The organism is Streptomyces sp. NBC_00461, from assembly GCF_036013935.1.
Lineage (GTDB): Bacteria > Actinomycetota > Actinomycetes > Streptomycetales > Streptomycetaceae > Streptomyces.
The window spans coordinates 3,015,159-3,128,551 of sequence record NZ_CP107902.1; the positions used below are offsets into that span (position 1 = coordinate 3,015,159).

General features: G+C 70.5%; 105 protein-coding genes, 1 tRNA gene and 3 pseudogenes (2 of these 109 cut by a window edge). 59 read left to right on the top strand and 50 right to left on the bottom strand.

The annotated features are described in order from the left end of the window. On the bottom strand, positions 1-412 hold the 5' portion of the coding sequence (locus OG870_RS14215; RefSeq protein WP_266513591.1) for a peroxiredoxin. 47 nt of this gene lie to the left of the window's left edge; 412 of the gene's 459 nt are visible here — the first part of the coding sequence; its start codon is at positions 410-412; its stop codon lies off the left edge, out of view. Between the two features lie 111 nt (positions 413-523). Next, complete coding sequence (locus OG870_RS14220) at positions 524-955, bottom strand: DUF3052 domain-containing protein (protein ID WP_266513594.1); 432 nt, start codon at positions 953-955, stop codon at positions 524-526. Positions 956-1,308: 353 nt separating this feature from the next. Between OG870_RS14220 and aceE the strand changes: the two genes are divergently transcribed. Together aceE and OG870_RS14230 are read left to right on the top strand one after the other, a co-directional pair. Beyond that, positions 1,309-4,056, top strand: coding sequence for a pyruvate dehydrogenase (acetyl-transferring), homodimeric type (gene aceE / locus OG870_RS14225; RefSeq protein ID WP_266513597.1), 2,748 nt, complete (start codon positions 1,309-1,311; stop codon positions 4,054-4,056). Between the two features lie 160 nt (positions 4,057-4,216). After that, positions 4,217-4,954, top strand: coding sequence for a potassium channel family protein (locus OG870_RS14230; protein WP_266513599.1), 738 nt, complete (start codon positions 4,217-4,219; stop codon positions 4,952-4,954). 49 nt (positions 4,955-5,003) lie between these two features. On the opposite strand, the gene OG870_RS14235 is transcribed toward OG870_RS14230, so the two are convergent. Both OG870_RS14235 and OG870_RS14240 read right to left on the bottom strand, forming a co-directional pair. Beyond that, positions 5,004-5,312, bottom strand: coding sequence for a small hydrophobic protein (locus OG870_RS14235; RefSeq protein WP_266588450.1), 309 nt, complete (start codon positions 5,310-5,312; stop codon positions 5,004-5,006). Between the two features lie 268 nt (positions 5,313-5,580). Then, on the bottom strand, positions 5,581-7,200 hold the full coding sequence (locus tag OG870_RS14240; RefSeq protein ID WP_266584968.1) for an MFS transporter: 1,620 nt from the start codon (positions 7,198-7,200) through the stop codon (positions 5,581-5,583). A 66-nt stretch (positions 7,201-7,266) separates the two neighbouring features. On the opposite strand from OG870_RS14240, the gene OG870_RS14245 reads away from it, so the two are divergent. The 3 genes from OG870_RS14245 to OG870_RS14255 all read left to right on the top strand — a co-directional run bounded on the left by OG870_RS14245 (position 7,267) and on the right by OG870_RS14255 (position 10,131). Then, a complete protein-coding gene (locus tag OG870_RS14245; protein ID WP_266513604.1) occupies positions 7,267-7,893 on the top strand; it encodes a TetR family transcriptional regulator in 627 nt (208 codons plus the stop codon). A 102-nt stretch (positions 7,894-7,995) separates the two neighbouring features. Next, complete coding sequence (locus tag OG870_RS14250; RefSeq protein ID WP_266513607.1) at positions 7,996-9,213, top strand: alpha/beta hydrolase; 1,218 nt, start codon at positions 7,996-7,998, stop codon at positions 9,211-9,213. 57 nt (positions 9,214-9,270) lie between these two features. After that, a complete protein-coding gene (locus tag OG870_RS14255) occupies positions 9,271-10,131 on the top strand; it encodes a DUF4429 domain-containing protein (RefSeq protein ID WP_266584966.1) in 861 nt (286 codons plus the stop codon). A 23-nt stretch (positions 10,132-10,154) separates the two neighbouring features. Here OG870_RS14255 and OG870_RS14260 read toward each other — a convergent pair whose 3' ends face one another. Both OG870_RS14260 and OG870_RS14265 read right to left on the bottom strand, forming a co-directional pair. Next, positions 10,155-11,171, bottom strand: a complete 1,017-nt coding sequence (locus OG870_RS14260) for an aldo/keto reductase (protein WP_266513613.1) — start codon at positions 11,169-11,171, stop codon at positions 10,155-10,157. Further along, positions 11,168-11,638 (bottom strand): MerR family transcriptional regulator, encoded by a 471-nt coding sequence (locus OG870_RS14265; protein WP_266513614.1) that lies wholly within the window; start codon positions 11,636-11,638, stop codon positions 11,168-11,170. The genes OG870_RS14260 and OG870_RS14265 overlap by 4 nt, the downstream gene beginning before the upstream one ends. A gap of 116 nt (positions 11,639-11,754) precedes the next feature. Between OG870_RS14265 and OG870_RS14270 the strand changes: the two genes are divergently transcribed. Further along, positions 11,755-12,573, top strand: coding sequence for a serine hydrolase domain-containing protein (locus OG870_RS14270; protein WP_266513616.1), 819 nt, complete (start codon positions 11,755-11,757; stop codon positions 12,571-12,573). 125 nt (positions 12,574-12,698) lie between these two features. Here the strand turns inward: OG870_RS14270 and OG870_RS14275 are convergent, their stop codons facing one another. Further along, entirely contained in the window at positions 12,699-13,361 is a 663-nt protein-coding gene (locus tag OG870_RS14275) for a pirin family protein (RefSeq protein ID WP_266842191.1), read from the bottom strand. A gap of 74 nt (positions 13,362-13,435) precedes the next feature. Between OG870_RS14275 and OG870_RS14280 the strand changes: the two genes are divergently transcribed. The 5 genes from OG870_RS14280 (at position 13,436) to fabF (ending at position 18,342) form a co-directional block, all read left to right on the top strand. Then, the gene (locus OG870_RS14280; protein WP_266513618.1) at positions 13,436-14,641 is read left to right on the top strand and encodes a PucR family transcriptional regulator; all 1,206 of its coding nucleotides are present in this window, start codon (positions 13,436-13,438) and stop codon (positions 14,639-14,641) included. 89 nt (positions 14,642-14,730) lie between these two features. Beyond that, positions 14,731-15,648, top strand: coding sequence for an ACP S-malonyltransferase (locus tag OG870_RS14285; protein ID WP_266513620.1), 918 nt, complete (start codon positions 14,731-14,733; stop codon positions 15,646-15,648). Positions 15,649-15,669: 21 nt separating this feature from the next. Further along, complete coding sequence (locus tag OG870_RS14290) at positions 15,670-16,665, top strand: ketoacyl-ACP synthase III (protein WP_266513621.1); 996 nt, start codon at positions 15,670-15,672, stop codon at positions 16,663-16,665. Positions 16,666-16,741: 76 nt separating this feature from the next. Beyond that, on the top strand, positions 16,742-16,990 hold the full coding sequence (locus tag OG870_RS14295) for an acyl carrier protein (RefSeq protein ID WP_030678203.1): 249 nt from the start codon (positions 16,742-16,744) through the stop codon (positions 16,988-16,990). Positions 16,991-17,070: 80 nt separating this feature from the next. Further along, complete coding sequence (gene fabF / locus OG870_RS14300; RefSeq protein WP_266513625.1) at positions 17,071-18,342, top strand: beta-ketoacyl-ACP synthase II; 1,272 nt, start codon at positions 17,071-17,073, stop codon at positions 18,340-18,342. A gap of 168 nt (positions 18,343-18,510) precedes the next feature. Here fabF and OG870_RS14305 read toward each other — a convergent pair whose 3' ends face one another. Beyond that, positions 18,511-19,005 (bottom strand): DUF3145 domain-containing protein, encoded by a 495-nt coding sequence (locus tag OG870_RS14305; RefSeq protein WP_266513626.1) that lies wholly within the window; start codon positions 19,003-19,005, stop codon positions 18,511-18,513. Positions 19,006-19,272: 267 nt separating this feature from the next. Here OG870_RS14305 and OG870_RS14310 point away from each other — a divergent pair, with 267 nt between their 5' ends. Together OG870_RS14310 and OG870_RS14315 are read left to right on the top strand one after the other, a co-directional pair. Continuing rightward, the gene (locus OG870_RS14310; RefSeq protein WP_266513627.1) at positions 19,273-20,160 is read left to right on the top strand and encodes an SGNH/GDSL hydrolase family protein; all 888 of its coding nucleotides are present in this window, start codon (positions 19,273-19,275) and stop codon (positions 20,158-20,160) included. Between the two features lie 28 nt (positions 20,161-20,188). After that, positions 20,189-21,160: an aldose epimerase family protein gene (locus OG870_RS14315; protein WP_266584961.1), complete on the top strand. Its 972-nt coding sequence runs from the start codon at positions 20,189-20,191 to the stop codon at positions 21,158-21,160. A 77-nt stretch (positions 21,161-21,237) separates the two neighbouring features. On the opposite strand, the gene OG870_RS14320 is transcribed toward OG870_RS14315, so the two are convergent. After that, positions 21,238-23,676, bottom strand: coding sequence for a beta-glucosidase family protein (locus OG870_RS14320; protein ID WP_266840589.1), 2,439 nt, complete (start codon positions 23,674-23,676; stop codon positions 21,238-21,240). A 139-nt stretch (positions 23,677-23,815) separates the two neighbouring features. Here OG870_RS14320 and OG870_RS14325 point away from each other — a divergent pair, with 139 nt between their 5' ends. Then, positions 23,816-24,394 carry a TetR/AcrR family transcriptional regulator gene (locus OG870_RS14325; protein ID WP_266840587.1) on the top strand — a complete coding sequence of 193 codons (579 nt, stop codon included), beginning with the start codon at positions 23,816-23,818 and terminating at the stop codon, positions 24,392-24,394. Between the two features lie 17 nt (positions 24,395-24,411). Here the strand turns inward: OG870_RS14325 and OG870_RS14330 are convergent, their stop codons facing one another. Continuing rightward, entirely contained in the window at positions 24,412-24,750 is a 339-nt protein-coding gene (locus tag OG870_RS14330) for a YrdB family protein (RefSeq protein ID WP_266513638.1), read from the bottom strand. 25 nt (positions 24,751-24,775) lie between these two features. After that, complete coding sequence (locus OG870_RS14335) at positions 24,776-25,165, bottom strand: RidA family protein (RefSeq protein WP_266513641.1); 390 nt, start codon at positions 25,163-25,165, stop codon at positions 24,776-24,778. A 49-nt stretch (positions 25,166-25,214) separates the two neighbouring features. Between OG870_RS14335 and OG870_RS14340 the strand changes: the two genes are divergently transcribed. Beyond that, positions 25,215-26,186: a LysR family transcriptional regulator gene (locus OG870_RS14340; protein ID WP_405624176.1), complete on the top strand. Its 972-nt coding sequence runs from the start codon at positions 25,215-25,217 to the stop codon at positions 26,184-26,186. Positions 26,187-26,323: 137 nt separating this feature from the next. Then, positions 26,324-27,622: a pyroglutamyl-peptidase I family protein gene (locus OG870_RS14345; RefSeq protein ID WP_327690942.1), complete on the top strand. Its 1,299-nt coding sequence runs from the start codon at positions 26,324-26,326 to the stop codon at positions 27,620-27,622. Here OG870_RS14345 and OG870_RS14350 read toward each other — a convergent pair. Continuing rightward, positions 27,612-28,418 (bottom strand): EI24 domain-containing protein, encoded by an 807-nt coding sequence (locus OG870_RS14350; protein WP_327690943.1) that lies wholly within the window; start codon positions 28,416-28,418, stop codon positions 27,612-27,614. The genes OG870_RS14345 and OG870_RS14350 overlap by 11 nt on opposite strands. A 49-nt stretch (positions 28,419-28,467) precedes the next feature. Further along, complete coding sequence (locus OG870_RS14355) at positions 28,468-29,331, bottom strand: hypothetical protein (protein ID WP_266840580.1); 864 nt, start codon at positions 29,329-29,331, stop codon at positions 28,468-28,470. 271 nt (positions 29,332-29,602) lie between these two features. On the opposite strand from OG870_RS14355, the gene OG870_RS14360 reads away from it, so the two are divergent. After that, positions 29,603-30,754: a serine hydrolase domain-containing protein gene (locus OG870_RS14360; protein WP_266513654.1), complete on the top strand. Its 1,152-nt coding sequence runs from the start codon at positions 29,603-29,605 to the stop codon at positions 30,752-30,754. A 91-nt stretch (positions 30,755-30,845) separates the two neighbouring features. Here the strand turns inward: OG870_RS14360 and OG870_RS14365 are convergent, their stop codons facing one another. Continuing rightward, the gene (locus OG870_RS14365) at positions 30,846-31,280 is read right to left on the bottom strand and encodes an organic hydroperoxide resistance protein (protein ID WP_266513657.1); all 435 of its coding nucleotides are present in this window, start codon (positions 31,278-31,280) and stop codon (positions 30,846-30,848) included. 105 nt (positions 31,281-31,385) lie between these two features. Further along, a complete protein-coding gene (locus OG870_RS14370) occupies positions 31,386-32,384 on the bottom strand; it encodes an NADP-dependent oxidoreductase (RefSeq protein WP_266584947.1) in 999 nt (332 codons plus the stop codon). A 115-nt stretch (positions 32,385-32,499) separates the two neighbouring features. Between OG870_RS14370 and OG870_RS14375 the strand changes: the two genes are divergently transcribed. Beyond that, positions 32,500-32,946 carry a MarR family winged helix-turn-helix transcriptional regulator gene (locus tag OG870_RS14375; protein ID WP_266513660.1) on the top strand — a complete coding sequence of 149 codons (447 nt, stop codon included), beginning with the start codon at positions 32,500-32,502 and terminating at the stop codon, positions 32,944-32,946. A gap of 104 nt (positions 32,947-33,050) precedes the next feature. On the opposite strand, the gene yjfF is transcribed toward OG870_RS14375, so the two are convergent. The 6 genes from yjfF to OG870_RS14405 all read right to left on the bottom strand — a co-directional run bounded on the left by yjfF (position 33,051) and on the right by OG870_RS14405 (position 40,107). Beyond that, entirely contained in the window at positions 33,051-34,073 is a 1,023-nt protein-coding gene (gene yjfF, locus OG870_RS14380; protein WP_266584946.1) for a galactofuranose ABC transporter, permease protein YjfF, read from the bottom strand. Next, positions 34,073-35,182, bottom strand: coding sequence for an ABC transporter permease (locus OG870_RS14385; protein ID WP_266513665.1), 1,110 nt, complete (start codon positions 35,180-35,182; stop codon positions 34,073-34,075). The genes yjfF and OG870_RS14385 overlap by 1 nt, the downstream gene beginning before the upstream one ends. Further along, on the bottom strand, positions 35,179-36,717 hold the full coding sequence (locus tag OG870_RS14390; RefSeq protein ID WP_266584944.1) for a sugar ABC transporter ATP-binding protein: 1,539 nt from the start codon (positions 36,715-36,717) through the stop codon (positions 35,179-35,181). The genes OG870_RS14385 and OG870_RS14390 overlap by 4 nt, the downstream gene beginning before the upstream one ends. A gap of 94 nt (positions 36,718-36,811) precedes the next feature. Continuing rightward, positions 36,812-37,816: an ABC transporter substrate-binding protein gene (locus tag OG870_RS14395; RefSeq protein ID WP_266513670.1), complete on the bottom strand. Its 1,005-nt coding sequence runs from the start codon at positions 37,814-37,816 to the stop codon at positions 36,812-36,814. A gap of 133 nt (positions 37,817-37,949) precedes the next feature. After that, positions 37,950-38,996, bottom strand: a complete 1,047-nt coding sequence (locus OG870_RS14400) for a LacI family DNA-binding transcriptional regulator (protein ID WP_266584942.1) — start codon at positions 38,994-38,996, stop codon at positions 37,950-37,952. A gap of 343 nt (positions 38,997-39,339) precedes the next feature. Continuing rightward, a complete protein-coding gene (locus tag OG870_RS14405; protein WP_266513674.1) occupies positions 39,340-40,107 on the bottom strand; it encodes an SCO2400 family protein in 768 nt (255 codons plus the stop codon). Positions 40,108-40,363: 256 nt separating this feature from the next. On the opposite strand from OG870_RS14405, the gene OG870_RS14410 reads away from it, so the two are divergent. The 7 genes and pseudogenes from OG870_RS14410 to OG870_RS14440 form a co-directional block, all read left to right on the top strand. Further along, positions 40,364-41,527 carry a mandelate racemase/muconate lactonizing enzyme family protein gene (locus OG870_RS14410; RefSeq protein ID WP_266513677.1) on the top strand — a complete coding sequence of 388 codons (1,164 nt, stop codon included), beginning with the start codon at positions 40,364-40,366 and terminating at the stop codon, positions 41,525-41,527. Beyond that, on the top strand, positions 41,524-42,531 hold the full coding sequence (locus OG870_RS14415) for a zinc-dependent alcohol dehydrogenase (protein ID WP_405624185.1): 1,008 nt from the start codon (positions 41,524-41,526) through the stop codon (positions 42,529-42,531). The genes OG870_RS14410 and OG870_RS14415 overlap by 4 nt, the downstream gene beginning before the upstream one ends. A 111-nt stretch (positions 42,532-42,642) precedes the next feature. Then, complete coding sequence (locus OG870_RS14420; RefSeq protein WP_266513680.1) at positions 42,643-43,611, top strand: hypothetical protein; 969 nt, start codon at positions 42,643-42,645, stop codon at positions 43,609-43,611. 138 nt (positions 43,612-43,749) lie between these two features. Beyond that, entirely contained in the window at positions 43,750-44,856 is a 1,107-nt protein-coding gene (chvE, locus tag OG870_RS14425; RefSeq protein ID WP_266513683.1) for a multiple monosaccharide ABC transporter substrate-binding protein, read from the top strand. Between the two features lie 52 nt (positions 44,857-44,908). Then, positions 44,909-46,459: a multiple monosaccharide ABC transporter ATP-binding protein gene (mmsA, locus tag OG870_RS14430; RefSeq protein ID WP_266513686.1), complete on the top strand. Its 1,551-nt coding sequence runs from the start codon at positions 44,909-44,911 to the stop codon at positions 46,457-46,459. Further along, entirely contained in the window at positions 46,456-47,703 is a 1,248-nt protein-coding gene (gene mmsB, locus OG870_RS14435) for a multiple monosaccharide ABC transporter permease (protein ID WP_266513688.1), read from the top strand. Before mmsA ends, mmsB begins: the two co-directional genes overlap by 4 nt. A 53-nt stretch (positions 47,704-47,756) precedes the next feature. Beyond that, positions 47,757-48,818 (top strand): annotated as a pseudogene (locus OG870_RS14440) (aldose epimerase family protein); the annotation flags it as partial. Here OG870_RS14440 and OG870_RS14445 read toward each other — a convergent pair. Continuing rightward, positions 48,776-48,904 carry a hypothetical protein gene (locus tag OG870_RS14445; RefSeq protein WP_266513691.1) on the bottom strand — a complete coding sequence of 43 codons (129 nt, stop codon included), beginning with the start codon at positions 48,902-48,904 and terminating at the stop codon, positions 48,776-48,778. The pseudogene OG870_RS14440 and the gene OG870_RS14445 sit on opposite strands and share 43 nt — an antisense overlap. Positions 48,905-49,036: 132 nt before the next feature. Here OG870_RS14445 and OG870_RS14450 point away from each other — a divergent pair, with 132 nt between their 5' ends. Continuing rightward, the gene (locus OG870_RS14450) at positions 49,037-50,875 is read left to right on the top strand and encodes an aminotransferase class I/II-fold pyridoxal phosphate-dependent enzyme (protein ID WP_327690944.1); all 1,839 of its coding nucleotides are present in this window, start codon (positions 49,037-49,039) and stop codon (positions 50,873-50,875) included. Positions 50,876-50,881: 6 nt separating this feature from the next. On the opposite strand, the gene OG870_RS14455 is transcribed toward OG870_RS14450, so the two are convergent. The 4 genes from OG870_RS14455 to OG870_RS14470 form a co-directional block, all read right to left on the bottom strand. Next, complete coding sequence (locus OG870_RS14455; RefSeq protein ID WP_266513696.1) at positions 50,882-51,859, bottom strand: winged helix-turn-helix domain-containing protein; 978 nt, start codon at positions 51,857-51,859, stop codon at positions 50,882-50,884. A 100-nt stretch (positions 51,860-51,959) separates the two neighbouring features. Beyond that, the gene (locus OG870_RS14460; RefSeq protein WP_266513699.1) at positions 51,960-52,346 is read right to left on the bottom strand and encodes a peptidase inhibitor family I36 protein; all 387 of its coding nucleotides are present in this window, start codon (positions 52,344-52,346) and stop codon (positions 51,960-51,962) included. Between the two features lie 138 nt (positions 52,347-52,484). Beyond that, positions 52,485-53,135: a DUF4360 domain-containing protein gene (locus OG870_RS14465; RefSeq protein ID WP_327690946.1), complete on the bottom strand. Its 651-nt coding sequence runs from the start codon at positions 53,133-53,135 to the stop codon at positions 52,485-52,487. Between the two features lie 191 nt (positions 53,136-53,326). Then, a complete protein-coding gene (locus tag OG870_RS14470; protein WP_266513704.1) occupies positions 53,327-53,785 on the bottom strand; it encodes an RrF2 family transcriptional regulator in 459 nt (152 codons plus the stop codon). A 92-nt stretch (positions 53,786-53,877) separates the two neighbouring features. On the opposite strand from OG870_RS14470, the gene OG870_RS14475 reads away from it, so the two are divergent. Beyond that, entirely contained in the window at positions 53,878-56,820 is a 2,943-nt protein-coding gene (locus OG870_RS14475) for a beta-galactosidase (RefSeq protein WP_327690947.1), read from the top strand. 29 nt (positions 56,821-56,849) lie between these two features. On the opposite strand, the gene arfA is transcribed toward OG870_RS14475, so the two are convergent. Continuing rightward, the gene (gene arfA / locus OG870_RS14480) at positions 56,850-58,364 is read right to left on the bottom strand and encodes an arabinosylfuranosidase ArfA (protein WP_266513716.1); all 1,515 of its coding nucleotides are present in this window, start codon (positions 58,362-58,364) and stop codon (positions 56,850-56,852) included. A gap of 307 nt (positions 58,365-58,671) precedes the next feature. Here arfA and OG870_RS14485 point away from each other — a divergent pair, with 307 nt between their 5' ends. Both OG870_RS14485 and OG870_RS14490 read left to right on the top strand, forming a co-directional pair. Beyond that, positions 58,672-59,295, top strand: coding sequence for a toxin-antitoxin system, toxin component family protein (locus OG870_RS14485; protein WP_266584934.1), 624 nt, complete (start codon positions 58,672-58,674; stop codon positions 59,293-59,295). Further along, a complete protein-coding gene (locus OG870_RS14490; RefSeq protein WP_266584932.1) occupies positions 59,292-60,560 on the top strand; it encodes a DUF6545 domain-containing protein in 1,269 nt (422 codons plus the stop codon). Before OG870_RS14485 ends, OG870_RS14490 begins: the two co-directional genes overlap by 4 nt. A 100-nt stretch (positions 60,561-60,660) precedes the next feature. Here OG870_RS14490 and OG870_RS14495 read toward each other — a convergent pair whose 3' ends face one another. Next, complete coding sequence (locus tag OG870_RS14495; RefSeq protein WP_266584931.1) at positions 60,661-61,506, bottom strand: SMP-30/gluconolactonase/LRE family protein; 846 nt, start codon at positions 61,504-61,506, stop codon at positions 60,661-60,663. Beyond that, on the bottom strand, positions 61,503-62,276 hold the full coding sequence (locus OG870_RS14500; protein ID WP_266584929.1) for an IclR family transcriptional regulator: 774 nt from the start codon (positions 62,274-62,276) through the stop codon (positions 61,503-61,505). The genes OG870_RS14495 and OG870_RS14500 overlap by 4 nt, the downstream gene beginning before the upstream one ends. A 206-nt stretch (positions 62,277-62,482) precedes the next feature. On the opposite strand from OG870_RS14500, the gene OG870_RS14505 reads away from it, so the two are divergent. Next, on the top strand, positions 62,483-63,568 hold the full coding sequence (locus OG870_RS14505) for an NAD-dependent epimerase/dehydratase family protein (RefSeq protein ID WP_266584927.1): 1,086 nt from the start codon (positions 62,483-62,485) through the stop codon (positions 63,566-63,568). Positions 63,569-63,574: 6 nt separating this feature from the next. On the opposite strand, the gene OG870_RS14510 is transcribed toward OG870_RS14505, so the two are convergent. Further along, positions 63,575-64,822 carry a helix-turn-helix domain-containing protein gene (locus OG870_RS14510; RefSeq protein ID WP_266513734.1) on the bottom strand — a complete coding sequence of 416 codons (1,248 nt, stop codon included), beginning with the start codon at positions 64,820-64,822 and terminating at the stop codon, positions 63,575-63,577. A gap of 3 nt (positions 64,823-64,825) precedes the next feature. Then, positions 64,826-64,978: a hypothetical protein gene (locus tag OG870_RS14515; RefSeq protein WP_266513737.1), complete on the bottom strand. Its 153-nt coding sequence runs from the start codon at positions 64,976-64,978 to the stop codon at positions 64,826-64,828. A gap of 248 nt (positions 64,979-65,226) precedes the next feature. On the opposite strand from OG870_RS14515, the gene OG870_RS14520 reads away from it, so the two are divergent. The 10 genes from OG870_RS14520 (at position 65,227) to OG870_RS14565 (ending at position 77,668) form a co-directional block, all read left to right on the top strand. Continuing rightward, positions 65,227-66,213 (top strand): DUF3068 domain-containing protein, encoded by a 987-nt coding sequence (locus OG870_RS14520; protein WP_266840565.1) that lies wholly within the window; start codon positions 65,227-65,229, stop codon positions 66,211-66,213. A gap of 194 nt (positions 66,214-66,407) precedes the next feature. Then, positions 66,408-67,559, top strand: a complete 1,152-nt coding sequence (locus tag OG870_RS14525; protein ID WP_266513743.1) for a glycosyltransferase family 4 protein — start codon at positions 66,408-66,410, stop codon at positions 67,557-67,559. A gap of 53 nt (positions 67,560-67,612) precedes the next feature. Continuing rightward, positions 67,613-68,386, top strand: a complete 774-nt coding sequence (locus OG870_RS14530) for a class I SAM-dependent methyltransferase (RefSeq protein ID WP_266584925.1) — start codon at positions 67,613-67,615, stop codon at positions 68,384-68,386. Beyond that, entirely contained in the window at positions 68,383-72,834 is a 4,452-nt protein-coding gene (locus OG870_RS14535; RefSeq protein ID WP_266840563.1) for an alpha-(1->3)-arabinofuranosyltransferase, read from the top strand. The genes OG870_RS14530 and OG870_RS14535 overlap by 4 nt, the downstream gene beginning before the upstream one ends. A gap of 142 nt (positions 72,835-72,976) precedes the next feature. Next, positions 72,977-74,368 (top strand): condensation protein, encoded by a 1,392-nt coding sequence (locus tag OG870_RS14540; protein WP_266840561.1) that lies wholly within the window; start codon positions 72,977-72,979, stop codon positions 74,366-74,368. Then, positions 74,365-75,099, top strand: coding sequence for a class I SAM-dependent methyltransferase (locus OG870_RS14545; RefSeq protein WP_266840559.1), 735 nt, complete (start codon positions 74,365-74,367; stop codon positions 75,097-75,099). The genes OG870_RS14540 and OG870_RS14545 overlap by 4 nt, the downstream gene beginning before the upstream one ends. A 23-nt stretch (positions 75,100-75,122) precedes the next feature. Further along, on the top strand, positions 75,123-76,055 hold the full coding sequence (locus OG870_RS14550) for a hypothetical protein (RefSeq protein WP_266588446.1): 933 nt from the start codon (positions 75,123-75,125) through the stop codon (positions 76,053-76,055). Continuing rightward, positions 76,052-76,276, top strand: coding sequence for a Trm112 family protein (locus OG870_RS14555; RefSeq protein ID WP_266513757.1), 225 nt, complete (start codon positions 76,052-76,054; stop codon positions 76,274-76,276). The genes OG870_RS14550 and OG870_RS14555 overlap by 4 nt, the downstream gene beginning before the upstream one ends. Beyond that, positions 76,273-77,103, top strand: coding sequence for an FkbM family methyltransferase (locus OG870_RS14560; RefSeq protein ID WP_266513760.1), 831 nt, complete (start codon positions 76,273-76,275; stop codon positions 77,101-77,103). The genes OG870_RS14555 and OG870_RS14560 overlap by 4 nt, the downstream gene beginning before the upstream one ends. Beyond that, positions 77,069-77,668 (top strand): hypothetical protein, encoded by a 600-nt coding sequence (locus OG870_RS14565; protein WP_266584917.1) that lies wholly within the window; start codon positions 77,069-77,071, stop codon positions 77,666-77,668. Before OG870_RS14560 ends, OG870_RS14565 begins: the two co-directional genes overlap by 35 nt. 39 nt (positions 77,669-77,707) lie before the next feature. Here OG870_RS14565 and OG870_RS14570 read toward each other — a convergent pair whose 3' ends face one another. Together OG870_RS14570 and OG870_RS14575 are read right to left on the bottom strand one after the other, a co-directional pair. Next, positions 77,708-78,223, bottom strand: a complete 516-nt coding sequence (locus OG870_RS14570) for a DUF402 domain-containing protein (protein ID WP_266584915.1) — start codon at positions 78,221-78,223, stop codon at positions 77,708-77,710. A gap of 10 nt (positions 78,224-78,233) precedes the next feature. Continuing rightward, positions 78,234-79,148 carry an ATP-grasp domain-containing protein gene (locus OG870_RS14575; protein ID WP_266584913.1) on the bottom strand — a complete coding sequence of 305 codons (915 nt, stop codon included), beginning with the start codon at positions 79,146-79,148 and terminating at the stop codon, positions 78,234-78,236. A gap of 191 nt (positions 79,149-79,339) precedes the next feature. Here OG870_RS14575 and OG870_RS14580 point away from each other — a divergent pair, with 191 nt between their 5' ends. The 3 genes from OG870_RS14580 (at position 79,340) to OG870_RS14590 (ending at position 83,500) form a co-directional block, all read left to right on the top strand. Beyond that, positions 79,340-80,785 (top strand): acyl-CoA synthetase, encoded by a 1,446-nt coding sequence (locus OG870_RS14580; RefSeq protein WP_266840555.1) that lies wholly within the window; start codon positions 79,340-79,342, stop codon positions 80,783-80,785. Next, on the top strand, positions 80,778-82,208 hold the full coding sequence (locus OG870_RS14585) for a carboxyl transferase domain-containing protein (RefSeq protein ID WP_327690948.1): 1,431 nt from the start codon (positions 80,778-80,780) through the stop codon (positions 82,206-82,208). Before OG870_RS14580 ends, OG870_RS14585 begins: the two co-directional genes overlap by 8 nt. 254 nt (positions 82,209-82,462) lie before the next feature. Continuing rightward, positions 82,463-83,500, top strand: a complete 1,038-nt coding sequence (locus OG870_RS14590; RefSeq protein ID WP_266513820.1) for a rod shape-determining protein — start codon at positions 82,463-82,465, stop codon at positions 83,498-83,500. A gap of 147 nt (positions 83,501-83,647) precedes the next feature. On the opposite strand, the gene OG870_RS14595 is transcribed toward OG870_RS14590, so the two are convergent. Beyond that, positions 83,648-84,595, bottom strand: a complete 948-nt coding sequence (locus tag OG870_RS14595) for a sensor histidine kinase (RefSeq protein WP_327690949.1) — start codon at positions 84,593-84,595, stop codon at positions 83,648-83,650. 303 nt (positions 84,596-84,898) lie between these two features. Here OG870_RS14595 and OG870_RS14600 point away from each other — a divergent pair. After that, positions 84,899-85,219 (top strand): annotated as a pseudogene (locus OG870_RS14600) (ANTAR domain-containing protein); the annotation flags it as partial. A gap of 175 nt (positions 85,220-85,394) precedes the next feature. On the opposite strand, the gene OG870_RS14605 reads toward OG870_RS14600, so the two are convergent. Next, complete coding sequence (locus OG870_RS14605) at positions 85,395-86,540, bottom strand: DUF2235 domain-containing protein (RefSeq protein ID WP_266924015.1); 1,146 nt, start codon at positions 86,538-86,540, stop codon at positions 85,395-85,397. Positions 86,541-86,553: 13 nt separating this feature from the next. Beyond that, entirely contained in the window at positions 86,554-87,426 is an 873-nt protein-coding gene (locus OG870_RS14610; RefSeq protein ID WP_266513827.1) for a DUF6424 family protein, read from the bottom strand. Positions 87,427-87,664: 238 nt separating this feature from the next. Between OG870_RS14610 and OG870_RS14615 the strand changes: the two genes are divergently transcribed. The 5 genes from OG870_RS14615 to OG870_RS14635 all read left to right on the top strand — a co-directional run bounded on the left by OG870_RS14615 (position 87,665) and on the right by OG870_RS14635 (position 93,450). Then, the gene (locus tag OG870_RS14615; protein ID WP_266584908.1) at positions 87,665-88,291 is read left to right on the top strand and encodes a hypothetical protein; all 627 of its coding nucleotides are present in this window, start codon (positions 87,665-87,667) and stop codon (positions 88,289-88,291) included. Next, entirely contained in the window at positions 88,288-88,893 is a 606-nt protein-coding gene (locus tag OG870_RS14620) for a toxin (protein ID WP_327690952.1), read from the top strand. The genes OG870_RS14615 and OG870_RS14620 overlap by 4 nt, the downstream gene beginning before the upstream one ends. After that, positions 88,893-90,083, top strand: coding sequence for an MAB_1171c family putative transporter (locus OG870_RS14625; protein ID WP_266584904.1), 1,191 nt, complete (start codon positions 88,893-88,895; stop codon positions 90,081-90,083). Before OG870_RS14620 ends, OG870_RS14625 begins: the two co-directional genes overlap by 1 nt. Next, positions 90,076-91,479: an NAD(P)/FAD-dependent oxidoreductase gene (locus OG870_RS14630; RefSeq protein ID WP_327690953.1), complete on the top strand. Its 1,404-nt coding sequence runs from the start codon at positions 90,076-90,078 to the stop codon at positions 91,477-91,479. The genes OG870_RS14625 and OG870_RS14630 overlap by 8 nt, the downstream gene beginning before the upstream one ends. A 537-nt stretch (positions 91,480-92,016) precedes the next feature. After that, positions 92,017-93,450 (top strand): glycoside hydrolase family 43 protein, encoded by a 1,434-nt coding sequence (locus tag OG870_RS14635; protein WP_327690954.1) that lies wholly within the window; start codon positions 92,017-92,019, stop codon positions 93,448-93,450. An 82-nt stretch (positions 93,451-93,532) separates the two neighbouring features. On the opposite strand, the gene OG870_RS14640 is transcribed toward OG870_RS14635, so the two are convergent. From OG870_RS14640 to OG870_RS14650, 3 genes are all read right to left on the bottom strand, one after another. Beyond that, positions 93,533-95,860 carry a YncE family protein gene (locus OG870_RS14640; protein WP_327690955.1) on the bottom strand — a complete coding sequence of 776 codons (2,328 nt, stop codon included), beginning with the start codon at positions 95,858-95,860 and terminating at the stop codon, positions 93,533-93,535. Between the two features lie 192 nt (positions 95,861-96,052). Continuing rightward, positions 96,053-96,400, bottom strand: a complete 348-nt coding sequence (locus tag OG870_RS14645) for a hypothetical protein (protein WP_327690956.1) — start codon at positions 96,398-96,400, stop codon at positions 96,053-96,055. 251 nt (positions 96,401-96,651) lie between these two features. Further along, on the bottom strand, positions 96,652-97,254 hold the full coding sequence (locus tag OG870_RS14650; RefSeq protein ID WP_443063429.1) for a DUF5994 family protein: 603 nt from the start codon (positions 97,252-97,254) through the stop codon (positions 96,652-96,654). 334 nt (positions 97,255-97,588) lie between these two features. Between OG870_RS14650 and OG870_RS14655 the strand changes: the two genes are divergently transcribed. The 4 genes from OG870_RS14655 (at position 97,589) to OG870_RS14670 (ending at position 99,901) form a co-directional block, all read left to right on the top strand. Further along, complete coding sequence (locus tag OG870_RS14655; RefSeq protein ID WP_266513846.1) at positions 97,589-98,074, top strand: DUF5994 family protein; 486 nt, start codon at positions 97,589-97,591, stop codon at positions 98,072-98,074. A gap of 295 nt (positions 98,075-98,369) precedes the next feature. After that, on the top strand, positions 98,370-98,768 hold the full coding sequence (locus OG870_RS14660; RefSeq protein ID WP_266513848.1) for a DUF5994 family protein: 399 nt from the start codon (positions 98,370-98,372) through the stop codon (positions 98,766-98,768). 300 nt (positions 98,769-99,068) lie between these two features. Continuing rightward, the gene (locus OG870_RS14665) at positions 99,069-99,665 is read left to right on the top strand and encodes a DUF5994 family protein (protein WP_266513849.1); all 597 of its coding nucleotides are present in this window, start codon (positions 99,069-99,071) and stop codon (positions 99,663-99,665) included. 5 nt (positions 99,666-99,670) lie between these two features. Continuing rightward, complete coding sequence (locus OG870_RS14670) at positions 99,671-99,901, top strand: hypothetical protein (protein WP_266513852.1); 231 nt, start codon at positions 99,671-99,673, stop codon at positions 99,899-99,901. A 32-nt stretch (positions 99,902-99,933) separates the two neighbouring features. Here the strand turns inward: OG870_RS14670 and OG870_RS14675 are convergent, their stop codons facing one another. Beyond that, the gene (locus tag OG870_RS14675) at positions 99,934-101,133 is read right to left on the bottom strand and encodes a N(5)-(carboxyethyl)ornithine synthase (protein ID WP_266584894.1); all 1,200 of its coding nucleotides are present in this window, start codon (positions 101,131-101,133) and stop codon (positions 99,934-99,936) included. Between the two features lie 261 nt (positions 101,134-101,394). On the opposite strand from OG870_RS14675, the gene OG870_RS14680 reads away from it, so the two are divergent. Together OG870_RS14680 and OG870_RS14685 are read left to right on the top strand one after the other, a co-directional pair. Beyond that, positions 101,395-101,721, top strand: a complete 327-nt coding sequence (locus tag OG870_RS14680; RefSeq protein WP_266840547.1) for a carboxymuconolactone decarboxylase family protein — start codon at positions 101,395-101,397, stop codon at positions 101,719-101,721. 70 nt (positions 101,722-101,791) lie between these two features. Continuing rightward, positions 101,792-102,063 (top strand): annotated as a pseudogene (locus tag OG870_RS14685) (DUF2252 family protein); the annotation flags it as partial. A gap of 1,293 nt (positions 102,064-103,356) precedes the next feature. On the opposite strand, the gene OG870_RS14690 reads toward OG870_RS14685, so the two are convergent. Together OG870_RS14690 and OG870_RS14695 are read right to left on the bottom strand one after the other, a co-directional pair. Continuing rightward, the gene (locus OG870_RS14690) at positions 103,357-103,986 is read right to left on the bottom strand and encodes an NADPH-dependent F420 reductase (RefSeq protein WP_266584890.1); all 630 of its coding nucleotides are present in this window, start codon (positions 103,984-103,986) and stop codon (positions 103,357-103,359) included. A gap of 33 nt (positions 103,987-104,019) precedes the next feature. Continuing rightward, positions 104,020-104,754 (bottom strand): SDR family NAD(P)-dependent oxidoreductase, encoded by a 735-nt coding sequence (locus OG870_RS14695; RefSeq protein WP_266584888.1) that lies wholly within the window; start codon positions 104,752-104,754, stop codon positions 104,020-104,022. 144 nt (positions 104,755-104,898) lie between these two features. On the opposite strand from OG870_RS14695, the gene OG870_RS14700 reads away from it, so the two are divergent. Beyond that, the gene (locus tag OG870_RS14700) at positions 104,899-105,510 is read left to right on the top strand and encodes a TetR/AcrR family transcriptional regulator (RefSeq protein WP_266513860.1); all 612 of its coding nucleotides are present in this window, start codon (positions 104,899-104,901) and stop codon (positions 105,508-105,510) included. Between the two features lie 660 nt (positions 105,511-106,170). Here OG870_RS14700 and OG870_RS14705 read toward each other — a convergent pair. Next, on the bottom strand, positions 106,171-107,082 hold the full coding sequence (locus tag OG870_RS14705; protein WP_266520238.1) for a LysR family transcriptional regulator: 912 nt from the start codon (positions 107,080-107,082) through the stop codon (positions 106,171-106,173). Between the two features lie 185 nt (positions 107,083-107,267). Here OG870_RS14705 and OG870_RS14710 point away from each other — a divergent pair, with 185 nt between their 5' ends. The 3 genes from OG870_RS14710 to OG870_RS14720 all read left to right on the top strand — a co-directional run bounded on the left by OG870_RS14710 (position 107,268) and on the right by OG870_RS14720 (position 109,668). Next, positions 107,268-107,900 (top strand): NADPH-dependent F420 reductase, encoded by a 633-nt coding sequence (locus tag OG870_RS14710; RefSeq protein WP_266584886.1) that lies wholly within the window; start codon positions 107,268-107,270, stop codon positions 107,898-107,900. A gap of 91 nt (positions 107,901-107,991) precedes the next feature. Continuing rightward, positions 107,992-108,930 carry an SDR family oxidoreductase gene (locus OG870_RS14715; RefSeq protein WP_266584884.1) on the top strand — a complete coding sequence of 313 codons (939 nt, stop codon included), beginning with the start codon at positions 107,992-107,994 and terminating at the stop codon, positions 108,928-108,930. A gap of 78 nt (positions 108,931-109,008) precedes the next feature. Further along, positions 109,009-109,668, top strand: a complete 660-nt coding sequence (locus OG870_RS14720) for an NADPH-dependent F420 reductase (protein ID WP_266588442.1) — start codon at positions 109,009-109,011, stop codon at positions 109,666-109,668. A gap of 556 nt (positions 109,669-110,224) precedes the next feature. On the opposite strand, the gene OG870_RS14725 is transcribed toward OG870_RS14720, so the two are convergent. From OG870_RS14725 to OG870_RS14755, 7 genes are all read right to left on the bottom strand, one after another. Next, positions 110,225-110,303, bottom strand: a tRNA-Ile gene (locus OG870_RS14725). 314 nt (positions 110,304-110,617) lie between these two features. After that, positions 110,618-110,956 carry an XRE family transcriptional regulator gene (locus OG870_RS14730; RefSeq protein ID WP_266584882.1) on the bottom strand — a complete coding sequence of 113 codons (339 nt, stop codon included), beginning with the start codon at positions 110,954-110,956 and terminating at the stop codon, positions 110,618-110,620. Next, positions 110,953-111,336, bottom strand: coding sequence for a type II toxin-antitoxin system RelE/ParE family toxin (locus OG870_RS14735; protein WP_266584880.1), 384 nt, complete (start codon positions 111,334-111,336; stop codon positions 110,953-110,955). The genes OG870_RS14730 and OG870_RS14735 overlap by 4 nt, the downstream gene beginning before the upstream one ends. 138 nt (positions 111,337-111,474) lie before the next feature. Next, positions 111,475-112,314, bottom strand: a complete 840-nt coding sequence (locus OG870_RS14740) for a hypothetical protein (RefSeq protein WP_266924031.1) — start codon at positions 112,312-112,314, stop codon at positions 111,475-111,477. Then, on the bottom strand, positions 112,311-113,045 hold the full coding sequence (locus OG870_RS14745; RefSeq protein WP_266924033.1) for a MerR family transcriptional regulator: 735 nt from the start codon (positions 113,043-113,045) through the stop codon (positions 112,311-112,313). The genes OG870_RS14740 and OG870_RS14745 overlap by 4 nt, the downstream gene beginning before the upstream one ends. A 33-nt stretch (positions 113,046-113,078) precedes the next feature. Further along, on the bottom strand, positions 113,079-113,237 hold the full coding sequence (locus OG870_RS14750) for a helix-turn-helix domain-containing protein (RefSeq protein WP_323180228.1): 159 nt from the start codon (positions 113,235-113,237) through the stop codon (positions 113,079-113,081). Between the two features lie 12 nt (positions 113,238-113,249). Beyond that, positions 113,250-113,393: the 3' portion of a hypothetical protein gene (locus OG870_RS14755; RefSeq protein ID WP_323180229.1), read on the bottom strand. Its footprint extends 15 nt past the window's final position; only the last 144 of its 159 coding nucleotides appear in the window; its start codon lies beyond the right edge, outside the window — the gene reads right to left on this strand; the stop codon is at positions 113,250-113,252.

Here is a 113,393-nt window from a genome sequence, read left to right on the forward strand (position 1 = left end):
CCGGGAGTGCGTTGACGACGGTCCAGCGCACCACGCCCTCCTTGTCGATGACGAAGGTGCCGCGCACCGCGCAGCCCTTGTCCTCGGCGAAGACGTCGTAGGCGCGGGAGACCTCGCCGTGCGGCCAGAAGTCGCTCAGCAGCGGGTACTCGAGGCCCTCCTGCTCGGCGAAGACGCGCAGGGTGTGGATGGAGTCGTTGGAGACGGCGAGCACCTGAGTGTCGCGGTCGGAGAACTGCGGCAGGCTGTCGCGCACCGCGCACAGCTCACCGGTGCACACGCCGGTGAAGGCGAAGGGGTAGAAGAGCAGGACCACGTTCTTCTCGCCACGGAAGTCGGAGAGCCGCACGGTGGCGCCGTGGTTGTCCTTGAGCTCGAAGTCGGGGGCCTTGTCGCCGACCTGGATCGCCATCGCAGTTTGTCCCTTTCGGTGAGGCTGTTCGGGTGGTGGAACCACCCTACGCAGCGATCACCGAAAGCCGACGGACGGGCCGAGCACGACGGCTCGGCCCGTCCGGCGATGTCACTTCTTGGACTTGGCCGCCTTCGGCGTCACGAGCCGGCTGCCGCTCCAGTCCTTGCCCACACTGACGCTCTTGGAGGCGGACAGCCCCGCGGTCGTCGAGGCTTCGGAGATGTCGCTCGGCTCCACGTAGCCGTCACGGCCGGTCTTCGGCGTCAGCAACAGGATCGACCCGCCCTCCTCGATGTACGTGGTGGCGTCCACCAGCACATCGGTCAGGTCGCCGTCGTCGTCGCGGAACCAGAGCACCACGGCATCGGCGACGTCGTCGTAATCCTCGTCCACAAGGTCACTGCCGATGACTTGCTCAATGGCCTCGCGGAGTTCCTGGTCTACGTCGTCGTCGTAGCCGATCTCCTGGACCACCTGCTCGGGCTGGAACCCCAGCCTGACGGCAGGGCTCGTCTCCGCGTGGTCCGCGGTCGCGCTCACGGGTTGCCTCCTGATCATGTCTTGGTGAATATCTCAGCCACGCGCGTGCGCGAAGCATTGGCCGTAGTCCACACGGGCGGGGCGGATCGCGCAAGTACCCGGCCGTTCAGACCGCCGAAACGGTGACGATCCTGGCCGTGTCACCCCAACTTCAGGCACCCGGTTGCCGCCAAAAGTGACCTACACCACACCCTTCTGCCCCCTTTGTGGCATTGGGAACCCGTGAAAGCTGCCGGAGGTCTCGGTTACCTCTCAGTAGAGATGACGTTTGCGTCGGCGAGGTACACGATGGGGAACGGTGCAGGCATACCGAAACGCAGCTCAAAACAGCCCTCTGACAGGTAAGGAACAGCGTGGCTTCCGGATCCGATCGCAACCCGATCATCATTGGCGGCCTTCCGAGTCAGGTTCCTGACTTCGACCCCGAGGAGACCCAGGAGTGGCTCGACTCGCTCGACGCCGCCGTCGACGAGCGAGGCCGTGAGCGGGCCCGCTACCTGATGCTGCGACTGATCGAGCGAGCCCGCGAGAAGCGCGTGGCCGTGCCCGAGATGCGCAGCACGGACTACGTCAACACCATCCCGACCAAGAGCGAGCCGTTCTTCCCCGGCAACGAGGAGATCGAGCGCAAGGTCCTGAACGCGACCCGCTGGAACGCCGCGGTGATGGTCTCGCGCGCCCAGCGCCCTGGCATCGGCGTCGGCGGCCACATCGCCACCTTCGCCTCCTCAGCGTCGCTGTACGACGTGGGCTTCAACCACTTCTTCCGCGGCAAGGACGAGGGCGACGGCGGTGACCAGGTCTTCTTCCAGGGCCACGCCTCTCCCGGCATCTACGCGCGCGCGTTCCTGCTCGACCGGCTGACCGAGGAGAACCTCGACGGGTTCCGGCAGGAGAAGTCGAAGGCTCCGCACGGTCTGTCCTCGTATCCGCACCCGCGCTCGATGCCGGACTTCTGGGAGTTCCCGACCGTGTCGATGGGCCTCGGCCCGATCGGTGCGATCTACCAGGCCCGGATGAACCGCTACATGCACGCGCGCGGCATCGCCGACACCTCGAAGTCGCAGGTGTGGGCGTTCCTCGGCGACGGCGAGATGGACGAGCCGGAGTCGCTCGGCCAGCTGACCATCGCCGCCCGTGAGGGCCTGGACAACCTGACCTTCGTCGTCAACTGCAACCTGCAGCGCCTGGACGGCCCGGTGCGCGGCAACGGCAAGGTCATCCAGGAGCTGGAGTCGGTCTTCCGGGGCGCCGGCTGGAACGTCATCAAGCTGATCTGGGACCGCTCCTGGGACCCGCTGCTGGCCCAGGACCGCGACGGCCTGCTGGTCAACAAGATGAACACGACGCCGGACGGCCAGTTCCAGACGTACGCGACCGAGTCCGGCGCGTACATCCGCGACCACTTCTTCGGCGACGACCAGCGGCTGCGCGCGATGGTCGAGGGCATGACCGACGACCAGATCCTGCACCTGGGGCGCGGCGGTCACGACCACAAGAAGATCTTCGCGGCCTTCTCGGCGGCCAAGGCGCACAAGGGCCAGCCGACGGTGATCCTCGCCAAGACGGTCAAGGGCTGGACGCTGGGCCCGAACTTCGAGGGCCGCAACGCCACGCACCAGATGAAGAAGCTGACGGTCGACGACCTCAAGCGCTTCCGCGACCGGCTGCACCTGCCGATCTCCGACAAGGAGCTGGAGAGCGGGGTTCCGCCGTACTACCACCCGGGGCGGAACTCCGAGGAGATCCAGTACATGCACGACCGCCGCAAGGGCTGCGGCGGCTACGTCCCCACCCGCGTCGTGCGCTCCAAGCCGCTGGCACTGCCCGACGACAAGACGTACGCGAGCGTGAAGAAGGGGTCCGGTCAGCAGTCGATCGCCACGACGATGGCATTCGTACGACTGCTCAAGGACCTCATGCGGGACAAGGAGCTGGGCAAGCGGTTCGTGCTGATCGCGCCGGACGAGTACCGCACGTTCGGCATGGACTCCTTCTTCCCGAGCGCGAAGATCTACAACCCGCTGGGCCAGCAGTACGAGTCGGTCGACCGTGAGCTGCTGCTCGCGTACAAGGAGTCGCCGACCGGGCAGATGCTGCACGACGGCATCTCCGAGGCGGGCTGCACGGCCTCGCTGATCGCGGCCGGCTCGGCCTACGCCACGCACGGCGAGCCGCTGATCCCGGTCTACGTCTTCTACTCGATGTTCGGTTTCCAGCGCACGGGCGACCAGTTCTGGCAGATGGCCGACCAGCTGGCGCGTGGCTTCGTGCTGGGTGCGACCGCGGGACGTACGACGCTGACCGGTGAGGGTCTGCAGCACGCGGACGGCCACTCGCAGCTGCTCGCCTCGACCAACCCGGGCTGTGTCGCCTACGACCCGGCGTACGCGTACGAGATCGCGCACATCGTGCAGGACGGTCTGCGCCGGATGTACGGCTCCTCGGCCGAGCACCCGCACGGCGAGGACGTGTTCTTCTACCTCACCGTCTACAACGAGCCCATCCAGCACCCGGCCGAGCCGGACAACGTGGACGTCGAGGGCATCGTCAAGGGCATCCACCGTCTGAGCGCGGGCACTTCGGGGTCGATTCCGGCGCAGGTCATGGCGTCGGGTGTGGCCGTGCCGTGGGCCATCGAGGCGCAGAAGATCCTCGCCGAGGAGTGGAACGTCAAGGCCGACGTCTGGTCGGCGACCTCCTGGAACGAGCTGCGGCGCGAGGCCGTGGACGTCGAGCGGCACAATCTGCTGCACCCGGAGGAGGAGCAGCGGGTGCCGTACGTGACGCGGAAGCTGAGCGGGGCCGAGGGCCCGTTCGTGGCCGTCTCCGACTGGATGCGGTCGGTTCCGGACCAGATCGCCCGGTGGGTGCCGGGGACGTACCAGTCGCTGGGCGCCGACGGGTTCGGCTTCGCGGACACGCGTGGTGCGGCGCGGCGCTTCTTCCACATCGACGCGCAGTCGATCGTGGTGGCGGTGCTGACCGAGCTGGCCAAGGAGGGCAAGGTCGACCGGTCGGTGCTGAAGCAGGCGATCGACCGGTACCAGCTCCTCGACGTGTCGGCGGCGCACCCGGGAGCGGCGGGCGGCGACGCATAACGCTCCGCGAGAGGTCCGTGTGACTCTGCGGGCCGGTGGCGGCTGATCGCGCAGTTCCCCGCGCCCCTTTCGGGGCGCCGGTGGTACCCGGATTCGACCGGTTGAAGGGGGCGGGGCCCGCAGGCCCCGCCCCCTTCACTGTTTCTTTACGATGCGTGTCATGCAGGAACAATCGGCGCAAGCACGTTGGGAACACCTCACCCAGCGGCCTCTGCTGGCGCTCGCCGTGGTGTTCGCCCTCGCGTACGCCGTGCCGATCGTGGACAGTTCGGCCGGCCATTCGCTGACCGCGGTGTGCACGGCGGTCGAGTGGGTCGTGTGGGGCGCGTTCGCCGCTGACTACGTGGCGCGGCTCGCGCTCTCCCGTCATCGCAGGGAGTTCGTGCGCGGGCACTGGCTTGACCTGTGCGCGGTGGTCCTGCCGATGCTTCAGCCGCTGCGGCTGCTGCGCATGGTCGCGACGTTGATGCTGGTGGGGCGGCGGGCCCGGATGGCCCACCAGATCAGGCTGACGACGTACGTCGCCGGCGCGGTCGTGGGGCTGCTGATGTTCGGCTCGCTGGCCGTGCTGTCGGTGGAGCGGGAGTCACCGGACGGGAACATCCGGACGCTGGGTGACGCCCTGTGGTGGTCGTTCACGACGATGACGACCGTGGGGTACGGGGATCACGCGCCGACCACCGGCCTGGGGCGCATGATCGCCGTCGGCCTGATGCTCGCCGGCATCGCCCTGCTGGGTGTGGTGACCGCGAACATCGCCGCGTGGTTCCTCGCCCGGTTCGAGAAGGACGACGTGGAGGAGCGGCGGCAGACGGAGGCGATCGAGGCGCTGACCGAGGAAGTGCGCGCGCTTCGGACCGAGGTCGCGGCGCTCAGGAAGACGTCCGTGGAGAGATGAGGCGGGCCCCCGGTCGTCCCACCGGGGGCCCTTCCCTCACGCACCCGGGTCAGAACAGTCCGCTGCCCGGGGTTGCCGCCCCTGCGAGCCAGATGATCGCGAGGAGCGTGTCGATGGCGCCCAGCACGAGGGCGACCAGAGCCGGTACGGGACCTGAGCGTGCCCATGTGCGGCCCATTGCGAGCCAGCCGCAGACGATCGCCACGGGGCCGAGGATGATCCCCAGCACGAAGAACCCTGCGACCGCGCAGATGACTCCGATGATTCCGAGCGTTGCGCGATCCGGCCCGGTCCGTGACCAGTTACGGCCACGTGAGCGGGGGTGCCTGCGCGTTCCCTGTCCGAAGCCCGCCATCATCAACTCCTTGGACCCCGGGGTCTGTTCGGGGTCCAAGGAGCGGGTACCCCCGGTGCGCTTCCTAATCCTCGGGCTGCCGGCGCGCTGCCCCCCTCCGGCAGCGCGCCGCAGCACCGGTCGCCCCCCAGCACCGTACGAACTTGCCCGAGGAACATGCCGTGCGGAGGGGCGTGACCACTGTGGCCTGTGGTGCGCACCGGGAGCGAGGAATCTTTAGCGTCTTCACTCTGATGAGCGAAGTCCGTTGAAAACCCGTCAGGTTGGCGCGTCAGATGTGAGCCGCGCCCGCACCCGCCTCCGCGTTCGCCCCGCGCTTGGTGAGCAGGGCGACGAAGACCGCCACCACCGCGACCGCGCAGGCGACCAGGGACGCCAGGCTCATGCCGGAGATGAACGTGTCGTGCGCGACGTCCGCGATCTTCGCGGCGATCGCTTCCGGAGTGCCCTTGGCGACCGGGGGCACGCCGACCTGGACGGCCTCGGAGGCCTGGTCCAGCTGGGCCGGGGTGAGCTTCGGCAGGCCGGCGTCCTTCCAGTTGCCGGCGAGGTCGCCGTCGACCTTGGACGCCATCACGGCGCCCAGCACCGCCGTACCGAGGCTGCCGCCGATCTGCATCGCGGCCTGCTGGAGTCCGCCGGCGACACCGGAGAGCTCCATGGGGGCGTTGCCGACGATGACCTCCGTGGCGCCGACCATGACGGGCGCGAGACCGAGGCCGAGCAGGGCGAACCAGAGGGACATCACGGCGCTGCCGGTGTCCGAGTCCAGCGTGGACATGCCGTACATGGCGATCGCGGTGGCCGCCATGCCTCCGGCCAGCGGGATGCGCGGGCCCAGCTTGGTGATCATCACGCCCGCGAGCGGGGAGCCGACGATCATCATGCCGGTGAGCGGAAGCAGGTGCAGACCGGCGTCGATCGGGCTCATCCCGTGCACGTTCTGCAGGTAGAACGTCACGAAGAACAGGCCGCCCATGAACGCGATGGCCATCAGGACCATCAGCACCACGCCCGCCGACAGCGGAACCGAGCGGAACAGGCCGAGCGGGATCAGCGGCTCCTTGACCTTCGTCTCCCAGAAGGAGAAGAGCACGAAGCCCACGGCCGAGGCGCCGATGAACGCCCACGTCCTGCCGTCGCCCCAGCCCCAGGCCGGAGCCTTGATCAGGGCCCAGACCAGGCAGAACATCGCGCCGGACAGCAGGGCGATGCCCGCGATGTCAAAGGAGCGCGGGGCGTTCTCGGCACGGTGGTCGAGCAGGATCAGCGAACCCAGGACGAGGGCGAGGACGCCCACCGGCACGTTGATGAAGAACACCGACTGCCAGTTGACGTGCTCGACCAGGACGCCGCCGAGGATCGGGCCGCCCGCGGTGGATGCGCCGATGACCATGCCCCAGATACCGATGGCCATGTTGAGCTTCTCGGCCGGGAAGGTCGCGCGCAGCAGGCCGAGCGCGGCCGGCATCAGCAGGGCGCCGAACAGGCCCTGGAGGACGCGGAAGGTGACGACCGCGGCGATGCTGCTGGACAGGCCGATGGCGCCGGAGGCGGCGGCGAAGCCGGTCACACCGACCAGGAAGGTCTGGCGGTGTCCGAAACGGTCGCCGAGCTTGCCCGCGGTGATCAGCGACACCGCGAGGGCGAGGAAGTACCCGTTGGTGATCCACTGGACGTCGGCGAAGCTCGCCTTCAGGTCCTTCTGGATCGCCGGGTTGGCGATGGCCACGATGGTGCCGTCGAGGGCCACCATCATGACCCCGACGGCGACGGTTATGAGGGTGAACCAGGGGTGGCCGCGCAGCCCGGGGGCCGGCGGCGCGTCCGACGGGGCTGCCGGCGCCTTGTCCCCCGACCCCGTCGTGTCGATGGTGGTCTGACTAGTCATGCGTTCGAGGCTAGTGACAGCCGCTGACAATTGACAAACCAAATCACAAGTCAGTTACTGACGCATATGGAAACACTCCGCGAACGCAAGAAGCAGCGCACCCGGGACGCGCTGCTGCGGGCCGCCGTCGAACTGTTCACCTCGCGCGGTTACGAGGGGACGACCGTCGACGACATCGCCGAGGCCGTCGACGTCTCGCAGCGCACCTTCTTCCGCTACTTCGCCGGCAAGGAGGAGGCCGCCCTCGCCCTGCAGGAACTGGTGGCGGCGCGGTTCGTCGAGGCCGTGCGCGCGCGGCCGGCCCACGAGGCGCCGATGGAGGCGCTGCGCCGGGCGGTCCTGGAGGGCTGGGACACGCTGAACGACGTCATCGAGGCCGTCGTACCGGTCGAGCTGTATCTGCGGATGCATCAGGTGATCGAGTCGACGCCGGTCCTGGTCGCCGCCCATCTGCGGCGCAACGAAGAGATCGAGGACGCACTCGCGCGGGTGCTCGCGGGGCGTGAGGGCGTCGACGTGGACGCCGACCCGCGGCCGCGGCTGACCGTGGCGGTGTTCGGCGGAGTGATGCGGGTGACGGAGCGGCGGTGGAGCACGGGCGAGGACTTCAGCATCGACGCCATGCGCGGGCTGACCATCTCGTACCTCGAACAGGTGGGGCCCGCACTCACGGAGAACTGGCGATCACGCTGAGACACGCCGGGAGACAGTGAGGTCATCGCCACGTTTACCGAAACGTGATCCCTGTCACTCGGCTCACGCGAGACCCTCTCGTTCTCCTAGTGTGTCCTCCCAGTGACTTCCTTCGACACCTCCCCGCAACTGAACGTCGGGCGGGCGCTGCTCGCCCTGGCCGTCGTCTTCGTCATGCTGGCGACCACCGGCTGGACGGCCCTGCACAGCCATCGGGCGGCGACTCCGCTGCAGGCTTCGCTCTCCTCCTGGGAGCACGGCCGCATCCACGGGCACCACCTCCCGGACCCCGACGCGGCCCCCGCTCGCCTCGCCCGCTTCTTCACCTCGCTCACCGCTCAGGAGCGCGCCCGCCTCGCCCACCGCTATCCCCTCGCGGTCGGCAACATGAACGGCGCCCCCATCGAGCTGCGCTACCAAGCCAACAACCTGGCGCTCGTCCAGCAGCGCAAGGTCGAGCGCAAGCGCATGCACGACCTCCGCCTTTCGGCCCTCGGGCAGCGGGAAGCGGGCCGCCGTATGCACCGCTACGAGTCGCTGACGCACAAGGGCCGGCACATCCTCGCCTTCGACCCGGACGGCTCGGGGCGGATCGCCGAGGTGATCGGGAACCTGCAGAAGGCCGAGCGCGTGTCGGTCGTCGTCCCCGGGGTCGACACCGACCTGCTCACCTTCCAGAAGACGAACCGCCGGTACACGGCACCGGTCGGCATGGCCAAGTCGCTGTACGCGGCCGAGCGGGCGGCGAGCCCGACGACGCCTACGGCCGTGATCGCCTGGGCCGACTACACGGCACCCGCCGGCCTTGGCATCGACTCGGCCACGGCGATGCGCGCGGAGGACGGCGCGGTGCGGCTGAACGCGATGCTGCGCGGGCTGCCCGGCGACGCGCCCGTGTCGCTGTTCTGCCACAGCTACGGCTCCGTGGTCTGCGGAGTGGCCGCGCACACGCTGCCGCGCCGGGTGACCGACATAGCGGTGGCCGCCAGCCCCGGTATGCGCGCGGGGAAGGCCTCCCACCTGCACACCTCCGCCCATGTGTGGGCGATGCGCAACGCCACGGACTGGATCCAGGACGTGCCGTACCTGGAGGTCGGCGGGCTGGGGCACGGGGCCGACCCGGTGTCGGCCGCGTTCGGGGCACGGGTGCTGTCGGCGCAGGGTGCGAAGGGGCATGCCGGTTATTTCGAGCCGGGCACGGAGAGCGTGCTGAACTTCGCGGAGATCGGTGTTGGCGCGTACCGGTCGGTGCAGTGTGCGAGTGATGGCGACGCGTGCCGGGCGGGTTTGTCCGGCGCGGCCGCGGCCGGACGCGCGTAGAGGCGGAGAAATTGCGGTCTGCGCAGGGTGGCGACGAAGGAGCGGGTCCCGAATACGATGAGCCGCATGGGTGACGTACTGGCCGGATTGCATGCCGCCTGGGAGTTCGAGTCCGACTCCGTGCTCATCCGTTACGAACGGGGCATACGAACACCCAAGCTCTTCCAGGCGCTCGGTGAGCGTCGTGTTCCGATCGAGGCGATCGCCGGGGTGACGCTGACCCCCGGCAGGCGCGGCACCGTCGTCCTGCGCATCGAGCCGCGCGCCGGCGCCGACCCGCTGATGGAGGCGGCCGCCGGGCAGCTGAAGGAAGGGTGCGACCCGTACCGGCTGGTGCTGCCCGCCGAGCGCGAGACGCTCGCCGAGTACTACGCCGACGAACTGCGGACGCAGCTGAAGGACGACGGCGAGGCGGCCGAGCGGTATCTGGTGAGCGCCCCCGAGGCGCCCCGGCAGTTCAAGGCGTACGACGCGAAGGCGTCCTTCGACGGGAAGACCGTGCACTTCCGGTGGTTCTGGACGGGGGCGTCGTCGGCGAAGTGGAAGGCCGGCGACCAGAGCTTTCCGGTCGGCGAGCTGAGCGGGGTGGAGTGGCGCTCCCCCGAGGTCTTCGAGGGCCACCTCCGGCTGACACTGCGGGACGGGGCGGCGTCGCCCGCGCAGCCGGACCAGGATCCGGCGGCCGTGGTGTTCGGGCTCGGGTACGGGCCGGTGCACGAGTCACTGCCGTTCGCGGCGGCCGTGCTGGCCGCTGTGCGGCACCGCGGGCCGGTGGCAGCGGTGCCGGCCGGCGCGCCGCGCCGCGACCCCGCCGACATCGCCGAGAGGATCCGCCACCTGGGGGAACTGCATCAGGCGGGCCTGGTGACGGATGAGGAGTTCTCGGTGAAGAAGGCGGAGCTGCTGGCGGAGCTTTAGCGTCTGCCCGGTTGCGGTTTCCTCTACTCGCGTCCGGCGGATGCGAAGCGCATGTCCGGGTAGCGCGTTCCTGCCACCTTGTCCGCGATCGGTTCCAGCAGGGCCAGTTCGTCGTCCGTCAGCACGATCTGTGTTGCCGCCGCGTTCTCCTCGATCCTCCTGCGCTTCGTCGTGCCCGGGATCTGGGCCACCGGGAGGCCGTGCACGGCCGCTCGCTGCTGGACCCAGGCCAGGGCGATCTGGGCGGGGGACACCTCGTGGGCTTCGGCCACCGCACGGATCGGTTCCAGCAGCGTCGCGTTGGCCGCGGCGTTCTCACCCTGGAAGCGGGGCATCGAGCGGCGGACGTCGCCGTCCGTCAGGTCCTTGTCCGCGTTGGCGAAGGAGCCCGCGAGGAAGCCGCGGCCCAGCGGGGAGTACGGGACGAGGGCCACGCCCAGTTCGCGGGCGGCCGGCACCACGTTGGCCTCGATGTCCCGGCTGAACAGGGACCACTCCGACTGGACGGCGGCGATCGGGTGCACGGCCTGCGCGGCGCGCAGTTCCTCGGCCGTGACCTCGCTGAGGCCGAGGTGCTTGACCTTGCCCTGGCGCACCAGCTCGGCCATGGCGCCGACGGTCTCCTCGATCGGCACGTTCACATCGCGGCGGTGCATGTAGTAGAGGTCGATGACGTCGATGTCGAGGCGGCGGAGGCTTCCCTCGACGGCCTGGCGGACGTACGCCTCGTCACCGCGGATGATCCGCTTCGTGCGGTCGCCGGCCGGGACGCGTACGCCGAACTTGGTCGCGATCACGACCTCGTCCCGGTGGGCGTTGACGAACGGGGAGAGGAAGCGTTCGTTGTCCCCGTCGCCGTACCCCTCCGCGGTGTCGTACAGCGTGACGCCGAGTTCCAGCGCCCGCTCCAGGGTGGCCCGCGACTCCTTCGCGTCGACGGGGCCGTAGGCGAAGCTCATGCCCATGCACCCGAGGCCCTGTACGCCGACCTCGGGGCCGGTGTCGCCGAGTCGTACGGCCGGGATCCTGCTGTCGGTCATCGCACCTTCTCCGCCTCGTGAATCCGGGCACGGCCCGCGTCCGCATAGAAACTGATCTTCCGGTCGAGCACCGCGAGGGTGTCCTGGAGTTCGGCGACCCGGGCCAGCACGTCGCGGCGGGTCGCCTCCAGCAGCTCGAAGCGCTGCCCGAACGTGTGGTCGCCCTCGCGCACCAGTTCCGCGTACCGCACCATGTCGGCGACCGGCATGCCGGTGAGCCGCAGCTTGCCGACGAGGTCGAGCCAGTCGAGGTCGCGGTTGCTGTAGCGGCGCTGACCTGTGTGCGAGCGGTCGACGTGCGGCATCAGGCCGATGCGCTCGTACCAGCGCAGGGTGTGCGCGGTCAGCCCGGTGAAGGCGACGACCTCGCTGATCGTGTAGCTGTCCTGCCCCTCGGGGCGCCGGTGGGGGTGGGGCGGGGCTCCGCAGGCGTCGGTCCGGGTGGGCGTGGTCTCCATCACCGTCATGCCCTCAACGCTATGGCCTTGGAGTGCACTCCAAGCAAGCGGAACCGGTAAGAAACAGGCCCGGGAGCCTGACCCCACGAGGAGTATGAACCCGTGGGCCGCTTAGGCTCGTCCCCATGTCCTTGCAGAGCCTTGCGTTGATCGAGAACTGGCCGGTTCCCACCGCCGCGGCGGGTGTCGTGCGGGGTGACGGGACGGTCCTCGGCACCCACGGCCCCGTCGACCGGCGCTTTCGGCTGGCCTCGGTCACCAAACCGCTCGCAGCGTACGCCGCGCTCGTCGCGTACGAGGAGGGGGCGATCGAGCTCGACGAGCCGGCCGGTCCGCCCGGGTCGACGGTCCGGCATCTGCTCGCCCACACCTCGGGGCTCGCCTTCGACGAGCACCGGGTGACCGCCCCGCCCGGGGAGCGGCGGCTGTACTCCAACGCCGGCTTCGAGCAGCTCGGCGACCACATCGCCAAGGCGACGGAGATCCCCTTCCCCGAGTATCTGCGCCAGGCGGTGCTGGAGCCGCTGGGGATGACGTCGACGTCGCTGGAGGGCTCGCCCGCGAAGGACGGCTTCTCGACCGTCGGCGACCTGCTGCGCTTCGCCGCCGAGCTCCAGGCTCCGCGTCTCCTCGACCCCCGCACGGTCGCCGAGGCGATGACGGTGCAGTACCCGGGCACCAAGGGCGTCCTGCCGGGCTATGGCCACCAGAACCCGAACGACTGGGGGCTCGGCTTCGAGATCCGCGACTCCAAGTCACCGCACTGGACGGGGAGTTCCTCCTCGCCGCGCACCTTCGGGCACTTCGGTCAGTCGGGTACGTTCCTGTGGATCGACCCCGCCGCGGGGGTCGCGTGCGCGGCTTTGACGGACCGGGCGTTCGGGGCGTGGGCGGTCGAGGTGTGGCCGGTGTTCACGGACGCGGTACTGGCAGAAGCGCGCTGAGCTTTCGGCGAGGTTCGCCACGACGGCCGTGATGCGCTGCGGCACCGTCGTGGCTGGTCACACCCCCGCGGCTGAGCCGCACACGGCACAGCCCCGCGCCCCTGAAGGGCGCTGACGAACTGCGGCTACCGCTGGTCCGTCGTCATCTCCCACATCAGCAGTTCGGCCCCGGTCGGCGTCTCCGCCTCCAGGTCCTTGGCGTCCGTGATGCGGGCCGCGTCGCCCGGTCCCAACTCCTCGCCGTCCAGGCGTACTTCACCCCGTACGACGTGGACGTAGATGAACGCCCCGTCCGGCACCGCCGTCCGCTCACCCGCCCGCAGCCGCCGCACGTGAAGCATCGCGCCCGCCTCGGGGACCGCGTACGGCGTCGAGTCCGCGATGCCGTGGACGATCTCGTATCCGGGGTCCCCGCCGGGCTCGCGGGGGGCCAGCCACATCTGGACGAAGGTCAGGGGCGACGAGCCGTCGTTGCGCTCGACGTGCCGTACGCCCGCCGCCGAACTCAGGCGCTGCACGTCGCCGGGGCGCACCCGTGTCTCGTGGCCGGTGGAGTCGCGGTGGGTGAGCTCGCCCTCGACCACCCACGTGACGATCTCCGTGTGGCTGTGCGGGTGTTCGCCGAAGCCGGCGCCGGGGGCGAGGCGCTCCTCGTTGCAGGCGATCACCGCGCCGAAGCGAAGGTTGTCTGGGTCGTAGTGCGGACCGAAGGAGAAGGCGTGCCGCGACTCGATGCCGGCTGCCGGGTCGCCCCCTGGATAGCGCTCCGCAGCGCGCCGTACGTCCATCACGGACACCACGGTAGACCTCGGCGACCACCCGGCGGCGCGCACTCCCGTCCGGATAAGGCAGTCTTGTCCCCGTGCCCGAACCCGAAACGAGCAAGCCCGAAGCCGTCGCGCGCTTCGTCCATGCGCACGCCGCGACCCTGAAGCGTCTGGAGAAGTCCTCCGGTTCTCTCGCCGCGCAGGCCATCGCCCGCATGGACGAGACGCTGTCGTGGTACCGGGCGATGCCACCGGAGAACCGTTCCTGGATCGGGCTGGTCGCACAGGCCGGTATCGCCGCCTTCACCGAGTGGTTCCGGCATCCGGACGCGCCCCAGGCCATCTCGACGGACGTGTTCGGCACCGCGCCGCGCGAGCTGACCCGGGCCATCACGCTGCGGCAGACCGTGGAGATGGTGCGCACCACCATCGAGGTCATGGAGAGCGCCATCGACGAGGTGGCCGCGCCCGGCGACGAGAGCGTGCTGCGCGAGGCGCTGCTCGTGTACGCCCGGGAGATCGCGTTCGCCACCGCCCAGGTGTACGCCCAGGCCGCCGAGGCACGCGGTGCCTGGGACGCGCGCCTGGAGTCCCTCGTCGTCAACGCCGTGCTGAGCGGGGAGGCCGACGAGGGCGCGGTCAGCAGGGCCGCGGCCCTCGGGTGGAACTCGCCCGAGCATGTGTGTGTCGTCCTCGGGACGGCTCCCGACGGCGACTCCGAGCTGACCGTCGAGGCGATCCGGCGGGCCGCCCGGCACGCCAAGCTGCAGGTGCTCACCGGGGTGCTCGGCGACCGGCTCGTCGTCATCGCCGGTGGCAGCGACAATCCGATCGCCGTGGCCAAGTCGCTGATCGGGCCGTACGCGGCCGGGCCGGTGGTGGCCGGGCCCGTGGTGGCCGATCTGCTCACCGCGACCCGGTCCGCGCAGGCCGCGGCCGCCGGGCTCAAGGCGTGTTTCGCCTGGCAGGACGCCCCACGGCCGGTACTCGCGGACGATCTGCTTCCGGAGCGCGCGATCGCGGGTGACCCGAACGCGCGCGAGCAGCTGGTGGAGGAGATCTACAGACCGCTGGAGGAGGCCGGGTCCGCTCTTCTGGAGACGCTCTCCGTCTATCTTGAGCAGGCGAGCAGTCTCGAAGGCGCCGCGCGGATGCTCTTCGTTCACCCCAACACCGTGCGCTACCGGCTCCGACGTGTGACTGACGTCACCGGCTGGTCACCTTCCGATGTACGCTCCGCCTTCACGTTGCGGATCGCCCTGATCCTGGGGCGTCTGGCCGAGGGAGATCTCCCGGCCTAGTCTTTTGTTGGGGGCCTACAAAACCCCCTCGTGTTCTTCGTCCCTGTCCTCACGGGCCGCGCAGGCCGTCCACAAGAGAGAGTGTGAGAGTGCTCGTACTCGTCGCTCCCGGCCAGGGTGCCCAGACGCCCGGCTTCCTGACTCCCTGGCTCGACCTCCCCGGTGCCGCCGACCGCGTCGCCGCCTGGTCGGACGCCATCGGACTGGACCTCGCCCACTACGGCACCCAGGCCGACGCCGACGCGATCCGTGACACGTCCGTCGCGCAGCCGCTGCTCGTCGCCGCCGGCATCCTGTCCGCCGCGGCACTGGGTGCCATCACGCCGGGCGCCGTCGCGGGCCACAGCGTCGGCGAGATCACCGCCGCCTCCTTCGCGGGCGTCCTCGACGACACCGCTGCGCTGACCCTCGTACGCAAGCGGGGTCTGGCCATGGCCGATGCCGCCGCGATCACCGGGACCGGCATGTCGGCGCTGCTCGGCGGCGACCCCGACGTGTCCGTCGCGCACCTGGAGAAGCTGGGCCTGACCCCGGCCAACGTGAACGGCGCGGGCCAGATCGTCGCCGCGGGCACGCTGGAGCAGCTCGCCGTACTGAACGAGGACAAGCCCGAGGGCGTGCGCAAGGTCGTCCCGCTCAAGGTCGCCGGCGCCTTCCACACGCACCACATGGCACCCGCGGTCGACGCGCTGGCCAAGGCCGCCGCCGATCTCACCCCCGCCGACCCGAAGTTCACGTACGTCTCGAACAAGGACGGGCAGACGGTCGCCACCGGCGCCGAGGTGCTGGAGCGGCTGGTCGGCCAGGTGGCCAACCCCGTCCGCTGGGACCGGTGCATGGAGACCTTCAAGGAGCTCGGCGCGACAGCGATCATCGAGGTGTGCCCGGGCGGCACACTGGTCGGCCTCGCCAAGCGCGCGCTGCCGGGTGTGAAGACCCTGGCGCTCAAGACCCCCGACGACCTCGACGCGGCCCGCGAGCTCATCGCAGAGCACGCCGAAGCCTGAGCCCAAAGGAGCCGTACGAAGATGTCGAAGATCAAGCCCAGCAAGGGCGCCCCGTACGCGCGCATCCTGGGCGTGGGCGGCTACCGCCCGACCCGGGTCGTGCCGAACGAGGTGATCCTCGAAACGATCGACTCGTCCGACGAGTGGATCCGTTCGCGCTCCGGCATCGAGACCCGGCACTGGGCCTCCGACGAGGAGACCGTCGCCGCGATGTCGATCGAGGCGTCCGGCAAGGCGATCGCCGACGCCGGGATCTCCGCCGAGCAGATCGGCGGCGTGATCGTCTCGACCGTCTCGCACTTCAAGCAGACCCCGGCCGTCGCCACCGAGATCGCCGACAAGCTCGGCACGGCCAAGGCCGCCGCGTTCGACATCTCGGCGGGCTGCGCCGGCTTCGGCTACGGCCTCACGCTCGCCAAGGGCATGATCGTCGAGGGCTCCGCGGAGTACGTCCTCGTCATCGGCGTCGAGCGGCTGTCCGACCTGACCGACCTGGAAGACCGGGCCACGGCCTTCCTGTTCGGCGACGGCGCGGGCGCGGTCGTGGTGGGCCCGTCCCAGGAGCCGCACATCGGCCCGACCGTGTGGGGCTCGGAGGGCGACAAGTCCGACACCATCAAGCAGACCGTGCCATGGACCGAGTACGACAGCACGGGCAAGTTCCCTGCGATCACGCAGGAGGGCCAGGCGGTGTTCCGCTGGGCCGTGTTCGAGATGGCGAAGGTCGCCCAGCAGGCGCTGGACGCGGCCGGGATCACCCCGGACGACCTGGATGTCTTCATTCCTCACCAGGCCAACGAGCGGATCATCGACTCGATGGTGAAGACGTTGAAACTGCCGGAGCACGTCACGGTCGCGCGTGATGTACGCACCACCGGCAACACCTCGGCCGCCTCGATTCCGCTCGCTATGGAGCGGCTTCTGGCGACCGGCGAGGCGAAGAGCGGCGACACCGCGCTCGTCATCGGATTCGGGGCGGGTCTCGTCTACGCCGCCACTGTCGTTACCCTCCCCTAGGCACTCCGTGCCGGATCGACCGGTCCGGCACGGGAAGCACTGCCAACCCTCTGGAAATAAACGAAGGAGCGCCAACATGGCCGCCACTCAGGAAGAGATCGTCGCCGGTCTCGCCGACATCGTGAACGAGATCGCCGGCATCCCGGTTGAGGACGTCCAGCTGGACAAGTCCTTCACCGACGACCTGGACGTCGACTCGCTGTCCATGGTCGAGGTCGTCGTCGCCGCTGAAGAGCGCTTCGACGTCAAGATCCCGGACGAGGACGTCAAGAACCTCAAGACGGTCGGCGACGCGACCAACTACATCCTCACGCACCAGGCCTGAGCCTTCCAGGCCCCGGCTGCATTGCCCCGCCACCCGGCGGTGGCGCCGCTGAATCCCGATCCGTTGGAGAAAGAATTCCCGTGAGCCCGACCAATCGCACCGTGGTCGTCACCGGTATCGGCGCAACCACACCGCTGGGTGGCGACGCAGCCTCTACCTGGGAGGGCCTGATCGCCGGCAAGTCCGGTGTGAAGCCCCTGGAGCAGGAGTGGGCCGCCGAGCAGGCGGTCCGTATTGCCGCGCCGGTCGCCGTGGAGCCCTCCGAGGTCATCCCGCGCCCGCAGGCCCGACGCCTGGACCGCTCGGCGCAGTTCGCGCTGATCGCGGCCAAGGAGGCCTGGGCCGACGCCGGTTTCACCGACAAGGCCGGCGAGGACGCGGCCATCGACCCGGACCGTCTCGGCGCCGTCATCGCCTCCGGCATCGGTGGCGTGACGACCCTGCTCGACCAGTACGACGTGCTCAAGGAGAAGGGCGTACGCCGCGTCTCCCCGCACACCGTTCCCATGCTGATGCCGAACAGCCCGTCCGCCAACGTGGGCCTGCTGGTGGGCGCCCGCGCGGGCGTGCACACCCCGGTCTCCGCCTGTGCGTCGGGCGCCGAGGCCATCGGCTACGCCATCGAGATGATCCGCACCGGCCGCGCCGACGTCGTCGTCGCGGGTGGCACGGAGGCGGCCATCCACCCCCTCCCCATCGCCGCGTTCGGCAACATGATGGCGATGTCCAAGAACAACGACGACCCCGAGGGCGCCTCGCGTCCCTACGACATCGCCCGTGACGGCTTCGTCCTCGGCGAGGGCGCGGGTGTCATCGTCCTGGAGTCCGCCGAGCACGCCGCGGAGCGTGGTGCGCGCGTGTACGCCGAGGCGGTCGGCCAGGGCATCTCCGCCGACGCGCACGACATCGTGCAGCCGGAGCCCGAGGGCCGTGGCATCTCCCGGGCCCTGCAGAACCTGTTGGACCGCACCGACCTGAACCCGGCCGAGATCGTGCACGTCAACGCGCACGCCACCTCGACGCCGGCCGGTGACGTGGCCGAGCTGAAGGCACTGCGCAAGGTGTTCGGCGACGACGCGGACCACATGGCGGTCTCCGCGACCAAGTCGATGACCGGTCACCTGCTGGGTGGCGCGGGCGGCGTCGAGTCCGTCGCGACGGTCCTCGCGCTGTACAACCGGATCGCTCCGCCGACCATCAACGTCGAGAACCTCGACCCCGAGGCCGAGGCGAACGCGGACATCGTGCGCGGCGAGGCCCGCAAGCTTCCCGTCGAGGGGCGGATTGCCGCGCTGAACGACTCGTTCGGGTTTGGTGGGCACAACGTGGTGTTGGCGTTCCGTACGGTCTGAATGGCGCCGTCGTTGCTGTCAACGGCGTGTGGCCCGCACCCCTGGCCGGGGGGCGGGCCACTCGCCGTTTTGGTGTCCGTTGTTTGCCGACTGCGAGCCGGTGGGGGCTGGTCGCGCCCACGCGGCGAAGCCGCATGTCGATACAGCCCCGCGCCCCTCAGGTGCGTTTCAGACGACCTGGTGGAGCCAGCGGACCGGGGCGCCTTCGCCCGCGTATCTGAAGGGCTCCAGTTCGTCGTCCCAGGGTTTGCCGAGGAGTTTGGCGATCTCGGCCTCCAGGTCCGTCTCGTCGCGCTGAGAGCGCGTCAGGGCGGCGCGCAGACGGTCCTCGGGGATGAGGATGTCGCCGTGGATGCCGGTGACGGCGTGGAAGATGCCGAGTTCGGGGGTGCAGCTGTAGCGCTCGCCCTCCGCGGTGGAGCAGGGCTCGGCGGTGACCTCGAAGCGCAGCAGGTGCCAGCCGCGCAGCGCGGAGGCCAGCTTGGAGGCCGTGCCCGCCTGGGCCTGCCAGGAGAACTCCGAGCGCCAGGTGCCGGGGGCGGCGGGTTGCCGAATCCAGTCGAGGTTGACGCGCGTGCCGAGCACCCCGGCGACGGCCCACTCGACGTGCGGGCACAGCGCGCGCGGCGCGGAGTGCACGTACAGAACCCCACGTGTCGTCACCGGGACCTCCGGGCAGAGCAGGACAATCTGGCGAACGGGCGGACGGCGGTGGCCGGGCAGCCACGTTGATGGCGAGGCTACCGTGCGGCGGCGCAAGGAGTGTGACGTACCGTCGGTCCCGATGCGCTGAAACGTCCGCCATTCACCCGGCAGGACGCTTGTACGGGTGTGAACCGTTGCATGGTGCGTTGATCGGGAACTCCCGCGCGTTGTTATGGGAGGACACATCTGTACGTAGACGGACTGGACCGAGGGGATCACCGGCGTATGCGGAAGCCAAGCCACCGCTCACGGACCGTTCTCGCCGCCGTGGCGGCGGCCGTCCTGGGCGTCGCCGGCTGTGACGCCGTCGGTGGCAACTCCGCCGGCCCCACGGGCGGCACGGCGCACAGCGCGAAGCCGACACCGGCGTGGGACGTGAGCCCCCGCTCGATCGCGGCCGTCGGTGACTCCATCACCCGCGGTTTCGACGCCTGTACGGTCCTGTCGGACTGCCCGGAGGTGTCCTGGGCGACCGGCGACAGCACCGAGGTCGACAGCCTCGCCGTCCGGCTGCTGGGCAAGGCGCGGGCGGCCGAGCGCAGCTGGAACTACGCGGTGACCGGGGCCCGGATGGCGGACCTGCCGGGTCAGATGGCGCAGGCAGCGACACGCAGGCCGCAGTTGGTGACGGTGATGGCGGGGGCCAACGACGCCTGCCGGGCCAGCACCTCCGCCATGACCTCGGTGGGCAGCTTCCGCGCGGACTTCGAGGACGCGCTGAGCACGCTGCGCGAGTCGCTGCCGAAGACGCAGGTGTACGTGGCGAGCGTGCCGAACCTGAAGCGGCTGTGGTCCGAGGGCCGCACCAGCCCGCTGGGCAAGCAGGTGTGGAAGCTCGGCATCTGCCCGTCGATGCTGGGCGACGCGGACGCGCTGGACTCGGCGGCGACGCTGCGCCGGGACACGGTGCAGAAGCGGGTGGAGGCGTACAACAAGGTGCTGCGGGAGGTCTGCGCGAAGGACCGCCGGTGCCGCTTCGACGACGGCGCGGTGTACGACTACCGCTTCGGTACGGGCCAGTTGAGCCAGTGGGACTGGTTCCATCCCAGTGTGAACGGGCAGGCGCGGCTGGCGGAGATCGCCTACCGGAAGATCACGGCCCGCACGGCGTGACTCAGGGGCTTGACCTAAAATTCCGCACATGAACGAACTCTTCGGCACACTTCCCGACGGCACCCCGGTCCACCGCTGGACCCTCCAGCGGGCGGGCGTACGGGTACGGATCCTGTCGTACGGCGGGATCGTGCAGTCGGTGGAGACTCCGGACCGGGACGGCCGGGCCGGGAACGTGGTGTTGGGGTTCGCGGATCTGGACGGCTACCTCAAGCACCCCGAGCCGTTTCTTGGCGCACTGATCGGGCGGTACGCCAACCGGATCGCGGGCGCCCGCTTCCCGCTCGACGGAGTGACGTACGCCCTGGAGCCGAACAACGCGCCGAGTTCCCTGCACGGCGGCGGGCAGGGCTTCGACAAGCGGGTGTGGGACGTCGCGCCGGTCGAGCACGGACTGCGTCTCAGCCGTGTCAGCCCGCACGGCGAGGAGGGCTTCCCGGGGCGGCTCGAGGTCACCGTGACGTACACGCTCGACGCCTCGGGCGCCCTGCGGATCGCCTACGAGGCGGTGACGGACGCACCGACCGTGGTGAACCTGACGAACCACAGCTACTTCCACCTGGGCGGCTCGGGCAATGCCGGCGGCCACGAACTGCGGATCGCGGCCTCCCGGTTCACCCCGGTCGACGACGACCTGATCCCGACCGGCGACCTGGAAGACGTGGCGGGCACGCGCTTCGACTTCCGTGAGGCGCGGAAGGTCGGTTCCGGGTACGACCACAACTTCGTGCTCGACGGCGGGGTGACCGAGGCCGCCCGGGAGGTCGCGGAGCTGTACGACCCCGCGTCCGGGCGGGTCCTGACCGTGGCGACCACGGAACCCGGCATCCAGCTCTACACCGCCGACCACCTGTCCGCCCCCTTCTCCCCCGGCGACGGCATCGCGCTGGAGACCCAGCACTTCCCCGACTCCCCGAACCGGCCGGAGTTCCCGGGCACGGTGCTGCGGCCGGGCGGGGTGTACCGGTCGGAGACGGCCTACGGGTTCGGCGCGCGTTAGCCACCGGTGAACGCGCGAGCCCCGGCCCAGGGGTCAGGTCCCGGGCCGGGGCTGTTCGTGGGGAGACTCGTCCCGGGTCAGACGTTAATCGTCGCGGTGAGGCGGCGGTCCGTGATCGAGCGGCTCACCTGGATCTCGTACGAACCCTTCACAAGCGACCACGAGTCGGTCGCCTCGTCCCACACCTCGAAGGCGCGGCGCGGGAGTTCGACGACCGCTTCGGCGCTCTCGCCCGGGCCCGCCTCGACGGCCGCGAAGCCCGCGAGCCAGCGCGCAGGGCGGTCGGGGCCGGCCTCGCTCCGGGCCAGATAGACCTGGACGACCTCGCGGCCCGCGCGTTGACCGGAGTTGCGGACGCGGACCTTGGCGGTGGTGCCGTCGATCTCGACGGACTCGTACGTCCAGTCGGTGTAGCCGAGGCCGTGGCCGAAGGGGTACGAGGGGGTCCGGCCCGCCTTCTCCCAGGCGCGGTATCCGATGAAGAGGTCCTCGGTGTAAGGGAGTTCGCCGTCCTCCGGCACCACCTGGGTGACCGGGGCGTCGGCCAGGGAGCCCCAGGTGGTGGGCAGTCGGCCGCCCGGTTCGTACGCGCCCGTGAGGACGTCCGCGAGGGCCGCGCCGCCTTCCTGGCCGGGGAACCAGCTGAGCAGGACGGCGGCGACCTCGTCCCGCCACGGAAGCTCGACCGGGGAGCCGGAGTTGACGACGACGACGGTGTTCGGGTTGGCGGCGGCGACCGCGCGGACCAGTTCGTCCTGGCGGCCGGGCAGGTCGAGGTTCTTGCGGTCGAAGCCCTCCGACTCCACGCGCTCGGTGGTGGCGACCACGACGACGGCCGTGTCGGCGCCGCGGGCGGCCTCGACGGCTTCGGCGATCAGCTCGTCGGCGTCGCGCTGCGGCTCCTGGTGGGCGAGGGCGAAGGTGACGACCTTGAAAGGGGCATCCTCGGGGAGGTCGACGACGTGGGTGAGGGACACCTCGACCGGTTCGCCCGCGGTCAGTTCGGGCTGGGCGTGGGGCGCCGGTCCGCCGAAGAACGCGTCGAAGGGGTCGTCGGCGGGGCGCTGGATGTCGTCGTAGTGCGTCGTGCCGTCGACGGTGAGGGTGAAGGAGCCGGTGCCCTTGATGCCGAAGGTGTGCGTGCCGGCGGCGCTGGGGGTGAAGGTGCCGGTCAGCTCGATGGTGTGGAGGTTGGTGTGCGTGACCCCGTCGGGGAAGTCCGAATCCGTCCACTGGATCTGGCCGCCCGAAGCGCCGCGGGTGCCGATGACGGTGCAGTCCGCGTCCCGGCACACCGCGCGCAGCTCGAACCCCTTGTCGGCGACGGCGAGTTCGGTGTCGGGGTCGGCGCCGACGGCGTAGCTGAGGCGGCCTTCGGGGAGGGCGGCGGTGAGGCCGTCGAGCGGGGAGACGATCCGGGACGGGAAGACGGTGGCCGATCCGCCGCCCAGGACACGGGCCTCGCGGGCGGCGGCGCCGATGAGGGCGACCGTGCCCGGCTTCAGGGGCAGGGCGTTGTTCTCGTTCCGCACGAGGACGAAGGCGCGGCGGGCGATCTCACGGGCCAGCGCCTCGCCGTCGACGGTCCGGGGCGGCTCGGTCACGGCGGGCTCGGCGCTCTCCAGGGCGCCGACGCGGGCGGCGAGCCGCAGCACGTTGCGTACGGCCGTGTCGACCGTCGTCTCCTCGACCCTGCCGTCCCGCACCGCCTGGGCGAGTGGTGCGCCGTATACGGTCTGCGGGCCGGGCATGGCCACGTCGAGGCCGCCCTCGATGTCCGCGACCGTCGAACGGGCGGCCGTCCAGTCGGAGACGTTGTAGCCGTCGAAGCCCCACTCGCCGCGCAGGACCTCGTTGACCAGGTGGTGGTGCTCGGTCATCGTCGTGCCGTTGACCGTGTTGTAGGCGGTCATGATGCCCCAGGGACGGGCGTTCTCGACGATCATCTCGAAGGGGGCCAGGTACAGCTCGCGCAGGGCGCGTTCGCCGACCAGGTTGTTGACGGTGAGGCGGTCGGTCTCGGCGTCGTTGGCGACGAAGTGCTTGACGGTGGTGCCGACGCCGCCGGACTGGACGCCGCTCACATAGCCGGCGCCGATCGCGCCGGTCAGGTACGGGTCCTCGCTGTAGGCCTCGAAGTGACGCCCGCCCAGCGGCGAGCGGTGGAGGTTGACGGTCGGGGCGAGCAGCACGTGCACGCCCTTGCGGCGGGCCTCCTGGGCGAGCAGGACACCCGCGCGGCGGGCCAGCTCCGGGTCCCAGGTGGCGGCCAGCGCGGTCGGGGAGGGCAGGGCGATGGAGGGATCGTCGGCGCCCCATCGGACACCCCGCACCCCGATGGGCCCGTCGGACATCACGAGGGACCTCAGGCCGATCTCCGGCAGGGCGGGCAGGGACCAGACGTCCTGCCCGGACAGCAGCCGGGCCTTGGCGTCCAGGTCCAGCTTGCCGAGCGCCGCCTCCACGGCGGCCTCGCGCGCCTGGTCGGCCGGAGAGGTTCCAGGGGTTCCCGCCATCGGGTGCCTCCTCATCGGGTCGTGCCGCCACGGCGTCCATGCCGTTCATGCCGTCCACGGCGTCCGGGAACCCATCGTGCACCTGCTACCTGTAACGCGGTAGGTTTCGTTATCGGGCCGTAACATAACGGGGAGGGGGATGCCGTACGGTGACGCCATGAACGGCAGGGTCAGGAGCGAGGAGCGGCGCGCGGAGATCGTGCGGGCGGCGCTCGAAGTGATCGCGGAGCGCGGGTACCGGGGTGCGAGCCTGGCCGCGGTGGCGGAGCGCGTCGGCCTCACCCAGCAGGGGCTGCTGCACCACTTCCCGACGAAGGACGCGCTGCTCGTCGCGGTACTGAAGGACCGGGACCAGTGGGACGCGATGCCGGCAACCCAGTCGCGGATGGACCTGCTGGCCTCGCTCGTCGAGTACAACGCGATGCGGCCCGGCATCATCCAGACCTTCTCGGCTCTGCTGGGCGAGAGCGTCACGGAGGGGCATCCGGCGCGGGCGTACTTCACCGACCGCTATCGGCAGGTGCGGGAGAGCATGGCGGCGGTCCTGCGCACCGAGTACGGCGACCGCCTGCCGAACGGCCTGACCCCCGAGCGGACGGCCCCGCTCCTCGTCGCCGTGATGGACGGCCTGCAGTACCAGTGGCTGCTGGACCCGGAGTCGGTGGACATGCCGGGCGCGTTCCGGGACTTCGTCGCACTGCTCGGCGAAGAGGCCTGAACTCCCGAACTCCCCTGCTACTGGCGCCAGATGACGGCCAGCGTCTTGCTCCCCGCGCACACGGCGGCGAAGGCGATGGCCCAGGCCACGGCTCCGGCGACGATCAGCGCGGCCACGCCGGCCCCGAACCAGAGCAGTTCGAAGCAGACGCGGACCGCGCCACGCGTCTTGTACGACGCCTTCTGCGAGCCGAACAGAGCCCACAGCGCGATCAGCACGGCCGGGGCTCCGAGGCCCAGCAGCCAGGCGAGCGGCGTCGACACGCCCCGGGTGAATCCCCAGTAGCCCACGGCCGCGAGCGCGCCGAGTTCGATGAGGAACAGAACGCCCAGGTTGACTGCCTTGACTGCCTTCATGGGCGGCAGTATCGCCCGGAAGGGATCACTCCGGCACGGGCACCGCGGCGACGATCTCTATCTCGATCCGCGCCTCGGGCCTGAAGAGCCGCGAGACCTCGAAGGTCATGCTCGTCGGCGGGGTCCCGGTGAGGAACTCCCGTCGTACGGCACCGTATTCCGGCAGCTCGTCGAGGTCGGTCAGATACGAGCGGACGTTGATGACGTCGGCCAGGGTCGCGCCGTGGGCCCGCAGCAGGGCGTCGAGTCCCTCGAAGATGCCGCGCGTCTGCTCGGCGAGGGTGTCGCCCTCGGCGATCTGGCCGGAGACGAACAACAGGGCGCTGCCGTCGGGGTGTTCGACGCGGGCGACCTGGGAGTAGTAGGGGCTGGCGGGCTGCGGGGCGTCGGCCGGGCTGTCCAGGGTGACCTTCATGAACTCGACGCTAGGCGCGCCTCCGTGATGCGACAAGCGAATGTCTAGCATGGCTGCCATGCCGAAACAGCATCCCGGGCAGGCCGGGGGTCCCTCGTCTCCCGCGGTGGACGTGCCCGACGTCTCCACCGTCTGGCTGCGTGCGTTCCTGGCGGTCGCGCGGCACGGTTCGTTCACCGTGGCCGCGCGGAGGCTCGGGTGGACGCAGTCGGCGGTGTCACGGCAGATCTCCTCCCTGGAGGCCGCGCTGGGCGGGGCCCCGCTCTTCGACCGGCTGCCGCGCGGTGTACGGCTCACGGAGGCCGGCCGGGTGCTCGTCCCGTACGCGGAGAGCGTCGCGGAGACGCTGCACGGCGCCGCGCGCGAACTGACGGCGCTGCACCAAGTGGCCGGCGGGCGGCTGCGCTTCGGGGCGTTCCCCACGGCCGATGCGGCGCTGGTGCCGCACGCCCTGGCCGCGTTCCGCACCCGCCACCCCGGCGTCCGGCTCTCCCGCGAGGAGGGTCTGACGCCCCGGCTCCTGGACCGGCTGTCCTCGGGCCATCTCGATCTGGCGGTCGTCTCGACGACCGCCGGCGCGCCCCTGGAGTCGTACGACCTCCACCACCTCCTCGACGAGTCGCTGTACGTCGCCGTCCCCGCCGACCATCCGCTGGCCGTCCCGCGCGGCCCGGTGCGACTCGGTCAACTCGCCGACGCCGACTGGATCTCCGGCAGCTCCCGCCCCGAGGGCACCCTTCTGGACGCGGCCCTGCGCCAGGGTTTCCGCCCGCGTGTGGCGCACGTCGTGGGCGAGTGGACCGCCAAACAGGGGTACGTCGCCGCAGGCCTCGGAGTCGCTCTGGTCCCGGCCCTGGCCGCCGAGTCCGTGCGACCCGACATCGCGCTGCTGCCGGTACTGGACGAGAGCGCTCCGGCGCGGGCGGTGTACGCGGCGACGGCACGGGGCCGGTCACCGGCACCAGCTGCGGGGGCGTTCGTCCTGGCGCTCCGGGAGGCGGTCGCCCGCATCCCCGGTTAGGTGCGCGTCCTCGCGCCGAGGATGCGGGGGATGCACACCTGTCACACCGGCACCATGGCGTGGACCACTTCCGTCACGCGATACTGCGGGCGTCCCGCAGCACGCTTCCCCACAGCGACGGAAGGACCTGAACTGCCGTGAATTCCCTGCCTGTTCGTGTTCGGATCGGTGTTCTCGGACTTGCTCTGGCGGCAGGGCTGACCGCCCCCGCCACGGCGACCGCGAGTGCAAGCGCGACTGCGGCTGCGGCTGCGACGGCCGATGCGACCGCCTCCCCCACGGTCGAGGAACAGCGGCTCGACAAGGCCGTGCCGCGGGAGATCCTGGAGCGGTCCGGGTTCGATGCGGTGGCGCCGCGGCTGGCCCGGCGGTTGGACAAGGCGCACTCGTACGCGGCGGCTCGGCGGGTCCTCGTGCACGAGGGGTCGGCGCTGTGGCGGCGGGCCGTGGACCGGGCGCAGGGGCGCGGCCCTGCGGGTGGGGATCTGGCCCGGGACGACGACCGGCCGCTGTACTGGGCCCGGCTCGCGATGACGCGGGAAGTGCGTACCTGGGAGCCGGGGTTCAAACTGGCTCCGAAGCAACGGGCCGCGCTCATCGATGCGTTGGAGCGCACCTCTCGTGGACAGACCGACGTCCGCCACCCGCACGGCAGGAAGACCGGGCGCGTTCTGGTCACCGGCTTCGATCCGTTCACACTGGACCGGGACATCCGGATCTCCAACCCCTCCGGGGCCACCGCGCTCGCCCTCGACGGCACGGTGATCGAGACGGCGGACGGGCCGGCGCGGGTCGAGACCGTGGTGTTCCCGGTGCGCTGGCGGGACTTCGCCGAGGGCACGGTGGAGCGCACGCTGCGGCCGTATATGAAGCAGGTGGATCTGTTCACCACCGTGAGCCAGGGGCGGGTCGGGCGGTTCGACGTGGAGCGGACCAACGGGGCCTGGCGCGGCGGCTTCCCGGACAACGACAACGTCAGCAGGACGGAGACCGTCCCGGTCACCGATCCCGCCTCGCAGCCGCAGTGGACGTCGACGACCCTGCCGTACAAGGAGATCGTGGCCGCGAGGACAGGCCGGTTCCCGGTGTACGACCACACGGAGGTGACCGAGATACCGGCGGGCGGCACCGATCCGGTCGTACGGCCGAACGGACCGACCCCCGGTTCGACCGCGCGGGCCGGAGGCGGCGGCGACTACCTCTCCAACGAGATCGCCTACCGGGCGACGCTGCTGCGGGACCGGCTCGGGCTGCACGACACCGTGCCGGGCGGCCATGTGCACACGCCGGTCCTGCAGTTCGGGACCGGCAACACCGATCCCTCGACCGGGACGGTCACGGACCCGGAGTTCCTTCAGAACCGGCGGGACATCATCGAGCAGATGCGGGCGATCCTGCGGACGGCGATCGAGGCGGCCGCACCGCTCAGGAGGTGACGTCCTCGTCCTCGGACTCCTCCGCCTCCCCGTCGGCACGGTCCTCGTCGGTCTCCTCGCCCAGCAGGTCCCGCGCCAGCAGCGTCGCGCCCGCGACCGCGCCCGGCATCAGGAAGACGGCGACGAACGGGACCAGGAAGGCCAGGCCCAGGGGCGTGCCGAAGCCCCAGACCAGGGTCTTGCGGGAGCGCAGGAGGGCGAGGCGGGCGGGCAGGTCGACGCCGCGGCGCTGGAGGGCGACCGCGGCGAGTTCCTCGGTGAGGAAGAAGCCGGTGACGAAGAAGCCGATCACCGGGACGGCGGTCTGTCCGACGAACGGGATGAAGCCGAGGGCGAAGAGCAGGACGCCCCAGAGCACGGCGCGCACGACGATCCGGAGGCTGTCCCTGGCCGAGATCCACAACTCGCGCCACAGCGGCAGGCCGGACTCCGGCGCGGTGCCGTCCGGGGAGACGTCACGGTCGACCTTCTCGGAGAGGTTCTCGTAGAAGGGCTGCCCTATGAGCAGCGTGACCGCGGTGAAGGTGAGGACGGCGAGGAGGAGGGCGAGGGCGACGAGCACGGCGGTGAGGAAGCCACGGAAGAGACCCTGCCAGGGGCTCGTCCAGTCATCGGCGAAGGGGGTCGACCAGGCGACGAAGCCCTCGCCCCACAGGGCCAGCGCGATGAGTGCCGCCAGGTAGAGAACGAGGGTTATCAGCCCTGGTAGCAGCCCGAAGCCGTATTGCCTGCGGTGCCGGGCCGCCCAGCGTTGGCCCTTGAGCAGATAGGTAAAGCCCACCCCAAGATCGCGCATGGGGGAACTTTATCGGGCAGGGGGTGGGGCGCCTGTCCGGGCTGCGGGCTCACGGGGTCGAGACGGCGACCACGACTCCCCGCTCCGCCGTCGGCGCGACCGCCGCGGTCACCCGTACCGCCGCTGCCCTTGCCACGCGCCCCGCCCGGGAGGCCGCCGCCAGCAACAGGGGCTGGAGTTGCTCCAGGCCGGACACCAGGAGTTCCTCCCCGGCGATCAGTACCGGCCGGGCCGCCTTCGTAGTCGCCGCCGCTGCCTCCGTGAGGTCGGCCAGGGGTGGCAACGTCGCCCGGACGACCCCGGCTCCGGCGGCCGCGGCGCGTTCGGCGAGGGCGACCTGGAGTGGCATCAGCGGGGCCAGGGCCGCGGTCAACGCGTCGGCGACGCGCCGGAGTTCAGGCGAGGACTCGCGCAGTACGTCGGCCGCGGCGCGCAGCACCGGGGTCACCGCGAGCAGCACCCCCGCGGCCATGCCCGCCACCGCGGGCAGCAGCGGGGACGTCGTCTCGACCAGGTCACCGAGGGCGTCAGCGAACTCCTCGACGGCCGGCTCGACCGCGTCCAGCACGGGCAGCAGGCTGTCACCGAGCGCCGTCAGCAGCGCCTGCGCCGGCTCGCTCACCGGGTGCACGGCAAGCGGCGCCCCGCTCGTCCCGAGGCGGGTCAGTGTGTCGACGATCCGGTAGAAGGCCTCCTGCGCCTGCGGCGACGCACTCGCCTCGGCCAGTTCCGCGGTGGTCTCGCGCAGCACGCGCAGCACCTCGGCACCCGAACCGTCCCGTGGGTCGAAGGTGTTGATCGCGATTCTGGTGATGTTCCCGGCCGTGTCCAGCAGCTGGCCGGTGATGTCGGTCGTGTTGCGGGCCATGCTCAGCATGTCGTCCCTGCTGGGGAGCGAGGGGATCGTAGCCATGGACTCTCCTCGGCCTGGGGCCCGGGTCGGGCGGTTCGGCTGCGGCGGTCGTCCTCAGCATGCCCCCATCCGGCGACGTGTGATGCGCCATCCGGGGTATCCGCGACGCGAACTCCCTCTTGTTGCTGTTGAGTCGAACAGGCACATCTCGCCGTACCGATCTCAGGAAGCTCCGGAGGGCCCGGACCACGCGAAGGGGGAATTCGCCCAGGTCGGGCGGGCGTTGATCACCATGGCACACGCGAGCAGAGGCTGAGACCGAGGAGACCGGATGACGCGAGAGATCCACGGCACCGTCGCGGACGGGTTCGAGGCGGTGCGTGAGGAGTTCGCCGCGTTGGTGGCGGGGGAACTGGCCGACTACGAGGGACAGTTGTGCGCGTACGTGCACGGCCGGAGGGTCGTCGACCTGTGGGCCGGTGACGGCAACGACGCCGAGTCGCTGTACGGGGTCTTCTCGTCGACCAAGGGCGCCGCGCACCTGGTCGTCGCGCTCCTCGTGCAGGACGGCACGCTCGAACTGGACCGCAAAGTGACCTACTACTGGCCGGAGTTCGGGGTCGAGGGCAAGGCGGCGCTGACGCTGCGGGACCTGCTCGCGCACCGCGCCGGGCTGGTCGGGCTCGACGCCGGGTTCACCAGGGGCGAGCTGGCCGACGACCGTGTGATCGCCGAACGGCTCGCCGACCAGCGGCCGTTCTGGCGTCCGGGCACGGCCTTCGGCTACCACGCGCTCGTCATCGGCGCGCTCACCGGTGAGGTGGTACGCCGGGCCACCGGCCACACCCTCCAGGAGGTGTACGAGGAGCGGGTACGGGTGCCGTACGGGCTGGACTTCTTCCTGGGGCTGCCCGAGGCGCTGGAGCCCCGCTTCCGGTCGGTGCAGCCGATGGCTCCGACGCCGAGGCAGCAGGCCGCGCTGGACGCGACGCCGAGGGGCCCGCACACGCTCGCCTCGATCGCGCTCAACACGCATGTGCCCGAGCCGGGGGACCTGATGGACTACGCCAACTCCCGCACCGTGCGCGCCAAGGGCCCGGCGTCGGCGGGCGGGGTGGCCGCCGCGCGCGGCCTGGCCGGGATGTACGCGGCGGCGATCAGCGAGGTGGCCGGGCGGCCGCCCCTGCTGAAGCCGGACACCGTCGCCGAGGTCGGCCAGGTCCACTCCGTCGGCTACGACCTGGTGGCCCGCATGCACAGTGCCTTCGGCCTCGGCTTCCAGGCGACGGCGGATGCCTGGCATCCGTTCCTGGGCGCGGGCGCGTTCGGTCACAGCGGTGCGGCCGGCTCACAGGCGTTCGCGGACCCTCGCAGTGGACTGGCCTACGGCTACACCCGCCGCCGTTGCGCCTTCCCGGGCGGCGCGGCCCCGGAGAACGCACGGCTGGTGAGGGCCGTGCACACGGCGGCGCTGGCCGTCTGAGCACCGGACCGGCCGACGTACCGCTCGAAGAACGACAAGAGGCCGCACCCCACGTCCAAGGGTGCGGCCTCTCGCGTACGCAACGAGCGCGTCAGACAAGCGTCACGGTGATGTTGCCGCGGGTCGCCTTCGAGTACGGGCAGACCTGGTGGGCCTTCTTCAGGAGGCCCTTCGCGGTCTCCGTGTCGACGTTCGGGATCTCGGCGGAGATTTCGACGATGATGCCGAAGCCGTCGTCGTTCTTGCCGAGGCCGACCTTCGCGGTGACCGTCGCACCGGTGATGTCGGCCTTCTCCTGGCGGGCGACGACGCCCAGCGCGCCCTGGAAGCAGGCGCTGTAACCGGCCGCGAACAGCTGCTCCGGGTTGGTGCCGGCGCCGTTGCCGCCCAATTCCTTGGGCGGGTTGACGACGACGTCGAGCTTGCCGTCGTCGGTGGCGACCCGGCCGTCGCGACCGTTGTGTGCGGTGGCGACGGCCGTGTACAGGACGTCGGTCTGCTGGATGCCGGTCTGCTGGATGGACATGCGGTTGTCTTCCTCCTCGGTCCGCCGCGACTCGCGCCCACGATCGACGGCGGTTTCGGAAAGAAGTTATCGCATACCGGAAAGCCGGCGACAGACCTGGAGTCGTCAGAGCTTGACGATCATCTTCCCGGTGTTGTCACCGCGCAGGACGCCGAGGAAGGCCTCCAGGTTGTTCTCGATGCCCTCGGCGACGGTCTCGCGGTACTTGAGCTGCCCCGAGGCGACCCAGGGGCCGACCTCCCGCACGAACTCGGGCTGCAGGTCGTAGTGGTCGCCGACGAGAACGCCCTCGACGCGGAGGCGGTTCTGCAGGATCTTGACCATGTTGCGCGGGCCGACGGCCGGCTCGGTCGAGTTGTACTGCGAGATCATGCCGCAGATCACGGCCCGCCCCTTGAGGTTGAGCGCGCCGATCGCGGCCTCCAGGTGCTCGCCGCCGACGTTGTCGAAGTAGACGTCGATGCCGTCGGGGGCGGCCTCCTTGAGCTGCTCCCAGACCGGGCCGTTCTTGTAGTTGAAGGCGGCGTCGAAGCCGTACTCCTCGATGAGGACCTTGACCTTCTCGTCGGAGCCGGCGGAGCCGATGACCCGCGAGGCACCCTTGAGCCTGGCGATCTGGCCGACCTGGCTGCCGACGGCACCCGCGGCGCCGGACACGAAGACGGCGTCGCCCTCCTTGAACGCGCCGACCCGCAGCAGACCCGCGTACGCCGTCAGGCCGGTCATGCCGAGGACGCCGAGGTACGTGCTCAGCGGCGCGGCCTCCGGGTCGACCTTGACGGCGGTTTTCGCGTCCACGACCGCGTACTCGCGCCAGCCGAGGAAGTGCAGGAGGTGGTCGCCGACGGCTACGCCCTCGGCGTTGGAGGCGATGACCTCGCCGACCGCGCCGCCCTGCATGACCTTGCCGAGCTCGAAGGGCGCGACGTACGACTTCGCGTCACTCATGCGGCCGCGCATGTACGGGTCGACGGAGAGGTACTGGTTGCGGACCAGCACCTGCCCCTCGCCCGGCGTCCCGACCTCGGTCTCGACCAGGGCGAAGTCCTCTGGCTTCGGCCAGCCGACGGGACGGCTGAGCAGGTGCCATTCGCGGTTGATCATGACGAGAGCCTTTCAGGCGTGTGTGGGCAATGCTTCAGATGCGAATACTTCAGCACCTGAAACAACCATGCTCCTGAATATTTCAGCTTGTCAAGTAACGGGGTACGCTGATCCCATGGCCACACCACCGAAGACCCCTCGTCCCGATGAACTGACCCTGGAGGTCGTCGAGCTCATCGGTGACATCGTGGCCCGCTATCACGAGGACTACGAGGACGCCGCGGCCGAGCACTCGCTGACCGGCGCCCAGGCCCGTCTGCTGAGTCTGCTCTCCCTGGAACCGCTGCCCATGCGCAAACTGGCCCAGAAACTCAGGTGCGAGCCGTCCAATGTGACCGGCATCGTCGACCGCCTGGAGTCCCGTGGCCTGGTGGAACGCCGCTCCGACCCGGCCGACCGGCGCGTGAAGCTGGCGGCGGCTACGCAGGAGGGCCGACGGGTGGCCAAGGACCTGCGCGAGTCCCTGCGCTTCGCGCGCGAACCGCTGGCGGGGCTCGGCAAGGAGGAACGGATGGCACTGAGGGGCTTGCTGCGGCGGATGCTGCAGCAGACCGAGGACTGAGGCCGACAGGATCCGGCATACGAGAGGTCCGGCGCACGGGACGTGTGCGCCGGACCTCTTCGAACAGGGAGCGTTCCGGGCGGCTCAGCTCCTCTTGCGGGTCGTCATGTCTTCTTGCGGCCCGTCATGACGCGCTGGACCAGGATGAACGCGCACAGCAGCACGCCGGTGGCGATCTTCGTCCACCAGGAGCTGAGCGTGCCCTCGAACTGGATGATGCTCTTGATCAGGCCCAGCACCAGCACTCCGAACAGGGTGCCCACCACATAGCCGGAACCGCCCGTCAGCAGCGTGCCGCCGATGACGACCGCGGCGATTGCGTCGAGTTCCATGCCGGTCGCGTGCAGCGGGTCACCGGACTGGATGTAGAGGGTGAACAGCAGACCGGCGAGCGCCGAGCAGAAGCCGCTCACCGTGTACACGGCGATCGTCGTGCCGCCCTGCGGGAGACCCATCAGCAGGGCCGACTGACCGTTGCCGCCGATGGCGTACACGCGCCGCCCGAAGCGGGTGTAGTGCAGGACGTAGAACGCCACGGCGAGGACGACCAGCGAGACGATCGCGCCGATCGACAGGAACCCCATCCCCAGCGACACCTGCGTCTGGGCCATGCTGCTGACCGCGGAGTCACTGATGGAGATCGACTCCTTGCTGATGACCAGGCACAGGCCGCGGAAGAGGAAGAGACCGGCGAGGGTCACGATGAAGGGCTGGATCTCGAAGTTGTGGATGACGTAGCCCATCAGGAAGCCACCGAACGCGCCCACGACCAGCGCCATGGGGATCACGAGCAGCAGCGGCACCCCCTGACGCTCCACCAGCCAGGCCGTGAACATGGTCGTGAAGCCGATCACCGAGCCGACGGACAGGTCGATGCCGCCGGACAGGATGACGAAGGTGACACCGACCGCGGCCACCAGCAGATAGCTGTTGTCGATGAACAGGTTCAGGAAGACCTGCGGTTCGGCGAACCCGTAGTACTGGTACCGGCCCAGGCCCACCCCGTACATCACGAGGAAGAGCAGGGCCGTCGCCGCGACGGGCAGACGCCGGTCGCCCAGCAGACGCTGGGCCTTGGACGGGGTACGGCTGTCCGCAGCCGTGGGGCTCTGGGTGGTCGCGCTCATCACGACACCTCCATCTTCGGAGCGGCGTCGGTCTCCGCGGCGGTGTCCGCCGAAGCCACGGCCGTCTTGGCGCCACTCTTCGCGCCGAACCGGGCGCCGAACTTGGCACCGAAGACCTTGGCGCGGAACTTCGGGGACTGGAGCAGGCAGACGACGATGACGACGGCGGCCTTGAAGACCAGGTTGGTCTGGGTCGGCACACCGATGGTGTAGATCGTGGTCGTCAGGGTCTGGATGACGAGGGCGCCGACCACCGTGCCGCCGATGGAGAACCGGCCGCCCAGCAGTGAGGTGCCGCCGATCACCACCGCGAGGATCGCGTCGAGTTCGATCCACAGACCGGCGTTGTTGCCGTCCGCGGCCGAGGTGTTGGAGCTGATCATCAGGCCCGCGATGGCGGCGCACAGCGCGCAGAACACGTACACCATGATCTTGATGCGCCGGGACCTGATCCCCACGAGGCGGCTGGCCTCGGCATTGCCGCCGACCGCCTCGATCAGCAGCCCGAGCGCCGTGCGGCGGGTCAGCGCCACGGTGACGGCCACGACCACGGCCACCACGAAGATGGAGAACGGCAGCGTCAGCCAGTAGCCGCCGCCGATCAGCTCGTACGGCTTGCTTTCGATGGTGATGATCTGGCCGTCGGTGATCAGCTGGGCGACACCGCGTCCGGCGACCATGATGATCAGCGTGGCGATGATCGGCTGGATGCCCATCCTGGCGACCAGGAAGCCGTTCCACAGGCCGCAGACGACCGCGGCCAGCAGGCCCAGGCCCATGGCGAGCAGCACCCCGGACAGGGCGCCCTGGTCGGCCTGGTGGCTGATGTAGGAGCAGGCGAGTGCCCCGGTGATGGCGACCACGGCACCGACGGAGAGGTCGATGCCGCCGGTGGCGATGACCACGGTCATGCCGACCGCCACCAGGATGAGGGGCGATCCGAACAGCACGATCGAGACGAGGCTGCCGTAGAGATGGCCGTCCGTCATCTTGACCGAGAAGAAGTCAGGGGTGAAGGGCACGTTGACGAGCAGCAGGAAGACAAGGACCGCGACCGGCCAGAACAGGTGGTGGTGTGTCAGTGCTCGCCATCGGGAAGTGGTGCTCACTGGTGTTCTCCGCTCGCGATGGTCTCCATGATCCGGCTGCTGGTGATCTCCGGGCCGTTGGCGAGCTGCGCCACCAGCCGGCGGTCGCGCAGCACTCCGATGGTGTGACTGAGCCGGAGTACCTCCTCCAGCTCGGCCGCGATGTACAGCACGGACATGCCGTCCTCGGAGAGGGAGACCACGAGTTTCTGGATCTCCGTCTTGGCACCGACGTCGATGCCGCGCGTCGGCTCGTCCAGGATCAGCAGCTTCGGCTGGGTGATCAGCCACCGGGCCAGCAGCACCTTCTGCTGGTTGCCGCCGCTGAGCTGGCCGGCCCTGGCCTCGGGGTTGGCGGGCCGGATGTCCAGCGCCTTGATGTACTTGGCGACGAGTTCGTCGCGCTGGGATACCGGGATGGGCCGCGTCCAGCCGCGTGAGGCCTGCAGGGCCAGGATGATGTTCTCCCGCACCGTCAGGTCGGGCACCAGGCCCTCGGTCTTGCGGTTCTCGGAGCAGAAGGCCACGCCGGCGTCGATCGCGGCGTTCGGGGCGCTCATCGAGACCTGCTTGCCACCGATGGACACCTTGCCGCTGTCCGGCTGGTCGGCGCCGAAGAGCAGCCGGGCGAGTTCGGTCCGGCCCGATCCCAGCAGGCCGGCGAGTCCGAGCACCTCGCCCTTCTTGATCTCCAGGTCGAAGGGGGCGATGCCGCCGCTCCTGCCGAGGCCGTCCGCCTTCAGCAGCGTCTCGCCGACGTCCGAGTGCAGCTGCTGGTCGTGCAGCTCCTCCAGCTGGTCCAGGGCCTTGCCGATCATCAGCTGGATCAGCCCGACCTGGTCGAGGTCGCTGACCATGTGCTCGCCGACGAGCGTGCCGTTGCGCAGGACGGTCATCCGGTCGCAGATCTCGTAGATCTGGTCGAGGAAGTGCGAGACGAACAGGATCGCCACGCCCTCGTCCTTGAGCCGCCGCATCAGGCGGAACAGCTCGTGGACCTCGTCACGGTCGAGGCTGGACGTCGGCTCGTCCAGGACCAGCACCTTGGTGCCCGATCCCTGGCCGTCGCTGTCGCCGGTGCCCACCGACCGCACGATCGCGACCAGTTGCTGCACGGCCAACGGGTACGAGGACAGGGGCGCGGTCACGTCGATGTCGAGGCCGAGCCGGTCCACCAGCTCCGCCGCCTCCTTGCGCATCCGCTTCCACTGGATACGGCCCATGCGGGTCGGCTCGCGTCCGATGAAGATGTTCTCCGCCACCGACAGGTTGGGGCAGAGGTTCACCTCCTGGTAGACGGTGCTGATGCCGGCCTGCTGCGCCTGCAGCGGGCTGCCGAACAGCACGGACTTGCCGTCCAGGGTGATCGTGCCGCCGTCCAGGGAGTACACCCCCGTCAGCACCTTGATGAGAGTGGACTTCCCGGCTCCGTTCTCGCCCATCAGGGCGTGGATCTCGCCGGGGAAGAGCCGGAAGTCGACGCCCGACAGAGCCCGTACCCCCGGAAACTCCTTCACTATGCCCGTCATCTCCAGGACGGGCCGCGGCTCTGCCATGGCAGTGCTCCTCGTGGGATTCGTTTCCCCCGCAGGGAGCCCCGGGACCGAGGGCTCGGTCGTCCGGAGGCTCCCTGGCGGTGGGTGTGGTCGGTCAGTACTTGCGGTTCGGGAGCTCGGCCTTCGCCTGGTCCTGCGTGAAGTCGCCCTCCTTGGTCTTGATCCAGCGCTCGACCTTCTGGCCGTCGTGGACCTTCTTCACGACCTCCATCAGCTGGGGGCCGAGCAGCGGGTTGCACTCGACGATGCCGTTGATCTTGCCCTGGGACATGGCGACGAAGCCGTCGTGGACGCCGTCGACCGAGACGATCAGGATGTCCTTGCCGGGCTTCTTGCCGGCTGCCTCGATCGACTGGATGGCGCCGATGGCCATGTCGTCGTTGTGCGCGAAGAGCACGTTGATGTCCTTGTGGGACTGCAGCAGGGCCGCCATGACCTGCTTGCCGCCGGCGCGGGTGAAGTCGCCGCTCTGGCTGGCGACGATCTTCCAGTCGTCCTTGTGCTCGGCCGCCATGACCTCCTTGAAGCCCTTGCCGCGCTCGATCGCGGGGGCGGCTCCGGTGGTGCCCTCCAGCTGGGCGATCTTCACCGGGCCCTTGAGGCCGGCCTTGGCTATGACCTTCTCCAGCATCCGGGCCGCGCGCCGGCCCTCGTCGGTGAAGTCGGAGCCGACGAGCGTGACGTACAGCGAGTCGTCGGAGGTCTCCACCGAGCGGTCGGTGAGGACCACCGGGATCTTCGCGGCCTTGGCCTCCTTGAGCACCGCGTCCCAGCCGGTGACGACCACCGGCGAGAAGGCGATGACGTCCACCTTCTGCGCGATGTAGTTGCGGATCGCGGAGATCTGGTTCTCCTGCTTCTGCTGGGCGTCGGAGAACTTGAGGGTGTAACCCGCCTCCTTGGCCGCGGACTTCACGGAGGTGGTGTTGGCGGCGCGCCAGCCGCTCTCCGCGCCGACCTGGGAGAAGCCGAGCGTGATCGCCTTGCTGCCGCCCCCGGAGCCGGAGGAGCCGCTGTCGTCCTTCTTGGCACAGGCGGCCAGTCCACCCGCGGCTGCCACGCCGACCGCCGCGGTGAGGAAGTTCCTTCTGTTGAGCATGTTCTTCTCCTTTGAAGAGCCGGCCCGGGGATGGACCGCTGGTACTTCTGGGACCGGCCGCACTACGTCCAGCCTGTCGATCATTGTTCGGTATTTCGGCCACACGGAACCACATGTGTGGCTGGTCGGTTCGTCAGAGAGGTACGCCCTCCGGTTGGACGGCGTACGGGAAAGTACTGGCTCGGACGACGAGTTGGGGTTCGATGGCGATCCTGCGCGCGGTGGCGTGCGGCCGGCCCTCGATCAGCTCCAGGAGCATCGCGATGCCGCGCCTTCCCACCGTCGAGAAGTCCTGCCGGACGGTGGTGAGGGGAGGAGCGAAGAACTCCGACTCCGGGATGTCGTCGAAGCCCACCACCGCCACGTCCTGGGGAGTGCGCACCCCGGCCTCCCGCAGCGCCCGCAACGCCCCCAGCGCCATCTGGTCGTTGGCGACGAAGACGGCGGTCAGCCCCCGGCCCACCCAGCCGGCCAGTTCCTGGCCGGCGCGGTAACCCGACAGCGGACTCCAGTCCCCGCGCAGCATCATGGGTGGCTCGACCCCCGCCGCTTCGAGGGTCGCCCGCCAGCCGGCCGCCCGGTCGGCCGCCTCCTGCCAGTCCTCGGGCCCGGCGAGGTGCCAGACGTTACGGTGACCCGCGGCAAGCAGGTGGCCGGTGGCCAGCCGGGCTCCGAGGTGCTGGTCCACGCTGACGCTGGGAATCTCCACGCCCGGCCCGCTGCCCACCACCACCACCGGGAAGGGGCAGCGCAGTTCGGTCAGCGCGCCCACCGCGGACCGCTGCGGGGCGATCGCGACCACTCCCTCCACCCCGCCCTCACTGAGGTGGTCCAGGGCCTCGGACAGCGTCTCCTTGGTCAGTTTGCGCAGAGTGACCGTCGAGACGAGATACCCCTCGGCCCGCGCCGCCTCCTCCAGCGCGAACAAGGTACTGGCCGGTCCGTAGAGGGTGGTGTCGGAGGCCACCACCCCCAATGTCCGGGTGCGCCGGGTCACCAGGGCCCGTGCGGAGGAGTTGCGGCGGTAGCCCGTCTCCTCGATCACACGCAGCACCCTGGCCCGTGTCTCGTCCCGCACATTGGGGTGGTCACCCAGCACGCGGGACACGGTCTGGTGGGACACGCCCGCCAGGCGTGCCACGTCGGCCATGGTGGGCGGCCGAAGCTGCTCGTGGGTCACGGCCGCACCTCCTTGGCGCTCGTCTGCCGGCAAGGCCTGCGTTGTGGGCGGAGGGCCCCGCCCCGGCGGCTTCGCACAGGTCTCCGGGAAGGCCCAACAGCACTGGCGGGAATGGGGAGTCGGGACACTGCGGGCACGACGCTCGTATCTCCCACGCTGACGCTGGACGCTGACCGGTGAATGCGAAGGTCATTGTGAGCGCTAACAAATCACGCCGGTCAAGAGGGCTGCAGGCGTAAGGCCGTCACGGTTGAATAACGCGGCCGGAAGGACTTGGCCGAGCGGTTCGCTCAGCAGTACCTCAACCACGGTCACACCAGCGGAAGTTGGCGTCCGGTCAGCGCTACGAGCACCACCACAGGAATCGCTTGCACGTTTCCGACGGCTGCGGGGACGGGTCGGAGGTCGTCGGGTCGGAGGTCGGGGTCGAGCCCGAGGCGGGCGGGGGCGTCGAGTCGGCGGAGCCGGGGGGAGCCGCTGATCGGGTTGCCTTGCCGGTCGGGGTCGCGTCGTCCTCGCCGTCGGCGGACTTGGACGCCGACGGCGAGGCGGAGGCGGGCGGGGACGTCGAGGACTTGCTGTCGGGGATCCCCGTCCCGTCGCCCAAGGGCCGTGCGGACTCGCTCGGCTCCGCCGTCGAGCGGTCGACCTCGGACTCGCCCCCGGCCGCGGACGGGTCGTGGGACGAGAACCCCGGCGCGTCCACACCGAGTTCGGCCAGGCTCAGACCACCCGCCGCCAGGACGAAACCCGCGGCGACGAGCAGCGTGCGCTTGCGGCGTCGGCGATGGAGCGCGGCCTTGCGGTCGCGACGGCTCGCATCCGTCGCGCCGCCCGCGGTGGCGGGACTCCGTCGACCGCCCCGGCCCTGCTCGCGACGGCGCGCGGCGCGACCGTGCGGCTCGTCGCCCTCGTCCTCACGACCGTCGCCGTCGTCGGCATGCCCATCGGGAGCCACGGGGACATCATGATCGGCGAGAGCAACGGTTTCGTCGTACGGCTCCGGCTCGTAGGCATCCCGGTACGCACGTAGCTGCTCGACGTGTGTCCCGCACCCCGGACAGGCGAGGGCGCCGTTGAGGTGCCGTTGGCACGGGTGGCAGTAGTCCATGACGCGGGAAGGTTAAGTTCCCTCACGGTCACGTTCCTAGCCACGGCCGTGAAGGTTGTGTGACGGACCGGCCATATCGGCACGACCGACGGAGTGAGATGGCACACATCACGGAGTGGCGACTTTCGCAAGAGGCGTGGAACCTGCCGAAACCGTTACCCGTTACACCCATTGACACCCCCCTCACGCGGTACTTACTGTCTGCCCAGCATTTCGAACGTGTGACGAAATCTCGAACAGCCGAAGGGTAACTTCCGTGCGCATCACCGGAATCAGCACGCATGTGGTCGGTACGCCGTGGCGCAACCTGACCTACGTCCTGGTGCACACCGACGAAGGCATCACGGGTGTCGGCGAGACCCGCATGCTGGGCCACACCGACGCGCTGGTCGGATACCTGAGGGAGGCCGAGCAGAACCACATTCTCGGGTCCGACCCGTTCGCCGTCGAGGACCTGACCCGCCGCATGAAGTACGGCGACTACGGCCGCGCCGGCGAGATCGTGATGTCCGGCATCGCCGTCGTGGAGATGGCCTGTTGGGACATCAAGGGTAAGGCCCTCGGTGTGCCCGTGTGGCAGCTGCTCGGCGGCAAGGTCACCGACAAGGTCAAGGCCTACGCCAACGGGTGGTACACGACCGAGCGGACGCCCGAGGCGTACCACAAGGCCGCTCAGGGCGTCATGGAACGCGGCTACAAGGCGCTGAAGATCGACCCCTTCGGCACGGGGCACTTCGAGCTCGACCATGAGCAGACCCTGTACGCGGTCTCCCTGATCGAGGCCGTCCGGGACGCCATCGGCCCCGACACCGAGCTGATGCTGGAGATGCACGGCCGCTTCTCCCCCGCCACCGCCGTCCGGCTGGCCAAGGAGCTCGCACCCTTCAAGCCCGCCTGGCTGGAGGAGCCGGTTCCGCCGGAGAACCTGAAGGCGCTGGAGAAGGTCGCCGCGAAGGTGGACATGCCGCTGGCCACGGGTGAGCGCATCCACGACCGGATCGAGTTCCGGGAGCTCTTCGAGAGCCAGGCCGTCGACATCATCCAGCCGGACGTCGGCCACATCGGCGGCATCTGGGAGACGCGCAAGCTCGCCGCGACCGCCGAGACCCACTACATGCTGGTCGCCCCGCACAACGTGGGTGGGCCCGTGCTCACTGCCGCCTCGCTCCAGGTCGGCTTCACCGCCCCGAACTTCAAGATCCTTGAGCACTTCAACGACTTCGCGGACGCCGAGATCAAGAAGGTGGTCAAGGGCGCGCCGCAGGTGAACCCGGAGGACGGCTGCTTCCACATCTCCGACGCGCCCGGCCTGGGCGTGGAGCTGGACGTGGACGCCGCTGCCGAGTTCCCCCAGCAGCGGGCGCACTTCGACCTGTGGGCCGAGGGCTGGGAGAAGCGGAACCCGAAGGACGCCCAGTGAGCTCCGCGGCCGTCGTCGTCGACGCCCCGGGCGCCTTCCACCTGGCCGAGCACACACCTCGGGACCCCGGTCCGGGCGAGGCTCTGGTGCGGGTGCACGCGAGCGGGATCTGCGGCAGCGACCGGGAGGTGTTCCAGGGCAACCGGCCCGAGGGATACGTGCGCTACCCGCTCACGCCCGGCCACGAGTGGTCCGGAACGGTGGAGCGGGTCGGCGCCGGGGTCACCGAGTCGCTGGTCGGCCGCAAGGTGGTCGGCGAAGGCTTCCGGAACTGCCAGGTGTGCGACCGCTGCCACGCGGGTGAGACCACACTGTGCAGCGCCGGGTACGAGGAGACCGGGTTCACCCAGCCGGGCGCGATGGCGCCCACGCTGACCCTCCCGGCGAGGTTGCTGCACGTGCTGTCCGACGACGCCGACCTGACGGCGGCGGCCCTGCTGGAGCCGGCCGCCTGCATCGCGGCCGCTGCTCTCAAGGCGAACGCGCAGCCGGGCGAGAAGGTCGCCGTGGTCGGCACCGGCACCCTCGGAATGTTCGCGGTGCAGTTCCTCAAGGCCGTCTCGCCGGTGGAGCTGCTGGTCGTCGGCACCCGCCGGGACCGCGAGGCGCTGTCGCGGCAGTACGGCGCGACCGACTTCCGTACGAAGGACGAGCCGCTCCCGGACGACTTCGACGTCGTCATCGAGACCGCCGGGTCCGCCGACGCCGCGCGGACCTCCGCCGCCCTGCTGCGGCGTGGCGGGCGCCTGGTCCTCACCGGGATCCCGGCGCCCGGCGCGAACGGGCTCGACCCCACGGATCTCGTCGTACGGCAGCTGGAGGTGCACTCGGTCTTCGGAGCGCCGCCGGACGCGTGGGCTCACACCGTGCGGGTGTTCGGGGCCGGGTTGCTCGACCCGCTGCCGCTGGTCACACACGAGCTGCCGCTCGCGGAGTTCCCGCAGGCCATCGAGCTCGTCGGCTCCGGCGATCCGAAGGTCGGCAAGGTCCTCCTTCGCCCCTAGCCGTACGCCGGTACGGGGACGACATGACGGCCTCCGTACCGGCGTACACCCAAGTCCCGCACGACTTGAGCCGCGAACTTCGTCCGAAATATCGAACACTAAGGACTCCTTGTGACCGACGCTTCCGCCCCGGCAGCCCGTCGACCCGGCGAACAGGCGCTCGCCGCCCTGGGTCTGGGCGCGCCCGACCTCTCCCCCGCCGACGCCTCACCCCACACCTTCCCGGGTGGCGGCCGCTGGCGCACCGAGATCCCCTCGTGCGAGGGCCCCGAAGCGCTGGCCGTCGTCCTGAAGGAGGCCTCGCGGCTCGATGTGCCGATCCACCGGATCAGCCAGGGCAGCGGCGTGTGGATGCTGACCGACGCCGAGATCACCGAGATGGTCGAGGCGACCGGCGAACGTGACATCGAACTCTGCCTGTTCACCGGCCCACGCGGCACCTGGGACATCGGCGCTTCCACGCGCACCGACTCACGGGGGGCCGGTCTGCGCGCCCGCGGGCACGACGCCGTCGCCGGGTGCGTCGAGGACGCCGTCCGCGCGACGGAGTTGGGCGTCCAGTGCCTCCTCGTCGCCGACGAGGGCGTGCTGTGGACGCTGCACCGCGCACGCGCCGCCGGGATCATCCCGGCCGACACCACCCTGAAGGTCTCGGCGCTGATCGGTCCGGTCAACCCGGCCGCGTACGCGGTGTACGAGCAGTTGGGCGGCGACTCCATCAACGTGCCCAGCGATCTGACGCTGGACCACCTCACCGAGATCCGCCGGGTCTCCGCCGCCCCCATGGACATGTACATCGAGGCCCCCGACGACCTGGGCGGATATGTCCGGATGTACGAGGTCGCCGAGCTGATCCGGCGCGGCGCACCGCTGTACCTGAAGTTCGGGCTCTCCAAGGCTCCCGGCATCTACCCCTACGGGCACCACATGCGGGACCTGACGCTGTCCACCGCCCGCGAGAGAGTGCGGCGCGGCCGGCTGGCCCTCGATCTGCTCGCGCGGCACGGAGCCGACGGCGACATGGCCCCCCTCGGTTCACGGCTGCCGGGGACTCTCAAGAGATTCAACAAGTCCGCATAACGTTCGAACAACGCCCCTTCACAAAAGAAGACGGGCGCAAACAGAATCCCTCACATCTCTCGGTCCCGTCCGCACCGCCCCAAAAGCGTCCTTGCACAGTCAGACCGAGCCTGCCCACACACATCAAGGATGATGATCATGCGCACTCGCAGAGCCGCACTCGCCTCCATCGCCGGAGCCGCCTGCCTCGCCCTCACCCTGTCCGCCTGCGGACAGAGCGGTGAAGGCGGCAGCAAGCAGGACAAGGGCAGCGCCAAGGGCGGCACCATCGGTATCGCGATGCCCACCAAGTCCTCCGAGCGCTGGATCGCCGACGGCAAGAACGTCGTCAAGGACCTGCAGGCCAAGGGCTACAAGACCAAGCTGGTCTACGGCGAGGACGACCCCGACCAGCAGGTCTCGCAGATCGAGAACCTGATCACGCAGGGCGTCAAGGGCCTGATCGTCGCGGCCATCGACAACAAGTCGCTGAACAACGTGCTGCAGCAGGCCGCGGACGCCAAGATCCCGGTGATCGCCTACGACCGTCTGATCCTCGGCACGAAGAACGTCGACTACTACGCGTCCTTCGACAACGAGAAGGTCGGTCAGCTGCAGGCCAACTACATCGTCCAGAAGCTGGGCCTGGACAAGGGCAAGGGCCCGTTCAACATCGAGCTGTTCGCCGGCTCCAACGACGACAACAACACCAAGTACTTCTTCAACGGCGCGATGAGCGTGCTGCAGCCGTACATCGACAAGAAGAAGCTCGTCGTCAAGTCCGGCCAGACCAAGCTCACCCAGGTCACCACCCTGCGCTGGGACGGCGCCACCGCGCAGAAGCGCATGGAGGACATCCTCACCTCCACGTACAGCAGCGCCAAGGTGGACGCGGTCCTGTCCCCCTACGACGGCATCTCCATCGGCATCCTCGCCGCCCTGAAGTCGGACGGTTACGGCTCCGGCAGCAAGGCCATCCCGGTCATCACCGGCCAGGACGCCGAGCTCGCCTCGGTGAAGTCGATCATCGCGGGCCAGCAGACGCAGACCGTCTACAAGGACACCCGCAAGCTCGCCGATGTCGCCGCGGGCATGGTCGACGACGTCCTCAAGGGCAAGAAGCCTCAGGTCAACGACACCAAGACATACGACAACGGCACCAAGGTCGTCCCCGCCTACCTGCTGCAGCCGGTGAGCGTCGACAAGACGAACTACACCAAGGAACTGGTCGACACGGGCTACTACACGGCCGGCGAGCTGAAGTAGTCCCTCAGCCGGTGAACACGGCGACCATTCCTACGGATTGAAAGGGCACACCATGGCGGGACCCGTCCTGGATATGCGCTCGATCGTCAAGACCTTTCCCGGGGTCAAAGCGCTGTCGGACGTCACGCTGACCGTCCGTCAGGGCGAGGTCCATGCCATCTGCGGTGAGAACGGCGCCGGGAAGTCCACCTTGATGAAGGTGCTCTCCGGCGTCCATCCGCACGGCACGTACGAGGGCGACATCCTCTTCGAGGGTGAGACCTGCGAGTTCAAGGACATCCGGGCGAGCGAGCAGCACGGCATCGTGATCATCCATCAGGAGCTGGCGCTGGTGCCGTTCCTGTCGATCGCGGAGAACATCTTCCTCGGCAACGAACACGCCTCGGGCGGGTTCATCAACTGGAACGAGACGCTGAAGCACGCCACCGAGCTGCTGCGCCGGGTCGGTCTGAGCGACCACCCGGAGACCCGGATCGCCGACATCGGCGTGGGCAAGCAGCAGCTGGTGGAGATCGCCAAGGCGCTGTCCAAGAAGGTGAAGCTGCTCATCCTCGACGAGCCGACGGCGGCTCTGAACGACGAGGACAGCGGCAAACTCCTGGATCTCATCCTGGAGTTGAAGAAGCAGGGCATCACCTCGATCATCATCTCCCACAAGCTGAACGAGATCCGGCGGGTCGCCGACTCGGTGACGATCATCCGCGACGGCAAGTCCATCGAGACCCTCGATGTGAAGTCGGCGGAGACCACCGAGGACCGGATCATCTCGGGCATGGTCGGCCGCGACCTCGACCACCGCTTCCCCGAACGCACGGCGTACGAGGGCGAGTCGGACGCGGCACCCGCGCTGGAGATCCGCAACTGGACGGTGCACCACCCGATCGACCAGCAGCGCAAGGTGGTCGACGACGTGTCGATCAACGTGCGGCGCGGGGAGATCGTCGGCATCGCGGGCCTGATGGGCGCGGGCCGCACGGAGTTGGCCATGAGCGTCTTCGGGCGCAGCTACGGTCGGCACGCGGGCGGCACGGTCCTCAAGGACGGCACGGAGATCCGTACGAAGACCGTCGCGGAGGCGGTCGAGCACGGCATCGCGTACGTCACCGAGGACCGCAAGCACTACGGCCTCAACCTCATCGACAACATCAACCGGAACATCTCGCTGACCGCGCTGAACAAGGTGGCCAAGCGCGGTGTGGTCGACGAGCACGAGGAGCGCAAGGTCTCGGAGCGCTTCCGCAAGTCCATGAACATCAAGGCGCCGACAGTCTTCGAGACGGTGGGCCGGCTGTCCGGCGGCAACCAGCAGAAGGTCGTCCTCAGCAAGTGGATCTTCGCGGGTCCCGAGGTGCTGATCCTGGACGAGCCGACGCGCGGTATCGACGTGGGCGCCAAGTACGAGATCTACACGGTCATCGACCAGCTGGCCGCCGAGGGCAAGGCGGTCGTCTTCATCTCCTCCGAGCTGCCGGAGCTGCTCGGTATGTGCGACCGCATCTACACCATGGCCGCCGGGCGGCTCACGGGTGAGGTCCCGAGGGCCGAGGCCACGCAGGAAGTGCTGATGCGCCAGATGACGAAGGACAAAGAGGTAACCCGATGAGCACGGATGTGACGGACAAGGTCCCGGCCTCGGCTCCGCCCGGCAAGAGCGGAGGCACGGCCGCCGACAGCAACCTGCTGCAGCTCATACTCGGCGGCCTGCGCCGCAACATGCGGCAGTACGGCATGCTGATCGCGCTCGGCCTGATCGTGGTCCTGTTCCAGGTGTGGACCGGCGGGGACCTGCTGCTGCCACGAAACGTCTCCAACCTGGTGCTGCAGAACAGCTACATCCTGATCCTCGCGATCGGCATGATGCTGGTGATCATCGCGGGTCACATCGACCTGTCGGTCGGATCGCTGACGGCGTTCGTGGGCGCGTTCGCGGCCGTGCTGACGGTGCAGCACGGTGTGGCGTGGCCGATCGCCCTCGTACTGTCCCTGCTGGTGGGCGCGGTCGCGGGCTCGGTGCAGGGCTTCCTGATCGCGTATCTCGGCATACCGTCCTTCATCGTGACTCTCGCGGGCATGCTGCTCTTCCGCGGTCTGACGGAGATCTTCCTGCAGGGCCAGACCCTCGGCCCGTTCCCGAACGGTTTGCAGAAGCTCGGCAACGGCTTCCTGCCCGAGGTCGGCCCGAACACCAACTACCACAACCTCACGCTGCTGCTGGGCTTCGTCCTGCTGGCCTTCGTGATCTACCAGGAGGTCCGCGACCGCAAGCGCGAGCAGGAGTTCTCGCTGGACGTGCTGCCGCGCAACGCCTTCCTGCTGAAGCTGGTCGCGATCGCCGCCGCGGTCCTCGCGGTCACGATGCTGCTCGCCAGCTATCAGGGCGCCCCGATCATCCTGATCGTCCTCGGTGTGCTGGTGGTCGGCTACGGCTACGTCATGCGCAACGCGGTCTTCGGCCGTCACATCTACGCGATCGGCGGCAACCTGCCGGCGGCGAAGCTGTCCGGCGTCAAGGACAAGAAGGTCACCTTCCTTGTCTTCCTGAACATGGGCGTGCTCGCGGCCCTGGCGGGTCTGGTGGTCGCCGCCCGTCTGAACGCGGCCTCTCCGAAGGCGGGCCTCAACTTCGAACTCGAGGCGATCGCCTCGTCGTTCATCGGTGGCGCGTCCATGAGCGGCGGTGTGGGTACCGTCCTCGGCGCGATCATCGGTGGTCTCGTGCTCGGCGTGCTGAACAACGGCATGAACCTCCTCAGCGTCGGCACGGACTGGCAGCAGGTCATCAAGGGCCTCGCCCTGCTGGCCGCCGTCGGCTTCGACGTCTGGAACAAGCGCAAGTCCGGTTCGTAGACCGGGAAAACAGGAGTGGGCCCCGCCGGAAGGCGGGGCCCTTCCCATGGGAGGGAGACGCAGGACCAGTGAAATCGCTCTTCGGCAAGCTCGCCGACGGCACGGAGATCCACAGCTGGGCGCTGGAGAACGGCGGGACCCGGCTGAAGGTCCTCTCCTACGGCGGGATCGTGAAGTCCCTGGAGATCCCGGACCGCCACGGCCGGTACGCGAACGTCTCCCTCGGTTTCAGCACCCTTGAGGAGTACGTGTCCCACTCCCCGTACTTCGGCGCGCTGATCGGCCGTTACGGCAACCGCATCGACGCGGGCCGGTTCACACTCGACGGCGAGCGGCACCAGACCGACGTCAACGACGGCGGGAACAGCCTGCACGGCGGCGCCCAGGGCTTCGACCGGCAGGTGTGGGACATCGAGCCGTTCACCAGGGACTCGGACATCGGCCTGCACCTGTACTACACGTCCGTCGACGGCGAGATGGGCCACCCGGGCACGCTGAAGGTGAAGGTGACGTACACCCTCACCGAGCACGGCGACTGGCGCATCGACTACGAGGCCACCACGGACAAGGCCACCGTCGTCAACCTCACCAGCCACGTCTACTGGAACCTCGCCGGCGAGGGCAGCGGCACCATCGAGAACCATGAGCTGTCCATCGGCGCCTCCCGCTACACGCCGACCGGTCCAGGGCTGATCCCCACGGGCGAGCTGGCCGAGGTCGCGGGCACTCCCTTCGACTTCCGCGAGGCCAAGCCGGTCGGCCGTGACCTGCGGGTCGCCGACCAGCAGGTGCTGTACGCCAAGGGCTTCGATCACAACTGGGTGCTCGACACGGGCGTCACGGCCGAGCCGGAACACGCCGCGGCGCTGCACGACCCGCGCTCCGGCCGCACCCTGAAGATCGCCACCGACCAGCCGGGGCTGCAGTTCTACTCCGGCAACTTCCTCGACGGCACCCTCGTCGGCACCTCCGGCCGCACCTACCGGCAGGGCGACGGCCTGTGCCTGGAGACGCAGCACTTCCCGGACTCGCCGAACGAGCCTTCGTGGCCGTCGACCGTGCTCCGACCTGGTCAGACGTACCGGACGACGACGATCCACTCGTTCTCGGCGTAGACGCTCCGCCGGGAGGCCGGTGGGGAGCTGCGGGTCGGCTGTGGCTGGTCGCGCAGTTCCCCGCGCCCCCTTTGGGGGCGCGACATCACACTCTCTTCACACGTTGAACGGCGTCACCTCAGCCTCCGTATGTATGGGTGGCCCGTGCTCCCCCGCACGGGCCACCCAAAGACGACGGGCCCGGTCGTCCCACCGGGCCCGCCCCATACGGAGGTTCCATGGCCGACAACGTCACCTCGCTGTTCCGCAGCAATGCGGCACACAGCCCGTCGATGGCGGCGTTGACACGTGATGGCGGCGACGGGACCGGCCCCGTGGACTTCTGTATTCCCTGCAACCCCTACTTCCCGACCCCGGCGATGTTCGACACCATGTCGGCCCGGCTTCGCGACATCGTCACGTACTACCCGAGCAGCGCCGACACGATCACGGCCGAGCTGTGCAGCCTGCTCCAGCTCCCGCCGCAGTGCGTGGCGATGGGCAACGGCTCGACCGAGCTGATCACCTGGATCGACCATCTGATGGTCCGTGAGTCCCTCGCCATCCCCGTCCCCACCTTCGGCCGCTGGACCGACCAGCCCATGGAGACCGGCAAGCGGGTCGACATGTTCCCGCTGCAGGAGTCCAACGGCTTCTCCCTGGACCTCGCCCAGTACGCCGAGTTCATCCGGGCCCGCGGCACCCGCGTCGCCGTCGTCTGCAACCCGAACAATCCCGACGGCGGCTATCTGCAGAAGCAGACGCTGGTGCAGTTCATGGACGCGATGGCCGACCTCGACCTGATCGTCGTCGACGAGTCCTTCCTGGAGTTCGCGGACGCCGAGGCCGAACCGTCCGTCGTGCAGGAGGCGATGATCCGCCCGAACGTGATCGTGCTGCGCAGCCTCGGCAAGAACTTCGGCCTGCACGGCATACGTTTCGGCTATCTGGTCGCCAACCCGGCGCTCGCGGGCCGGGTCCGCTCCATGCTCCCCAAGTGGAACCTCAACTCCTTCGCCGAGTACGTGGTGTTCATGCTCAAGGAGCACGGCGCCGAGTATGCGCAGAGCCTCCACCAGGTGCGCCGCGACCGCCTGGACATGGCCAGCCAGCTCTCCGCGCTGCCCGGTCTGACCGTCTATCCCTCCCAGGGCAACTTCCTCTTCGTGCGCCTCCCGGTGGGCGCCGAAGGCACCGTCGTCCGCGACCGGATGCTCACCGAGCACCGCATCCTGGTCCGCGAGTGCGGCAACAAGATCGGCTCGTCCAGCCGCTTCCTGAGGCTCGTGGTGCGCCCCCAGGTGGATGTGCGTCGCCTGGTGTCCGGCCTGGAACAGGTGCTCTACGGGACCAGGAGGGGAGCCGCCGTACCGGAGCTGAGCACAGGGACCAGCTACAGCTCGGGTACGGCGGCCGTGGACCGGCTGGTCGGCGCCACCAACGGGGCGGGCATGCCGCTCGCCGCGCAGGCGGGGCAGTTCATGGGCGCCGGGGTGCCGATGCCGGCTGTGGCGCAGGCGGCACCGCAGCCGGTCGCCGCACAGATGCCGATGTATGCGGCGATGCAGGCGGTACCCGAGCCCATGCAGAGGCAGATGCCTGCCGCGATGCAGGCCGTACCCGAGCCCATGCAAAGGCAGATGCCTGCCGCGATGCAGGCCGTACCCGAGCCCATGCAAAGGCAGATGCCTGCCGCGATGCAGGCCGTACCCGAGCCCATGCAAAGGCAGATGCCTGCCGCGATGCAGGCCGTACCCGAGCCCATGCAAAGGCAGATGCCTGCCGCGATGCAGGCCGTACCCGAGCCCATGCAAAGGCAGATGCCGGTCCAGCCGATGCAGCCGGTTCCGGAGCCGGTGCCCGCGCAGATGCAGCCGGTACCCCCACAGATGCAGCCGGCCGCCGCGCAGATGCCGACGCCGCCCGTGCCCGGGCCTACGCCGCCGGGCGTCCCGGCCCGCGGGGGCCTCACGGCCGCGCAGGTGCGGGGTATGACCGGCCCCGCGCAGGGACTTACTCCGGCGCCGGCCACCGGGTGGCCCAACGCCCAGAGCTGGCCCAGCGCGGCGGGAGCCTGAGGCCCCTCACCCTCGTCTGCGGCCGTCCAGGAGGGCCAGCCCCAGCGGCGTGACCGTGTGCAGCACAACGCGGCCCGCCCGGCACGTGCTGAGCAGGCCCGCCTTGCGCAGGATGCCGACGTGGTGGCTGGCGGTGGCCGGGGCCACGCCCGTGTCGTGGGCGAGTTCGGTCGTCGTCACGCCGCGGTCGGCGACCGATTCGAGGATCTCGGCGCGCGTGCGGCCGAGAAGGGCGTCCAGGGAGCGCGGGCCCGATGTCGTACTCAGCGCGTCCTCGTGCGGCATGGGGTAGACCACGACGCACGGCAGCGCGGGATCCTTGAGCAGCGTGGGCGTGCGCCGGCAGAAGTACGAGGGCAGCACGAGCAGGCCACGCCCGTCGAGGTGGACGTCACGCTCGACGCCCAGACCGGTGACCTCCAGGACCGGCCGGCGCCAGACGAGCCCGGGATGCAGCGTGTTGAGCAGTCCGCCGAGGTCGCCGTCAGCCAGGTAGCGGTCGTGGACGGCGCGTTCGGCGTCGAAGCGGCTGCGGACGCGGCCCCACCAGGGGGCCAGTGCGGTCGCGAAGTAGTGCCGGTACAGGCGTCCCAGATGCGTGAGCGCACCTCTGTCGCCGTCGGCGAGCCGGCGGGCCCAGGAGGGCAACCGGCGTCCGGTGCGCGCCAGTTCGGCCAGATCGTGTCCCAGCCGCTGTCGTGGAGTGGACAGCAGCGCACCGATTCCGGCATCCAGCCCGCCCGAACCGGCCGCCGGGGTCAGGAAGTCCGCCGAGTACCCGACGGGCGGCGCGAGCCGCAGCAACGCGCCCACGGGGGCGGCCAGCCGGCGCCGTACCGTGTGCCGCCAGGCGCCGAAGACGAGGGACGCGGTGTCGGTCTGCAGCAGGTGCATGCTGAGCAGCGCTTCCCACATGGGGTCGGGAGCCTGCGCCAGCCGGATCTGAGCCAGGTCGTCGTCGGTGAAGTGAATGCGTACGGCCATGGTCCCCATGCTGGGCCGTCCCGCGCCGCCTGCCATCCTCAGAAGTCATGGGGTGGCAGGCGGACGGGCGGACAGGCGGACAGGCGGACGCCCTACGGTCTCAGCACTCCTTGACGGAGCTGACCTGGTCGCGGACGGGCGAGGCCAGGTCGATGGCCTGACCGTCCAGGATCACCTGGATCTCGTTCTCGTAGTCGGCGTCCTTGTACAGGCACCAGCGGCTGCCGGAGATGTTCTTCACCGACCACACGTGGTCGTTGAGGCCGCCGGCCAGGACGCCCAGGTCGGAGGCGCCGTCCGCCAGCGAGTAGTGGGCACCGCCGCCCTGCCCGTCGTGGTAGATGCAGAACTCCGACGGGTCGCACGGCCAGGTGGCCGGGTCGCCCGGAGCCGGGGCCGCCTGCGCGGGTGCGGTGACGGCGAGCATGGCGGCACTGCCGGCGAGTGCGGCCAGTCCGAGGGCGAGGCGGTGCTTGCGAAGGGCCATGGTGTGGTTCCTTTCCCCGTTGCTTGCACGAACAGGAACCAGCCTGGTGCGGAGGCGTCCGCCGGCGCACGCGCCTTCGATCTGGGTCGAATCACGGCCAGGGGTGGCCCGTGGTGCGGGCCACCCCCGTCACGCGTGTCAGTGCTTCGGGCACTCCTGCCACGCCATGTGGTAGACGGTGCTGATGTCCCCGTCGGTCGAGTCCATCGTCATGAAGCTGACCTTGCCCGGGTTCGCGGTCCCCGCGTTCACTCTCAGCTCGGTGTTGATGTTGAAGTTGCGGAGAACTCCGCAGGGCGCCCAGACCAGTTGGGCCCAGTCGGTGCTGTCGGTGGCCTGCCAGTCGTCGTTGTACGAGCCACTGAAGGGATGGGTCTTGGGCACCGTGCTGGAGGAGCCCTGGAAGTAGTACGAGGCCTTCTGCGTGGCGGACGCTCCCGGCTGGAGCGAGAGGAAGCCCCGGTAGTCGGCGCTGGCGATGGCGTAGGTGAAGCCCTGCGGGACGTGCACGATCAGGTTGAGCTGGCAGTTCTTACGGAAGGCCGTGGGGTCGGAGCTGCCGCCGGCCTTCGCGAGATAGTCGCTGTACGTCACCGTGAAGGCCGTGTTGTCGGGGGAGACGGCGACGGCCGCGGTGCCCGCGGGGCAGCCCGAGCCGTTCACCGTCGCCACATCGATGACGATCTTGTCCGGGGGCGGGTTGTCGACGACGGGGGACGAGCTCTGGGCGGGTAGCGCGGTGGTGAGCAGAGCGGCTATGGCGCCGCTCATCAGGAGTCCGCCAGACATGGTCTCTCCGGTTCTGTGAGTGGGGGGTGGCTCGCCCCGGCGCTCAAGCAACCCTTTGGAGAAACCGTGGGGTTCCTGTGAAGACCGGAGGCGATCGCATCGTAGGGAGACGCACATACGGCGGCCAGGTCGAACTCAAGCCATTCACAGGTGTGGTTTTCACAGGGCGAACGCGCGCCCCGACTCTGTTCCTACGGGTTCTCCCAGGCCGCCGGCTCCGCCGCCAGCTGCCGCACAGGCTCCGGCAGGGCGTCCGCCGCGATGTCGGCGATGGTGACGCCTTCGAGGATCCTGCGCACGTTGGCCCGCAGGGCGATCCACAGGGGCAGCAGGGGCTGCGCGGATCCCGTGTACTCCAAGCCGGTGGGCCGCTCGCCGCGCACGGAGACGATCGGGCCGTCGACGGCACGGATCACGTCCGCGACGGTGATCTTCGCGGCCTCGCGCGCCAGCCGGTAGCCGCCGTTGCCCCCGCGCCGGCTGTCGACGACTCCACCGCGCCGCAGGTCACCGAGGATGCCTTCGAGGAACTTGTGCGGGATGTCCTGCGCGGCGGCGATGGCCTCGGCCTTCACCGGAGAGCCGTCGTGGCGCACAGCGAGCTCCAGAACCGCCCGTACCGCGTAATCCGCCCGTGCCGAGATCCTCATAGGACCATTGTGCTGGGTCCGGCCGTACACAATGACCTCGCGCGACGACCTCGCACGCGCCGCCGACGGCACCGGCACGACGGGAGGCTCCCTTGGAGCTCAGCAGACGTACCTTCAGCGCCCTCGCCGGCACCACCGCGCTCGGCCTGGCACTCGGCGGCAGCGGGGCCGCGACCTGCGCCTACGCCGCCCCGACCGCCCCTACGGGCCCGCCGCCCGGCCCGCCGGGAGCGGACGGGCGACGGCACACGGTCGGCTTCGACCGCCACTCGCTCCTGGTCGACGGCCGCCGGCTGGTCGTCTGGTCCGGCGAGATGCACCCCTTCCGGCTGCCGAGCCCGTCGCTGTGGCGCGACGTCCTGCAGAAAATGCACGCCCACGGCTACAACGCGGTCAGTATCTACGTGTCGTGGAACTACCACTCCCCCGCCCCGGGACAGTACGACTTCACCGGCATCCGCGACCTGGACCTGTTCCTGCGGACGGCGAGCGAGACCGGCCTGTACGTCATCCTGCGTCCCGGCCCCTACATCAACGCCGAGATCGACGGCGGCGGCTTCCCCGGCTGGCTGACCGCCACCGAGGGCACGGCGCGGACCGCCGACCCCACCTATCTGTCGTACGTCGACCAGTGGCTGACCCGGGTGAACGCCATCGCCGCCCGGCACCAGTACACCGACGGCAAGGGCACGATCCTGCTCTACCAGATCGAGAACGAGTACGACGCGCACGTCGGCGAACCGGCCGGCCGCGACTACATGGCCCACCTGTACAAGAAGGTGCGAGCCGACGGAATCGACGTCCCGCTGTTCCACAACGACAAGGGCCGGAACGGCTATTGGACCCCTGGTTCCTTCGACACCGGCGGGGAGCAGAGGCGTTGGCTGTACGGCTTCGACGGCTACCCCTCGCCCACACAACTGCCCCCTGACTGGGGCCACTTCGGGATCGGCGGAGTCAAGGGCGGAGCCACCGCCAGCCCTCGGACCCCCGGCTTCGTGCCCGAGTTCGGGGGCGGCTGGTTCGACCCGTGGGGCGGTGCCTGGTTCGACGGCAAGGGGTACGAGGAGTCGCGGCGCATCCGGGACGCGGCCTACGAGCGGCGCTTCTACCTCACCAACCTCGCCAACGGCATCACGCTGCACAGCGTCTACATGACCTTCGGCGGCACCTCGTGGGGCTGGCTGCCCGCGCCCGTCGTCTACACGTCGTACGACTACGGGGCGGCCATCGACGAGGGACGCCGGCCCACCACCAAGCTGATCCCCATGCACCAGCTCGGGCATCTGCTGCGCCACGTCCCCGACTTCGCCAAACTGGACCGGGCGGCGGACGTCACGGCGGACGGCCTGAAGGTGTACCACCTGACCAACCCCGACACCGGCACCCATGTGTACGTCCTGCGCAACGACGGCGCGGTGCCGGTCGACGCCACGCTGCCGGTCCCCGGCGCCGAACTTCCCGTCACCGTCCCGGCGCAGGACGCACGGCTGCTGGCCGCCGGGATCAGGCTGGGGCGGCGGACGGTGCGGTACTCCAACGCCCAGCCCATGCTGGCCCTCGGCGCCGGGCGCCAGGAGATCGCCGTGCTCACCGGGCGGGCGGGCGAGTCGACGGTGACCGCGCTGGTGTGCGCGAGCCGGCCGACGGTCACGGTGCTGGACGGGCGGGCCGAAGTGTCGTACGCGGCAGGGCTGTTGCGTATCGAGGCCCAACTCGACGGCCTGACGCGGCTGTTGGTCTCCGGCGGCGGCAGCGCCACACCCCTCCTGCTGCTCCTCGCCGACGACGAGACCTCCCTGCGGCTGTTCCCGCGCGACACCCCTGCCGGCCCGGTGCTGGTGTACGGGCCCGCCCTGTTGCGGACCGCGGCCGTCGACGGCGCGGCGGTCCGGCTGACCGGGGACACCGTCGGGGCCGCCGAGCTGGAGGTGTGGGGACCCCGCGGTATCCAGGAAGTCAGCTGGAACGGCGTGGAGTTGCAGACCCACCCCACCTCCTCCGGAAGTCTGCGCGGCACCCGCCCGCTCGCCGGTGTCGGGACGGTCGCGCTGCCCGCCCTGCGCACGGGCTGGCGCCGGAGGAACGAGAACCCGGAGTCGGCGCCCCACTTCGACGACTCCTCCTGGACACCGGCCGACAAGACCTCCTCGCACAGCACCACCCCGGTACCGGCCGGTCAGCCCGTCCTGTTCGCCGACGACTACGGCTTCCACTACGGCGACGTCTGGTACCGCGGGCACTTCGCCGACGCGAGCGGCGCCGAGTCCGTGTCGCTCGCCTGCAGCACGGGCACGCAGGGACTGCTGATGGCCTGGCTGGACGGGAAGCCACTGGGGACGCACCGGATGCCGGTGCCCGACAACAGCAGTGTGCGGCAGGGCAGTTGGGCGGCCACGGCGGTCTTCGCCGTCCCCGACGCCCTGCGGACGGCCGGCCCCCACGTCCTGTCCGTCCTCGTCCGCCGCATGCAGCACGACCAGGACGGCAAGGCGCGGGACACGCACAAGGTGGCGCGCGGGCTGACGGCGGTCACCTTCACGGGGGCCGGCCCGAAGGTGAGCTGGCGCCTGCAGGGAGAGGCGGCACCCGACCCCGTGCGCGGGCCGCAGAACAATGGCGGGCTGTACGGGGAGCGGCAGGGCTGGCATCTGCCGGGGCAGGGCGACGACGGCTGGGAGGCCGTGGAGTTGCCGCGCGCGGACCGACGGCAGGGAGTGACCTGGTATCGGACGACCTTCGGGCTCGCGGTCGAGGCCGGCACCGACGCCTCCATCGGCCTGGTCCTCGACGACGACCCGGACCGCGCCTACCGCGTCCAGATCTTCCTCAACGGCTGGAACATGGGCCAGTACATCAACGACGTAGGCCCGCAGCACACCTTCGCGCTCCCCAACGGGATCCTGCGCACACGTGGTTCCAACACACTCACCCTGGCCGTCCTGTCCGACGGGACCACACCGTCGGGTCCGTCGGACGTACGGCTGACGTTGCTCGGGGCGGCGGCGGGAGGGGTGCCGGTGACCCTGGTCTGACCCTCCTGCCTCCGCCCCGGCGCGGGCGGCTACCGGGCCAGTCGGATCACGTTCCAGGACAGCGGTTCGAGTACGGCGGTGAGGGTGCCGTCCGTCAGGGCGGTGCCCTCGACCGCGTGCGGGGCGACCCGCTCGGGCTCGTCGAGGGTGTTGCGGGCGTCCGGGTCGGCGTCCGCGAGGGCGCTGTGCTCGACGACGGACGTCAGGTCGAGGCCGTTCAGGGCGACCTCGACCGGAAGCGCCTCGGTGCGGCTGCGGTTGACGGCGAAGACGGTGACGGTACCGTCCTCCGCGCGCACGGCCGTGGCGTGCAGCAGGTCGGCCTCGCCGTACTTCTTCGTCTCGTACGTGGGTGAGTCGACCCGGACGTCGAGGACCTGGCCGCGGCCGTACTGCGAGGCCTGGGCGAAGGGGAAGAAGGTTGTCTGGCGCCAGGCCGGGCCGCCGGGCTCCGTCATGATCGGGGCGATGACGTTGACCAGCTGGGCGAGACAGGCGACGGTGACGCGGTCCGCGTGCCGCAGCAGGGCTATGAGGAGCGAGCCGAAGACGACGGCGTCGGTGACGCTGTAGTTGTCCTCCAGGAGGCGGGGGGCCTCCGCCCAGTCCCGCGCGCCGGAGTTCTCGATCGCGTGCCACTCCGAGATGTACCAGACGTTCCACTCGTCGAAGGAGAGGTTGATCTTCTTCTTGGACTTCAGCCTGGCGCCCACGTGATCACACGTGGCGACCACGTTCTCGATGAAGGACTCCATGTCGACGGCGGAGGCCAGGAAGGAATCGACGTCGCCGTCCTCGGGCTGGTAGTAGGCGTGCAGGGAGATGTAGTCGACGAGATCGTACGTCTCCTCCAGGACCGTCGCCTCCCACGCGGCGAAGGTCGGCATGGACTGGCTGGAGGAGCCACAGGCGACGAGTTCGACGCCCGGGTCGATCTGGCGCATCGCGCGGGCGGTCTCGGCGGCGATCCGGCCGTACTCCTGGGCGGTCTTGTGGCCGGTCTGCCAGGGGCCGTCCATCTCGTTGCCCAGGCACCAGAGGTTGATGCCGAAGGGGGCCTTGTCGCCGTGCGCGGCACGGAGGTCGGAGAGGGCCGTGCCGGCGGGGTGGTTGGCGTACTCCTGGAGTTCGAGGGCCTCGGCGACGCCCCGGGTGCCGAGGTTGAGGGCCATCATGGGCTCGGCCTGGGGGCCGACCTTCTTCAGGAAGGCGATGTACTCGGAGAGGCCGAAGCGGTTGGTCTCGGTGGAGCGCCAGGCGAGGTCGAGGCGGCGGGGGCGGTCCTCGACGGGGCCGACGGAGTCCTCCCACTTGTAGCCGGAGACGAAGTTGCCGCCGGGGTAGCGGATTGCCGTGACGCCGAGTTCACGGACGAGGTCCAGGACGTCCTGGCGCAGGCCCGCCTCGTCCGCGGTGGGGTGGCCCGGTTCGAAGATGCCGGTGTAGACGCAGCGGCCGAGGTGTTCCACGAAGGAGCCGAAGATCCGGGGATTGACCTCGCCGACGGTGAAGGCGGGGTCAAGGGTGAAGCGGGCGGTGCTCATGTGCGCCTTTCGGGGGTGGGCATCTCTGTTTCGCGGGCGGGTGCGGGTTGTTTCGAGGCTGGTCAGGTCAGGTTGGCTCAGGTCGTCCCGTCCCCGCCCCTTCTGATTGACTGCGCCCGATCGCTGCGTTCGGTATCTCGGCATCCGCTCGTAATCTCGAACCGGACCGTAAGAGGAAGCGCTTGCCAGTCAATGTTTAGCACGGGACTTTCCAGCCACGGAGGTCGTTCTCGGTTGAACGACGGCGTAGTCTCGGGCAGCCTGCTGTGCGGCGGCGAGAGCGGCAGGAGCCGCAAGAGGGGGAGCGATGGGTGTCGCGGGCGCGCGGAAGAAGGCGGCCCGGCTCGCCGCGGGGCTGCGGCGCTCGCGAAGGGCCTCCTCCGGGATGCGGAAGCTGACGAAAGGTCTCGGCGCGGCCGTGCGGGCCAGATCGCGCCCACCGGCCGACGCGCGCGAACTGTGCCGGGTGCTGTGCGAGGAGATGCGCGTCCGGCGTGGCGGGCGGCCCGTGGAGCTGCGGTTCGAGCGGTTCCCGGACGAGATCGAGGTCACCGGGCTGTGGGTGGAGTTCCAGGACTTCGACCTGGTGATCGTCGAGGAACGAGCCGAGGCGGTGCAGCAACTGGTCATCCTCGGCCATGAGTTGTGGCACCTGCACGCCGGGCACAGCCACCACCACGTGGCCGGGGCGGCGCTGGCCGACCGGCACGAGTGGAACGCCTTCGACGACGCCGCGCTGTCCGTGGCCGCGCGTGACGGCTCCCGCGTCGCCGACGAGGCGGAGGCCGACGACTTCGGGCACCGGCTCGCCGCCGCGTTCCGGCCCCTGCTGTCCGGCGGGTCGGGGCGGTCCGGACAGGACACAGTCGCCCCGCTCGACCCGTTGCGACGGTCCCTCGGCTACCGGGGGCGCGGGGGAACGGCGCGGTGACGACGGCCCTCGCCCGACTGGCGTGGTCCCCCGCGGGTTTCGTCAACGAGTTCTACCCGTCGTTCTGGTGGATCCCGGCCTGCGTCCTGACCGCCGCCCTGGCGATCAAGCTGCCCAGCATCGTGCGGCTGTGGAGCGACCCGCTGCTGCGGGCCGTCGGCGGCGTACTGCTCATCGCCTGCGCCGTGTTCGTGTTCGTGGCGCCGTCGACGATCGCCCGGGTCAACCGGATCACGGGCGTGCCGAACATCTCGGCACCCTGGGTGTACTCGCTGCTGACCGCGTTCTGCGGCTCCTGTCTGCTGCTGATCATCGCGTGGCGCAACGGGCTGTCCGACCGTTCGGCGGCGACGGTCCGCGCCGTGCGCTGGGTGATCGCGGGCACCTGCACGGTGATCGCCGCGCTGTGGGTGCTGTTCGCGCTGGCGGACGCGCCGGTGGAACGCCTGCGGGACCTCGACACGTACTACGCCGACACCCCGTACATGCGCGAGATGATCCTGCTCTATCTCCTCGCGCAGGCCGTGGCCACCGTGATCACCTCGGGCCTGATCTGGAACTGGGTCCGCACCGACGGACTCGACGCCTGGCTGCGCTGGGGCCTGAAGTTCCTGGGTGTCGGCTACGCGGCCCAACTCTCCTTCTACGCGGTCAAACTGCCCGCGGTGGTGGCCCGCTGGACCGGCCGCCACCTGGACTGGCTGAGCACGGCGGTGGCCCCGCCCCTCGCCTGTCTGTCGGCCATCCTGATAGCGATCGGCTTCATCCTGCCGCACGCCGGCCAGTACCTCCACGAACGCTGGCGGGTCCATGCCGCCCACCACCGCCTGCGCCCCCTGTACCTCCTCATGCGCACGGTGAACGGCAGCGGTGTGTCGTTCGTCCTTCACGCCACGCCGGAGCTACGGCTCATCCGCCGGGAGACGTTCATCCGCGACGTCCTGCTCCCCCTGGCCCGCCACATCGACGAGGACCGACGCCACCGGGCCTACGAGGCCGCCCTCGCCCTCGGCCACGCCCCGCCCCACGCCAGGGCCCTCGCCTCCGCGGTAGCCCTCCAGGACGCGGTCGAGGCCCGCCACCGGCCGACGGAGACCGACCCGGACCACGCCCCCGACACCACAGACCTGCTCCGCGAGATCACCACCGTGTCCCAAGCCCTACGCCACCCGGCCGACCTCCTGGCCGTACGCACCCACGCACCGGAACCGGGCGTGGCGGGGCGGGGCGCCGCTGGGGTTGATCGGCGGGGGGTTCGTGGCTGAGGCCGACGGGGGGGCGAGCCGGGGGGCCGAAGGCCCGAGGTCCAGGGGCCGGGCGGGAGCCTTATGAATGCTCCCGCCCGTGTCGCCGCCTCGACGACGCTCAGCCCGCGAACGCCGGCTGGGGCAAACCCTTTCCGGCACCGGGAACCACCAGCAGGGAGCCTGCCACCGGGTGGGGTGCGGTCAGGCCCACGCGGGCCGTCGTGACGTAGAGGTCGGTCAGGTCCGGGCCGCCGAAGGCGCAGGCGGTCACGAGGGGCGTGGGCAGCTCGATCACGCGGTCCAGTTCGCCGTCGGGCGTGTAGCGGCGTACCGCCGCGCCGCCCCACAGCGCCACCCACACGCAGCCGTCGGCGTCCACCGTCAGCCCGTCCGGGAAGCCGGCGTCCTCCTCGATCTGCGCGAACCGGCGCCGGTCCACCGCCCGGCCGCCTTCGTGGTGGAAGACGTCGACCTGTCGCGTCGGCGAGTCGATGTAGTACATCAGGCTGCCGTCGGGGCTCCAGCCGATGCCGTTGCTGACCGCGACGTCGTCGAGAACCGTCCGTACGTCCCCGTCCCCGGTGATCCGGGAGAGCGTGCCGCCGCCGGGGGCCTCGTCGTAGCGCATGGTGCCGGCCCAGAGGGAACCGTCGGGGGCGACGGCGGCATCGTTGGCGCGGCGGCCGGGGACGACCTCGTGGTGCAGCCAGCGGAAGGTGTCGTCCGGGTCGACGAGTCCGACCCCGTCCCGGAGGTTCAGGACGAGCCCACCGCCGGCCCTGGGCTTGGCCGCCCCCACGTGCTGGTCGGTCACCCGGATGCTGCGGCGACCCGACACGGGTTCGTACGTGTGGACACGGGCACCGAGGATGTCGATCCAGATCAGCCGGCCGGCGTCCGCGTCCCAGGTCGGGCCCTCCCCGAGGCTCGCCTCCACGCGCACCGCGACCTCGTACGCCGTCATGCGACGATCCTGTAGCCGAGGCGTTCCGAGAGTTCCACGGCGCCCTTGGCGGCGAGCTGCTCCAGCTCTTCGCGGCGCTCGTCGCTCCAGCGGATCATGGGGACGGAGATGGAGAGGGCGGCGACGACCTGCCCGGTACGGTCCCGCACCGGCGCGGCCACGCAGCTCACGTCCGGATTGGACTCGCGGCTCTCCACCGCGATGCCGCGCTGCCGGATCTGGGCCAGGGCCTCGCGCAGGGCGGACGGCTCGGTGATGCTGTTGGGGGTCATCCCGACGAGCTCGTCGTCCTCCGGGATGCGCGAGGTGAGTTCGTGATCCGGAAGGGAGGCCAGCAGCATCTTGCCGACGGACGTGCAGTGCGCGGGCAGCCGGCGCCCGGCGGCGGACACCATGCGCACGGCATGCGTGGAGTCGACCTTGGCGATGTAGATGACGTCGGTGCCCTCCAGGATCGCCACGTGCACGGTCTCGTCACAGGTCTCCGCGACGGACCGCGCCACCTGCTGCCCCTCGGCGGCGAGGTCCAGCTGCTCGGCGTACCGGCTGCCGAGCTGGTACGGCCGCACACCGAGCCGGTAGCGTCCCGGCTGCCCGGGCACCTGGACGATGTACGCCCGGGCGGCGAGCGTGGTGACCAGCTCGTGCACAGTGGTGCGCGGCAGCTGCAGCCTGCGCACGATGTCGGGGGCGGAGAGCGTCCCGTCCCCGTCGAGGAAGAGCTCAAGAATATCGAGAGCCCGGGTCACGGCAGGTACGAGGCGTCCCATAACCGGCCCCCTCCCTTGTTATCTGAGGCGTCTGTGTTCGAAATTTCAACAGACGATCGGCATGACGAACACAGGCTACGCAAGTGCGTTTGCCCGGGCAATGGTTCTGCGAGTTCCAAGTACGGGAAGGGCCCGCGGAACGGTGGCCGTGCGTCCGGTGCTCCCACCAGAATGCCTGACAGCAGGATTCCCTTGACCGGCCGGACATGATCGGAGCGCGGGTGGGCGACGTCGGTGAGGCTTCGGGGGAGCACCCCGTCCTGGTGACAGGCGGCAGTGGTTTCGTGGGCAGCCATCTCGTGCGGCGGCTGCTGGAGCGTGGGTATCGCGTCCGTGCCACCGTCCGCAGCACAGCGAGCGCCCCGAAGGTGGCGCCCCTTCGTGGCATGCAGGGCGACCATCCCGGGCGTCTGGAGCTGTTCGAGGCGGATCTTCTCGTGGACGGGTCCTTCGACGAGGCCATGGAGGGGTGCGGAGTCGTGTTTCATGTCGCCTCGCCGTTCTTCATGCCGGAGAAGATCAAGGACGGGCAGCGGGACATGGTCGAGCCCGCGCTCGTCGGGACGCGGAATGTCGTCGGGAGCGTGGAGCGGACGGCGACGGTGCGGAGGTTCGTCTTCACCTCCACCGTCGGCGCCGTGTTCGGTGACTACGCCGACGTGCTCGGCATGGAGGGGCAGGTGTTGAGCGAGACGTACTTCAACACCACCAGCACCGTGGAGAACAACCCGTACCACTACGCCAAGACCGTTGCGGAGCAGGCTGCTTGGGAGGCGGCGAAGGGGCAGGAGCGGTGGCGTATGGTCGCCGTCAACCCCGGGCTCGTGCTCGGGCCGTCACTCACTCCCGCCTCCGAGTCCGGGAGCCTGTTCCTGCTCGAGGAGCTCTTCAAGGGTTACTTCTTCTACGGCGCCCCCGACTTCAGCTTCACCACGGTCGACGTCAGGGATCTGGCCGACGCGCACATCGCGGCGGCGGAGAAGCCGCAGGCGCACGGGCGGTACATCCTCGCGGCCGAGCGGATGACGTCCTTCCACGAGATGGCCAGGATCATTCGGGGGCGGTATCCGAAGGATCTTCGGCTGCCCCGAACCCGCCTTCCGCACTGGCCTGTTCGCGTCCTCGGTCCCGCCTTCGGGCTCACCCAGGACTACACGCGCAAGCACCTCGGCATCAGGTTCGAGGTCGACAACAGCCGTAGCGTGCGGGAGCTCGGCATCGGCTACCGGCCCGTCGAGGAGACCCTGCTGGATCACTACGAGGCGTGGCGGGCGCAGCGGTCCCGCACCTGAGAGCCGCTACGGCCCGTGACCGCTCGTCTCCCCCAGCACCCCCCTCAACCTCTGCGCCCGCAGCACCAGTTCGAGTTCGAAGCGCCGGTCCGGGTCGTCGATCTCGTCGCCCCACAGCTCGCGGATCTGGCGCAGGCGGTAGCGGACCGTCTGGGGATGGACGCCGAGCCGGGCGGCCACCTCCGGCGCTCCGCCCCGCGTCTCCAGCCACGCCAGTAACGTTTCCGCAAGCCGGCGCCCGTGGGTCGGCCCGCAGTGGGCCAGGGGCGCCAGGCAGCGCAGGGCCAGGTCGTCGATCAGTTCCTCGGGCTGGAGGAGGACCAGGGCCTCGGTGTGTTCCGTGCAGTACAGGACGTCTCCGGTGGGCAGCAGCCGCCGTTCCATCAGGCGTACGGCCGCCTCGGCCCAGTGCAGCGACTTCGCCGCGTCGGCGAGCGGTACGGGCGGTCCGATCGCCCCGGACCAGCCGGTCAGCGCCCGGTGCAGTAACTCGGGGCGGCCGGCGGCGTCCGGCTCGGGGACGACCATGCGGGGCTGCTCGTACTCCATGTCGAGCAGCACGCCCTGTCCGACGGCGGGCGCGACCGCCTCCCGGGCCGGGCGGAGCAGGACGCCGACCGCCACCTTGCGCGGCAGCGGCCAGCCGACCCGGGCGGCCCGTTCGGTCAGGGCGTCGGCCGGGTCGCCCCGATGGTGTTCGGCGAGCAACAGTTCCACCAGGCGGCGCTGGAGGCGCAGCCGCTCGCCGGCCTGCCGGGCCGCCGCCTCGGCGTAGCCGCGCACCGACTGGTCGACCAGTCCGTCCAGATACTCGTAACCGGCGTCCACGAGCTCGTACATCGCGGGCGGCGGGATCTCCACCTGCTGGCCGATCTCGGCGAAACAGCGCCAGGCCAGGCGTACGCCCATGCGGTAGATGGCCTGGAGCGAGTCCAGGGAGCGGCCGTGCAGGCCCTCGCCTCGGCCGAACTCCTGGAAGACGCCCGGCGGGACCGTCGGCCGGCCCTCCGACTGTTCCAGGTGCTGGACGAAGACCTCGATGGCGCGGCGGATGCCGACCAGGGCCATGGGCTCGCCGGACTCGTCGAGGACGAGCGGCAGGTGCGGGTACTCGCGGCGGATCTCCCGCAGGATGTCCTCGGCGAGCGTCGGCGCCTCGGCCATCGCCAGGGCGGCGAACCGGCGGACCTGGAGGCGGGGGACGTCGTGCCAGGCCGAGCGGGTGGTGACGGCCGGCGAGTGGGCGGGCGTCACCGGTCAACTCCCCTGTCCGGCTTGCTCGTACGTGATCAGTGGTGTGTTCGGCTGGTCGGGGGTCGCGTCGAGCAGCGCGACGACGCCGAGGGCGGCGCCCACGGCGAGGGCCGCGGCGGCCACGACGGTGAGCGTGGCGGCGAGCAGTCTGGACATCGCAGGGTCAGCCTCTCTGTCCGGAGGTCGTCCCCACCCCGGTGTCCCCACCCCTGCCCGTCGGCCCAGTCTCGACAAGCATTGACACCCCGTCAAGAGGCGCCTACGGTTCCCGGCCCATAGGCCCTGCTCGGGTCGCCCAGGACGTGCCGATTCTCGCGGCCGGCCCGATCCGGAAGACCCGGAAGACCCGGAAGACAGGGACAGAGCGGCCCGAACTCCGTCATCCCACCCCCTGGAGTGCCCGGATGCGCCGTACAGCCTCACCTGTCTCCTTGATCCTGCTGGGATTCGGCACGTTTCTGCTGGTCCTGGCCCCGATGCTGGTCTGGTACGTCGAGCCGCGGGCCGCCGTGAACCCGATCGACATCGACACGACCGCCGTGTACTCCGGCACCGGCAGCTACTTCGACACCGACGAGATCGAGACCGTGCACGACAAGCGGATCACGGTCACCCAGCAGGTGCGCGGCAACGTCGCAGACAGCGAGAAGAGCGGGCGGGCGGTGTGGGACGTGACGACGACGGTCGACACGGACAAGTCGCTGCCGGCCGCCGATCCGCACGACGCGCTGGAGTTCTTCCTGAACCGGTGGGTGACCGACCGGCGCACCAACCAGCCGGTGCACTGCTGCAGGGAGAACCCGTACTTCGAGGGCGACGCGTATCTGAAGTTCCCCTTCGACGTGCACAAACGGTCGTACTCCTGGTGGGACAACTCGCTCGGCGACACGGTGGTGCTGCACTACGCGGGTACGAAGAAGGTCCAGGGGTACACGGGTTACCGGTTCACCGGCACCGTCGCGGCCACGAAGATCGGCACCCGGCTGGTACCCGGCACGATCGTCGGCCGGAAGAACGCACCGCAGGTCCTGGCCGAGGAGTGGTACTCCAACCACGGCATCGAGCTGGTCGCCGACCAGCGCACCGGCCGGGTCCTCTACGCCCAGGTCGGCCCGCGCCGCACCCTGCGCGCGCCCGGCACGAAGAAGGACGCGGTGGTGCTGCTCGACAGCCGGAAACTGGGGTTCACCACCGCGACGCAGCAGGCGCAGGTGAAACTGGCGAAGAAAGAGAGCGGCCAACTGCGCATGGTGGGACAGACGTTGCCGATCGGCGCCGCTGTGGCCGGATTCGTTCTGGCGGTGGTGGGTGGGGTTTTGGTGCTACGAGGACGGAAACGCCCCGAAACACCTGATACGGGTGGAACATCCCAGGCTCACCTCATGAAGTGACATGACGTCAGTTCTAATAAAGCCGGAAATTGTCATCCCGGTGAGTAGCCGTGGCGAACGGCTGGGCGAAAACTGTCCAACCCCACCCGAGCACAGCCCGTCCACACCCCCCGCCCACGAAGAGCTCAGTCCCCCCACAGCAAGTCCAGAAAGACACCACTGAGTTCCGCACCCTGAGACGAGTTGGAGCACCCATGCCCCAGCACGTGCCTTCCCAGCTGCGCGCCGCACACTCCTGGGCGCCGCAGCACCCTCCGGCGCTCCCCCCACAACCGCGCCGAATCGTTTTCCTCGCCCACCGGGATCTGGACAATCCGGCGGCCGGCGGCTCCGAGCTGCTGGTCGACCGGCTCGCCGAGGGGCTGACCGAACTCGGCCACCAGGTCACCCTGATCTGCGGCGGACCGGCGGCCTTCCGGGACTACCGGGTCGTGTCGGCCGGCGGTGAGTTCGGCCACTACCTGCGCGCCCGCTCCGCCTTCGCCCGGCAGGTCGGCGAGACCGATCTGCTGGTCGAGGTCTGCAACGGCATGCCCTACCTCGCGCCCCTCTGGCACCACGGCCCCACCCTGTGCCTGGTCAACCATGTCCACTCCGACCTGTGGAAGATGCGGTTCGGCGGGCCCCTCGCACCGGCCGCGCGCGTCGGCCGAAGACTCGAACAGTGGGCGCTGACCGGTGCCCAGCACCGGAGTCTGCTGGTCGCCGTCTCCCCCTCGACGGCGCACGCCCTGCACGCGATCGGTGTCGAACGTGACCGGATCCGCGTCGTGCACAACGGAGTGGAGGAGCCCGGGCCGCGCGCCGAGCGATCGGCCGATCCGCTGTTCGTGGCGGTGGGCCGGCTCGTCGAGTACAAGCGGATCGATCTGCTGCTGAGACTCTGGGAGCGGGTGCGGCCGGTCACCGGCGGCCGGCTGGTGATCGTCGGCGACGGACCCGAACGGGGTCGCCTGGAGCGGATCGCCGGCCCCGGCGTCGAGTTCGCGGGCCATGTCTCCGAGGCCGAGAAGCACCGGCTGCTGTGCGCGGCCTGGCTGCTGCTGCATCCGTCCGCCGTGGAGGGATGGGGGCTGGTCGTCACCGAGGCCGCCACCCGTGCGACGCCGACGGTTGCCTTTGATGTGCCGGGGCTGCGGGACTCCGTTGTCGACGGGGAGACGGGTGTGCTCGCGCGCGGGGAGTCCTCGTTCGCGGCGGCCTGGTGCGCCTTGGCCCTGTCCGGGCGGCGGCGGGAGGCGATGGGCAAGGCTGCTCGGGATCGGGCGGCTCGGTATCGGTGGCATCGGACGGTCAGACAGTTTCGGGCGGTTGCCGCGGAGGCGGTGAGGGGCTGGGGGACGTGACTCGGCTGTCGGTTCGTCGTGGCTGGTCGCGCTCACGCGGCGGCAGCCGCAAATTGAACACAGCCCCGCGCCCCTGGAGGGGCGCTCCAGCCCAGCGGAGTTTCAAGGATCCCTCCTTTCAGCGGTCCCTTGCCCTCTTCCGCGCCTTTCTGCATGAGCAGGATGATCCGGAGAGCTGCTACGAACTGCTCGCCCGTGATGCGGTCGACCAGGTCGAGCGCTACGACGGGCCCGTCGCCGGACGCACCGTCGTCGACGTCGGCGGAGGCAGCGGGTACTTCACCGAGGAGTTTCGGCGGCGGGGTGCGCTTGCCTATCTCTTCGAGCCGGACATACAGGAGTTGGGGGAGACGCCGCCCGAGTCGGCCGTGATCGCGGACGGGTATCTGCTGCCCCTGTCGGATGGGGTCGCGGATGTGACCTTCTCGTCCAACGTCCTTGAGCACGTGGCCGACCCGCAGACGTTTCTCAGTGAACTCGCCCGCGTCACCCGGCCCGGTGGGCTCATCTACGTCTCGTTCACCAACTGGCTGTCGCCCTGGGGCGGTCACGAGTGGGCGCCCTGGCACTACTTCGGCGCCGAGCGGGCCCGCGCCCGCTACCGGCGCCGTACCGGAAAGCCCGCCAAGCACACCCTCGGCGAGAACCTCTTCGCCGTGCACATCGGCACCACGCTGCGGCAGGTGCGCGCCCGCGACGACGTCTCGGTCGTCTCGGCGCGCTCCCGCTACTGGCCGTTCCTCGCCGAGGCCGTCGTGAAGGCCCCCGGCGTAAGGGAGTTGGCCACCTGGAACCTTCTCCTCATCCTCCGGCGGTGTCCCCCATGACGACCACGGTCCAGGCTCCTCCTCCGGCAGCCGTCCCCACCACCGCGGCCACCTCGGGTCCCCCGGAGGGCCCGCGGTCGCGGCGCTGGCTGGTGGGGTTCTGGGCCGTGGTGTTCGTGCTGTTCGTGGTGGTGCACCCGGGGCGGCAGACCTTCGACACCAAGCTGGGTGTGACGGTCGACCCTGGCTCGTTCTTCTCCGGTCTGGGGCAGCTGTGGCACGACCAGGGATCCTTCGGCGGGATCCAGGACCAGTACGCCGGCTACCTGTGGCCGATGCTGCCGTTCTACTGGCTGGCCCATGCCGTGCGGCTGCCCGTGTGGCTGGCGGAGCGGCTGTGGCTGTCGCTGATCGTGTCCGTCGCCTTCTGGGGTGCGCTGCGGCTGGCCGAGCGGCTGCGGGTGGGCAGCGGGGGTTCCCGGCTGCTCGCGGGCGTCGCGTACGCGCTGTGGCCGGTGTTCACGATCGTCGTCGGGTCGACCTCGGCCGCCGTGCTGCCCGGTGCCTTTCTGCCCTGGGTGCTGCTGCCGCTGACCAGTGAGCGCTACGGCGCGCGGGTGGCGGCTCTGCGCTCGGCGCTGCTCGTGCCGTTCATGGGAGGTGTGAACGGCGCCTCCACGCTGGCCTCGCTGCTGCCGGTCGGGCTGTACCTCCTGTCCCGGCCGCCCGGGCCACGTCAGCGCAAGCTGATCGCCTGGTGGGCACCGGGGGTCGTCGTGGCGACGGCCTGGTGGTGGATCCCGCTGCTGATGCTCGGCGTCTACGGCGAGAACTTCCTTCCGTACGTGGAGACTTCGCAGACCTCGACGGCCACCATGTCGGCGACGGAGGCGCTGCGCGGGGCCGGCAACTGGGTCGCCTATCTGCACTTCGGCCAGGCGTGGCTGCCGGCGGGCTGGACCGTCGCCGCTTCGGTGATCGCCATCGTCTGCTCGGCGCTCGCGGCCGGGCTGGGCCTCGCGGGGCTGGCGAGACGGGACATGCCGGAGCGGCGGTGGCTGGTGCTGACCGTGATCTGCACCGGCCTGGTGCTGCTCGCGGGATACGGCGGCGCGTTCGGCGCGCCCTTCCACGGGGTCGTGCAGGACTGGCTGAACGGCGCGCTGGTCCCCTTCCGCAACATCTACAAGTTCCAGACCGGACTGGCTCTGGCGCTGGTCCTCGGGCTCGCCCATGTGGTGGGCGTGGCGGCGCAGGGGCGCGGGGCCCGGCCGGTGCGCGGCCGCCGGTTCGCCCCCCTGGTCGCGGCGGCCCTGATCCTTCCGGGCCTCATGTGGCCGTACCTCAACGGCTCGATCCTCAACCCTGGTTCCTTCCAGGAACTGCCCACGTACTGGAGGACCACGGCGAGCTGGCTTGCGAAGTACTCCCCCGACTCCCGCGCCCTCGTCGCCCCGGCCACCTCGCACGGCCTCTACACCTGGGGCTCCCCCATCGACCAGCCCCTCGACGTCCTCGCCAGGTCCCGCTGGGCGCAACGGGATTACGTCCCCTTCGGCACCCCGGGCAACCGGCGCGCGATGGACGCGGTCGAGGACGCCCTGGCCTCCGGCAGTGACGTCCCGGGCCTCGCCGACTATCTGAGCCGGGCCGGCCTCTACTACGTCGTCGTACGCAATGACCTGGACCCCGACCAGATCGGCTCGGTGCCGACCACGACGGTGAAGCGGACCCTGGAACAGTCGGGGTATGTCCGGGTGACGGGCTTCGGGCCGGTCATGACCGGCGGCACGATCGCCCATGACGCGCCGCTCCAGGTGGAAGGGCTGTACCCGCGGCAGCGGGCGGTGGAGATCTACGAGCCCGCGGGCAAGGGCGTGCCGAGGCCGGGGCAGGCCCATCTGCTGCCGGTCGCCGACACCGCCGTGGTCTCCGGCGGCCCCGAGGCGCTGCTCCCGACGGCGTCCGAGCTGCGCGGCCGGGCGAGTGTGCTGACCGGTGACAACCACCCCGGGCTCGGCTCCCCGTCCCTCCAGGTGGTCGGCGACGGGCTGCGCCGCGCGGACACCCGGTTCGGCCTGGTCGACGCCAACACGTCGTACACATACACGAGTTCGGAGCGGAACTCGCCGGACGCCGTGCAGGACCCGGGCCGGAGGCCGCACCAGATCCTGCCCACCAAGGGCCTCGGCCACCAGACGGTGGCCCAGCTGCGCGGCGCCCGCTCGGTGACCGCCTCCTCCAGCGGCAACTGGCTCTTCCACCTCCCCCAGTACGACCCGGTGAACGCCTTCGACGGCAATCCGGAGACCGCCTGGACGGAGGGCGCGCCGGACTCGGCGGACGGGCAGTGGCTGCGGATCGGCTTCACGGACACCTACGACATGCCGTCGTCGTTCGAGGTGACGCCGCTGCCGCAGCAGAGCGTGCGGTCGGCGGCGACGAAGGTGCGGGTGGAGACCGAGAAAGGGTCGAGGACCAGTTTCCTGCGGCCGAACGGCCAGACGCAGAGCGTCAAGGCACCGGCGGGCTCGACGAGTTGGATGAAGCTGACCATCGTCGACTCGGTGTCCCGTCGCTCGGGCCTCACCGGCGCGGGCTTCTCCGAGGTCCGCCTGCCGCACGTCCAGGTGACCCGGCTCCTGCGGCTGCCGACCGACGCGGACGGCTCGGACGCCGCCGCCACGATGATCTCCCTGCACCGCACCCCCGACCCCACCGGCCTCTCCGCCACCGGCACCGAGGCGGGCCTGCACCGGCGCTTCTCCACGGCCGCGGCGGGGACGTACGAGGTGAAGGCGAGCGCGGTGCCGGTGGCCGGTGAGGCGCTCGACAGGCTGCTGTACGAGGTCGCGCCCGACCAGCGCAACCGCATCGTGGCGACCGCCGACTCGACGGCGCCCCTCGGTGCGGGACTGTCCGCGCGCAACCTCACCGACGGCGACCTGACGACGGCGTGGATCGCGGGCGACCGGCCGACGATCCATCTGCGCTGGAACGGCAAACTGCCGGTCGGGGAAGTGGTGTTGGCACCGGCCGGCGGCCTGTCGAGCCGTCCGGACCAGGTGGACATCAGCTCGCCGGACGGCTCGACGACCGCCGGCGTCGACGAGAACGGCGTGGTCCGCTTCGACCCGATCACCACGGACGGTCTGGACATCACGATCACGCGGACGGCGCCGCTGACCCTGCACAACCCGGTCGCCGACGAGGACCTGCAGCTGCCCGTGGGCCTGACCGAGGCGTACATCCCGGCACTGGACCAGTACCGCACGCCGCAGCCGAGGAGCTCCCGCACGTTCTCGCTGCCGTGCGGGCGGGGGCCGGACGTGGCCGTGGACGGCGAGCTGTACCGGACGAGCGTGCGGGGGACGGTACAGGACCTGCGGGAACGCCGGCCGGTCGCCGTCACGCTCTGCCAACGAGGGCGCGCCGACAACGCGTTGGAGCTGACGGCGGGCGCGCACCGGGTCGAGGCCGGGGACGCCGGGCCTCTCCCGCTGACGGACGTCACCCTCACCCACGGCACGGTCACCGAGCCCACGGCGGTGGAACGCCGGTTGACGATACGGGACTGGCTGGGCGACCGCCGGGAGGTGACCGTCGGCTCCGGGGCGGCCATGTACCTGACGACGTACGAGAACTACAACGACGGCTGGAAGGCCACCCTGGGCGGCAAGGAGCTGACGTCGGTCCGCCTCGACGGCTGGCAGCAGGGCTGGCGGATCCCGGCCGGGGTTGGCGGCACGGTCAAGCTGTCGTACGAGCCCGCGACGACCTACGAGGGCGGGCTGATCGGCTCGGCTGTGGGGCTCGCGGTCCTGGTGGGCCTGGTCGTGTGGCGGCGGCGCGCACCGAACCCCGACCCGCCGCAGCCGGCTGCGCCGCTGCCGGGGCTGTGGCTCGGCACGGTGGTGCTGACCGCGGTGGGCATCGCGATCGCCGGGTGGTTCGCCCTGCTGGTGCCCGCGCTGGCCCTGCTGGCGTACCGACGGCACGCACCGCTCGTACCGATCGCGTTCGTGGCCCTCGCGGGGGCCGGGATCGCGGCGGCGACGGGGGCCGGTGAGCCGGTGGGCGCGGGGCACGGCTCGTTCGGGCACGCGGCCCAACTGCTGGCGTTGATCGGGCTGTTCGCGGGTCTGGTGAGCGTGCGGGAGCCGGACGAGGGGCCGGGGGCCACGGCAGTGCTGCCTCCGGTGCCGGCCACCGGCGCACCGTCCGGCTCCGAGGCACCCACACGGTCGTTGCCGCGCCGGCTGCGCGGCGCGAGGGGGCCGCAGCCCCGGAGCGAAGAGGTTCACGGGGCCGAGAGCAAGCCCTCCACCCCGCGCCCCGACACCGGACCGACCCTCTCGGCCCGCGGCCCCGGTGGACCGGATCCCGACCCACCCACCACCCGCATCACCTCCCGCACACCGAAGCCCCCGCCCGCACCGCCCGAGCAGACACCGGCCGAGCAGACACCGGCTCCGAACACCGACAGCGGAAGGGGCGATTCCAAGTGACCGCACCGGACCACCGTGCACGCGCCGAAAGCCCCGCGCGCCCACCGGGCCACACCCCCTTCCACGCCGCCCCGACGCTCCGATCGGCACCGCTCCAGGACACACAGAGCCCGACCACCACCATGGGGAGGGGCGACCCCGAATGACCGCCATCGAACACCCGGCACGCGCCGGCGGCGGCCCGGCTCGTCTGCCGGTTCGTATTCCGTTTCCGGTCGTCGACGAGGTCGCCCGGCACTGTGTCCAGGAGGAGGAGCCGGAGACGGTTCACATCGAGGTCCATCTGCCGGGGCGGCTGGACCGGGACCGGCTTCGTGCCGCGTTCGTGGCGGCCCTGCGTCGCCATCCGCGCATCCTGATGCGCGAAGCCCCGGGGCACTGGTATCGGCGGCGCTACGAATGGGAGTTGACCGGCGGGCCGGACGCGGAGGTGGTGTCCTTCCCGCCGGGGGGCCGGTGCGCGTTGCGGGACGCGCGGACGCGGGCACTGACGAGCGCCCCGCCGCTGTCCCTTTCTCCGCCGATACGCCTGGAGGTGGTGGAGGGGGCGGGCCCGGCGGAGGGCAGTGAGGCGACGGACGCCGTCGGCGTGCCGCCCGGGCGGCACACAGCCCCGCAACCGGGCGATCCCCGGGGCACCGTCCTCTTCCTCACCATCAACCACACCGCCCTGGACGGCCCGGCCTGTCTGCGTGTCCTGGCCACCGCGGCCGAGCTCTACGGAGGAAGGGACAACTCCCCCGCGGCACCCCCCGTACGCACGGCCGACGCCCCCCAGGGCCCCGGCGACACCCCCTCCAACTGGTCCCCGCCCGCCCGCGTCGCCCCCGGCACCCCCGAGCCCTCTCCCGGCAACGGCATGCTCGTCACCGAACTCCCCCTCCCCCACCGCCCGAAGGGCGCCCCGTACACGGTGAACGACCAACTCATGGTCACCACCGCCCTCACCATCGCCCACTGGAACAGGGAACACGGCGCCCACCCTCGCCCCCTGCGCATCACCATGCCCGTGGACGACCGCCTCCGGGACGCCACCATGCCCATCGGCAACGGCACCCGTCTGGTCGAAGTGCCCTTCAGCGCTGAGGAGTTGGCCGCCCACACTCGCGCCGACATGCCCGCCCTCCTGCGCGGCACGGCCATCCGCACCCGTGCCCTGAAATCCCTCCCCCGCCCCCAACTCGGCCACGGCGCCGCGCTCCTCACCGCGCCCGTCACTCCCGTGGCCTGGCGCGCCGCGCTGACCCGGGGCCTGCGCAGGGCGGCCGCGCCCTGGACGTCGACGACCCTGCTCAGCAACATCGGGCGCATCCCGTACCCGCTGGACTTCGGCGAGGAGGCGGGCCGTGCGCACGCGGTCTGGTTCTCGGCCCCCGCCCGTATGCCCCGCGGTCTGACCGTCACGACCGCGTCCACCGCGGGCCGCCTCCACCTCGCCCTGCGCTGGTCCCGCGCCCTGCTCAGCCACGGCGACGGCGCCCACCTCCGGGACCTGTTCGAGCACTACCTGCACTCCACGGAGGTCACCCCATGACCACCACCTCCACGCTCCGCCCCGGCCTCCGCGACTTCTACGAGAACCCCGCCGTCCCCGTCGCCTCCGGCACCCCCCGCACCCTCCGCCAGGCCCGCATGCTGGCCACCGCCCTCGGCCCGGCCACGGGCACCCCGCGCACCGTCCTCGACCTCGGCTGCGGGGACGGCACCGCCGCCGCCACCGCGGCGCCCCTGCTGTCCGGCCATCGCATCGTCGGCGTCGACTGGTCCCAGGACGCCCTCACCCGCGCCCGCACGCACCTGTCGTACGCCGTTCGTGGTGAACTCGGCGGCGGTGGGCTGCCGTTCAGGACCGCCTGTGCCGACGCCGTGCTGTTCAGCGAGGTCATCGAGCACCTGGTCGACCCGGATGCGGCGCTCGACGAGATCCGGCGCGTCCTGCGCCCCGGAGGCCACCTCCTGCTCTCCACCCCGAACCTGGCCGCCTGGTACAACCGCGCCCTCCTGCTGGCCGGTGTGCAGCCCGTGTTCTCCGAGGTCAGCCTGCGCGCGATCCACGGCCGGCCGGGGCGGGAGGTGGTGGGGCATCTGCGGCTCTACACCGCCCGCGCGCTACGGGAGTTCGTCGCCGCGTCCGGTTTCGAGATCGTGGAGATGAAGGGCGCCCCCTTCCACGGCGTACCGCGCACGCTGCGCCCGCTCGACCGGCTGGCCTGCGCCAGACCGTCAGTCGCCTCCATCCTGCTTCTGCACGCGCGAAGGACCTAGGGGGCGTGGCCATGTGGTGGGGAGTGGCGGCAGCCCTCGTGGCGAACCTCCTCTACAGCACCGGATTCGTGCTGGAGAAGCGGGCGTTGGCCGCACTGCCGGAGGTGACGATCCGTCAACCCGCCCGACTGCTGCGGCTGGTGCTCGGCAGCCCCCTCTGGATCGGCGGCTCGCTCGCCCTGGCCGCCGGCTTCGGCGCGCAGCTCGCCGTCTACCGGACCCTGCCGATCGCCGCGGCCCAGGGCATCTTCGTCTCCGGCCTGGTCCTGCTCGTCCTGCTCTCGGCCCGACTGCTGGGCGAGGAGACCACGGGCCGCGAGCGGTACGCGCTCGGCGCGATCCTGGCCGCGCTGCTCATGGTCGTACTGTCGCTGAAGGAGGCCGGCCCGGGTGCCGACACGGTCAGCCGCAGCGCCCCGTATCCACTGATCCTGCTGGTCTGCGTGCCGTCGCTGGCGGGTGGCGTGTGGCTCTACGGTGCCGCCGAGCGCCGCGCCCGCCACCGGCACCGCGCGCCGACCACGGGCGTGGAGTACGGGGTGGCCGTGGGCCTGCTGTACGGGGTCAGCTCGCTCGCCATCAAGGGCGTGTCGAGTTACCTGACGACCAGTGGGCCGAGCCACGCGGTCGTCGGCCTGCTCGGCTCCCCGTACCCGTATCTGCTGCTGTTCACCGGCGCGTTCGGCCTGGTCATGTCGCAGGCCGCGCTGCAGCGCTGCCGGGCTTCGCTGATCGTGCCCGTGTGCACCACCGTGACCTGTCTGTTCACGGCCGTACTCGGCACGCTCTCGTTCGGCGAGGCCCTCCCGCACGACCCCCTGCGCCTGGCCCTGCGCCTGGCGGGCACCGCCCTCGCCGTCTCGGTACTCCTGGCCATGCCCCGGCACGATCCGCGGCCGGAACCACCGACTCCACCCCAACCCCCCATTGCCACCAAGGAGTTGACCCCTCCATGAAGCCCGACGACCCACTGCTGCGGATCCTGGCGTGCCCGCTCGACAAGGGCCCGCTGCACCTTCTCCTGCCGGACGGGCCGACGGCCGACGAGGCCCTCTACAACCCGCGTCTGCACCGGCGTTACCCGATCGTCGACGGCATTCCTCAGTTGCTGCCGTCCTCCGGGGAGCAGGTGTCGGACGACGAGCACGAGGCCCTCCTGGAGCGGATCTCGTCGTGACCGCACCCCGTACCCTGGCCGCCCGTCTGGCCCCGCACCTGCCCGTCCGCCTGGTGGCGGCCACCGCGCGGGCGGTCTACCCGCGCTTCGAACCCGAGCTGGCCCGGCTGTCCGACCTGTGCCCGGCCGGCTGCGGCACCGCTGTGGACGTCGGCGGCTGGTACGGCCCGTGGACCCGGCGTCTGGCGGGGCGGGCACGTCAGGTGGTGACCGTCGAACCGGTCCCCCACCTGGCCCGCCTCCTCACCTCCGCCGCCCCGGCGAACGTCCGTGTCGTCCAGGCCGCCGCCTCGGACCGCCCGGGCACCGCCCGGCTGTGGCTGCCCGCGGACGACGCCGGCGACCGGGGCGTGTCCTCCCTGGTCCGCCGTGACATCCACGCCCACGCCCTGCACGTCCCCTGCGTCACCCTCGACGAACTCGGCCTACGGGACGTCGACTTCATCAAGATCGACGTGGACGGCAGCGAACTGGCGGTGCTGCGCGGGGCGACGGGCCTGCTGGCCCGCGACCGCCCCGCCCTCTTCGTCGAGCTGGAGTCCCGCATCCAGCCGATCACCCCCGTCGTCACCTACCTCTCCCTGCTGCGCTACGACGGCTGGGTCCTGCCCGGCTCGACCTGGATGCCGCTCGCGCGGTTCCCCCTGGAAGCCCATCAGGCGGGCGCCTCGCACGTCGTCTCCCAGGGGCTGCTGGGCCGCGTCCTGCCGTTCCGCGCGCACCCCCGTTACGTCAACTCCGTCCTCTTCCTCCCGGACGGGCGCCGCCCGGGTGTCAGTGCCGTGGGCGACCATGGTTCCCATGCCGTCCGCCACGCACCCCGCTAGCCCCTTCACCCCCCGCGACTTCCAGCTGGTCCTGCTGCGCCGCATGGCCGACCACAATCCGGGCCTGGTGGAGGACGCCCGCCACGCACTGGGCGCCTCCATCGCCGACATGAGAGAGGCCAACAAGCGCTGGCAGGCGATGCTGCGCTCCCCCCGCTCCCGGGCCGCCGCCTCCCGATACCGCTCGATCCTCGGCGCCCCGGAGTCGACGCTCACCCGCAGGATCGGCGACATGGTCTGCGAGGCATGGCTCTTCCCCGTCCCCCTCTGGCCTGACCTGCGCTTCGAGGTGCTGCTCGGTCCGAACGGCGCGGTGTGGAACGAATGGCTGATCCGCGCCCCGGAAGCCGAGGGACCTGACCTGAAGACGCTCGCCGACCTCACCCCCTGGTCCTGCACGGTCGACGAGGCAGCCCGCGCCTTCGCCCCCGCCCGGCCGCTGGAGGGCACGGCCCCGACCCGATGGGGGCTGGCCTTCACGGCCCCGGACGGGGAGGGGGTGCGGCGGGAGGTGGCGGCCGAGTTCACGTGGGGGTTGCTGCAGCGGGTCGCGGTCGGCGAATGAGGCGGACTCCGGCCTTGCCGTCCTTGACAGCCACGACGTTCACCAGCCGACCGTGTCCAGCCATGTGCGGTACCGACTGCGGAAGGGCTCCGTGCCGTCCTGCAGAGCGCCTGTGAGCCACTCGGCTGCCGCAGTCGCCTGCGCGACCACCTCCGGCGGGTAGCCGTACCGGACCCGATGACGGGCGAACTCGTCCTCGTCATCGACGAAGACGGCACCCGTCGCTCGTGTCCGGCACACATCGAGATCCAGGTCGACCATGGTGACCTCTGCGGGGTTCGGCCACTCGGACGGCGTGGTGACATCGCAGTAGACATCCAGGCGAGCAGGGGCCGCCTGGAAGAGCGCGGTCCACCAGGCATCGCGGGGAAAGAGCATGACCCGCGGCTCCTCAGTCGTGTAGACCGGTCCCACTTCGCCTTTGCTGTAGACCGTGCCGACCTGCTCGCCCAGCCACACTCCGTGCTCGTCCTCACCGAGACGGACCATCGGATGGTGCCAGTGCCGGCGGCCGTGGAACTTGCGCACGGAGACGAGAACCTCGGCAACGGTCATGCTCAGGAGGCTACTTGGCAGTCCTCCCCGCTGAATCTCCCCGGTCGGAGCACTGGCGTCCGGCCTCCGTCAGGATCGCTGCCACCACGGCGGACACCGACCCGGGATGCAGACCGAGGAAGAGGTTCGGCTCGACCAGTTCCAGCTCCATCACCCGCGGCTGCCCGTCCGCCCCGTCGACGAGGTCGACGCGCGCGTACAGCAGCCCGGGTGCGTCCGGTACGGCGGCCAACGCGTGCTCGGCGACGGCGAGTTCCGCCTCCGTCGGGGTCCACGGCACCAGGTCCGGGTGGGCCACCTTGTCGGCGTCGTAGGCCGTTCCCGGCGCCAGCACGGCGCCCTTCCGGCTGGCGTGCAGGAACCGTCCGCCGAAGAACTGCAGCGCACGCTCACCACTGACGTCGATGCCGGACAGATACGGCTGCACCATCGCGGTCAGCCCTTCCTCGTGCATGCGCGCGAGGTGTCGTACGGCCCTGTCGTGGTCGTCCGGCGTGTAGCGGGCGGCGTACCGGGCTCCCGCGCCCGAGGTCGGCTTGACGACGTACTCGTGGTCGTCGGGAAGGCCGGGGGCGTCGCCGGGCGCGAGATACCGGGTGGGGACGACGGGCGCGTCGGCCGCCGCGAGATCCCCGAGGTACCGCTTGTCGGTGTTCCAGCGCACGATCTGGGCCGGATTGGCGAGCCGGGTGACAGCGGCGCACTTCTGCGCCCACGCCACGAACTCGCCCGCCCGCCAGCTGTAGTCCCAGGTCGAGCGGATGACGACGAGATCGAACCCGCTCCAGTCGGTGCCTGGGTCGTCCCAGGGCACGGCGACGGCCTCGGCCCCGGCCTCCCGCAGCGCACGCACCAGGACGGGAAGGTCGCCGTCCCTGCTGGGGTGCGGTCCGGGGTCGTAGGTGGCGAGGGCGACACGGGTCACGGCGGCCTCCGGTCTCGTGGGTGCGTGGGTGCGTGGGGCAGGGGATCACTCGGCAGGGTATGAGCAGGTTAACCGGGGCGTGAGGGGGGTCGCCGTGACGCCCCTGTGGCCGGCCCTGGGCATCGAGGCCCGATGATGGTCATGCCCGGCTTGGAGCAAGCAGTGATCGTCGACAGTCAGGAGTACGACGCGTGACCTCTCTCTTCCCGGCCCTGGAGAATCCGAACGCTCGCCTCGCCCTGCGGTTCGGGGACCGGTCCCTGACGTATGCCGAGCTGGCCGCGGCGACCGGCGCCCTGGCGGGCCGGATCCCGGCCGGCGGCCGGGTCGCCGTCTGGGCCACGCCCGGGCTGGAGACCGCGGTGGCCGTGGTGGCGGCGCTGCGGGTGGGGGTGGCCGCCGTGCCGCTCAATCCGAAGTCGGGCGGGAAGGAGCTCGGGCACATCCTGTCCGACAGCGCACCGTCGGCGGTGCTGGCGGCACCGGGGGACGAACTCCCCGCCGCCATGGGCGAGTTGGAGCGCATCGAGGTGGACGTCCACGGCACGGGAGGCATCGCCCCGGCCCCCGCCGTCACCGCCGAAGACCCCGCCCTGATCGTCTACACGTCCGGCACCACCGGCCCGCCCAAGGGTGCCGTCATCCCGCGCCGGGCGATCGCCACCACCCTGGACGCGCTCGCCGACGCCTGGCAGTGGACCGGCGACGACGTGCTCGTGCACGGGCTGCCGCTGTTCCATGTGCACGGTCTGGTGCTGGGCGTCCTGGGCCCGCTCCGGCGCGGCGGCTGTGTCCGGCACCTGGGCGGATTCAGTACGGAGGGTGTGGCACGCGAGCTCAACGACGGCGCGACCATGCTGTTCGGGGTGCCGACGATGTACCACCGGATCGCCCAGGCCCTCTCCACGGAACCGGAGTTGGTGAAGGCACTCGGATCGGCGCGGCTGCTCGTCTCCGGCTCCGCCGCGCTGCCCGTGCACGACCACGAGCGCATCGCCGCCGCGACCGGACGTCGGGTCGTCGAGCGCTACGGCATGACGGAGACGCTCATGAACACCAGTGTGCAGGCCGACGGCGAGCCGCGCGCGGGGACCGTCGGCCTGCCGCTGCCCGGCGTCGAGCTGCGGCTCGTCGAGGAGGACGGGTCGGCCATCACCTCGTACGACTCACAGACCGTGGGCGAGATCCAGGTCCGCGGGCCGAACCTCTTCACCGGATACCTGAACCGGCCCGACGCGACCGAGGCCGCTTTCACGGCCGACGGCTGGTTCCGCACCGGTGACATGGCGGTGTGCGATCCCGACGGGTACGTCCGCATCGTCGGCCGCAAGGCCACCGACCTGATCAAGAGCGGGGGTTACAAGATCGGGGCCGGTGAGATCGAGAACGCGCTGCTGGAGCATCCGGGGGTGCGGGAGGCCGCGGTCACCGGGGAGCCGGACGCGGACCTGGGCGAGCGGATCGTGGCATGGGTGGTGCCGGAGGATCCCCAATCGCCGCCCGGAGCACAGGAGTTGGCGGACCATGTGGCCGGCCGTCTCGCCCCGCACAAGCGGCCGCGCGTCGTGCACTACCTCGCCGCCCTCCCCCGCAACGACATGGGGAAGATCATGAAGCGGGCGCTGAACCGTGACTGAACGCCTCTCCGCACGCGCGTTCCTGGCCCTGGTCGCGGACGAGTCGACCTTCACCGAACTCCCGCACCCCACAAGGGACTCCGGGGCCAAGGAGGCCAAGCCCGACGGCCCCCTCGCCTGGCGCGGCTACGACGCCTCGCGCGCCCGTGCCGCCGAGCACACCGGCGAGCAGGAGTCCGTCGTGTGCGGCACCGCGACCGTCACGGGGACGCGGGCCGTGCTGCTCGCCTTCGAGTTCGGCTTCCTCGGCGGCTCGCTCGGCGAACGCACCGGCGACCGGCTGGAGTCGGCGTACGCCTACGCCCGCGCGCACCGTCTCCCCGTCGTCCCGCTGGTCGCCACCGGTGGCAGCCGTATGCAGGAGGGCATGCTCGCGCTGACCCAACTCCAGCGCGTGGCCCGTCAGTCGGCGCTGACCCGGGAGGCGGGCCTCCCGCAGATCGCCGTCCTGCGGGATCCCACGACAGGCGGCGGCTGGGCGACGCTGGGCGCGGGAGCCGACGTCGTCCTCGCCCTGCCGGGCGCGCAGGTCGGCTTCGCCGGCTCCCGGGTCCGCCCGCCGGACGCGGACCCGGCGGCGTACCGGGCGGAGGCGCAGGTGGCGGCGGGCGCGGCCGACGCGGTGGTACCTCTGGCGGACCTGCGGGTGGCGCTGGGCCGCTGGCTGCGGCTGCTGACGGGCGGGGCGGGATCCCTTCGGGCCCCCTCCGAGCCCGCGACCGCCCCCACCGCTCCCGGCCCCACCGCTCCCGTTGCGGCGGCTCCCGTTCCGGCCGCGCTCGGCGCCGGTGACCTCCCCGGCACCGGCTGGGCGGCGGTCCGGCGCGCCCGCTCGACCGAACGACCCCGCGCACAGGCCTACCTGGATGCCTACTTCACCCATCGTGTCCCCCTCAGCGGCGACCGCTGCGGCGGCACCGACCGCGGCATGCTCTGCGGTTTCGGCGAGCGGGACGGACGTACCGTCGCCTACGCCGCCCAGGCCGGGACCGCGACCCGCCCCGCGGGCTACCGCACCGCCGCCCGGCTGATCCGCCTCGCGGACCGGCTCCGCATCCCGGTGCTGACCCTGGTGGACACCCCGGGCGCGGCCAACGACGCGGAGGCGGAGCGGCAGGGCGCGGGCGCGGCGATCGCGGAGCTGTTCGGCGCGGTGGCGGCGGCCCGTACGCCGGTCACCACGCTCGTCATCGGCGAAGGCGGGTCCGGGGGTGCGCTGGCGCTGGCCGCGCCGGACAACACCTGGGCCACCCCGGACAGTTACTTCTCCGTCATCGCCCCGGAGCTCGCGGCCGCGATCCTCAAGCGGCCGGCCGACCAGGTGGAGGCGACGGCCGACCAACTCCGCATCCGGCCCCAGGACCTGGTGGAACTGGGGGTGATCCGCGGCGTTGTCGAACCCGCGGCCCGACCCCGGCCCTGACCTCGACCTTCCGTCAGTGGGGTCGCTCGCCCCCTTCTCCCCCAAGCCGCCCGATCCCTGCGAGCACCCTCGCACCTCGCCCCGGCCGCTCTTACCCGAGGCTTATATCATGACATAAGTCACAAAACCCCCATTCAGCCGCACCCCCACCCGGCCCCCCATAAAACGCGCTCCCCGCCCCACCTCCCGCACGATGCCTATAAGGCCCGCCACCCGGCGGCCACCACGGTCTGCGCTCTCGGGAGGACCCCCGCATGACTGCCAGTCTGGAGCAGTTGCGCCGCTGCCATTTCGCCGTCGATCTGGGGGCGGCCCGGACCCGCGTCTACGTCAAGGGCGCCGGCCTCGTCGTCGACCAGCCGTCCGCCGCCGCCGTGAACACCCAAACCGGCGCTCTCATCGCCGTGGGCGAGTTCGCCGAGAAGATGAAGGGCCGCACCCCGGACTACATCCGCGTCATCCGCCCGGTGTCCGGCGGCACCGTCGTCGACATCGAGATGGCGCAGCGCATGCTCCGGCAGCTGCTCGGCGACAAGATGCGCCGCGCCCTGCGCCGCAAGCCCTTCCTGCGCGCCGCGGCCTGCGTCCCGCACGACGCCGACCCGCTGGCCCGGCGCGCGGCCGTCGAGACGCTCGTCGGGCTCGGCGCACGGCGCGTGGAGCTCGTGGACACGCTCATCGCGGCCGCCGTGGGGTGCGGACTGCCCGTGGAACAGCCCGAGGCCACCATGATCATGGTCTGCGGGGCGGCCGCGACCCAGATCGCCGTGCTCTCCCTCGGATCCATCGTCACCGCCGAGCGCGTTCCCGTCGGCGGCGAGGCCGTGGACCACGCGATCGTCCAACACCTGCGCCACGAACACGAGTTGATGCTCCCCAGCCAGTCCGTACGACCCCTCCAGATCGCCCTGTCCGGCAACGGGATCACCTCCCAGGGCCCGGCGTCCACGGAGATCCACGGGCGGGACGTCGCCACCGGTCTCGCCCGCTGCGTGCGGGTCGACACCGCCGCGGTGCGCGACGCGATCGAGACGCCGCTGACCGCCGTGCTCGACGGCATCGGAAGGGTGCTGCGCGGCTGCCCGCCCGACCTGGTGGCCGACCTCGTCGACCGCGGGATCACGATGGTGGGCGGCAGCGCGCTGCTGCCGGGCCTCGACCAGATGCTGCGGCAGGCCACCAAGATGCCCGTGCACATCGCCGAACGGCCCGACGTGTGTGCCGTACAGGGCCTGGGCTACATGCTGGAGGGCAAGATCGAGCCACTGGTGCTCGACCCGATCTCCGGCTGAGCCCTCCCTGGCTCCCGGAGCACCGCGGGCACCCCGGGCAGGCCGGGCTCACGGACGGGACGCCGAGCGGGCCCAGCCGGGTCCGTCACGAGCGGTTCGGCAGCCTCCGCCTCCCCGTCCACGAGGACCGCGACGCGCTCGCCGTGGTCAATGGGCGAACCAGCAGCGGACGGTCGTGCCGCCGGGGCCCGTGTGCATCCGGACCAGGTCCGCGACCAGGTTGACCAGGAGGAGCCCGCGGCCACCGCGCTGTTCGCGGGCGGCGGGCCGGCGTCCGGCCAGCGGGTCGGCGAGGTGGCCCTTGTCCCGCACCTCGCACACCACGTACCCGTCCTCGGACCACACCCCGAGCGTGCCCGAACCGCCGCCGTGCAGCACGCTGTTGGTGGCCAGTTCGGCGACGCTCAGCGCCAGGTCCTCGACCCGGGCCGATGACAGGCCGAGCCGTACGGCCTCGTCGACCGCGAGGTGCCGGGCCTCGCTGAGGGAGTCCGCGTCGAAGCGGTGGGGCACCACGTCCGGTACGGGCGGCAGCGGCTGGTTGTAGCGGGCCATGACGTCCGCGGGCGCGTACGCCCGGCTGTCCTCCTCCCGCCCCGAGCCGCCCCGGACGAAGGTGGGGTGGGTGGCGTACGCGTCGGCGATGACCTGCGGGTCCAGGCGCCGGGTGTCGTACGGGCACAGGATGGTCGCCGTACGGCCCCGGAAGGCCGCGTTGATCAGCGCCTCGTGCTGGACGCAGGCCGGGTACTCGGTGGGCGAGCGGCCGGCCCAGATCGGTTCGCCGATGATGCTGACCCGGCTGCCGAGCGGCTGGGCGTCGGCGAAGGCTCGCAGCACTCCGGGGATGATCCGGCCGGGGTTGCGTCCGGCCTTCCGCATGTCCAGGAACCGAACGGCGTCGGCCGCGGCTCCCAGCTCGTCCCGGATCAGCCGGAGGTTCGCCGTCGGCACGGCCACGGCGACGGGTTCGCCGGCCACGAGCGCGTCCCGCACGAAGGGGACGGTGCCCGCCAGGTACTCGTGCTCGTCGCCGTAGAGGAGGGCGGGGTGGATGAAGGGGTCGAGGGTGGCGAAGAGATCGGTCGCGCTCATGACCACCACCGTCTCGCCTGTCCCACTCGGATTCCTCGACAGCAGACCGCGTACCCGCTTCGGGCGGCCGTCATTCGCCAGTCCGGTGCATTCCGGGGCACTCGGGGCAGGCGCAGGTCAGCGCCACCGGGGCCGTCGAGGCGCGGTCGTGATCACTGCGCCGCACACACCTCCCAAGGGGCTGAACACCCTGGTGATCGATGCCCGCGTGACGGCGGGCCGGGCCGTCCTCGCCCCGCGCGGCGAGTTCGTCCACGGGTCTGCGGATCTCCTGACCACCACGCCGGCGGACCCGCCGGGTGAGCGATGGCCTCACGGCCGGTCATCGACCAGGCGCGCGGCGTCCTGATGGCCACGCACGCCCGCACCTCGGACGAGGCGTGGACCATCCTGCGTCAGGCCTCGCAGCTCTCCGACACCGAGCTGCGCACGGTGGCCGCGGCGGTCACGGCGGGCGCGAAGATCGACGGCCCCGCCCCGCCGGAGGAGCTGCGCCGGGCCCTGCGTACGGCGATCACGCACTGCCTGCGCCGATCTCCGCATGCCATCAGTACGGCAGGATCCGGCCCGAGGGCGTCCTGCGGTCGATCGTGGTGTCGCGGGGCGTGGAGGGCCGGCGGTTGACGCGGACGCGGATCTGGCGGTTCATGACGCCCTCCTCGGGCCGGGGCCTACTGGTTGACCTCCCCCAGCCTGGTCCGCGCGCCGCCCCGGCACATCGTGCCCATGGATGCACCCGCGCTGCCTCCGCAGCAGGAGCGGACCCGGTCTGCGCTACTCCCGGGGGAGGAGGGCACCCCTAGGCCCCCGGCCCGTCGGCCCCCGATCCCTGGCCCCAGGCGGGCTTGAACCAGTCCGGGTCGGCCCAGCGTCCGCGAACGGCCAGGTCCGGGCGGTAGCCGGGGTTCCGTTCCCTGCGCAGCCGTACGCTCGCGTGGAGCACCGCCGACGGAGGTACCGGGCGCGAGCGCCGGCCCGCGAGGATCCACAGGGGGCCGTTGTGGTGGATGGTGGCGTCGGCGAAGGACTCGGAGACCGCGGTCTCCTCGGCGTAGGCGCCCGGGCGGAAGTCCAGGTCGTCGCGGACGCCGTCGGTGATCCACTTGAGGCTGATCGTGGAGAGCAGCGGCGCGCCCGGGACGTGGTCGAAGGTCCCGCCGACGTCGCAGTGCACACCGGCGAACCACACCTCCTCCGCGGTGCTCCGGTCCGTGTCGGGCTCGGGGGCGCGCGGCCTGACCAGGAACTCGCGGTACGGCCGCCGTTTCTCGTCGAGGGACACGGCGTGCCGGATGCGGGCGGCGTTGGGCAGCGAGTGGGTGTAGGGCCAGCGCAGGTCGCCCAGCCGGAGCAGGCCGGCCGCCTTCACGGTGTCCCAGACGCCCAGGTAGGCGACCGGGAGGGCGTGGTGCGAGACCTGCCGGGGGTCGTTGCGCTTCACCTGCGCCCACAGCGGCTCGTGCTCGGTGCGCCGGCAGAAGGCGTGCGAGAAGCGCGCGACCTCCTGCTCGCTCTCGTCGATGTCCTGGTTGAAGGCGTATTTGGCCACGGCGTACGGCACGAGGTTCTCCGCACCCAGGCGCATCAGCCCCGGCTTGTTGAGCATCCCGACCAGCGCGCGGGCCGTGTAGGCGCCGCGGCTGAACCCGAAGACGTACACCGCGTCCCCTGGCTGCCAGTGCTGCATGAGGAAGGTGTACGCCTCGGCGAGGTTGGCTTTGAGGCCCGTACCGAAGGCGAGGCCGCCCAGCCGGGAGAGCCGCCGCCCCAGGGGGCCGCGCGCGGTGGCCGCCGACATGGTGCCGACCCCGGGGTCGTAGTAGAGCAGCTGGCTCGACGGATCGTCCGGCTCCAGCATCTCGTACAGCCGGACCACGTTCGTCGGGTTGCGGGCGCCCACCTGGTTGCCGGTTCCGTCCAGGCAGACGACGATCCTGCGCGGCATGACCGCTGCCCGCCTAACCGGTCCGGCGGGTGGCGCCGTGCCCGCCGCGGGCCCGCGGCCGGCCGGACGCGGAGCGCGCCCCGGGCGCTATCTGCTGGTGGAACGCCTCCAGCGCCATGGGGCTGTCCGGCGGCAGTACGGCCATCTGACGGCGCCGTTGCGCCTTGGCCAGAGCGTCTCCCGCCGGTGTGCCGTGCCGGGCGTGGATGATGCGCAGATGTCCGTCGCCGGAACCGCGGGCGGCCACCGGCGCGACACCGGCGTGGGTGCCGTCGGGCAGGGTCACCCACAGGTTGAAGTCGTCGTACCGGATGTAGTCCGCGCCTTTGACGGGCCACGGGTAGTGGTGCTCGCCGGCGGCCTTGGGCAGGATCCCCTGGTGGTTGCCGGTGGTGAGCGGCACGCACGCGTTGAACAGCGAGTCGGTCCAGGCCGCGACGCCCTTGGCGTCGGTGATGGGGGTCTCCAGCAGCTTCCGGGCCCGCTTGTAGCCGAGGGCGTCCAGGGCGGGAAGGGTGTCCGGGAAGGCGGCGACGAGGTCGGCGGCCTCCTGCCGCAGCCGGTCGACCTTCGCGGGGTCGGCGCAGAACTGCATGCTCCACTCGATGCCCACCCGGGCCCGGTACATCCGCCAGCCACCGCTCGTCTTCACCCAGAGGCTGCCGCCGTGGTGCATCTCGTACGGACCCGGTCCGTACGGCAGCTCGGTCCTGCCCATCTCCCGGAGGATCTTGTGCGTGACGTCCTTCGCGGCGCGGAACTGCGCGGACTCGGCGCGGTCCGGATGCCTGACGAGCTGTATCTCCCAGGGGTGGTCCTCCCGTTCGGTCTTGCCGAAGGTGAGGGCCGGAGGTTTCGTCGCCGTAGCGGCTCGGTCGTTGGCCATGGCCGGCCTCCTCTGTCGACCGCGGCCCCGGACGCCCGGCGCGTCACGGGCCCCGCTGTTCTCATCGTCCTCCCACGGCCCGGTTCTCGCTCTGCGTAACACCTGCCCCTTTCAACGATCGTTCTTGGCCGATAAACGATCGTTGACAGGGGCGGGCGATGGGCGAGCGGCGGGAGTTCCCCTAGGCTGCGAGCCGCACCACGCCACAGCTGTCGACCACCCGCTCAGGGAGCACACGGTGGAGCCACCCACGCACCTCCCCGAGACTCTTCGGCGTCTCGACGTCCTCGCCGAACAGCAGGGCCTGACCCGGTCGGATCTGCTCGACCCACGGGAACTGGCGGCCGGTACGGCCCTGCCGGAGAGCACTGTGCGCACCCTGCTGAGGGGCGGCGCCGCCCCCGCCGACAAGGTCAACGACCGGGTCCGCGCCCGCCTGAAGACCCTCGCGGACGCCCATCTGGCGCGTACCGGCGGCCGTATGTCGGATCTGGCCGCCGATATCCGTGCCCGGCTGGGCGTCTCCGACTACTGGGCGCGCCAGGTGTGCGCCGGCCAGAAGGTGCCCAGCATCGAATTCCTGCACGGGCTGGTGGAGTTCTTCGGCGTCGAGGGAGGCGAGGCGTTCTTCACCGCACCGGCCGCCGACGCCCTCGACCGCGTACTGCGGCCCGTCGCAGGGAAGTTGGAGGGGCCGGCCGAACAGCCTGATCCCGTACGCGCTCTGATGGATCGTTACGGTGTGCGGGCCACGGACCTGCGGCGGCACGGCGCGATGACGCCGGAGCAGCTGGACCGGCTCCTGGAGGGTGTCATCAGGTCGGCGGTCCCCCAGGCGGCCGGGGAAGGGGACGGTCCGCGATGACCACCAAGGCGATGAAGTCGCTGCTCGCCGCCCTGGGCCGGGAGGCGTCGCGCTCGCTGCGGCGGCCGGCCGAACCCCGGGCCGTGATGGAGGAGTTCTGCCGGGCGATGAGCGTCCGCGTCGAGCGGCCGATCCAGTTGCTGTTCCGGGCGTTCCCGCCGGAGATCCCGGTGTCGGGCATGCGCCTGGACTGCGGCGACCGGTCCATCATCGTGGTGGAGGAGGGCACCGTCCCTGAGGCCCAACTGGTCATCCTGGGCCATGAGTTGTGGCACGAGGAGCAGGGCTCCTGCGGCCACCACGCGGTGGGCGCCACGGTGGCCCGTGCCCTCACGGGCGACCGGACGCCCGAGGCGCTGCTGCGGGCCGCGCGGCAGGTCCTCGCCTCCGAGGAGGTCCCCCGCGAGGTGTGCCACACGGTGGCGGCCCGGTCCGCCTGCGACGACGACCACGAGGTGGACGCGGAGACGTTCGGCCTGCTGTTCGCCCGCGAGGTGCGCACCTGGATGAAGGGCCGTTACGCCCGGGGTCCGGTCTCGCCGGCCACGGTCGAGGGCCGTATCAACCTGTCGCTCGGCAACCGCGGCGGACGCCTCCTGTGATGGACCCGCACTTCCACATCCCCTACGCGGTGCCCACCGCACTGCTGGCGGCGGCGCTCCTCGTCAAGCTGCCGACGTTCGTCCGTGCCTGGCGCGACCCCGACGTACGGGCCACCACGGTGCTGCTGACCTGCGCCACGGCCGTCCTCGTCGTCATCACACCCGTCAACATCGAGCGGCTCAACAAGCTGACGGGTGTGCCCAACATCGCCTCGCCCTGGGCCTATTCGTTCCTCACGGCGTTCTGCGCCACCGGCCTGACGATGATCATCCGCTGGCGTGAGGAGCCCTCCGAGCGCCGCCGCCGCAGGATGCGCCGTATCTACTGGATCTACGCCGGCGTGGTCGTCGCCCTCTGGGGGACGTTCCTGCTCGCGGACGCGCCCGAGCCGCGCATCTACGACCTGGACACCTACTACGCCGGCACCCCGTGGATGCGGGAGCACATCCTGCTCTACCTCACCGCGCACATGGTGTCGTCCCTGGTCGCCGCCTCCATGCTCTGGAAGTGGTTCCCTGAGGTCGAAGACCGCTGGCTGAAGTCGGGGGTCGTGCTGCTGCAGCTCGGCTTCGCGTCGGGCCTGCTCTTCGACGCGGCGAAGCTGACGGCGATCGGCGCCCGCTGGTCGGGCGCCGACTGGGACGCCCTCAGTACCCGCGCCGCCCCGCCGTTCGCGCTCATGGAGGCGGCCCTGGTGGCACTCGGGTTCCTGGTGCCGCAGGTGGGGCCGTTCCTGCAGAAGTGGGTCCGCGACCGGCGCGAGCACCGGCGGTTGCGGCCACTGTGGCGGGCGGTGCACGTCCTGGGGGCATCGGCCGCGCCGGCCCGCCTCGGCTTCTGGGCGCCGCTGGATCTGCGCCTGATGCAGCGCCGCCAGCGCATCCACGACGCCCTGCGCCTGCTCAACCCGCACTTCGACCACGGCCTCTACCAACAGGCCTACCAGGACGCGCTGTTCGCCCACGACGAGGAGCGGGCACGAGGGATGGCCGGCGCCGTCGCGGTCCTCGCCGCGCTCGACGCCCGGCAGGCGGGAGCCCCGCCCGCGGCGGGCGCCGGGTCCGGGCCCACCGGCGCCCATGTCACCGGTGACATCGAGTCCGTCTCACGGGCGCTGCGTCGCCCGCACCCCGTCGACGCCCTTCGCCGACGGCTGACCAGCACAGAAAGCACGATCACACATGCCTGAAAGACTCGCCTCCCGCCGGCCGCGTGCCGTCGTCGTCGGCGGCAGCGTCGCCGGCCTGTTCGCCGCGGCCGCGCTCGCCGAGTTCGCCGACGTCACGATCGTCGAGCGGGACACGCTCCCCGAGGGGCCCGAGCCGCGGCGCGGCGTTCCCCAGGCCCGGCACGCGCACCTCGTGTGGAGCGGCGGAGTCAAGGCGTTCGACGAGCTGCTGCCCGGCGTCGTCGAGGAGCTCGTCGAGAAGGGCGCCCGACTGGTCCACATCATGGGCGACATGGTCTCCCGGGCCCCCAACGAGATCTGGTTCCGCCGTTTCACGGCCACCCACCACCGCAACCTGGTGTGCTCGCGCGATCTGCTCGACGCGGTGATACGCGCCCGCGTCCTCGCCGACGACCGCGTGACGCTCCGTCAGAACACCACCGCGCTGGCCCTGGAGGGCGACGCCGCGCGCGTCACCGGTGTCCGGGTCCGCTCCGGCGACGGGGACCTCACCCTCTCCGCCGAGCTCGTCGTGGACGCCTCCGGCCGCGGCTCCCACGCCCCGGGCTGGCTCACGGACCTCGGCCTGCCGCAGGTCACCGAGCGCGAGGTGAACGCCGGCGTCGTCTACGCCACCCGCCTCTACCGCGCCCCGGGCAGCACCGCCGACGCCGCCTTCCCGATCGTCAACGTGCAGGCCAACCCGGCGAACGCGCCCGGCCGCGGCGGCATCATCCTCCCCGTCGAGGAGGGCCGCTGGATCGTCACCCTCTCCGGCACCCACGGCGGCGAACCCACCGCCGACGCCGACGCGTTCGCGGACTTCGCCCTGTCCCTCGGCGACCCCGTCATCGGCGGACTGATCAAGGACGCCGAGCCGCTCGGCGGGGTGACCACCACCCGCTCCACCGCCAACCGCCGCCGCTACTACGAGAAACTCCCGCACTGGCCGGAGGGCTTCACGGTCCTCGGCGACGCGGTCGCCGGCTACAACCCGGTCTACGGCCACGGCCTCACCGTCGCCGCCCAGTGCGCCCTCACCCTCCGCACCGTCCTGCGCTCCGCCTCCCTCACCGCGCCCGGCACCGCCCGCCGCCTCCAACGCGCCGCCGCCCGCCCGGTCGCCGCCGCCTGGGACCTGGCCGTGGGCCAGGACGCGTTCTACCCCGGCGCCACGGACACGCCTCCCACCGCCGTGGAACGCTTCCTCGCCCGCTTCGTCGACCGCGCGGTCGCCACCGGGGCCCGCCACCCGCGCGCACTCGGCGCCCTCCTCGACGTCATGAGCCTGGAGAAGCCCGCGATCCGCCTCTTCTCGCCCGACATGCTGATCCCGATGCTCTTCGGCCCGCGGAAGCCGCACCTCCAGGACCCGCCCCTGACGGACGCGGAACGCGCCACGGCCGCCTCCTCCTGACGTTCACGCACGGGCGGGCGCCCCTGAGGACAAGGAGCCCGCTCGGGTCACAAGGTTGGGGTGACGAGGCGCCCCGATGTCGAACCGGTTGGCGTGAAGGGAACGTAGGAGTTGGCCGTGGGGTGTCAATACCTCTCGCACCCCTTCCGAAACATCGCGGAAACCTGGACGCGCGCAATCGTGGCACCCGGCCAACGGATGCCGGAGGTATTGACGCGTCCCGCTTCCCCCCTCTAGCGTCTGCCCGACTTTACGAACGCCGTTCGATTTTTCGGACAACTCGCCCCGCTGGACAGGGAATCGGCTGCGCAGGCTTCCCCCGGCCAAGGACCTCGACGACACACCGCACCGATCACCTCCGCACCATGACCGCCCCACCCGGACGACGACCGTGACGTGCCCTTCCACGTCTCGCCGCAGCCGCGTTCGTCCCGCCACAACAAGACCGAGCCGCCCTCTTCCCCACCCTCACCCCCCCAACTCCACCGCGCCCCTCGTCCCCCGATGGTGGCTTGCGAAGGACGACAGGAGACGTACATGTCCGCGCTGCGCGCACGGCTGTCGGCGATATTCCTCGCCGCGTGCCTCCTCTTCACCGGTCAGGCCCTGACCACACCGCAACAGGCGGCCGCCGCCGATCCCGGCTACCTGATGGTGCACTTCACCGGGGACGGGGCGACCGGCCAGCAGACCTACTTCTCGCACAGCACCGACGGCCTGAACTGGCGTGACCTCAACGGCGGCGGCATGGCCCTGCGCTCCACGGTCGGCACGAAGGGCGTGCGGGACCAGGCACTGGTGCGCTCCCCCGACGGGAGCAAGTACTGGATCATCGCGACCGACCTGTGCATCGGCTGCGGGCAGAACTGGGACCAGGCCGTGAACAACGCCAGCCGCAACATCGTGGTGTGGGAGTCGACCGACCTGGTCAACTGGTCGCAGCCGTGGCTGCTCAACGTCGCCGGCGCGATCCCCGACGGACGCAACGCCTGGGCGCCCGAAGCGATCTGGGACCCCGAGACCAACGACTACGTCCTGTACTGGGCGACGAACGCCACCCTCAACGGCGTACTCAAGCACCGCATCTACTACGCCCGCACCACCGACTTCCACACCATCACGACCCCGCAGGTGTACATCGACCGCCCCGGCACCCAGAACATCATCGACACCCAGATCGTCGGGGTACCGGCCGGAGTCGGCAACTACCGCTACGTACGCGCCTCCGGCGACGGCCAGATCACCCTCGAAGGCAGCAACTCGATCCTCGGCACCTGGACCAAGCTCGGCGACCTCTCCGGCATCGGCCTGACCGGCTCGCAGGTCGAAGGCCCGATGTGGATGAAGGCCAACGGCCGCAACGAGTGGGGCCTCTATCTGGACCAGTACGCCTCAGGAGGCGGCTACATGCCGGTCCTGACGACCGACCCGTCCAACCCCGCGGCCTACCGGAAGCAGGCGTCGGGAAGCTACGACATGGGCGGCACGAAGAAGCGCCACGGCTGGATCCTGAACCTGACGGCCGCCGAGGAGAGCCGTGTGCTCGCCCGCTGGCCCAACACCCCGGCCCAGCGGCTCCAGTCGTACAACTTCCAGGACCGGTACGTCCGGCACACCAACTTCGACGTGCGCATCGACCCGAACGTCAGCCCCGCCGACGACGCCCAGTTCCGGATGCGGCCCGGCCTGGCGGGCACCGGCACCGTCTCCTTCGAATCGACCAACTTCCCCGGCTACTTCCTGCGCCACTTCGACTACGACTTCCAGCTCGTCCACAACGACGGCACCAGCCAGTTCGCCCAGGACGCCACGTTCCGCAAGGTCGCCGGACTCGCCGACGCCAACTGGTCGTCGTTCCAGTCCTACAACCACCCCGACCGCTACATCCGCCACTACGCCTACGAGCTACGGCTCGACCCGATCACCACCGCGACCGAACGCAGTGACGCCACCTTCCGCGTGACGAGCTGACCCGTCCCCGCTTCACAGCGGTCTGCCTGCTGTGGTGCGAAGGAGTCCGTCCGTCACCGGCTCCAACCGGCCCCCACGACTGCTACTTCATGGTTCCGGGACGGACGGTGAAGTAGGTCCACCCACTCTGCGCCCCGCCGGTCTGCGCGCCCTTGGCCGGCGGGGCGTAGAGACCGCGGACGCGGTAGCGGTCGTTGCTCGTGAAGAGCTTCAGAGCGCGGCCGTAGCCGTACCAGCCGTCGGAGTACAAGGGCACGCACTTCTGCGAGGTGGCCTGGTGCCAGGCTCCCGAGGAGTACTGCTCGACGTACACCGACGTGCAGCCTCCGGCCTGTCGGGGACTGACCTGGAGGTTGAAGGCCATGTTGACTTCGGACTTGTAGAAGACCTGGTAGGTGGTGGATCCGATGCGGGTGGTCTCCAGCGGATCCTGCAGCTGCGTCCGGACCGTCGGCGTGAGGGTCGCGCCGGTGGTCACGGTGCGCGGTGCGTAGCGGTAGTCACCCGCGAAGGCCGCGCTGAAGACGGTGTTGCGGGTGATTTTGTACGACGCGACGAGGTTCCCGTGCGCGTCGACCTTGCCACTCTTGAGCACCGTCCGCGACGCACCCGCGGGCTGCGCGTACAGCGTCACGAGCCGGGAGTTGTACGTGGCCCCCAGGTGCGCGGTGACCTTGGCGGTCGCGCCGGAGTGGTACGACTTCGCGTCGGTCGTCACACTCAGGCCCGGGGTGACCCGGGACACCTGCACCGTCGCCGACCGGGTGACCGGGAGGTAGGACGTGCCGCCGTCGTAGGTGAAGGAATAGGTGTTCGCGCCGCCGGTCTGCGGGGTGTCGTGGAGGGCGAAGGTGCCGTCGGCAGCGACGGGCACGGTGCCCACCGAGTAGCCCGAGGGGTGCGCCAGATCGGTCTTGACGACGTGCACCGCACCGGTCTTCACCTGCGCGTGCGGCCAGCCGAGCCGCCCGGTGACCGTCAGCGGCGCGGCCCGGCCCCCGGTGTCCGGAGCGGTCAGCGTCATGGTGGGCGCGTACTTCGCGACGGGGACGTCGAAGGTCTGGACGGCCGGACCGTAGTGGCCGCCGCCCGAGTAGTCGACACGGAAGCTCAGGCGGCCGGTGAGGGGAGCGGTGCCGGCGACGTTGTAGGAGCCGAAGAAGTCGACCGGCGCGCGTGCCGGGGTGGCCGTCGGGTCCGGGACGAGCACGCCGTCCGGATCGGCGTCGTCGTAACGCGTGATCCGTACCGTGCCCGGGATCATGGGTTCCCCGGCTCCGAGGCTGAGGGGCGAGTCGAAGCCCGCCCGGAACGCATACGTCTCGCCGGGCGCGAGCGGGGTTGTGGTCGAGCTTCCCAGGAGCCTGACCCACGCGGTTTCGGGGTTACGGGCCGTCTGGAGTGTCGGTGTTCCGCCGGCGGCGTCGACGGTCACGGCGTAGAGCCGGCTGCCGTCCGGCGCCCAGGCGAGGCCGCGTGCGGCCAGGCGCATCGGAGACTCGATCTCGTACAGCTTGTAGTAGCCCTCGCCCGTTTCCGGGAATGCTTCGAACCCGTAGTTGCAGCCGCAGCCGGCGAGGGTGCCGTCCGGGGCCACGGCGACAGCCCTGGCGGCCAGCGGCCCGGCGAACCGCCCGTCCACCGCCAGGTCCGCGACGCGGTACCGGTTGCTGCTCGCGCGCAGCCAGGACGAGACCGCCAGGTGCTGTCCGTCCGCCGTGACCGCGAAGTCGGTCAGGTCGGGGACGGGCAGCGACTTCGCCGCCCGCCGGGTCAGCGCACCGTCCTCGGCCGAGTACGTCACGAAGGCGGAGGTGTCACCCGTCTGCACGGCGGCCGCGAGGACACCGGAGGGCGTCGGGGTCGTCGCCAGCGTCGGTGGGGCCGCCCAACTGCCCGGATCCCGGCCGAGGTTGACCGTACCGGCGGCGTCGACGGAACCGATGCCGCCGGCGCCCGCCGTGCCGTACCCGAACCAGAGGGTGCCTCCGGCGACGGCCGGCGAGTCCGGGTGGGTGCCCGCGCCCGTGCCGTAACGCGCCGACTCGGTCAGGTTCGCCGTACTGATCGCCGCGATCGCGTCCTGGTCGGGGAGCGCCGCATACAGCACGGATCCGTCGGCGGAGAGGGCCAGACCGGTGGCACCCGGCTCCCCACTGATCGTCGTCGGGTTCCCGCCGTCGAGGTCGGTGACGAGAATCCCGTCCGTTCCCGCTCCACCGCTGATGTACAGATGTCCGTGCGGGGCGTCCACGACCAGGTCCGCGAAGTGAGCGATCGGCAGCGCCGTACCCGACGCCGCGTACGAGTCGGCCACGCCGGGACCGACGACGGCCGCGGCCGTCATCCCCAGCAGCAGCGCCCCGGCGACCGACGCGGCGACCAACGGCGAGAATCGCGCCGACTTCATGAAAGGCCCCCCACACTAAACCTTCACGATCAATGGGGCGCAAGCTAACACGGGGCCGCCGCGCGCCGACGGGGAGGGCGGTCGGACCGGTCGGAGGTCGGACCGAGGGAGCCCACGGAGGTGCCTGCGGCTCGGCTCGGGACGGAGCCTTCACGGCCGTTCTCACAGCCGCAGGCGCGGGGCAGCGGCCGCCTAGATGTGGAGCAGTCGCTGAGTGATCTCCCGGTACTGCCTCATCGCGAGCCGGAGTTCGTCGGACTGCGCGTCGGGATCCCGGTCCTGCCAGCCTGCCCGCAGGTCACGCCGTCGTTCCGCGAGGGCGTTCACGAGCTGGGCGGTGGCTTCGTCATAGGCGCTCTCGGCCTCTTCCAGCGCGTCGAGCGGGGTGTCGGCGAAGGTGTTGAGGGCGTGCCGGAGGCGCTGGACGATCTTGTCCCGTTCGTCCGACGGGAGCAGCGGCTCCGGGCTCGGGCTGCGGCGCGCGGCCGGGCCCGGGGTCTGGCCCGCGGACTGCCGGGCACGTGTCTGGTCATACATCATCGGGGTCCGCTTCCGTTGCGCCTGAAAACGCCTCTGGCCTTCTCGACGGCCTGTTTCATGGTTCCGGAGACCCGGTCGATCCTGCCGTGGCGTTGCAGTCGCCTGTTACGGGTGACCCGGCCGACCTCTTCCGTGATCCTGCCCTTCATTGTCTGCGCCTGGTTCCTGATGCTCCGTGCAACGGTCATGGTCGGCCTAGCTGTTGTCCGGTGGGTGGTTTCCAGCGGGGCTGGGCGAGGCGGGCCGCCTCGTCATGGCCGGGGCGGTGATTCGGATGGCCACATCTCCGCCGCCAGCCGGCCGGGCCGTCCCGCGTCGGTGCCGATGCCGGTATCGATGCCGGTGCCGGTGTCGGTGTCGGTGTCGGTGCCGTACAGGGTGGAGGGGTCGTCGGTCTGTTCCGCCGCCATGAGAGCGGTCGCGGTCGACTGCGGGGCGGTGCTCGCGCCTGCGGCGGCCATCAGCCGGGCGGCCGAGGGGGCGGTGGTCTCCGGGGGAATCACCAGGAGGTCCCAGCGGCCCGACGTTCCGGACAGCAGAAGGATCTTGTGCGGGTCCAGCTCCGAGGTGAACCAACCGACCTTCACCACATGGCCGTTGACGAAGATCCTTTGCGGGAGGTTAGGCCAGTAGCGGGCGTTGACGGCGATACGGGTGATCCGCCCCCACAGCGGGTCCAGTACGTCGGCCAGCGCGGGGAGTTCGTCGCTCAGGTCACGTGAGCGGGGCCACCAGGCGCCGTCCAGCTCCACCTGTCCCGGGGAGAGGCTCACGGGTTTGAGGGCGAGGCGCGCGGTCGGCACCCTGAAGGGCGCGGCCCGCAGCGCCGGATGGTCGGTGATCGCGGACATCATGCGAACCCGTCCCCAGACCTCTGCGCGTGGGCAGTTGTCCGGTGTCGTCGCTCACCAGGAACGACACCGGGATCGGGGCCCGGTGCACGAAGTGCTCCCGATGACTTCACGCTACTCCCCGCAGAGGCCGAACGGGCCGCTCCCGAAGATCTCCAGCCAGGATCGCGAAGGTTCTGCCGCGCTGGTGGTGTCCATGGTGAGCCGGACACGGGTCCCTCCTGTTCCACCGGTGAGCTTCCCGACTGTTGTGGGCCGTGGCCGCGGACTGGCGTGAAACCGGGAGTACCGTGAAACGAGGAAGCCACTCCGTTTCTCCCGCAGACAGGCGAGTGCCATGCCCGACTCCGGTTCCCCGCGTGTGAGCAGGCTCCTGCCGGACGCCGTCCACCAGGTGGCGAAACCCGGGACGGCTGTCGTACGGCTGGAGACGACTCACGACCGCCGGGGCGTTCTCGACGGGGCGTGGTGGCCGTGCTCCCGTGACATCGCAGCCGAACTTCCCGCCCTGATCGCCGCACTGACGGAGCACCTCGGGCCGGTCACGCGCGTCGGCCTGGACGCAGGGGCCTGGGACGCGCTGCCGACGCGACTGCTCATCGGCGACCACGTCGTCCACATCGACTCCTTCCCGGTCGGCGACGACACCATCCTCGTCACCCGGGGTGATCAGGACCATTTCTCCCTCCTCGTGGTCCCGCCGCACGCGACGCCCGAGGCGGCCCGCGCCGCGATGGCCAAAGCCGTCCGCGCCGACAACATCACGCAGGCGGAACAGATCCTCATCGACACCGGCACCGACCGGGCAGCGCCGAAGACCTGACAACGGTCCGCCACGGCTGCCGTCGGACCAGGCCGGTGCCGGTGCCGGGATGACCGTGCTCTCGAAGGCGTTTCGTCGACGGGGGTGCGATGCCGCCGGCGAATGGGCGCGGCTGTTACACAGGCGGGAGTACCGTGGCGAGGAGGAGCAATTTCCGTATGCCGGAACTCGGACCGGCCCCGATGGTCGTCCGTTCGGCGACAGCCGGCACAACCTCCACCACGCGGACCCCACCAGCGCCCGCCGCGCCTGACATCAACCACTCGTCCATGCACGGCAGTTGGCAGGAGTCCTCATGACCACCGCACAGCAACCCCGGCTTCCCTCCCATCCCCTCCTCCGCCTGCGCCTGGCACCTCATGGCCGTATGCCCCGGCCCATCGACGGAGCGTGGTGGCCCCGTTCGTACGACCTGCTTGCCGAACTCCCCCGGCTGCTCGCGGGGCTGCCGCGCGCGTGGGGGCACATCACCAGCGTCACGGTCAACGGGACGACCTGGTCCTCGATGCCCGGCCGGATGCTCGTCTCCAACCAGGTCGTACAGCTGCACAGCTCCCTCACGGCATCCGCCGCGCACACCATCGTCCTGCTCGCGCCCGGCCGGGGGCGCTGGGACCTGCTGGTCGTGCCGCCGGACACCACCGAGGAGTCCGCGGAACCGCTCATGGCGGCCGCGGCGGACGGTCAGGCGTGACACGGCGACGACCAGGATCAGCAGGGCGCTGCCGGCCAGGGCGCTGACCACGGCGGTCGCATTCCCACGGAAGTCGCACTTCCACGGCAGTCGCATTTCCACGGCGCGCTGCTGAATCCGACGGTTCCAGGAAAGGACGCGTGGGGCTGTTGCCCCGTTGACCGTCCGGTCCGTTCGGCTTGCCCGGGGAGTACGCTGAAATCACCGAGGATATTCCGCACACCGGCTTTCGTGCCGTGTCGTTTTCGGCGATCGAATACGCCGGGCCGACCACGGTCGGCTCGGGGCAGGGTCCGCGTCATGACCGCGATCATTTCCCTCCCGCCGACAGCCGAAGCCGAAGACCGTTCCTCCTCGCCCCCGCTCCGTCTGTCGCTGGCTCCCCTCGGTCCCCCGCCGGCTCTGCTGGACGGCGCCTGGTGGCCCCGCTCCCGCGATCTGGCGGCGGAACTCCCCTCTCTGACCGCCGTACTGGACCCGCTGTGGGGGCGGATCACCCGGGTCACGGTGAATCCCACCCACTGGCCGGTCGTCCCGCACAAGGTTCCCGTCGCCGGGCATGTGGTGAAGGTGGGCTGGTTCCTGGCCGAGCAGGACCCGCACGAACTGATGTTGCTCTCCTACCGCATGGGCCGCTGGAACCTCCTGGTGGTCCCGCCGACGACGCCTCCCGTCACAGCCGCCTGGCTGATGGCCGCCGCCAGCGACCCGCTCGGCACGTCGACCGCGAGTTGGTTGATGGAGGAGGCGGCGCGTCTGCGGACGGTGTCCGAGACCGACCGGGCCGTGGAAGCGGCCTGGGACTCCGAAGGCGGACACGCGGCCGGCGATCCGGCCGCACGTCCGCGGATCCCGGCCGTGACCGCCCCGCTGCCGTATCAGCCGATGGGGAGGTGAGGGCCGTGGAGACATTCGTGGTGGTGCTCGTGATCCTCGCGATGATCGCTGTCGGGGCGTTCCTCATCCACCTGCTCAACGCACAGCACGGCGACCGCATCGCCGCCTTCCACTACGGCCGTTTCGGGATGGCTGCCCCGGGACCGGATTCGTCGGTTCCCCGCAGGAAGCGCGGCCGGGCGCGGAAGGCGCCCCGCCGCGCGGCGACTCGGCACGGCGGGCCGCAGGACGGCTGAACGCCGGATGCCCCGCCGCCACGGCCGCGCCGCTACAGCCGTGGCGCCGCCCGGGTCTCCTCCTGGGTGTCCCGGGTCTCCTCCTGGGCGTGCGGGTACTGCGCGGTGCGGTGCTGGAAGGCGAGCACCTTCGGGTTCTGGACGACGCCCCGACGGATCTCGATGGCGTGCCGGATCGTGTCGTCGGCGTCCCAGCCGTCGGCGCCCCGGAGCACGACGTCCAGATACGGCAGGAGCGCCTCGCTGTTCTCCCAGGTCGCGGAGTTCCACAGGTAGGAGGGGCTGTGGTCCACCCCGTAGTACCTGACCTGGTCGCCGACGGTGAACATCGGGTCGGTGAAGGTGGTGGGCCGGGCCCAGTCGAAACCCATGCCCTCGTCGCAGGAGACGTCGATGACCAGGGTGCCCGGGGCCAGCTTGGGCAGGTCCTCGTCTATCAGGAACATCAGTGGCGCGTCGGTGTCCTGGAGCACGCAGTTGACGATGATGTCGTGCCCGGCGAGGAAGTCGGCCAGCGGCATCGGCCCGTCCTCGGTGAGGGCGACACTGCGTCGCGGGTCGAGGGTGTCGTCGGCCTTGTCGTGGTCGAAGTGGACGATCCGCGCGGAGTGGATGGGCGAGCTGACGGCGGTGACGCCACGCGCGGTGAGCACGTCGACGTCGTGCACGCCCAGGGCGCTGAGCGCGGTCACCGCGCCGCGGGCGGTCGCACCGAAGCCGATGACGACCGCGCGCTGCCGCCGCCCGTAGTCGCCTGTCACGCCGGTCAGCTGCATGGCGTGCAGGACCGAGGAGTACCCGGCCAGTTCGTTGTTCTTGTGGAAGACGTGCAGGTTGAAGGCGCCGCTGCGGGTCCAGTGGTTCATCGCTTCGAAGGCGATCAGGGTCAGCCGCCGGTCGATGGCGATCTGGGTGACCTTCTCGTCCTGGACGCAGTGCGGCCAGCCCCAAAGAACCTGACCCTCGCGCAGTTCCGCAAGGTCTTGGTGGAGCGGTTTGGCCAGCAGGATGACATCGCATTCGGCGACGAGTTCCTCGCGCGAGCGGAAACCCGCGACGAGCGGGGCGAGCCGGCTGTCCGGGACGCCGAAATACTCTCCGTAGTTTTCCTGGAGGTAGACGCGCTTGCGGAGAGCGGGGTCGATGCGGTCGAAATGGGCGGGGTGAACGGGCAGACGATGCTCGTTTTCCTTGCGGGTCTGCGACATGATTCCGAGCGTGAGCTGCTGCAAAATGCCCCTTTGGTTACTTCCTGTTTAGCACACCGGGGCAGTTCTGCAGCTGGTCCGTCACCTCATTCAGCGCCACCGACCGTCCCGCCACGGCCACGGCTTCCCCTCCGGAGCAGCGGGAGGCTGTCAGGACGCGCGATCACCCCTTGTGCGCGGGGCCGGGATCGGTTCTACGGTTGAGGGGACCCCCGTCTCCCGCGGAATTCCGTATTTCCGCCTGACCCCCCTGTCAGCGCAGATGCACTCAGGAAGGCATGCGCCATGTCCACAGCATCCGACACCCCTGTCCTGGACACCCTCGCCGCCATGACGGTCGACTCGATCGAGCGATGCGGGCTGGCCCCGGACGTGCTTCTGCTGACCCGCATCGCGGCACTCGCTGCCTCGGACGCCCCGCCGATCTCCTACGCGGCCCATATCGACCCCGCCCTCAAGACCGGCATGACCGCAGAGCAGCTTCAGGACGTCCTGGTCGCCATCGCGCCCATCGTGGGCACCGCCCGCGTCATGACGGCAGCGGGCAACATCGCCACGGCACTCGGCGTCGCCATCGCCGTCGCCGATACGGAGATCAACGCCCAGGGCTGAGAGCAGACGCCCACCCGGCATCGCTGATCCACACGGCCGACCCCGCGCAGAAGGCCGGAGAGCTGCCCTTCTGTCCGGGTTTCCCGTGCCGGGCGTGCGTCCCAAGACGGCCGCAGGACCAGGACGGGAGGCGGGTCCTCGGCCGGACCCGCCGACGATCCTGGAGGCGCGGGTCGCGGCACGCATCCCTGGCCGACAGCCGGCCCGGTCTCGGGGATCACGGCCCAACTGTGCGGGGACGCACACCTGCTGAACATCTCTCTGCTCACCTCGCCGGAGCGACAGTTGATGTGCGACATCAACGACTTCGACGAGACCCTGCCGAGCCCGTGGGAGTGGGAGCGGCGAGGCAGGCCGCACACGAGAGGGCCCCGGCACGGAGCCGGAGGCCGGCCACCGCGCCCAGTGGGGCGGGGCCGATGCGTTCGGTGGCGATGGGCGTCGTAGAAAGTCCTTGTCAGGCAGCTGATGGGTTGGAGGCGGCGCGGAGGCGTGGGACCCAGCCGGGGCACTCGTGTGTCCTTGGGCTGGTCGCAGGACGGTGAGCAGGACGCCGTGGGCGGCGGTGGGGACGCCCGGCGCTCAGGGTTGCGCAGCGGGCGCCGGCCAGGTGGACGCCGATGGTCAGGCTGGTTGCGGCGGGGCTTTGGTGGTGTGCTTGGCGAGCAGGCCTGCAAGCAGCATGACGAGCAGAGCGATTCCCATCGCACCAGCCATGGCCTGTCCTCGCTCGCCCTGGTCGCCAGGTACACCGCTCCCATCCCGCATTCTCGGATTCCACCGAGATCACCGTGAAGCGACCCGCAGGTCCCGGTCAAAGAGGCCGCGTCCGCCAGTCATACGGCGGAGCGGAACCATCACTCTGCGAGCATCTTCCGCGCCAGGCCCAGGGGCCAGGACCAAAGAGCCGTCTACCTGGGCCCGGCTGCCCGCTCATCTCAAGGCCTGTGGTCGGCACGCAGGGCGCCCACCCTCCTGGGCGACATCAAGGACCGGCCGGGGCGGAAACCACAGCCCGTCCTCCACGCCACAGGCAGCAGCCGACGTAGTCCAACCCATCGCCGACGCACCAGACGCGCCGGCTCTGCGCCGCCTCCGCTACCTGCCCGGTACCCGACCCGCCGTGCATTGATGACAGACCCATGCCGCTACAGCGCGCGAACGGGAAACCGATCAACCCCCAGGGCCCGTCGGCGCAGGCACCTCAACGCCGCCCCGGTCCCTGCTTGGTCCCTCAACCTTTCTTCCCAGCGTCAGGCAGCGCGCCCCGGAAGCCGGTGACAACCGTGACCGACCAATCCACCGCAGGTCAGAAGGGGTCGGGGCCTTCCGAGCGACGCGGCGTGCGAGCGGTACCCGCTTGAGCAGGGCGGGCAGGTGTCCCGGATCGAGACGCGTGAGCTGATCTACACCAATCCCAAGGGCACGGCCATGCGGCGCGTGATCCGCCCGGGGAACGATCGGTGCTCGCAGTTGGTCGCGCAGTTGGGCACGCCTGGATCGCCCGCCACCGGGCTACGGCCTTGACGAGCAGCCAGACCTGTACGCGCGTGATCAGGCTGCCTGCCGAGTTCACCGACGACTGTCTGGCGGCCCGGGGGCTGGACGCGGCCCAAGCACGGCTGGAGGAAGCGGTCATCGACCTGAGGGAAGTTCGGTGATGCTGAGGGCGAAGTCCAAGTTCCCCACCCCGTGGTTGGCGAGGCCCACCGTGACCACGCCCGCTCCTTCCAGCCAGTGCGCCATTTTCAGGCCGCCGACGTCCAGCGGGCGCAGCCCGAGGCTCTCGATGAACGCCTCCACACTTGCCTTGGCCTGCGCGTTGTCGCCGGCGATGAAGACGTCGGGCCGCCCCTTCTCCAGGACTTGACGAAAGATGGTGTTGAACGCCTTCACCACGCTGGCGCCGGCCGGGGCCGCCTTGGCGACTTCCTGCGCGATCGAGGTCTCCTCGCGGTGGGCCAGACCGTCGAACGTGGAGTTGAAGGGATTGCTGATGTCGACGATGACCTTGCCCGCGAGTGCGTCTCCGTACTGGGCGACGACCGGCACGACACCGTCGTACAAGAGGGCCACGATGACGATGTCCCCGGCCGGGGCGGTGCCCCATTCTCCGGTCGTGGCACCGTCGCCGAGAGCCTTGGCCAGGTCAGCGGCCTTGGACTGATCGCGGCCCATGACCTCGACGGTGTTACCGCCCGCTATTGCCCGCGCGCCGATGGTGCGGGCCATGTTTCCGGTGCCGATGATGCTGATGTTGCTCATGAGATGTCCTGTCCTGGTGGTGGGTTGTTCGGTTCAGATGGCGGTGGTGCCGCCGTCGGCGACGAGTTCCATGCCGTTGACGTAGCTGGAGTCGTCGGAGGCGAGGAAGAGGGCGGCGGTGGCGATTTCGTCGGGGCGGCCCATCTGGCCGCGGGGGATGAGGGACTCGAACTGGCGCTTGGTGGCCTCGTCGAAGAGTTCTTCCTGCATGGCGGTGGCGACCTGGCCGGGGGTCAGGACGTTGACGCGGATGCGGCGGTCCTTGAGCTCGTTGAGCCAGATGCGGGCCCAGGCCTGCTGGACGGCCTTGCTGCCGGCGTAGACGCTCCAGCCGGGGAAGGCGCCGAGGGAGGCGTTGGAGCCGGTCATGAGGATGGAGCCGCCGTCGTTGAAGAGCGGGAGGGCCTTCTGGACGGTGAACAGGGTGCCGCGGGCGTTGAGCCCGAACCAGGTGTCGAACTGGGCCTCGGTGATCTCGCCGAGCGGGGCGGGCTCGCCGCCGCCGGCGCTGGCCCACAGCACGTCGAGGCTGCCCTTCTCCCTCTTGACGGTGTCGTACAGGCGGTCCAGGTCGTCCAGGTCGGCGGCGTCGCCCTGGACGCCGGTGACGTTGCGGCCGATCTGCTTCACGGCCTCGTCCAGGGCGTCCTGGCGGCGGCCGGTGATGAAGACGTGCGCTCCCTCGTCGACGAACAGCTTCGCGCCGGCCAGCGCCATGCCGGTGGTGCCGCCGGTGATGACCGCAACCTTGCCGTCAAGCTTTCCCATGGTCGCTCCCTTGGGTCGGTGGTGCCGTGCGCACCTGGGACGACGGTGTTATGTACACCGCCCTGTGTACGTACCGTACGGGGTGGGCGGCCGGGGCGCAAACTATGTACACCGGTCGTTACCCGGCCGGGGTACCATGGAGCCATGACGGAGTTGGAGAAGGGCCCCACGGGCCGCCGCCGCGGCCGGGGCGCCCGCGAGCGCATCCTCGGCGCGTCCCAGCAGCTGTTCCGCGAGCAGGGCATCAACCGCACCGGCATGGACCAGCTCTGCGCGGCGGCCGAGGTGTCCAAGCGCACGGCCTACCAGCACTTCGCCGGCAAGGACGAACTAGTCGCCGAGTACCTGCGCCGGTTCGACCCCTCCGTTCTGTCCGATGTGTTCGACCGCACCGACCTCACGCCCCGCGAACGGCTCCTCGCCGCCTTCGACATCCCCCCCACCACTCCCCTGTGCCCCTACATCGGCGCCGCCGTCGAACTCCACGACCCCCAGCACCCCGCATCCCAGTACGCACGCGACTACAAGAGGGCCGTCGCCGCGCGGCTCGCCGACGCCGCCCGCGAAGCCGGCGCCGCCGACCCCGAACAACTCGGCGAGCAACTCGCGCTGCTCCTCGATGGCGCCGCGGCCCGCACCCGGGTCCTCAACGCCGACGCCTTCCCCACCGCCGCCGCCATCGCCGCCGTCCTCATCGACAACGCCATCCCCGCCACAGCCGGCGATGACCGGCGACGGGAGGAAGCGCCAAGCTGACTTGGCACTACACGGCCGGGCTGGACGCGCTGCAGGTCGCGCGGCTGCACCCGCTGGTACGCGACACCAGCCGCATGGCACCTGGCCCGGACCTGCCGACTTTTACGGAACTGGCCGCCCGCCTACTGAAGGCCGCAGCAGAAGCCGCCAGGGAGAGCGGCGACCCCCGAAGGCTTCAGGAGTTCGTGGGCCGTCATCCCGGTCCAGGGCGCTGACGCACCGCCGGTTCGAACAGACGGCTGATCACATAAGTCCGTACGCGGTGGCGCATGAACTCGTACGCAGCTGGGACGTTCTGAAGATGCGGGTGGCCCGCCGGCGTCGCCGGCGGGCCACCCGCTTCTTCAGAACCTCTACGAGCCGGAGACTTGCCCTTCCCCTCACCCACTCCACCGCGGCGCTCTCCTCGCGGGGCAGCACGGCGTTGACTTCTGGACAGAGCCACCTGAACCATTCACGCTGATCATCAGTGAGCGGCCCATCTCGGCCACGCCAGCCCGAAACGAAGGCCAACAGGCGGGCAGCCAACACGGTGCCTCGGGGCTCCCTCAGACAACTGCCGGCCGAAGAACGGAACCGGCTCAGAGGTCAGCCGCAACAGCACAACTCCGTCAGGCGATTTCACTCTCCGGCGCACGATGAGGGGGGCAGCCGAACTGCTCAAGCGTGCCTTGCGACGACATCGCCTCCAAGCTGCCACATCTCGTGGTTCCCACATTCTGCCGTGATCTCGGCCGTCGACTGAGCCGCAGTGACGAAGTCATCGACCACCGGCGAGGTGTGCGATGCCGCCACCGCGAGGCACACCTGGTCGGGCACCAGATCCGGGATGGGGACATAGACGACGTCCGGATGCGAGTAGAACACGGACGCCGAACGGGCCAGGAAGGAGATGCCCCGGCCGGCCGCGACGTGCTCGAGCGTCTCGTCCACCCCGCGCACCGGGTACCCGGCATTGGGGAGCGGGCGCTTGGTGGGCTGCGTGCTCGGGTCACCGTGCCAGACCAGCGTTTCGCCGGCCAGGTCGGCCTCGGTGACCTCCTCCTTGCCGGCCAACCGGTGTCCGGCGGGCAGCACCGCCACCCGCGGCTCGGTGTACAGCGGTGTGACGCGTAGGCCCGCCTCGTCGATGGGCAGCCGCACATAGCCGACGTCGATGCGGCCGTCGAGCAGCATCGCAGCCTGGTCGTCCCCTTCGATCCGCTGTACGTCCACGACCACGTCCGGGTGCCGGTCCTCGAACGCACGGGCCGCCGGGATGACTGCAACGCCGGCCCGGAAACCGACCATCAGCCGCCGCTTGCCGCTGGCGGCCGCGGACACCCGACGGCGGACCGCGTGGGTTGAGGCAAGCAGCGGACCGGCGTCGGCCAGCAGTTGGCGGCCCGCATCTGTCAGCTCCACGCCGTGGCGATCCCTGGTGAACAACGAGGCGCCGAGATCCTGCTCGAGCGCGCGGATCTGCCGGCTGAGCACCGGCTGTGCGATGTGGAGCTCATCGGCGGCGCGACCGAAATGCAGTCGGTCGGCCACGGCGACGAAGTAACGCAGTTTGCGCAGATCCAGATCCAGATCCATGGAACCCCCAACCCGGTGATACCTGCAGGGTATCACCGCGGCTTCAATAGGTCTTGGACGCCACTCAGACCCGATGGCAGCATGAAAAACAGGCGCCTAAGGGCGTCGAAGTGAATTCGGCACAAGAATTCGACACTGGAATTCGACAGCAGGCCAAAACCCGGAAAGCAGGAACACCGATGAGCAGCATCAGCATTATCGGACTGGGAAACATGGCCCGTGCTTTGGCCGGCCGGGCGCTCGCCGGCGGTAATGCCGTCGAGATCATCGGCCGCGACCAGGCCAAGGCCAAGGAATTGGCCGCCACGCTCGGCGGCGCCACGGTCGGGACGGCCGGGGCCGCCCCGGCCGGGGACATCGCGATCCTCGCCACGCCTTACGCCGGCGCGGCGGCGGTGGTGAGGGAGTACGGGGACGCACTGCGCGGCAAGATCATCGTCGACATCACCAACCCCGTAGCCCCCGACCTGGAGGGTTTCGTCGTCCCCGACGACAGTTCCGGCGCACAGGAGATCGCCAAGGCGGCTCCCGCCGACGCGCATGTCGTCAAGGCGTTCAACACTGTGTTCTCCCACGTTCTGGCGGCCGGCCCGGCCGAGGACCGCCGTCTGGACGTGTTCATCGCCGGCGACGACGCGCAGGCGAAGGCACGCGTGTCGGCGTTCGTCGAGAGCCTGGGGCTGCGCCCCTGGGACACCGGGGATCTGTTCATGGCGCGGGCGCTGGAGAACGTCGGCCTGCTGGAGCTGGGCCTCATGAACCACTCCGTCAAGCACGCCAATTTCTCCCTCGGCATCACCCTTCTCGGCTGAGTGCACCCCTACCACTACCTCTCGTGCCGCATTACGCCAGTTCACTTACGGCACGAAAAGACCCTGCACCTACCCTCACAAGGACAGTTAGATGCGCGTATTCGTCGCTGGGGGGACCGGCCATTCCGGTTCATACATCATCCCCGAACTCATAGCCGCCGGGCACGAGGTCACCGGCCTGGCCCGGTCGGACGCTTCCGCGGCGGCCCTGTCCGCGCTCGGCGCGAAGGTGCGTCGCGGCGACCTCCAGGATCTCGACGGGCTCAAGGAGGCAGCCTCGGGCTCCGACGGCGTCATCCACGTCGCGCACAGGCAGGATCTGCTGCCCTCCGGCGGGCTCGACGCCGTGGCCGCTGCGGAGCTCCCGATCATGCTCGCGTACGGCGAGGCACTCGCGGGAACGGGAAAGCCGCTGGTCACGGCGGGGAGCATTGGCTCACCCGGGCAGCACCTGGGCCGGCCGGCCACCGAGGAGGACCCGGCCCTCCCCGCCGGCGAGGAGCACAAGGGCACCCTGCGGGTCCGCAACGTCGTGGAAAGGGCCGTTGTCGACCTCGCCGAGCAGGGGGTGCGGTCTTCGGTCGTGCGGATCGCCAACATCGCGCACGGCACGACCGATCGTGCCGGCTTCCTCCCCACGCTGATCGCGCTCGCGAAGGAAAAGGGGTTCGTCGGCTACCACGGCGACGGCACGAACCTGTGGAACGCCGTGCACATCCGCGATGTCGCCACCTTGTTCCGCCTGGCGCTGGAGAAGGGGCCGGCCGGCTGTTACTGGCACGCGGTCGCGGACGGCGGCATCCCGTTCCGCGACATCGCCGAGGCGATCGCCAGCCGCCTGGGCCTGCCCGCCGTGAGCGTTCCCAACGATGCCCTGATAACGCCGGGTTACTTCGGGTTCCTCACGAATATCGTCACGCAGAGCTACCCGGCGTCCAACCTCATCACCCGCCGGGCCCTCAGCTGGGAACCCGCCCGGCCCGGCCTGCTCGCCGATCTGGACAACGGCCATTACTTCCCCGCCGGCTGACGGCGGGAACCCGGATCGTAACGAGCCCGGCAACCGGCAAGTTCGGCTCTTCTGAAGGACGTTGAGATCATGACGACTGTGGGATTCATCGGAAGCGGAAGCATCGGCAGGACCCTCGCGCGACTCGCTGTCGGGGCCGGGCACCAGGTGGTGCTCAGCAACTCGCGCGGCCCCGAAACGCTCGCGGACACGGCCGAGGAACTGGGGCCGCGGGCGTCCGCGGCGACGAGCGAAGAGGCCGCAGGGGCCGGTGACATTGTCGTGGTCACGGTGCCGGTCAGCGCCTTCCCCCACGTGCCCGCCGCGCCACTGGCCGGGAAGACGGTCATCGACACCTGCAACTACGGCCCCGAGCGTGACGGGCACATCCCCGAGCTCGACAACAAGTCCCTCACCTCAAGCGAGTTGCTTCTGCGGTACGTCCCGGACGCCCTGCTCGTAAAGGCGTTCAACAACATCTTCTTCAAGCACCTGCTGTCACTCGCCCGCCCGGCAGGGGCGGCCGACCGCTCCTGCCTGCCGATCGCCGGGGACTCCGCACCGGCGAAGGCGGCGGTGACCGAATTCATCGCCTCCATCGGCTACAGCGTGGTAGACGCGGGAACGCTGGCCGACAGCTGGCGGCAGGCGACGGGCACGCCGGTGTGGGGAACACCGTACGGGTCGTACTCGAACGAGAAGGGCCAGCCGGTCGGCGAGGACGCCATCCGCGCGGCACTGGCCACCGCAACGCGGTGACCGCCATTTATCGCGGACCGTGATGTGGTCCGGCCGTGCCACGCCCCCGCCCGGGGGGGGGATTCCAGCGGCCGTTGCAACACATGGTCAGTGTGAGGCGGTCGTGAGGAGTGTATGCAGGCGCTCGGCTGGGGTTTCCCAGCCGAGTGTTTTGCGTGGTCGGCTGTTGCGTTCGGCGGCGACGGCGTCGAGGGGCTGCGCTCCAGCTCGGCCGCGATCTTCCTCACCGGCGCCTTCTCCCCCCGGTGGACGGCAGCCCATACCGCGGAACCAGCAAACGGGACAACGAAATCGGCCCGGAAACACCGTCGGCCTGACCCCGGCCGCGCCCCCGGCCCCTGTACGGCACCTGGGCCTTGGCATCGGCCCTCGGGGAGTCGCCCGACCGGCGAGTGACGACCTCGATCACCTACTCCGCCGCAGGCCAGAGGGGTTGGATCTCCCCGGAACGCTGCCGGACCCCAAACCCACGAGCAGCGGATTCAGTCCGTTCAGGCAAAGTTGACGCACCGACACCCAAAAATGAACGTTTCCGCAGGTCACGGCCCTGCACAAGTGGGGCGGGTGGGACTCGAACCCACGGCCGACGGATTATGAGTCCGCTAGGGATCTTGGCGGCCGTTGCCGATCAACGCTCATTTTTGACGTTTTCCCAGGTCAGACACGGTGATCCGTGCCAGTCCTGTGTGGTGCTTGTCGATGTGTTCCTGTCCTTGTGACCCCTCAATGGCCCCTGGAAGTCGATGAGTTAGACGCGTACCACAGCAGCAGCCACGTCCGCCCAGTTCAGCCACGAGGATGGAACCTACGCACAGCGGAGTCCCTTACCGACGACGAGATGATGCTCCACCCCTTGATCCCGGGGCGGAGCATCGTTTCCGATGTCAAGAGGCGAGCGTGCCCCCGGGACTGCGCGTGAACCTGGGTCACAGCTTGCCGATCGGTCGGGTCAGCCGAGGACGTAGGCCTCATCGCCGAAGTCAGCGACGATCTTCAGCTTGCCGCCGAGCGCCTTGACGTAGGCAGCGAGGGTGTCGACCTCGCTGCGCTCCAGTTGCCCCTTCTCGATGCGTGAGACGCGAGCCTGGGTGACACCCATGGCTTCGGCAACCTGGACCTGCGTGGTGTGCTGCCGCTTCCGCAACTCGGCGAGGCGGTGCACACGGGAGGCCAGAACCATCGCCTGAGCCCCCTTCTGAACCTGGTCCTTTTCGGCATCGGTGAAGGCGAAGTCCTCGGCCAGGTCTCCCCAGGAGACGGCCTGCGGGTCCTTGAGGTGATCAGTCATCGTGCCCCGTCCTCTCCATCGATTCGCTTCAGATGCTCCGCGTATGCCTGCTCCGCCTGGGGCACCGCGACGCGGTACCAGCCGGACCAGTTGCCCGCCTTGTCACCGCCGACCAGGATCACGGCCTGGCGGTCCGGGTCGAACACGAACAGCAACCGCACTTCCGTGGCTCCTGCCGAGCCGGGGCGGAGCTCCTTGAGATTGGACAGCGCCGAGCCCTTGATCGTGTCCACCAGAGGACGGCCCAGCGCGGGACCTTCCTCCTGAAGGGCGGTGACAGCCTGGCTAACCTGAATCAGGGTGTCGCGGTCAGTACGGCGCAGTCCGTGAAGCCACGAAAGAGCTGGCTCGACCACAACGATCTCCCAAGCCGTGCACATGCCCCCATCTGCAATTTATTACACTGACAGCATACACCACTGACGTCATAGTGGCAGACGTGGGACCAGGCCGGCCCGGTCAGCCAAAAGGGAGCACCTTGCCGGGCGTCACGTCTCGGCGAAGACCAACCTTTGTGCTCAGGCGGGCTGACGGAGTGCGCTGACCAGTGCGCGCGGGTCGTCGGCGTGGAAGCGGATGGTGTGGGCCTCTTCCGATGCGCCGAGCGGGCGGGTGAAGGGGAGTGGCCGGTTCAGCTTCAGGGTCACCGAGGTCTGGCTGCCCACGATGAGGTCGAGGACCCCGTCCTCGGAGAGGGTGATCAGGCGGCCCTCGGGGTAGCGCCGGTCGACCCGGACCGAGGCGACCGCATCCGGCGGTACGGCGAGGTCGAACAGGGCTCCGTAGCGGATCCGCAGAGAGCCGTCGGGGCGCACGACGTGCGGCCGAGTGACGCAGGCGGCGTGCAGGGCCAGCACAAGGACGACGCCGTACAGGTCGAGTACCAGGATCACCCGGTGGACCGCCGGCCAAGGGATGAGGAAGGCCAGGCCCACCGTCTCGACGACCACAACAAAGAGCAGCCCGTACATCATCGCGGTTTGGGGCCCGGTGTACGCGGCAGCGAGGTCTCCGGGGCGCACCCCGTGCGTGCGGCGCCGGACCCACCGCCCCAGGGAGGCGAGGGCGCGCAGCTCGTGGAGGATCAGGCGGCGGACCGTCACCGGCACCGCCTCCTGTACGGCAGCTCGCCGCGCCGCCCGGCAATCTGCGCCGCGGGCGCGCGCGGCGACATACAGCGAGCGCAGCACCCGGGCTTCCAGCAGTAGCACTGCGAGCACCAGCGCCTCGGCGGCCGCCAGCACCCACCCGGGCGGCCGGACCCCGGCCACCAGGCAGGCCGCCAGGGCCAGTTCCCCCGGCAGTACGGCGGCTACCGCGACCCGCGCCGCCCGTACGCCCCTTGGTCGGCCACTCATCCCCGGCCCCTCTCCATGAACGCGTCCATAAGTCGGCCCACGACTTCCGCTTGTGCAGGGGCGTACTCGGCGAGCAGCGCCTCCTTGAACCCGGTCACGACCGCCCCGTCCTCGGGGATTGCGGCGAACAGCTCCTCGGGGACGGCTGCCATCAGGTCGGCGGCCAGGGGTGCGATCCGCGGATCGTCGGCGGGGGCTTCGGCGAGCGCGTCGAGGCGCTCATACAATTCGACGACCGCGGGATCGGCGACCAGTGTTCCGAGCAGCGCGAAAATCTCTTGGCTACCGGAGCTGGTGGCGTCCATCAGCGTGAGGTACTCGCGGTCCTTGGCCGCGCTCGGCGAGTCTGTCCTGGGGGCCTGTGCCAGCAGTGCGGCGAGGGCGGGTGAGACGGGCCCGGTCGCGCCGGGCGGCTCGGCGAGCAGGGCGCTGAGCCGGCGGCGGCGCTCCCGGATGCCGGCTTCCTGGCGGGCCAGGTCGGAGTCGAGTTCCTCCAACACCTCGGCCAGTTCGCGCCCGGCATCACCGGCGAGGGCGTCGCGCACTTCATCGAGGCTGAGGCCGAGTTCGGTGAGCCTGCGCACCCGGGCGAGCAGGACGGCATCACGGACGCTGTAGGCCCGGTAGCCGTTGGGGCGCCGCTCCGGTTCCGGAAGCAACCCGACATGGTGGTAGTGCCGGATCGCCCGGGTGGTGAGCCCCACGAGCGCGGCGATCTCTCCGATTCGCATGCCGCCAGTAGAAGCCCTGCCGTTGCGTCAAGGTCAAGCGCTGAAAGCATCGTCGGGCGCAAAACGATTCAACGTGCCGCCGAGCGCCTTGACGTACGCGGCGAGGGTGTCGACCTCGCTGCGCTCCAACTGACCCTTCTCGATGCGCGAGACACGGGCCTGGGTGACACCCATGGCTTCGGCAACCTGCACCTGTGTCGTGTGCTACCGCTTCCGCAACTCGGCGAGGCGGTGCACACGGGAGGCCAGGACCATCTCCTGCGCCACCTTCTGGATCTGGTCCTTTTCGGCATCGGTGAAGGCGAAATCCTCGGCCAGGTCTCCCCAGGAGACGGCCTGCGGGTCCTT

Coding starts and splice junctions, on each gene's coding strand:
- OG870_RS14310 (WP_266513627.1), top strand. CDS start 19,273: ATGCGGAAGCCAAGCCACCGCTCACGGACCGTTCTCGCCGCCGTGGCG.
- OG870_RS14375 (WP_266513660.1), top strand. CDS start 32,500: ATGGCCACACCACCGAAGACCCCTCGTCCCGATGAACTGACCCTGGAG.
- OG870_RS14405 (WP_266513674.1), bottom strand. CDS start 40,107: ATGGACTACTGCCACCCGTGCCAACGGCACCTCAACGGCGCCCTCGCC.
- OG870_RS14350 (WP_327690943.1), bottom strand. CDS start 28,418: ATGCGCGATCTTGGGGTGGGCTTTACCTATCTGCTCAAGGGCCAACGC.
- OG870_RS14620 (WP_327690952.1), top strand. CDS start 88,288: ATGACCACCAAGGCGATGAAGTCGCTGCTCGCCGCCCTGGGCCGGGAG.
- OG870_RS14640 (WP_327690955.1), bottom strand. CDS start 95,860: ATGAAGTCGGCGCGATTCTCGCCGTTGGTCGCCGCGTCGGTCGCCGGG.
- OG870_RS14590 (WP_266513820.1), top strand. CDS start 82,463: ATGACTGCCAGTCTGGAGCAGTTGCGCCGCTGCCATTTCGCCGTCGAT.
- OG870_RS14535 (WP_266840563.1), top strand. CDS start 68,383: ATGACGACCACGGTCCAGGCTCCTCCTCCGGCAGCCGTCCCCACCACC.
- OG870_RS14695 (WP_266584888.1), bottom strand. CDS start 104,754: ATGGGAAAGCTTGACGGCAAGGTTGCGGTCATCACCGGCGGCACCACC.
- OG870_RS14570 (WP_266584915.1), bottom strand. CDS start 78,223: ATGACCGTTGCCGAGGTTCTCGTCTCCGTGCGCAAGTTCCACGGCCGC.
- OG870_RS14245 (WP_266513604.1), top strand. CDS start 7,267: ATGGAAACACTCCGCGAACGCAAGAAGCAGCGCACCCGGGACGCGCTG.
- mmsA (WP_266513686.1), top strand. CDS start 44,909: ATGGCGGGACCCGTCCTGGATATGCGCTCGATCGTCAAGACCTTTCCC.
- OG870_RS14745 (WP_266924033.1), bottom strand. CDS start 113,045: ATGCGAATCGGAGAGATCGCCGCGCTCGTGGGGCTCACCACCCGGGCG.
- OG870_RS14370 (WP_266584947.1), bottom strand. CDS start 32,384: ATGATCAACCGCGAATGGCACCTGCTCAGCCGTCCCGTCGGCTGGCCG.
- OG870_RS14625 (WP_266584904.1), top strand. CDS start 88,893: ATGGACCCGCACTTCCACATCCCCTACGCGGTGCCCACCGCACTGCTG.
- OG870_RS14315 (WP_266584961.1), top strand. CDS start 20,189: ATGAACGAACTCTTCGGCACACTTCCCGACGGCACCCCGGTCCACCGC.
- OG870_RS14330 (WP_266513638.1), bottom strand. CDS start 24,750: ATGAAGGCAGTCAAGGCAGTCAACCTGGGCGTTCTGTTCCTCATCGAA.
- OG870_RS14260 (WP_266513613.1), bottom strand. CDS start 11,171: ATGACCGACAGCAGGATCCCGGCCGTACGACTCGGCGACACCGGCCCC.
- OG870_RS14655 (WP_266513846.1), top strand. CDS start 97,589: ATGCCCGACTCCGGTTCCCCGCGTGTGAGCAGGCTCCTGCCGGACGCC.
- OG870_RS14595 (WP_327690949.1), bottom strand. CDS start 84,595: ATGAGCGCGACCGATCTCTTCGCCACCCTCGACCCCTTCATCCACCCC.
- OG870_RS14665 (WP_266513849.1), top strand. CDS start 99,069: ATGACCGCGATCATTTCCCTCCCGCCGACAGCCGAAGCCGAAGACCGT.
- OG870_RS14455 (WP_266513696.1), bottom strand. CDS start 51,859: ATGGCCGTACGCATTCACTTCACCGACGACGACCTGGCTCAGATCCGG.
- OG870_RS14740 (WP_266924031.1), bottom strand. CDS start 112,314: ATGAGTGGCCGACCAAGGGGCGTACGGGCGGCGCGGGTCGCGGTAGCC.
- OG870_RS14710 (WP_266584886.1), top strand. CDS start 107,268: ATGAGCAGCATCAGCATTATCGGACTGGGAAACATGGCCCGTGCTTTG.
- OG870_RS14495 (WP_266584931.1), bottom strand. CDS start 61,506: ATGACGGCGTACGAGGTCGCGGTGCGCGTGGAGGCGAGCCTCGGGGAG.
- OG870_RS14275 (WP_266842191.1), bottom strand. CDS start 13,361: ATGGACGTACGGCGCGCTGCGGAGCGCTATCCAGGGGGCGACCCGGCA.
- OG870_RS14650 (WP_443063429.1), bottom strand. CDS start 97,254: ATGATGTCCGCGATCACCGACCATCCGGCGCTGCGGGCCGCGCCCTTC.
- OG870_RS14270 (WP_266513616.1), top strand. CDS start 11,755: ATGTCCTTGCAGAGCCTTGCGTTGATCGAGAACTGGCCGGTTCCCACC.
- OG870_RS14730 (WP_266584882.1), bottom strand. CDS start 110,956: ATGACTGATCACCTCAAGGACCCGCAGGCCGTCTCCTGGGGAGACCTG.
- OG870_RS14465 (WP_327690946.1), bottom strand. CDS start 53,135: ATGTCTGGCGGACTCCTGATGAGCGGCGCCATAGCCGCTCTGCTCACC.
- OG870_RS14515 (WP_266513737.1), bottom strand. CDS start 64,978: ATGTCCAGACTGCTCGCCGCCACGCTCACCGTCGTGGCCGCCGCGGCC.
- OG870_RS14460 (WP_266513699.1), bottom strand. CDS start 52,346: ATGGCCCTTCGCAAGCACCGCCTCGCCCTCGGACTGGCCGCACTCGCC.
- OG870_RS14610 (WP_266513827.1), bottom strand. CDS start 87,426: ATGGCCAACGACCGAGCCGCTACGGCGACGAAACCTCCGGCCCTCACC.
- OG870_RS14360 (WP_266513654.1), top strand. CDS start 29,603: ATGACGCGAGAGATCCACGGCACCGTCGCGGACGGGTTCGAGGCGGTG.
- OG870_RS14320 (WP_266840589.1), bottom strand. CDS start 23,676: ATGGCGGGAACCCCTGGAACCTCTCCGGCCGACCAGGCGCGCGAGGCC.
- OG870_RS14735 (WP_266584880.1), bottom strand. CDS start 111,336: ATGTGCACGGCTTGGGAGATCGTTGTGGTCGAGCCAGCTCTTTCGTGG.
- OG870_RS14700 (WP_266513860.1), top strand. CDS start 104,899: ATGACGGAGTTGGAGAAGGGCCCCACGGGCCGCCGCCGCGGCCGGGGC.
- OG870_RS14295 (WP_030678203.1), top strand. CDS start 16,742: ATGGCCGCCACTCAGGAAGAGATCGTCGCCGGTCTCGCCGACATCGTG.
- OG870_RS14445 (WP_266513691.1), bottom strand. CDS start 48,904: ATGTCGCGCCCCCAAAGGGGGCGCGGGGAACTGCGCGACCAGCCACAG.
- OG870_RS14390 (WP_266584944.1), bottom strand. CDS start 36,717: ATGGCAGAGCCGCGGCCCGTCCTGGAGATGACGGGCATAGTGAAGGAG.
- OG870_RS14690 (WP_266584890.1), bottom strand. CDS start 103,986: ATGAGCAACATCAGCATCATCGGCACCGGAAACATGGCCCGCACCATC.
- OG870_RS14645 (WP_327690956.1), bottom strand. CDS start 96,400: ATGATGTATGACCAGACACGTGCCCGGCAGTCCGCGGGCCAGACCCCG.
- OG870_RS14635 (WP_327690954.1), top strand. CDS start 92,017: ATGTCCGCGCTGCGCGCACGGCTGTCGGCGATATTCCTCGCCGCGTGC.
- yjfF (WP_266584946.1), bottom strand. CDS start 34,073: ATGAGCGCGACCACCCAGAGCCCCACGGCTGCGGACAGCCGTACCCCG.
- arfA (WP_266513716.1), bottom strand. CDS start 58,364: ATGAGCACCGCCCGCTTCACCCTTGACCCCGCCTTCACCGTCGGCGAG.
- OG870_RS14230 (WP_266513599.1), top strand. CDS start 4,217: ATGCAGGAACAATCGGCGCAAGCACGTTGGGAACACCTCACCCAGCGG.
- OG870_RS14555 (WP_266513757.1), top strand. CDS start 76,052: ATGAAGCCCGACGACCCACTGCTGCGGATCCTGGCGTGCCCGCTCGAC.
- OG870_RS14540 (WP_266840561.1), top strand. CDS start 72,977: ATGACCGCCATCGAACACCCGGCACGCGCCGGCGGCGGCCCGGCTCGT.
- OG870_RS14365 (WP_266513657.1), bottom strand. CDS start 31,280: ATGTCCATCCAGCAGACCGGCATCCAGCAGACCGACGTCCTGTACACG.
- OG870_RS14680 (WP_266840547.1), top strand. CDS start 101,395: ATGTCCACAGCATCCGACACCCCTGTCCTGGACACCCTCGCCGCCATG.
- OG870_RS14660 (WP_266513848.1), top strand. CDS start 98,370: ATGACCACCGCACAGCAACCCCGGCTTCCCTCCCATCCCCTCCTCCGC.
- OG870_RS14290 (WP_266513621.1), top strand. CDS start 15,670: ATGTCGAAGATCAAGCCCAGCAAGGGCGCCCCGTACGCGCGCATCCTG.
- OG870_RS14395 (WP_266513670.1), bottom strand. CDS start 37,816: ATGCTCAACAGAAGGAACTTCCTCACCGCGGCGGTCGGCGTGGCAGCC.
- OG870_RS14500 (WP_266584929.1), bottom strand. CDS start 62,276: ATGGGACGCCTCGTACCTGCCGTGACCCGGGCTCTCGATATTCTTGAG.
- OG870_RS14525 (WP_266513743.1), top strand. CDS start 66,408: ATGCCCCAGCACGTGCCTTCCCAGCTGCGCGCCGCACACTCCTGGGCG.
- OG870_RS14235 (WP_266588450.1), bottom strand. CDS start 5,312: ATGATGGCGGGCTTCGGACAGGGAACGCGCAGGCACCCCCGCTCACGT.
- OG870_RS14450 (WP_327690944.1), top strand. CDS start 49,037: ATGGCCGACAACGTCACCTCGCTGTTCCGCAGCAATGCGGCACACAGC.
- OG870_RS14265 (WP_266513614.1), bottom strand. CDS start 11,638: ATGACGGTGATGGAGACCACGCCCACCCGGACCGACGCCTGCGGAGCC.
- OG870_RS14520 (WP_266840565.1), top strand. CDS start 65,227: ATGCGCCGTACAGCCTCACCTGTCTCCTTGATCCTGCTGGGATTCGGC.
- OG870_RS14255 (WP_266584966.1), top strand. CDS start 9,271: ATGAGCCGCATGGGTGACGTACTGGCCGGATTGCATGCCGCCTGGGAG.
- OG870_RS14545 (WP_266840559.1), top strand. CDS start 74,365: ATGACCACCACCTCCACGCTCCGCCCCGGCCTCCGCGACTTCTACGAG.
- OG870_RS14470 (WP_266513704.1), bottom strand. CDS start 53,785: ATGAGGATCTCGGCACGGGCGGATTACGCGGTACGGGCGGTTCTGGAG.
- OG870_RS14240 (WP_266584968.1), bottom strand. CDS start 7,200: ATGACTAGTCAGACCACCATCGACACGACGGGGTCGGGGGACAAGGCG.
- OG870_RS14335 (WP_266513641.1), bottom strand. CDS start 25,165: ATGAAGGTCACCCTGGACAGCCCGGCCGACGCCCCGCAGCCCGCCAGC.
- OG870_RS14325 (WP_266840587.1), top strand. CDS start 23,816: ATGCCGTACGGTGACGCCATGAACGGCAGGGTCAGGAGCGAGGAGCGG.
- OG870_RS14605 (WP_266924015.1), bottom strand. CDS start 86,540: ATGCCGCGCAGGATCGTCGTCTGCCTGGACGGAACCGGCAACCAGGTG.
- OG870_RS14715 (WP_266584884.1), top strand. CDS start 107,992: ATGCGCGTATTCGTCGCTGGGGGGACCGGCCATTCCGGTTCATACATC.
- OG870_RS14485 (WP_266584934.1), top strand. CDS start 58,672: ATGGGTGTCGCGGGCGCGCGGAAGAAGGCGGCCCGGCTCGCCGCGGGG.
- OG870_RS14630 (WP_327690953.1), top strand. CDS start 90,076: ATGCCTGAAAGACTCGCCTCCCGCCGGCCGCGTGCCGTCGTCGTCGGC.
- OG870_RS14565 (WP_266584917.1), top strand. CDS start 77,069: ATGGTTCCCATGCCGTCCGCCACGCACCCCGCTAGCCCCTTCACCCCC.
- OG870_RS14340 (WP_405624176.1), top strand. CDS start 25,215: ATGGCTGCCATGCCGAAACAGCATCCCGGGCAGGCCGGGGGTCCCTCG.
- OG870_RS14505 (WP_266584927.1), top strand. CDS start 62,483: ATGATCGGAGCGCGGGTGGGCGACGTCGGTGAGGCTTCGGGGGAGCAC.
- mmsB (WP_266513688.1), top strand. CDS start 46,456: ATGAGCACGGATGTGACGGACAAGGTCCCGGCCTCGGCTCCGCCCGGC.
- chvE (WP_266513683.1), top strand. CDS start 43,750: ATGCGCACTCGCAGAGCCGCACTCGCCTCCATCGCCGGAGCCGCCTGC.
- OG870_RS14355 (WP_266840580.1), bottom strand. CDS start 29,331: ATGGCTACGATCCCCTCGCTCCCCAGCAGGGACGACATGCTGAGCATG.